The sequence below is a fragment of the Pseudomonas sp. FW215-R2 genome (assembly GCF_058789255.1).
Genome location: NZ_JBYTBO010000007.1, coordinates 1 through 115,343, shown reverse-complemented (window position 1 = coordinate 115,343; position 115,343 = coordinate 1). Strand labels below are relative to the sequence as shown.

Genomic DNA, 115,343 nt, shown 5'->3' with positions numbered 1-115,343 from the left:
GCAGGCGGGAATTCTCGCCGCCGGCCTGCCGCTGGCCTCTGGCATCGCCCAGGGCGCCAGCCCCGCCAGCACCGCGAACGTTGCGCCAGCAGCGCCGGCACAGGACAAGTGGGCGCAATTGCGCACGCTGTTCGAGCAGGACCCGGACTGCCTGCACTTCTCCAACTTCCTGATCACCTCGCACCCCAAACCGGTGCGTGACGCCATCGCCCTGCACCGCGCCGCCCTCGACAAAAATCCAGGGCTGGCGATGGACTGGGACCTGGGCGTGATCGAGCAGCGCGAGGAAGAGGTGCGAGTCTGGGCCGGGCGCTATCTGCAAGTCGACGCCAAACAGATCGCCCTGACCGGCAGCACCACCGAGGGCCTGGCGATGATTTACGGCGGCGCCCATGTGCGTACCGATCAGGAAATCCTCACCACTCAGCACGAACACTACGCCACCCACACCATCCTCGCGCTGCGCACGCAGCGTGAAGGCACCAAGGTGCGCAAGATCCGTCTGTTCAAGGATCCGCACACGGCGACCAAGGCCGAAATCCTCGCGGCCATCGACAGCAACATCCGCCCTGAAACCCGCGTGCTGGGCATGTGCTGGGTGCATTCGGGCAGCGGCGTGAAACTGCCGATCGCCGAAATCGGCGCGTTGGTCGACAAGCACAACAAGGGCCGTTCGGACGACAACCGGATCATTTATCTGGTGGACGGCGTGCACGGTTTCGGCGTCGACGACCTGAGCTTCCCGGCGATGAACTGCGACTTCTTTATCGCCGGCACCCACAAGTGGATGTTCGGCCCGCGCGGTACCGGCATCGTCTGCAGCCGTTTTGATCAGGTCAGGTACGTCACACCGATCATTCCGACCTTCTCCGAAGCCACCGCGTTTTCCACCACCATGACCCCCGGCGGCTACCACGCCTTCGAGCACCGCTGGGCCCTGAACGAAGCGTTCAAGTTGCACCTGCAACTGGGCAAGGCCGAGGTCCAGGCGCGCATTCACGCCTTGAACAGCTACCTGAAAAAACGCCTGCAGGAACACCCGCAGATCGAACTGGTCACGCCGCTGAGCCCCGAACTGTCCGCCGGTTTCACCTTCTTCCGGGTCAAGGGCAAGGACTGCGACAAGATCGCCGCCTACCTGATGCAGAACAAGGTGATCGCCGATGCCGTCGACCGCGACGTCGGCCCGGTCATTCGCAGCGCGCCGGGCCTGTTGAACAACGAACAAGAAATCGACCGTTTCATGACCGTGCTCGTCAGCCAGATCTGAGCACCGCGAACTCCTTTAAACCTGTTATCGAGAGAAATGATGAACAGTGAGCTACGTAGTTTTTCCATCAAGTCGCTCCCCGCGCTGACCCTGGCCGCCCTGCTCGCCAGCCTGTTGCCGGGGCTGGCGCAGGCGGCTGAACCGCTGCAGCCGGGCAAGGTGTTCAAAGACTGCAAGGACTGCCCGGAAATGGTCGTGCTGCCCACCGGCACGTTCACCATGGGCACCCCGGAAGACGAAGTCGGCCGCGAACCGGATGAAGGCCCGATGCACCCGGTGACGTTCGCCAAACCGCTGGCCATCAGCCGCTTCCAGGTCCTTCGGGGCCAGTGGGACGCCTACCTCAAGGACACCGGTTATCAGATGCCCGACGGTGATGATCGTGAGGGCCGCGCGTGCAAGGCCGGGATTCCGGATTATGCGGGCAGCGACCCGCGCAAGCAGTACACCGACAGGCATCCGGCCGTGTGCATGGACTTCGCCGAGGTCAACGCGTATGTGGCGTGGCTCTCGAAAAAGACCGGCAAGCAATACCGTCTGGTCAGTGAGTCTCTGCGCGAATACGCCGCGCGTGCCGGCAGCACCGGACCCTTCCCGTTCCCGTTCGATGAGGGCAAGGAATACAGCATCGCCAAACACGCCAACACCTACGGCGCGGCCGATGGCTACAACTTCACCGCACCGGCCGGCAGCTTTCCGGCCAACGCCTTCGGCGTCTATGACATGCACGGCAACGTCTACGAATGGACGGCCGACTGCTACAACGAAAACTACGTCGGTGCCCCGAGTGACGGCAGCGCGTGGCGGAGCGGCGACTGCACCATCCAGCGCATCCGCGGCAATGACTGGGGCGAAGCGCCGGTGTTCTCGCGTTCCGGCAACCGCAACGCGGTCTACCCCAAAGTGCGGGGCGACTGGCTGGGCTTTCGTGTAGCCCGCGACCTCTGATCCACCCCGGCGTCGGCCATCGGGTCGACGCCCTCCCGGTTTTTCTCGAATCATCGCCCCCAGCGGCCTCCAAAAGCGGAATCCCCCCCATGACCACTAAATCCCGTGGCGCCATCAGCGAAGTTCTCAGTCTGCTCAAGCCCTATTGGCTGGTGGTCATGATCTCGATCATGCTCGGCATGGTCGGCGGCCTCAGCGTCACGGCGTTGCTGGCGACCATCAATGACGCCCTGAACGCCAACGGCAGCCCGTCGCTGGGCGTGCTCGCCAGTTTCGCCGGGCTCTGTGCACTGGCACTGTTGAGCTCGATCCTGTCCGACATCGGCACCAACCATGTCGGCCAGCACATCATTGCCGGACTGCGAAAATCCCTTGGCGAAAAAGTCCTGCTGGCACCGATCGAACAGATCGAACGCTTCCGCAGCCATCGCCTGATCCCGGTGCTGACCCACGACGTCGACACCGTCAGCGACTTCGCGTTTTCCTTCGCGCCGCTGGCCATCGCCTTCACCGTCACCCTCGGTTGCCTGGGTTACCTGGCCTACCTCTCGGTGCCGATGTTCGCGCTGCTGCTGGTGGCGATCATCATCGGCACCGTCGTGCAGTACGTCGCCCGGGCCAAAGGCATCAAGGGTTTCGAAGCCGCCCGTGAAGCCGAAGACGAACTGCAAAAGCACTACAGCGCCATCGCGGCCGGCGCCAAGGAACTGCGCATCCATCGCCCACGTCGCCAGCGCATGTTCAGCCAGCGCATCGAAGGCACCGCCGATTACATCTGCAACACCCACATCCGTTCGATCAACACCTTCGTGGTCGCCAAGACGTTTGGCTCGATGCTGTTCTTCGTCGTAATCGGGCTGGCACTCGCCCTGCAATCCTTTTGGCTCGGCACTGACAAAGCGGTGCTCAGCGGTTTCGTGCTGGTACTGCTGTACATGAAAGGCCCGCTGGAATACCTGGTGACCACCCTGCCGGTGGTCAGTCGCGCCAACATCGCCTTCAAACGCATTGCCGATCTGGCGGAACAGTTTTCCTCCCCGGAACCCCACCTGCTGCTGAGCGACACCGCCAGCGCCAAACCGGTGGTCGAGCATCTGGAACTGCGTGACGTTCACTACGCCTTCGCCGCCGTGGACGACAACAAACCGTTCACCCTCGGCCCGGTCAATCTGTCGATCCGTCAGGGTGAAATCGTGTTCATCGTCGGCGAGAACGGCGGCGGCAAAACCACCCTGATCAAATTGCTGTTGGGGCTGTATGCGCCAAAGGGCGGGGAAATCCTGCTCAACGGTGCGCCTGTGGTGGCCGAGAACCGTGACGATTACCGTCAGTTGTTCACCACGATTTTTGCCGACTACTACCTGTTCGACGAACTGGTGCAAGGCGATCAACAAGTGCCCGAGGACGCCAACCGCTACCTCGAACGCCTGGAGATTTCGCACAAGGTCAGCATTCGCGATGGCGCGTTCAGCACCACCGACCTGTCCACTGGCCAGCGCAAGCGTCTGGCCCTGCTCAACGCGTGGCTGGAGGAACGTCCGGTGCTGGTGTTCGACGAATGGGCAGCGGATCAGGACCCGGTGTTCCGGCGGATTTTCTACACCGAGCTGCTGCCAGAACTCAAATACCTGGGCAAGACCATCATCGTGATCTCCCACGACGACCGTTATTTCGACGTCGCCGACCAACTGGTGCGCATGCAAGGCGGCCAGGTCATCAGCGAAAAAGCCCCGGCAGCCGTCTGCTGAACCGGCCCGCCCCTGTCGAGTGTTAAGAGAAAGCCATGAACGAACTTCTTGATGATGACCTGCTGGCGCTGCTGTTGGCCGATGCTGACGCCGTCGAGCCAGACCCGGTCGCCACCCGCCGCGCGCGCCTCGATCGGGCGCCGCTGTCGTATGCCCAGCAGCGTCTGTGGCTGGTGCAGCAACAGGCACCAGCGAATGCCGCCTACAACTTGCCGCGCGCCTTGCGCCTGGACGGCGACCTCGATCCGCAGGCGCTGGAAACCGCACTCAACGCGGTGATCGATCGCCACGACATCCTGCGCACTGCCTTTCGCGAAATCGACGGCGTGCCGACCCAGGTGGTCGAGCGCCAGATACGCCTGAACCTCAAGCGCCAGGACCTTTCCTCGCTGGATGAGGACACCCGTCGCCTGCACCTGGAGCAACGCCTCCAGACCCAGGCGCTGCAACCGTTCGACCTGAGCCGCGCACCGCTGATCCGCACCACCCTGGTCAAGACCGCCGAGCGTGAACACGTGTTGCTGCTGAACATGCACCACATCGTGTCCGACGCCTGGTCCAACGCGATCCTCATGCAGGATCTGGCGCGCGCCTACGCGCAGGCCAGCGCCGGCCTCAGCCCGGTACTGAGCGAGTTGCCGATCCAGTACAGCGACTACGCGCAGTGGCAACGCAGCGAGTACCTCGACGGCGTGGCCTGCAAGCGCGCCGACCATTACTGGCGCCAGTACCTGGGTCGAGAACTGCCGGTGCTTGAGCTGCCGGTCGATCATGCCCGCGCCGAAGGCCAGCAACACCTGGCCGGGCGTCATTCCCTGAGCCTTGAGCCCACAGCGCTGCAAGCCCTCAACCGTTTCTGCCAGCACGAGGGCCTGACCCCGTTCGTGCTGGCGATGGGCGCGTGGCAACTGCTGCTCGGCCGCTACAGCCAGCAGCGCGAATTCACCGTCGGCGTGCCCAACGCCAGCCGCAACCGCAGTGACAGCCAGGAACTGGTGGGCTTTTTTGTCAGCAGTCAGGTGTACAAGGCGACGCTCGACGGTCAGCAACCAGTGCGGGATTTTCTCCAAGCCTTGCGCGCGCACTCGCTGGCGACGCTGGAACACGCCGATTACCCGCTGGAGTTGCTGTTCGATCAACTGCAACGCGGCAGTGCGACCTCGCTCAATCCGCTGTTCCAGGTGTTGTTCAACTGGCGCACGGGCGGCGGCGAGCCGGCGGCCGTGGAATGGGGCGGGCTGAACCTGCAATTTCTCGATGCCGGCGAAAGCCAGGCCAAGTTCGACCTGTCGCTGGACATCGACTTCAGCCCGCAGAACCTGCAAGCCACGTTCGAATACAGCCGCGACCTCTACACCCCCGCCACCATCGAGCGCTTGGCCCGGCACTGGCAGCAATTGCTGCTGCAACTGATCGCCCGCCCCGATTTGCGCCTGGACGAGTTGCAGTTGCTTGATGCCGAAGAGCATCGGCAGACCCTCGCCGAATGGAACCCGCAGCAGACCCGAATCGCCCCGTCGCTGTGCCTGCACCAGTTGATCGAAGCGCAGGTCGCGCGCAATGGCACCGCCATCGCCCTGACCTTCGGCGAACAACAGGTCAGTTACGCCGAGCTCAACCGCCAGGCCAACCGTCTGGCCCACCGTTTGATCGCCAACGGTGTCGGCCCGGATGTGCTGGTGGGCATCGCCGCCGAGCGCTCGCCGCAGATGCTGATCGGCTTGCTGGCGATTCTCAAGGCCGGCGGCGCCTATGTGCCACTGGACCCGGCCTACCCGGCTGATCGCCTGGCCTACATGATCGAAGACAGCCGCATCGACTGGGTGCTGACCCAGTCCCATCTGCGTGAACAATTGCCATTGCCGGCCCACGTGCGCTGCGTACTGCTCGACGACGCCACGAACCTGAGCGACGCCGCCGAGCACAACCCCGACGTGGCCGTGCAGCCGGACAATCTGGCGTACGTGATCTATACCTCCGGTTCGACCGGCAAACCCAAGGGCGCCCTGCTCGCGCATCACAACGTCGTACGTCTGTTCGAAGCCACCACTGGTTGGTTCGGCTTCGATCAGAACGATGTCTGGAGCCTGTTCCATTCCTATGCCTTCGACTTCTCGGTCTGGGAGATCTTTGGCGCGCTGCTGTACGGCGGTCGCCTGGTAATCGTGCCCCACGCCGTCAGCCGTTCGCCGCAAGACGTCTACACGCTGCTCTGCGAGGAAAAAGTCAGCGTGCTGAACCAGACGCCGTCGGCGTTCAAACAACTGATGAAAGTCGCCTGCGAAGCCGACCAGCCGTTGACCCAGCAGCTGCGCTACGTGATTTTCGGCGGTGAGGCGATCGAGGTGAAAAGCCTGCGCCCCTGGTTCGAACGCTTCGGCGATCAGGCCCCGCAACTGATCAACATGTACGGCATCACCGAAACCACCGTTCACGTCACCTACCGGCCGCTATCGCTGGCCGACCTGAATGCAGAGTCCGCCAGCCCCATCGGCGTGCCGATTGCCGACCTGTCCTGGTACCTGCTGGATGAAGGCCTCAACCCGGTCGCCAAAGGCTGCACCGGCGAGTTGTACATCGGTCGTGCCGGGCTGGCCCGGGGTTACCTGAACCGCACCGACCTGACCGCCACGCGTTTCATCCCCGACCCGTTCGACAGCGTTCCGGGTGGGCGTCTGTACCGTACCGGCGACCTGGCGAAATACTGCAACGACGGCAGCATCGAATACGTCGGACGGATCGACCATCAAGTAAAAATCCGTGGTTTCCGCATCGAACTGGGCGAGATCGAAGCGCGTCTGCTCGATCAGCCGCAGGTGCAGGATTGCGCGGTGCTGACCCACGACGGCCCGAGCGGCCTGCAATTGGTGGCCTACGTCATCGCACCGGATTCGACGGAACTGCGCGACACCCTGATCGCTGCTCTGCGGGCGCAATTGCCCGATTACATGGTGCCTGCGCACCTGTTGTTCCTTGAGCGCTTCCCGTTGAACGCCAACGGCAAACTCGACCGCAAGGCCCTGCCGGAACCGGATGCCAGCCTCTGGCAACGAACCTACGTGGCGCCGGGCAATCCGCTCGAAGAAGCGCTGGCCAGCCTTTGGCAGCAATCGTTGAACATCGAGCGCGTGGGGACGACCGACAACTTTTTCGAGTTGGGCGGCCATTCGATTCTTGCGATCCAGTTGATCGCTCAACTGAAGGCGCAGCTCGACATCGAAGTACGTCTGCAAGAGCTGCTGGCCCACCCGACCATCGCCGAACTGTCCGCTTTCGTCGCCCGCCAGCATTTCGCAACCGCGCAATGCGTGGTCGAACTCAACAACGCACCGGCCGACGCACCGGCACTGTTCTGCCTGCACCCCAGCGGCGGTATCGTGTTCTGCTATCAGCCTCTGGCCAAACGCTTGAACAACCGGGCGAAAGTCTACGGCGTGATGCATCGCGGCTTCTCGCAGCAACACAACGACGCGCAAACCTGGTCGGAGATGATCGCCGACTACAGCCGTGAAATCGTCGACACCCAGCCGCAGGGGCCTTATCACCTGATGGGCTGGTCGCTGGGTGGTCCACTGGCCATGGACGTGGCCGCGACACTGGAGTCTCAGGGTCATGAAGTGGCGTTTCTGGGACTGGTTGACGGTACCGTGCCGGCTTCGGCCTTCCCTGCCGACCTGCCACGCTTCCAGCGAGCGGACGACGAAGCGCTCGGCGTCACCTCGGAAGAAGTGCTCGACGCCGTGCACTACTTCAACCTGCTGTTCCCGACCCTGGCACTGCGCACCACCGCCTACCTGCAAACGTCGCCGCATGGCAGCGTCAAAGACTTCTATGACTGGGCGGCCGGTCAGGTCGAGCCGGGGCAAGGTGACTTGCTGGCCACCGTGCAGAACATCAAGAGTGAAGTCATGAATGCCCAGGCGTTCTCGGTGCATGAGCGTCTGGTGGAAGCCTTCGACGCCTTTACCTTCAAGCCACTGCGGGTCAAACCGAGTTGCTGGTGGGCGGTGCCTGAAAAGACGGCTGAAGAACTGTCCTTCAGCCAGGCGTTGATCCAGCGCTACAGCCTGTCGGGCGAACTGAACTGCTCGCTGCTGTCACCACTGGAACACCGCAGCATGATCTTCCAGGATGAATTGCTCGAACCCCTGATCGATACGTTCCTGAGTAACAGTCGAGTGCGCTGAGCCCTCTGCGCAAGACCCAAAAACCCCGTCAATCCTTGATTGACGGGGTTTTTCTTTGGGCGCTTTTTCAGGCATCCGTCGCTGAAGCCAGGCGCCGTCGATTTCTTCCGGGCAATAAAAAACCCGGCCTGCAATGGCAGACCGGGTTCGGGTATTACCGATGGATCAGAACTGCGGCTTGTACGTCACGCTGAACATCACGTTACGCGGGTCGCCGTAGTAGCTGTTGCTGTTGATCTGGGCGAAGGCCGGAATGATGTAGCGCTTGTCGAACATGTTGTTCAGGTTGACGGCCAGGTTGACCTCGTCGGTAGCCTGGTAGGCAACGCGCGAACCCCAAATGGCAAAGCCTGGCAGATCGAAGCTGCGGTCGAAGCTGACCGTGCTGCTCTGGGCATTCACACCGGCACCGACGCTGACTTTGTGGAAGTCACCCGGCAGGGTGTAGTCGCCCCACAGGCGGAACATGTGCATCGGCGTACCGGTGGCGAAACGCTTGCCCTTGAGGTCGGTGTCTTCGAGGAACTTGGTGGTGTTGTAGGTATAGCCGCTGGAAATCTGCATGCCATCGAACAGTTCGCCGGCGATTTCCGCTTCCAGACCCTGGCTGCGAACCTTGCCCGACGCTGTCGAGCAGTACCAGCCGTTGCAGGCCTCCGGCCCTTCGATGTCGGTGGTCAGGTCAGACACGGCGCGGTTTTTCTGGATGTAGCGGAACAACGCCAGGGACGTGTTGAAGCGGCCATCCATCAGCTCGCCCTTGATACCCAGCTCGTAGTTGGTGCCTTCGATCGGCTTGAGCGCGGTCTTCTCTTTGGTCAGCTGGGTTTGCGGAATGAACACTTCGGCAACGCTGCCGTAGGCCGACCACTGTTCGTTCAGCGCATACACCATGCCGACGTAAGGCGTCACACGGCCGGTGCTCTTGATCGAGTTCTTCTCGCCGCCTTCCTGCAGTTCGCGGGCGAAGTAGTTGTCCTGGTCGAAGGAGAAGTCATACCAGCTGGTACGCGCGCCGAGGATCAGGGTCAGCGGATCGGTCAGGTTGATTCTGTAACTGCCGTAGAGGCCTTTCTGGCGAACATCGTAAGTGCTCACGGCCAGGTTGGCGTTGTCGGCGATCATGTCGAACGACTGCTGCGGACGGTTGTGATCAATGTCGAAAATGTCTACGCCCGGCGTGAACTGGCGAGCGTATTTATCATCGCTGGTGAACTTGGAGTAGTTGGCACCCACGGTCAGACCTTGCTTTAAGCCGAAGCCTTCAAACTGACCGTCGAGGTAGATGTCGAACGCACGGTTCTTGTTGGCGAAGTCAGTCGAGTAATCGGAGAAACGTGGGCCGGTGCTGCCGCCCACCGGAACCACGCCGGCAACGAACTGATAAGTCGCCTCGTTGGACTCGTTCATGGCGATGGCCGAGGCCTTGATTTTCCAGCTGTCGTTGAAGTGGTGTTCAAGGTCGGCGTACACCGCGGTCTGGTCGTTCATCGAACGGTTCCAGGTTGCACCGGTGTAGGTCGAGCGCGGCAGGTTGATGTTGCTCGCGTCGGCGTAGCGCGGCAGGCCCAGCAGGTATGGACGGCCGTGGCTCTTCTTGTTGCTGAAACCGATGCCGAGCACGGTGTCTTCGTCCAGGTCGAAATCCAGGGCGCCGTACACGGTCTGTTCCCAGTTCCAGGCGTAGTCGGTAAACGAGTGGTCTTTTTCATAGTTGACCACTGCACGACCACGGATGGTGCCGGCATCGTTCAGCGGACCACCGACGTCAGCCTGGGAGCCATAACGATCCCAACTACCCGCCTTGGCAGTGAGGGTCACGGTCGGTTCAGCCTGGCCGCGTTTGCGCACCATGTTGATCGCGCCGCCCGGGCTGTTCGCGCCTTGCAGCAGACCGGCCGCGCCACGGATCACTTCCATGCGGTCGTAGATCGCCATGTTTTCGGTGATGTAGCTGCCCAGCGCATACACGTTGCGCGGGATCGGCACGCCGTCGTACTGGATCGCTTCGATGTCGAAACCACGGGAGTAAATGAAGATGCCCGGGCCTGGCGACTTCAGCGCGGTCAGGCCGGTGGTGGCTTCGACGGCCTGGGTCAGGTTGCTGATGTTCTGGTCATCCATGCGCTTGCGGGTCAGGACGCTGACCGACTGCGGGATGTCCTTGAGTTTCTGCTGGCCCTTGCCGATGGTCACGGCACCGGTGGTATAGGAATTGGTGCCTTCGGTGGTGGTGCCCAGCGCGGTGGCGTTGATCGTGGTGGCACCCAGTTCCAGACCTTTGGCGCTGCCACTGCGCACCAGCATCAGGGTGTTGCCTTCCACGGTGAAACGCACATCGGTGCCGCGCAGGAGCTGGCCGATGGCCGACTCCGGGGTCATGTTGCCTTTGACTGCAAAGCTCTTGAGGCCCGCCAGATCATCGGCGCTGTAGATGACCTGCATGTTGCTCTGCTCGCCAAACGCTTGCAGCGCCTGTGGCAGGGACTGTGCCGCGATATTGAAGGCTTTGTCTTCGGCCTGGACCTGAGCACTGAGCGGCAGCAGGCACGCCATGCCCATCCCCGCCAGTACAGAGCGCGAGCGCAACGTTCGGGAAATCACCAGGGCCTTGAACAGGGGTTTCAATTCGTGAATTGCGGACATTGTGCTCTCTATTATTGGTCGAAGTGGAAAAGCCTGCGGGCCGCCGAGCGCCCCTCGAAATGCATACCCGCGCTCCGGGATCGTTCAATCATGTGAATCGATCGACTGGCCCCTCCCCGGGCAGCAGTCGCCCGCGCAGTGGCGCGAGCCGGTCATGGGTTGCGTAAGAAATCCGTTTGTTGCCGCGTGAAAACCTGACTGAAAAGGCCCTTTTTCGAGTCATTTCACGCGCTTACGTTAGTAAGACGGTGCAGACCGAAAAAACCGGAATGCGTTTGTTTATCATTTGTGAAATAAATTAAAAAAAACCGTCGCACTGAGGCGACGGTTTTTCCTGGGCGGACAGTTAAACGTCCTGGGCCACCTTGGCGGCTTGCAACTGCCGGGCCTTTTCGGTCAGCAGGGCTTTTTCCTCGGGGCTCATGGACTCAAGACGCACCCGCGCCTGAGCCAGTTTGTCCAGTTGCCCGGGACTCGCTTCCTGGCCACGCAAGGCTTGCGCAAGCCCGGCCACGGTCGGATGGTCGAAGACCACACCCGGGTGGATTTCGCACTGCAACAGCTTGCGAATACCCGCGACCAGTTTGATCACCAGCAACGAATGACCACCGGCGGCAAAAAAATCGCGTTCGATGCTCAGGCGATCCTGCCCGAGCAACTGCGCCATGCGCCCGGCCAGCAAGGTTTCGAGGGCGTCTCGCGGCGCGACGTAATCGTCGTCGACACCTTGATCGGCCAGTTGCTGCAAGGCCTTGCGGTCGATCTTGCCGTTGGCCAGCCGTGGCAGGCGCTCGATGAAGCGAATCTGCTGCGGCACCATCACCGCCGGCAGTTGCTGCGCCAGTTGCTCAGGCAGGCTGTCCGCCGCCAGCGATTCACGCGCCACGACAAACGCCTGCAAGCCTTGCTCAGGGCTGTCCCCGGCAATCACCACCGCTTCCTGCACGGATGGCAGGCGCAGCAATTGCGCCTCGACTTCCGTCAGCTCGATGCGGAAACCGCGCACCTTGATCTGATGATCGCGCCGTCCGTGCAGGACAATCGCGCCTTCAGGCGAGTAGCGCGCAAGATCGCCGGTGCGATACAGGCGTTCGCCGTCGATGAACGGGTTGTCGATCAACAATCCCGCCTCGGCGTCGACATTGACGTAGCCGTGAAACAGCTGCGCACCGCCGACATACAACTCGCCGACGACACCGACCGGCGCCAATCGCAGCTGCGCGTCGAGCACGTACACCTGATTGTTGTCGAGCACCTGGCTCAGCAGACCGGCGCCCTGCCCCGGCGCAACCTTGTGCACCATCACGCCGACCGTGGTTTCGGTCGGGCCGTAGTGGTTGAACACCTGGCAATCGCCACGCACCTGCACGATGCGCTGGATCAGCGGTGCGGCAATCGCCTCTCCGCCCAGCACCAGAGTTCGCGGCAAACGCGGCGTGTCGCTGTCGAGCAGCGCAGCCAGATGCGACGGGACGATTTTCAGGCAGTCGACGGCATGCTCTTGCAGGTAGCCGGCGAATGCCTGTGCGTCTTGCATCTGTTCATCGCTGGCCACGTGCAGCGCCGCCCCGTTGAACAGCGCGCCGAACAACGTGGTGTTGCCCAGATCCGCCGCCACCGTGGAGGTCAGACCGAAGTGCCGGTGACCGTCCAGCCCCAGTGCCGTGCTGACACTGGCGGTGTAGTTGAGCAGATGACGGTGTTCGATCAACACGCCTTTCGGCATGCCGGTAGAACCCGAAGTGAACAGCACGTAGGCGAGATCGCTGCCCTGGGTTTCATGAGCCGGAGCCGTTGCAGAACCCGCTTCCAGCAATTGATCGATTGAACGCACCGGCAGCACGCTGTCGTGCCATTCAGCGATCTGCGCGGCATCGGTCAACAACAGGCCGGCACGCGCTTGTTCGAGCATCAGTTGCTGACGGGCCAGCGGCCATTGGCGATCCAGCGGCAGATACGCTGCGCCCACTCGCCAGATCGCGAGCATCGCCACCACCAGCGCCGCCGAACGCGGCAAAGCCAGCGCGACGATCGAATCACGGCCCACACCCTCGGCATGCAACCCCGCCGCCAGTCGCTCGACCTGCGCCTGCAACTGCGCGTAATTCAGGCTGCCGGTCTCATCGGTCAGTGCCAGCGCCTCTGGCGTGGACTGCGCCCATTCAGCGATGCGTTGTGGCAGCAAAGAGATGTCAGCCCAGGATCGCGCCGACGGATTGATCGACAGCAAGCGCTGACGCTCGGCCTCGGTCAGCAAGCTGATCGCATTCAACGGCGCGTATGCGTCGGCCACGAGCTGACCCAGCAGCGTGACGTATTGATCCAGCAGCACCTGCATGGACGCCACGCTGTAGCACTGCGCGGCATATTCAAGCGCCACCGCGCTGGCCACGTTTTCCGCGTTCAACTGCACTTGCAGCAGCAACTCGAATACGCCACCACGCCCGGTCTCCACCCGTTGCGCTGTGCAGCGAGTCGCGCCGATCGCCACCGGCTGTGCCTGACGATGCAACGCAAAACCATAGGCCGGGCGCGCAGCCGCAGGTTGCAGTTCAGGGGCCCAGTATTCCTGCCAGAGCCGATGTTCTTCCAGGCGCGCGGCGACTGTCGGCAGCCATTGCGTGAATGACTGTTCGGCATCCACAGGCAGATTCAGCGGCAGGGTTTTCTCGAACACGCCGATTGCGCCAGAGAAATACTCATAGTCTTCACGACCATCGTGGCGCCAACCCATCAGCACTTCATCGCGACCGCTCAAACGCGCCAGCAGCAACCACCAGGCACTTTGCATCAGCACTGCAACCGGTTGTGTAACGGTCTGCGCCAGACGTTCAAGCCCCGCGACCAATGAAGCGTCGAGTGGCTTGCTGAGGCTCGCCGAATCAGCGCCCGACACCGTGGATTCGCGCGCCGCCAGCCAAGGCGTCGACAGGGTCGCATCGACGCCATTGAGTTGTGCCTGCCAATACGCCCGGGCGGTCGCGGCATCCTCATCGAGGATCACTTCGCTGCGCCATTCCAGGTACTGACCGAACTCGCCCGCCTCTTCGTCCTCAGGCCATTCACGCTGTTCATACGCACGCAGCAACTGCTGATAGACCAGCGTCAGTGCATTGTCATCCAGACTGTGACGGGCCGCGCCCAGCAGCAGCGTCCAACGCTGTTCGGGCAGCGCGTACAACACCGCTTGCACACCGGCTGACTCGCCGGGCACAAAGGCGCGCTGCGCCCATTCGGTCAATTGCGCCTGAATCTCCGCTTCGCTGGCCGGTGCGTTTTGCACCGTCAGCGGAAAGCGCTCGGCGACGTCGGTGAACTGGCGCAGACCATGAAAACCCGGGGCCTTGGCCAGCCGGGCCAGCAACATCGGTTGCTGTGCCAGCACCTGGTCGAAGGCCGCTTGCAGGCGCGCCACGTCGAGCTCGCCGGCGATATCGATGCGCAGGAAACGTGCGGCATCGGCCCAGCATGCAGCGCCGGGCAGTTGATCGCAGAGCATCTGTTGCTCGGGGGTCAACGCCTGCCCCACGTCCTGTTGTTCCATCACCACCTCGTTCATGCCTCTGTTCCTTCGGTTGCGCGAACCGGCTCGCCACGGGCGCCTTGCAAGTCGCTGTGGTCGAACATGTCACCCATGGCCACGACAATCTTGCGCGGACCTTCGAACGGATCGCGGGCATGCGCCACCAACATGTTGTCGAGCAGAATGGCGTCGCCCTTCTGCCAGTCGAACCGCACGGCGCACGCTTCGTAGAGCTCGCCGATGCGCTGCATCACTTCGTCTTCGATCGGCGTGCCGTCCCCGTAGTAAACATGGCGCGGCATGCGCTCCAGACCGAACATCGACAACAGGTCTTCACGCACATCCGGCTCCAGCCAGTAGATGTGGTGCAGTTGCACCTGGTTGAAGAACGATTTCGCACCGGTCACCGGGTGGCGAATGATCGCCGGGCCCGGGGTGCGGGTTTGCAGTTCGTCGTTGTCCAGCCAGCGCCATTCGATACCGCCGGCCCGGCAACGGGCCTCGACTTCGGCACGGTCTTCGGTCTTGAAGAAGTGCTGCCACGACACGTCCAGTTTGTCGGTGAAGGTGCGCACATACAGCAGGCCTTTTTCCTCGAACTTGTCGCGCAGATCCGCCGGCAGTTTTTCGTACATCAAGCGGCAATCCACCACCGGCGTCGCGCCGCCAACCGGGGCCGCCACTTCGCAATAGAACATCTGCTTGCGCGGCCAGCGGTCCTGATGGGAGCTCTCGTTGTGGAACAGAATCATTTTGCGTTCCGGGTACGGCGTGGAGCGGTAGGTGTTCTTGCCGCCCTCTTTCTTCGGCAGATCGCCGTACTGGCCGTACAAGCCGGGCTGGATCGCTTCGGCGAAGGCTTCAAAGCCCTGAATGCCGTCGAGCTCAAAACCGCGGAACAGAATACCGGCGTGAGTAGCGAGCTTCGCCTCGATCAGCGGCCGGTTGTTCTTGATCCACTCGATCAGGTCCAGTTGCGGCTCGTTCGGTTCCACCAGCAGCGGGAACGGTTGTGGCGCCGCCATCAACGATTCACGCACCGGCGCCGGGCGTGCCTTGGCCACCGGGGCGGCGCCGCGCTTGAGGAATTTGCCCAGTTTGTCGGCCTTGGGTCCGGGGGCAGACGGCCGGGTGGCCGCTGCTAAATTGTCGACTGGCATGCTGATAGCTCCCAATTGAATGTCCTGATCAGCGACGATCTGTTCCAACAGGGCTATCCAGGCCTTGACCAGGTACTGAATGCGCTCATGTCCGAACAAGCTTGTGGCGAATTGCCAATTACCCAGCAATTGCCCTTCTTCTTCGTCAACGAACAATGCCATGTCGAATTTAGAATGGGTCTCCAGCGACGGCAGCGCTTCGACGTTCAAACCGCCCATGGCCTGGGTGCGGCCCGGCAGGTTGTTCATCACGAACAGCACCTGCACCAGCGGGTTCATGCCCTTGTGACGGGGCACGCCCGACGCATCGACGATCATGTCGAACGGCAGGTCCTGGTGCTCCAGCGCTTGCAGCAGCGTGTCCTGGGTCTGCGTCAGGAAGCCGCTGAACGAGGCCTCACTCGCAAACCGCGAACGCAGCGGCAACACGTTGACGAAGAAGCCGATCAAGCGCTCCAGCTCCGCCCGCTCACGCCCGGCCACGTCGGCACCGACCAACACGTCGGCGCCTTCACTGACCCGGTGCAGCAATACCTGGAACGACGCCAGCAACGTGCTGTACAGCGTGACACCGGCCCGTGAGGCCAGCGCCCGGACGTCGCGACTCAACTGCGCACCGAGGGCAAACTGCACCGCGTCGCCAGCGTAGGACGGCGTCGCACCGCGCGGGTTGTCCAGCGGCAGATTGAGCTGGCCGTTGTAGCCCGCCAGTTGTTCTTTCCAGAACGTCGCCTGCTGCCCGAGCACGCCCTGTTGTTCCAGCGCCTGTTGCCACAGGGCAAAGTCCGAATACTGCACGGCGAGGGCCGGCAAGGCATGCGGTTCGCCGGCGCTGGCGCGGTCGTAGATTTCCACCAGCTCGTTGATCAACACACCCATCGACCAACCATCGGAAATGATGTGGTGCATCGAATACAGCAACACGTGCTCGCCCGGGCTCAGGTGCAGGATGCGTCCGCGCAACAGCGGCGCCTGCTCCATGTCGATCGGCGTGTTGGCGTTGTCGAGGACGGCTTGCGCCACCTGTTCTTCCTGATCGCTGCGCGACAGGCCGGACAGATCGATCAGCGGGAAATCCAGCTCGACCTCATCGACGATCACGGCAATCGGATCGCCTTCGTCGTCCTGCACATAGGCCGTGCGCAACACCTCATGGCGACGCACCACCTCGGCAAAACTCGCCAGCAGGCGCTGCACCGACAAGTCACCGCGCAAACGCAACGCCATCGGCATGCCATAGGCGGACGTGCCACCGGACAATTGCTCGGCGATCCACAAGCGGCGCTGCACCAGCGACAACGGCGCGCTGCGCTTGGCGCCGTGCGCCTTGAGCTCGACCTGACGTGAATCGAACGCCGCCAGCTCGGCCCCGACATTGGCCTGCATGACCGCCGCCAGATCCTTGAGCACCGGCGCACCGAACAGATCGCGCAGGCTCAGCGTCAGACCGGTGACCTTGCGCAACCGCGAGACGGCCTGGGTCGCCAGCAACGAATGACCGCCGGCCTCGAAGAAATGCGCGTTGCGCCCGATCTGCTCGCGCTCCAGCACGTCCTGCCAGACCTGAGCAATCTGTTGCTCCAACTGGCCCTGTGGCGCGACGAAATCTTCGCTCGACACCTGACTGTCCGGCAGTGGCAAGGCCTTGCGATCCAGCTTGCCGCTCGGGCCGATTGGTAATTGCGCCAGCAGCAGGACATGGCTTGGTTGCATGTAGTCCGGCAGGCTGCTTTTCAGCCCGTCGCGCAGTGTTTGAAGCAGCGCTGCATCAGCGTTGCTGGCCAGTGATTCGTCGTGCGGCACGACGTAAGCCACCAGTTGCTGACCACCCGCCCCCGGCTGTGCCAGCACCAGCGCCTGACGCACACCGTCCAGACGCAGCAAGCACGTTTCGATCTCGCCCAGTTCAATGCGGAAACCACGCACCTTGACCTGATGATCGAGACGCCCGACGTATTCGATCAAACCGTCAGCATTGACCCGCGCCAGATCGCCGGTGCGATACAGCCGCCCGCCCACCGTGCTGAACGGGTCAGGCAGGAAGCGATCGGCCGTCAGGTCAGGACGCTGGAAATAACCCCGCGCCAACAGCTCGCCACCGATCAGCAACTCGCCCACCACACCTTGCGGCACCGGCTGCCCGGCGCTGTCGAGGATATGGATCGTGCGCCCCGCCAGACCGTGACCGATCGGCAATGCCGCCGGCAGCGGCTGTCCGCCCTGCACGTAGTCGACGCAGTCGAGCACGGTGCTGGTGACTGTCGCTTCAGTCGGGCCATAGGCGTTGATCAGTTGCACCTGCTCAAGCCCTGCTCGCTGATACGCTGCGATGCCTTGCGGCGGCATGGTTTCACCGCCCACCACCATCTGGCGCAGACGGCCATAGTCGCGCGGGCCGTGGTCGGCGAAGTCCTGCACCACCACGTTCCAGTAGGCCGTGGTCAGGTCGGCGATGCTGATGTCCCGGTCGATAATTTGCTGATACAGGGTTTCGCTGTCCCACACCTCGTTGCCGCGCAACACCACCGCCGCGCCGCAGATCAGCGCCGGGTAGACCTGCTCGACAAAACTGTCGAAGTTGAACGTGGCAAATTGCAGCACCCGATCACTGGCCGACAGGCCTTTGTAGGCCTCGGACACACGGGTGTGCCGGGCCAGCGTCTGGTGGCTGATGCCCACGCCTTTCGGGCGCCCGGTCGAGCCGGACGTGAACATCACGTACGCCAGGCTTTGCCCGTGCACGACGGGTGACGGGTTGCTGTCGAGCAACGGCCATGCATCGCCGTCCACCGTCAGCGTGCGCACACCGGCCACGGCAGGCAGCCGCTGCAGCAGGTGTTGCTGGCTGAGCATCAGGCGCAGGCCGCTGTCTTCGATCATCGCCAGCAGTCGGTCGGCCGGGTAGCCAGGATCCAGCGGCACATAAGCCCCGCCCGCCTTAAGCACGGCCAACAGGCTGATGATCATGTCCATCGAACGATCAACCGCAATCCCCACCAGCACATCGCTGCCGACGTTGTGTTGCAACAAGCCGTGGGCCACGCGGTTGGCGGCCGCATTGAGCTCGGCGTAAGTCAGTTGCCGGTCTTCGAATATCAGGGCATTGGCGTCCGGGGTTTGCGCCACTTGCTGTTCAAACCACTGATGCACGCCATGTTTGCTGGCCGGCGCGTCGATGGCGGGGAGCATCGGCCCGGCCGCCAGTGCCAGTTCGCCGAGGCGGGTCGACGCCGGTGCCTGCACCATCTGCTGCAACAGGTGATCGAGCTGGCTCGCCAGTTGTTCGACCGAACGTCCGTCGAACTGCTCACGGTCGAAACTCAGGTGCAACGACAGCTGGGCGTCGAGGCTGACCGCAAGGGTCAGCGGGTAGTTGGTCTGTTCGTGATTGGCTACTTCGCCAAAGCGCAGATCCTGCGGCGCACCTTGTTGCAGCGCTTCGGACACCGGGTAGTTTTCGAACACCAGAATGTTGTCGAACAGCGCTTCACCGCCCTGCCCGGCCCAGCGCTGAATCTCGAACAGCGGCGTGTGTTCCTGCTCGCGCAGTGCGAGGTTCTGCGCCTGCACCTGTTGCAGCCAGGCACTCAGCGTTTGTTCGGCACGCGGACTGGCGATCACCGGCAAGGTGTTGATGAACAGGCCGATCTGTTGCTCGACGCCGGCCAGTTGCGCCGGACGCCCGGACACGGTCGCACCGAAGCTGACGGTGTCGAGCCCGGTGAAGCGTTGCAACAGCAGCAGCCAGGCACTTTGCACCAGCGTGTTGAGGGTGACTTTGTGGCCACGGGCAAACTCGTTGAGCTGGCGCGTGCGCACCTCGTCCAGCACATGGAAACGCTCGCCATGGCCCTTGACCGGTTGCACTGCGGCAAACGCGCGCGCCAGTCGGGTCGGCTCTTGCAGGTCGGCCAGTTGCGCGTTCCAGAACGCTTCGCTGACGTGCGCGTCCTGTCGCGACAGCCACTGAATGTAATCGCGATAACGACCCGCGCCGCCGGCCGGTGGCTGACCGCTGTAGCGTTGCAGCACTTCACCGAGCAACTGCGAATTGCTCCAGCCATCCATCAGGATGTGATGGCTGGTGTAGATCAGGCGGCAGGCATCGGCAGCGGTACGCACCACCACCAGACGCAACAACGGCGCGGCGCCCAGTTCGAAACCTTGCTGCTGTTCGGCCAGCGCCAGGGCGGCGATGGCTTGCGGCAGGTCCGCGTGGTCACGCCAGTCGAGCACGCTGAACGGCACCGTCAGGTGCTTGTGGATGACTTGCACCGGACGCTGGAATTCACCGTCCCAGACAAAGCTGCTGCGCAGCACATCGTGGGCATCCAGCGCGTCTTGCCACGCCGCACGGAAGCGTTCGATGTCCAGGCCTTGAACGTCGACGCACATCTGATTGATGTAATCGCCGGCCTGTTGCTCGTACAGGGTGTGGAACAACATGCCCTGCTGCATCGGCGACAGTGGATAGATGTCTTCGATCTGTTGCGGTGCCAGTGCCAGCGAATCGAGCTGCACCTGAGTCAGGTGCGCCAGCGGGAAGTCCGACGGCGTCACGCCGTGGCTGTCGGTCTGGCAGCAATGCTCCAGCAACGCCTTCAGTTCCTGCGCATAGGCATCGGCCAGCGCCTGAATGGTCGCGGTGTCGAACATCTGCGAACTGAACGTCCAGCCGACACTCAACTCACCGCCATACACCTGACCGTTGAGCGTCAGCCAGTTACCCAGCGCCGCCAACGGGCTCTGTTCGGCGCCGGCCGGTTCGTTGGCCGGGCTGAACAGCGCGCCACCATCGTCAGCGAAACCGGCATCGAACTGACCCAGGTAGTTGAAGGTAATACGCGGCATCGGCAGCGCTTGCAGGGTCTGACGCGCCGCGTCGTCGCCCAGATAACGCAGCGCACCGAAACCGATGCCTTTGGCCGGAATCGCGCGCAGTTGCTCCTTGACTGCCTTGATCGACCCGGCAAGGTCGGCAGTCGGGGTCAACCGGACCGGGAACAGGCTGGTGAACCAGCCCACGGTGCGGCTCAGATCCAGTTCATCGAACAGGTCTTCACGGCCGTGGCCTTCGAGCTGAATCAGGGTCGAGTCGCTGGCGGTCCAGCGGGAAATGACCCGTGCCAGCGCGGTCAGCAACAGGTCGTTGACCTGCGTGCGATACGCCGCCGGTGCCTGTTGCAGTAGTTGGCGGGTCTGCTCTTTGTCGAGGCGGGTTTCGACGCTCGCGGCGTAGCGGTTTTGCAGCGCGCCATCCGCGTGATCCAGCGGCAGTTCAACCTTCGCGCCTTGCAGCTGCGCCTGCCAGAAACCCAACTCCGTTTGCAGTGCCGGGCTGGCGGCGTAGGTTTGCAGACGTTGCGCCCAGGTTTTCGCAGCGCTGGTCTTGGCCGGCAGTTTGAGTGTCTGACCGGCCTGCAACTGCTGATACGCCTGTTGCAGGTCTTCCAGCAGAATCCGCCACGACACCCCGTCGACCGCCAGGTGATGGATCACCAACAACAAGCGCTGGCTGCCATCGGCGAGGGTCGCCAACAGTGCCCGCAACAACGGGCCGTTTGCCAGGTCGAGGCTGCGTTGTGCCTGTTCGCCCAGTTGTTCCAGCGCGGCATCATCCGCCACCGCGTGTTGCCAGAGCAGCGGTTCGACGCCCGGCGCACGGTGAGTTGCAGACCACTGGCCGTCACGCTGACTGAACGCCAATCGCAAGGCGTCGTGCTGCACCAGCAGCGCCTGCAACGCTTGTTCGACGTGGGCGGCCTCCAGCGTTTCGCGCGGTTTGAGCAACACCGACTGGTTCCAGTGATGCGGCTCGGCCATGGCGCTGTCGAAGAACAATTGCTGGAACGGCAGCAATGGACTGTCGCCCGTCACCGAGCCCTGATCAATGCTCGGACCGGCCACACCGACCTTGGCCACGGCCGCCAGACTCTGCACGTTCTGGTGCAGGAACAGATCCTTGGGACTGAAATGAATCCCGGCCTGACGCGCGCGGCTGACCACCTGAATCGAGATGATCGAATCCCCGCCCAGCTCGAAGAAGTTGTCGTGAATGCCCACCTGCTCCAGGCCCAGCACGTTCTGCCAGATCGCCACCAGCGCTTGCTCGATCTCGCTGGTCGGCGCGCTGTAGGCTTTCTGGCTGACGCTCAGATCGGCCTTCGGCAGGGCTTTGCGCTCGAGTTTGCCGTTGGGGCTGACCGGCATCTTCGCCAGCAACAGCCAGTGTTGAGGGATCATGTATTCCGGCAGGTTCTGGCTCAGGTGTTCCTTGAGACGGCGCTGGAAGGCCTGGCGACGATCATCGTCCGCCTCAAGCAGCGATTCGTCGTTCGGCACCACATAACCCACCAGCAACGAACCGTCCTGGGCGATGACTACGGTCTCGCGTACGTCATCGTGTTCGGCCAGACGCGCTTCGATTTCGCCCAGTTCGATGCGCAGACCACGGATCTTCACCTGATGGTCCATACGCCCGGCGTACTCGATCACACCGTCGGCGCGATAGCGCGCCAGGTCACCGGTGCGGTACAGGCGCTGGCCGTCACCGAACGGACTGGTGACAAAGCGCTCGGCAGTCAGCGACGGACGACGGTGATAACCACGGGCCAGGCCTTCGCCACCCAGGTACAACTCGCCGATCACACCGACCGGCAACGGCGCCAGGCTGTTGTCGAGGATGTAGGTGCTCAGATTCGCGATTGGCTGACCGATCGGCACGCTGTCGCGACCTTCGTCGCGGCACGTCCAGTGGGTGACGTCGATCGCTGCTTCAGTCGGACCGTAGAGGTTGAACAACCCGGCGTTCGGCAACTTGGCGAACACCTGCTGCTGCGCATCGACTTGCAGGGCTTCACCGCTGCACACAATCCGCGTCAGGCTGGTGCATTCGGCCACCGCCGGATCCTGCAGGAACGCCTGCAACATTGATGGCACGAAGTGCAGCGTGGTGATGCGCTGTTCGGTGATCACCTGAATCAGTTGCGCCGGATCACGGTGCGCGCCCGGAGCCGCGACCACCAACGAAGAGCCGGTCATCAACGGCCAGAAGAACTCCCACACCGACACGTCGAAGCTGAACGGAGTCTTTTGCAGCACGCTGTCGTCAGCCGTCAGCTGATAGGCCTGTTGCATCCAGCACAAGCGGTTGACCAGTGCCGAGTGACGATTGCCCGCGCCTTTCGGTTTGCCGGTCGAGCCGGAGGTGTAGATCACGTAAGCGAGGTTTTCCGGATCGATGTTCAGCTCCGGGTTGGCCTCGCTGCGACCTTCCAGCCAGTCACCTTCCTGATCCAGCACCAGACTGCGCAGCCCCGCCGGAACCGGCAGTTGCGCCAGCAGATGGCTTTGGGTCAGCAGCAAGGCAATCCCGCTGTCCTCGAACATGTAGGCCAGACGATCCTGCGGGTACTCTGGGTCCAGCGGCAGATACGCACCGCCCGCCTTGAGAATCGCCAGCAGGCCGACAACCATTTCCAGCGAGCGCTCGACCGAGATCCCGACCAATACTTCCGGGCCAACACCGTTTTCGATCAGCACCGCTGCCAGCTGATTAGCGCGAGCGTTGAGCTGGGCGTAAGTCAGACGTTGTTCACCAAACACCAGCGCCAAGGCGTCCGGGGTGGCGCGCACCTGTTCCTCAATCAGCGAATGCACACTGCGCGACAGTGGGTATTCGGTGGCGGTGGCGTTCCAGCCTTCGACAATCAGTTCGCGCTCTGCGCCGTCGAGCAACACCAGTTCGGCCAGCGGACGCGCCGGGTCGGCCACGACGGCTTTGAGCAGGTTCAGCCAATGCCCGGCGAGGCGCTGGATGCTGCTCGCCTCGAACAGATCGGTGGCGTAAGTAAAGGACGCGTCCAGGCCTTCCGGGCTGTCGCCGGTGTCCAGCGCCAGATCGAACTGCGCGGTCCGGTGTTCCCAGCTCAGGCTTTGCAGGTTCAGCCCCGGCAATTGCGCGACGAGATCGGACTCGGCTTCGGTGCGATGGTTGAACATCGCCTGGAACAACGGGCTGTGGCTCAGATTGCGTTCAGGCTGCAAGGCATCGACCAGTTGCTCGAACGGCAGGTCCTGATGCATTTGCGCGGCAATCGCAGTGTGCTTGACCTGCTGCAACAACCGGGCGAAATCCAGCGCCGGATCGAACTCGGCCCGCAGCACCTGGGTGTTGACGAAGAAGCCGATCAGTCGCTCGATTTCCAGACGATTGCGGTTGGCAATCGGCACCCCGACGCGGATATCCGACTGACCACTGTAGCGGTGCAACAGGGTCTGGAACGAAGCCAGCAGCAACATGAACACGGTCACGCCTTCACGCCGCGCCAGCGCCTTGAGTGCGTCACCCAGCGCCGGTTCGAGGGTCACGTTCAGGCGCGCACCGCGAAAGCTCTGCACGGCGGGACGCGGGTGGTCGGCCGGCATTTCCAGCAGCGGTTGCTCGCTGCCCAGTTGAGTCTTCCAGTACGTCAGTTGGCGTTCGCGCTCGCCGTTGTCCATCCACTCGCGCTGCCACACCGCGTAATCGGCGTACTGCACCGCCAGCGCCGGCAACTCGGCCGCGCGGCCCTGACTGAACGCCGCGTAGCAGGCGATCAGGTCCTCGATCATCACCTGCATCGACCAGCCATCGGAGACGATGTGGTGCAGGGTCAAGACCAGCACATGGTCGGTGTCGCTGATGCGCAGCAAGGTCACCCGCAGCAACTCGCCTGCCAACAGATCGAACGCCTGCTGGGTCTGTTGTTCGACGAAGGTTTTGATCTGCTCTTCCGTGGCGTTGGCCAGCGTCTGCTCGTGCAACGCCACCTGCCCGCTCGGCCGGATCACTTGCTGCACGCGCCCGTCGGTATCGACAAACGCCGTGCGCAGGCTTTCGTGGCGCTGGATCAGCGCCTGGAAGCTTTGCTCCAGTGCCGCACGATCGAGTTCGCCGCGCAGGCGCAGCGCGGTGGGAATGTTGTAGGCGGCGCTTTGCGGGTCCATCTGCCACAGGAACCATTGACGTTCCTGTGCGTAGGACAGCGCCAGCGGTTGCTCGCGGCCGACCTGTGGAATCGGGGTTTGCGTGGTCTGTTGATCGGCATCGAGGACGCGGACAAACGCTTCCAGGCTGCTGTGTTCGAACAGCGTGCGCAGCGGCACCTGAATATCCAGCGTGCGGCGGATGCGCGACACCACCTGGGTCACCAGCAGCGAATGCCCGCCCAGTTCGAAGAAGTTGTCGGTCAGGCCGACGCGCTCAAGCTTGAGCACGTCCTGCCAGATCGCCGCGACGTGTTTTTGCAGTTCGCTCTGCGGCGCGACAAAGGTGTTTTGCAGGGTGCTGGCATCAAACTTCGGCAACGCCTTGCGTTCGAGTTTGCCGTTGGGGCTGACCGGCATTTTCTCCAGCCAGACCCAGTGCTGCGGCACCATGAACTCCGGCAGGCTCTGCCCCAGATGCGCCTTGAGCTCGAGGTTTTTCGCGCTGCGCGTGGCGTCATCCGCATTCAACAGCGCTTCATCGTCGGGCACCACGTAGGCCACCAGCAACGAGCCGTCCTGGGCGATGACCACGGTTTCCCGTACATCATCGTGCTCAGCCAGTCGCGCTTCGATTTCGCCCAGTTCGATACGCAGGCCACGGATCTTCACCTGGTGGTCCATACGCCCGGCGTACTCGATCACGCCGTCGGCGCGATAGCGCGCCAGGTCACCGGTGCGGTACAGACGCTGGCCGTCACCGAACGGACTGGTGACGAAACGCTCAGCGGTCAACGCCGGACGACGATGGTATCCACGGGCCAGGCCTTCACCGCCCAGGTACAGTTCGCCGATCACACCCACCGGCAACGGCGCCAGGCTGTTGTCGAGGATGTAGGTGCTCAGATTCGCAATCGGCTGACCGATCGGCACGCTGTCGCGGCCTTCGTCGCGGCAAGTCCAATGGGTCACGTCGATGGCCGCTTCGGTCGGGCCGTAGAGGTTGAACAGTCCGGCGTTCGGCAACTTGGCGAACACCTGCTGTTGCGCATCGACCTGCAACGCTTCACCGCTGCACACAATTCGGGTCAGGCTGGTGCATTCCGCCACCGCTGGATCCTGCAGGAACGCCTGCAACATCGACGGCACGAAGTGCAGCGTGGTGATGCGTTGCTCGGTGATCACCTGAATCAGTTGCGCCGGATCACGGTGCGCGCCCGGAGCCGCCACCACCAACGAAGAACCGGTCATCAACGGCCAGAAGAACTCCCACACCGAAACGTCGAAACTGAACGGGGTCTTTTGCAGAACGCTGTCTTCAGCCGTCAGCTGATAGGCCTGCTGCATCCAGCACAAGCGGTTGACCAGCGCCGAGTGGCGGTTGCCCGCACCTTTCGGTTTACCGGTCGAGCCCGAGGTGTAGATCACGTAGGCGAGGTTTTCCGGATCGATGTTCAGCTCCGGGTTGGCCTCGCTGCGACCTTCCAGCCAATCACCTTCCTGATCCAGCACCAGACTGCGCAGCCCCGCCGGAACCGGCAGTTGCGCCAGCAAGTGGCTTTGGGTCAGCAACAAGGCAATCCCGCTGTCCTCGAACATGTAGGCCAGACGATCCTGCGGGTACTCCGGATCCAGCGGCAGATACGCACCGCCGGCCTTGAGAATCGCCAGCAGGCCGACGACCATTTCCAGCGAGCGCTCGACCGAGATGCCGACCAATACTTCCGGGCCGACACCGTGTTCGATCAACACCGCTGCCAATTGATTGGCGCGGGCATTGAGCTGGGCGTAAGTCAGACGCTGTTCACCAAACACCAGCGCCAAGGCGTCCGGAGTGGCGCGTACCTGATCTTCGATCAACGAATGCACGCTGCGTGACAGCGGGTATTCCGTGGCAGTGGCGTTCCAGCCTTCGACAATCACGTCGCGTTCTGCGCTATCGAGCAGCACCAGTTCGGCCAGCGAGCAACTCGCGTCGGCCACAACCGCTGCCAGCAGGTTTTGCCAATGCCCGGCCATACGTTCGATGGTGGCGGTGCTGAACAGATCGGTGGCGAAAGTCAGCTGTGCGCCGAGACCTTGCGGGGTCTCGAAGGTGTCCAGGCTCAGGTCGAACTGAGCGGTCTGGCTGGCCATGCTCAGCGGATCGATTTGCAGACCCGGCAGACGCGCGCCTTGCTGCGACTCTCCGGTCGCGAGGTTCTGGTGGTTGAACATCACCTGGAACAGCGGGCTGTGGCTCAGGCTGCGTTCCGGTTGCAGAGCTTCCACCAACTGTTCGAACGGCAGTTCCTGATGCGCCTGGGCACCCATCGCCGATTGCTTGACCTGTTGCAACAGGCTGCGAAAACTCGCCTGCGGGTCAATGCGTGCCTTGAGCACCTGGGTGTTGACGAAGAAGCCGATCAAGCGCTCGGTCTCGACCCGGTTGCGGTTGGCGTTGGGTACGCCGACGCTGATTTCGTTCTGGCCGCTGTAGCGGTGCAACAAGGCCTGGAACGAGGCCAGCAAGACCATGAACACGGTCATGCCTTCGCGCTGGGCGAGAGTTTTCAGACCGGCAGCCAATTGATTGTCGAGGGTTACGTCGAGCCGCTGGCCACGGAAGCTCTGCACCGACGGCCGAGGAAAATCGGTCGGCAGTTGCAGCACCGAATGGTCGGTGCCCAGTTGTTCCTGCCAGTAAGCCAATTGCCGCGCGCGCTCGCCCGCCTCCATCCAGTGCCGCTGCCAGATGGCGTAGTCGGCGTACTGGATTGGCAATTCGGCGAGGCTGACGTCGCGCCCCTGTGCATAACCGGAATACAACTGCACCAGCTCTTCGACCATGACCCGCATCGACCAGCCATCGGCCGCAATGTGGTGCACGGTGACGGCCAGCACATGCTCGTCATCCGCCAGACGCAGCAGGCTGGCGCGCATCAGCGGGCCGGTCTGCAGATCGAACGGAAGGTGCAACTGTTCGTTGATGTAAGCCTGAATCTGCTGCTCGCGTTGCGCCGGATCCGCCGCACTTTCCAGCGCATCCACCGCGATGGTCAGCGGCAGCTGCGCGTGAATCACCTGCACAGCGCCTTCGTCGTCCTGACCGAAGGTCGTGCGCAGGCTGTCGTGACGGGCGATCACGGCGTTGAACGCACACTCCAGCGCCGGCACGTCGAGGACGCCGCGCAACTGCAGCGCCGTCGGGATGTTGTAGGCCGCACTGTGCGGGTCCATCTGCCAGACAAACCATTGCCGGTCCTGAGCGAACGACAACGGGATCGCGGTGAACTCCTCGCGGGTCTGCGGAATCGGCAGGTTCGCGGGAGAAACCCCTTCCTGGAGCATCTTTTCAAGATAGAGCGTGCGCTTTTCCAGGGGCAGACAAATAAACCGCCTGGCAATCTTCAGTGCGACATTCCTATCCATCAAGCCTCCTCCATTTCATCAAGCAGGGATTCCAGCTTGCTCAGTTTCAACATATCGACTTGCTCATCGGCGGCGTCCAGCTGGCTGACGAAATCGCCAAGCGCGGGGTGCTGGAAAATCAATTGCGGTGTCAGCTTCAGGCCCAGTTCCAGTTGCAGGCGCGAAACCACGGTGACGGCCAGCAAGGAGTGGCCGCCCAGTTCGAAGAAGTTGTCGTTGAGGCCGATGCGCTCCAGTTGCAGCACGTCCTGCCAGATGGCCGCCACTTGTTGTTGCAGTTCAGTGGACGGCGCGACAAAGGCCTGCTGCGCCTGGCTGGCATCGAACTTGGGCAGTGCCTTGCGTTCGAGTTTGCCGTTCGGGCTGACCGGCATTTTCGCCAGCAGCACCCAGTGCAGCGGAACCATATAGTCAGGAACGTTCCGGGCGAGGTGTTCTTTAAGGCGCTGGAACAGTTCGCTGCGGCTGGCCTCGTCGGCCTCCACCAGACGGGCGTCGTTTGGCACCACGTAACCCACCAGCAACGAGCCGTCCTGAGCGATGACCACGGTCTCGCGCACGTCATCGTGTTCGGCCAGACGCGCTTCGATTTCACCCAGTTCGATACGCAGACCGCGGATCTTCACCTGATGGTCCATACGCCCGGCGTACTCGATCACGCCGTCGGCGCGATAGCGCGCCAGGTCACCGGTGCGGTACAGGCGCTGGCCGTCACCGAACGGACTGGTGACGAAACGCTCAGCGGTCAACGCCGGACGACGATGGTATCCACGGGCCAGGCCTTCACCGCCCAGGTACAGTTCGCCGATCACGCCGGCCGGCAGCGGAGCCAGGCTGTTGTCGAGGATGTAAGTGCTGAGGTTGGCGATGGGCTGACCGATCGGCACACTGTCGCGACCTTCGTCGCGGCAGGTCCAGTGAGTGACGTCGATGGCCGCTTCGGTCGGGCCGTAGAGGTTGAACAACCCGGCGTTCGGCAACTTGGCGAACACCTGCTGCTGCGCATCGACTTGCAAGGCTTCACCGCTGCACACGATCCGCGTCAGGCTGGTGCATTCGGCCACCGCCGGGTCTTGCAGGAACGCCTGCAACATTGATGGCACGAAGTGCAACGTGGTGATGCGCTGTTCGGTGATGACCTGAATCAACTGCGCCGGATCACGGTGTGCGCCCGGAGCCGCGACCACCAACGACGAACCGGTCATCAACGGCCAGAAGAACTCCCACACCGACACGTCGAAGCTGAACGGAGTCTTTTGCAGCACGCTGTCGTCAGCGGTCAGCTGATAGGCCTGTTGCATCCAGCACAAGCGGTTGACCAGCGCCGAATGACGGTTGCCCGCGCCTTTCGGTTTGCCGGTCGAGCCGGAGGTGTAGATCACGTAGGCGAGGTTTTCCGGATCGATGTTCAGCTCCGGGTTGGCCTCGCTGCGACCTTCCAGCCAATCACCTTCCTGATCCAGCACCAGACTGCGCAGCCCCGCCGGAACCGGCAGTTGCGCCAGCAGATGGCTTTGCGTCAGCAGCAAGGCAATGCCGCTGTCCTCGAACATGTAGGCCAGACGATCCTGCGGGTACTCTGGGTCCAGCGGCAGATACGCACCGCCCGCCTTGAGAATCGCCAGCAGGCCGACAACCATTTCCAGCGAGCGCTCGACCGAGATCCCGACCAGCACTTCCGGGCCGACACCGTGTTCGATCAATACCGCAGCCAACTGGTTGGCGCGGGCGTTGAGTTGGGCATAGCTCAGGCGTTGCTCGCCGAACACCAGCGCCAAAGCGTCTGGCGTGGCGCGCACCTGATCCTCGATCAGCGAATGCACGCTGCGCGACAGCGGGTATTCCGTGGCCGTCGCGTTCCATTGTTCGACCTGCTGCTGTTGCTCCTCGCAGGAGAGCAATTCCAGTTGGCCCAACGCCAAAGCGCCGCCCTGCATCATCTGCGTCAGCAGGTTGTGCAAGTGTTCGCCCAGTCGCGCAATGTCGACTTCGGCAAAATGCGCACGGCCGTAGCTGAAGTGCAGCGACAGCGTGTCGCCCATGCTCACGGCAAGGGTCAACGGGTAGTTGGTCTGCTCGTGGTTGGTGACGTCGGTGAAGCGCAATCCGGCCGGCGCACCCTGTTGCATGGCCTCCGATACCGGGTAGTTCTCGAACACCAGAATGCTGTCGAACAGGGCATCGCCGCCCTTGCCGGCCCAGCGCTGGATCTCGAACAGCGGCGTGTGTTCGTGCTCGCGCAGGCTCAGGTTTTGCGTCTGCACGGTGTGCAGCCACTGGCCGACACTCTGCTCGGCACGCGGGGTGCCGATCACCGGCAGGGTGTTGATGAACAGCCCGATCTGCTGCTCGATGCCTTTGAGATCCGCCGGACGCCCGGCCACCGTCGCGCCGAACGCGACCGTGTCCTGACCGCTGTAGCGTTGCAGCAACAGCAGCCACGCCGCTTGCACCAGGGTGTTGAGGGTGACTTTCTGTTCGCGGGCGAACTCGGCCAGTTGCCGGGTGGCAGCGGCATTCATGACGCGCTGATGATCGGCATACCCTGCGACGTCCATCAGGTCATCACGACGGGCGATGGCTTGGGTCAGGCGGGTCGGCTCTTGCAGGTCGGCCAACTGGGTTTTCCAGAACGACTCGCTGACGCTGCCGTCCTGACGTTGCAGCCAGGCGATGTAGTCGCGATAACGCCCCACCGATTGCGCCAGCGGCTGACCGCTGTAGCGGTGCAGCACTTCGCCCATCAACTGCGAGTTGCCCCAGCCATCCATCAGGATGTGATGGTTGGTGTAGATCAGGTGGTAGGTGTCATCGTCGATGCGCACCAGACACAGGCGCAGCAACGGCGCGGCGGTCAGCTCGAAGCCCTGTTTGCGCTCCTGCGCAGCCAGTGCGTCGAGGTCAGCCTGATAGTCACGGCGACCACGCCAGTCCTGCACGCTGAACGGCAGTTCGACCTGCTTGTGCACCACTTGCACCGGGCGCTCGCCCTGCCACAGGAAACCGCTGCGAAGCACGTCATGCGCCTGCAACGCTGCCTGCCAGGCAGCACGGAAGCGCTCGACATCCAGGCCCTGCACATCGGCGCGGGTCTGGTTGATGTAGTCGCCCGCCTCTTCCTCGTACAGCGTGTGGAACAGCATGCCTTGCTGCATCGGCGACAGCGGGTAGATGTCTTCGATCAACGACGCCGGCAGCGGCAACCCATCGAGTTGTGTCTGGCTCAGCGGTGCCAGCGGGAAGTCCGACGGTGTCACACCGTGCACGCCGTCGCGGCAGCAATGTTCGATCAGTGCCGCCAGTTCCTGCGCGTAATCGTCGGCCAGGGCTTGAACGGTGCCGCGCTCGAACATGCGCTCACTGAAGGTCCAGCCGAGGCTGAATTCGCCGCCGTAAATGCCGCCGTTGAGGGTCAACGGACTGCTGAGCAAGGCGTCCAGGCTCTGCTCCACACCGCGTGCTTCACTGGACGGCGTAAACAGGGCTGCCTGCCCAGCATCGAAGCTGCTGTCGAACTGCCCCAGGTAGTTGAAGGTGATCACCGGTTGCGGCAAGGCACGCAGGGTTTCACGGACCGCGTCGCTGCCCAGATAACGCAACACACCGAAGCCGATGCCTTTGTTCGGGATGGCGCGCAGTTGTTCCTTGACCGCTTTGAGCGAAGCGCCGAGTTCTGCGCTGGCAGTCAGCTTGACCGGGAACAGGCTGGTGAACCAGCCCACACTGCGGCTCAGGTCGATGTCGGCGAACAGGTCTTCGCGGCCATGGCCTTCGAGCTGAATCAGCGTCGAATCCTCACCGGTCCAACGGCTGATCACCCGTGCCAGTGCGGTCAGCAACAGGTCGTTGACCTGGGTGCGATAGGCCGCTGGCGCGTCTTGCAGCAGTTTCCGGGTCAGGTCCGCACCGAGTCGGGTCTGCACCGTGTGTTCATGACGGCTCTGCAAGCTGCCGTCGGCGTGATCCACCGGCAACTGGCTGGATACATTTTGCAGCTGTTCGAGCCAGTAAGGTTGCTCGGCCAGCAGCGTTTCGCTGCTCGCATAAGCGTGCAGGCGCTCGGCCCAGGTTTTGAACGCGCTGGTCCGGGCCGGCAGTTTCATCGGCTGGGTGCTGCTGATTTGCTGGTAAAGCCCTTGCAGGTCTTCCAGCAGAACACGCCACGAAACGCCGTCGACCACCAGGTGATGGATCACCAGCAACAGCCGCTGACTGCCGTCCGCCAGGGTCGCCAGTACGGCGCGCAACAACGGCCCGCCGAGGGCGAGGCTGCGTTGCGCTTCAAGGCCCAGTGCTTCGAGTTCTGCGGCGTCTGCGACCTGGGCTTGCCACAGCAGATCCTCCGGCTGCTCGCCGACCGCCCGGTGTTGCGCGGTCCATTGGCCATCGACAGACGCAAACGACAAGCGCAGTGCATCGTGGTGTTCGATCAACGCGTCGAGGGCGGCCTTCAGATGCCCGGCGTCCAGGGTCTGCGAGGTGTTGAGCAGCACCGACTGGTTCCAGTGATGCGGCTCGGCCACGCCTTCTTCGAAGAACTGCAACTGCGCCGGCAGCAACAGCGACGCACCGGTGACCGGCGACTGGTCGATGACAAAACCGCCCTCGCCGACCCGCGCGACACTGGCCAGACCTTGAATGGTCTGGTGCTGGAACAGGTCTTTCGGACTGAAATGAATACCCGCCTGACGGGCGCGGCTGACCACTTGAATCGAGACGATCGAATCACCGCCCAGTTCGAAGAAGTTGTCGGTCACACCGATTTGCGCCAAGCCCAGCACCGCTTGCCAGATGTCCACCAGCGTTTGCTCGGCGGCATTGGTAGCGGCCAGGTAATCCTGCTGCGCCTGCGCCGCATCGGGTTTCGGCAACGCATGACGATCGAGTTTGCCGTTGGGCGACAGCGGCATTTTCGCCAGGAACAACAGGTGCGTCGGCACCATGTAGTCCGGCAAGGTTTGCTGAAGCTGCTCGTGCAATGCACGGCGCAGTTCGCTTTGCAGATCGCTGTCGGCCATGACCGGCTCGGCGTCGGTCGGCACCACGTAGGCCACCAGTTGCTGACCACTTGGCCCGGCCACCGCCATCACCAGCGTTTCGCGGACGGTCTGGGCATCCAGCAGGCGCGCTTCGATTTCACCGAGTTCGATACGGAAACCACGAATCTTCACCTGATGGTCGACACGCCCGATGTACTCGATCACCCCGTCGGCACGGAACCGCGCCAGGTCACCGGTGCGATACAGACGTGCGCCCGGCTGCACCGAGAACGGATCCGGCATGAAGCGCTCGGCACTCAGGTCCGGACGGTTGAAGTAACCGCGAGCGAGCAATTCGCCGCCGATCATCAGCTCACCCACCGCGCCCACCGGCACCGGTTGCCCGGCGATGTCCAGCAGGTAGATGGAACGGCCCGGCAACGCCGAACCGATCGGCAAGGTCGATGGCGTCGGCTCGGCACCGGTCACGTAGTCGCCGCAATCCAGCGACGTGGCGGTCACGGTGGCTTCGGTCGGGCCGTAGGTGTTGAGCAAACGAACGTGGGCCAGACCGGCCTTGTTCCAGGCCGCCATGCCTTCGGGCGGCATCGCTTCACCGCCGGCATGCACCTGACGCAACACGCCGTAGTCACGCGGGCCGACTTCGGCGAAGTCCTTGGCCAGCATGCCCCAGTAGGCGGTGGTCAGATCGATCACGCTGATGCGCTTGTCGAGCATCTCGGTGTACAGGGTTTCGCTGTCCCAGATCTCGGTGCCGCGCAGCACGACCGAAGCACCGGTGATCAGCGCCGGGTACAGCTGCTCGACAAAACCGTCGAAGTTGAACGTCGAGAATTGCAGCACGCAGTCCTGCGCGGTCAACGCCATCAGGTCCACGGTCACGTAGGCGTGCTTGGTCAGCGACGCCTGATTGATCCCCACGCCTTTCGGACGTCCGGTGGAGCCCGATGTGAACATCACGTACGCGAGGTTATCGGCCAGGGTCAGGTTCGACAGATCAGCGCTTTCGAGCTGCTCTGGTTGACGATCAACACACAGCACCTCGACGCCTGCGACCTGCGGCAGACGCTCCAGCAAATGGCTCTGGCTCAGCAACAGCAGCAGGCCGCTGTCTTCGATCATGCAGGTCAGGCGATCACTCGGGTATTGCGGGTCCAGCGGCACGTACGCGCCGCCGGCCTTGAGCACCGCCAACAGGCTGATGATCATCTCCAGCGAACGCTCGACGGCGATCCCCACCAGCACGTCAGGACCGACGCCGCGCTGACGCAAGGTGTGCGCCAGACGGTTGGCCTGCTGATTGAGTTCGGCGTACGTCAGACGCTGATCGGCAAAGTACAGCGCGACCTGATCCGGCGCGCGTTGCACCTGCTGTTCGAACAATTGATGCACGTGCAGCGCAGTTGGGTAGTGCCCTGCGCAATAGCCCCAATCATTGAGCGCCAGCTCCCGTGCAGCCGCGTCGAGCAGTTGCAGGTCGCCCAGGCAACGTTGATCGGAACCGGCGGCCATCTGCATCAGCACGTGATTCAACTGAGCGCCCAGTTGCTCGACGGTGGCGTCGGCAAAGTGTTCGCGGTCAAAGCTGTAATGCACTTCCAGCGTGCCTTCCAGGCTCACGCCCAGGGTCAGCGGGTAGTTGGTCTGTTCGTGGTTGGCCACCGGGCCGAAGCGCAGACCTTGCGGTGCGCCCTGCTCCAGCGCCTGGGCAATCGGGTAGTTTTCGAACACCAGAATGTTGTCGAACAGCGCTTCGCCGCCCTGCCCGGCCCAGCGCTGGATATCGAACAGCGCGGTGTGTTCGAACTCGCGCAGCGCGAGGTTTTGCGCCTGCACCGCTTGCAGCCAGCTGCCGAGCGATTGCTCGGGCCGTGGGCTGGCGATCACCGGCAAGGTGTTGATGAACAGACCGATCTGTTGCTCGATTCCCGGCAAGTCCGCCGGACGCCCCGCCACGGTGGCGCCGAACGCGACGCTGGCCTTGCCGGTGTAGCGTTGCAGCACCAGCAGCCATGCGGCCTGAACGAGGGTGTTGACGGTGACTTTGGAAGCGCGGGCGAAGTCGCCCAAGCGAGCGGTCTGCTCGCTGTCCAGCACGCGATAATGGTCGCCGTAGCCTTGCACCGCCGGTGCATCTTTCGGCCGGGCGATGGCGTGAGCCAGGCGCGTCGGTTCGTCCAGCGTGCGCAACGCCGGCAGCCAGAACGCTTCACTTGCCGCCGCGTCCTGACGCTGCAGCCAACCGATGTAATCGCCGTAGTGGCCCGCGTGTGCCGCGCTGAACTTGCCGCTGTAGCGTTGCAGCACTTCGCCGAGCAACTGCGAGTTGCTCCAGCCATCCATCAGGATGTGGTGGTTGGTGTAGATCAAGTGATGACGCTGGTCATCGATACGCACGATCACCAAACGCAGCAGGGTCGATGCATTCAGGTCCAGGCTCTGACGCTCGGCGTCGGCCAGGGTCTGCAACGCGTCTTCCCGCTGCGGCTGCGCACGCCAGTCGTGCAGGCTGTAAGGCATTTGCGCGTGCTTGCTGACCACTTGCACCGGCGCATCCAGCTGGCCCTGCCAGACGAACCGCGTACGCAGAATGTCGTGCGCATCGACGGCGGCCTGCCAGGCCTGATGGAAACGCTCGGGGTCGAGGCCTTCGACGTCCAGGCGCATCTGGTTGATGTAGTTGCCGGTGGACTCTTCATACACCGCGTGGAACAGCATGCCCTGCTGCATCGGCGACAGCGGATAAACGTCTTCGATCAACTGCGGCGCCAGCGGCAAGCCGTCCAGTTGAGCCTGGCTCAAACGTGCCAGCGGGAAGTCCGACGGCGTGACACCGTGATGATCGGCCTGGCAGCAATGCGCGATCAGCGCTTGCAGCTCCTGGGCGTAATCATCGGCCAGACGCTGAATCGTTGCCTCATCGAACATCTCATGGCTGAACGTCCAGCCCAGGTTCAGTTCGCCGCCATACACCTGGCCGTTGAGCGCCAACTGGTTGGCCAGCGGCGCATTGGCATTCAGTTCATCGCCCGCCGCTTCGCTGGACGGCACGAACAGCGCGCCATCGGCGGCGTCGAAGCTGCCGTCGAACTGACCCAGGTAGTTGAAGGTCAGGCGCGGAACCGGCAGTTGCGCGAGGGAGGCGCGATCAGCGTCCTCGCCCAGATACGCCAGCGCTCCAAAACCGATGCCCTTGTTGGGGATCGCGCGCAGTTGTTCCTTGATCTGTTTCAGCGACGCGCCCAGTTCTGCAACCGGCGTCAGTTTGGCCGGGTACACGGTGGTGAACCAGCCCACGGTGCGGGTCAGGTCGATGCTGTCGAACAGCTCTTCACGGCCATGGCCTTCGAGTTGAATCAATGCACTGTCGGCGCCGGTCCAGCGCACCATCACGCGGGCCAGTGCGGTCAGCAGCAAGTCATTGACATGGGTGCGATAGGCCGCCGGAGCGTCCTGCAGCAACTGACGGGTCAGGGCCTTGTCCAGACGGGTACGCACGGTCAACGCATGACGGTTTTGCAGACCACCGTCGGCGTTGTCCAGCGGCAGCGCGACATCGGCGCCTTGAAGCTGGCCCTGCCAGTACGCCAGCTCGGAACGCAGATCGCTGCTGCGGGCGTAGGTTTGCAGGTGTTCGGCCCAAGCCTTGGCGGCGCTGGTTTTCGCCGGCAATTGCAGGGGTTCGCCCGCTGCGATCTGCCGGTAAGCGCTTTGCAGATCATCGAACAGAATCCGCCACGACACGCCGTCCACCACCAGGTGATGGATCGCCAGCAACAACCGCTGGCTGCCATCGTCGAGGTTTGCCAGCACCGCACGCAGCAGCGGCCCGGCTTGCAGATCGAGGCTGCGTTGCGCCTCGTTGGCCACCGCTTCCAGCGCGGCGACATCGGCCACATCGACCGTCCACAGAAGAGCATCGTTGCGGCTGTCGACGCCACGGTACTCGGCGTGCCAGCCATCGGCCTGCTCGACGAAACTCAGGCGCAAACCATCGTGATGCGCGACCAGCGATTCCAGCGCCTGCTCCAGTGCAGCTGCTTGCAACGGCTGAGTCGGCTTGAGCATCACCGCCTGGTTCCAGTGCTGACGCTCAGGGATGTCCTGTTCGAAGAAGGCCTGTTGCACCGCCAGCAACGGCAGCGCACCGGTCACCGGACCCTGATCGATGGCTTGCGCCTGCTCGCCCACCTTGGCCACCGCCGCCAGTGCGGCGATGGTCTGGTGCTGGAACAAGTCTTTCGGCGTGAAGCGGATCCCGGCCTGCCGCGCACGGCTGACCACCTGGATCGAGATGATCGAATCGCCACCCAGTTCGAAGAAGTTGTCGCTGACACCCACCTGCTGAAGTTTCAGCACGTCCTGCCAGATCGTCGCCAGTTGCTGCTCCAGCACGGTTTGCGGCGCGACGTAGGCTTGTTGCAGTTGGCTGACATCCGGTTTCGGCAGGTTCTTGCGGTCGAGTTTGCCGTTCGGTGTCAGCGGCATGCGTTCCAGACGCAGCACGTAGGCCGGCACCATGTGCGCCGGCAGTGTGGCTTTGAGCTGCTCGCGCAGGTCTTCGGCGAAATCCTCGCGGGCCGAATCACCGACCACGTAGGCCACCAGACGCTTGCCGCTGCCGGCGCTGCCTTCCTGCGCCACGACTACCGCTTCCCGCACGCCGTCGAGGGCTTGCAGGCAGGCTTCGATTTCCCCCAGTTCGATCCGGAAACCACGAATTTTCACCTGATTGTCGATGCGATCCAGGTAGTCGAAGGTGCCGTCGGCACGCTGGCGCACCAGGTCGCCGGTGCGGTACAGCAAGCCACCGGTGTGGCTGAACGGATCCGCGACAAAACGCTCGGCTGTCAGCCCCGGACGGTTGAGGTAACCACGCGCCAGGCCCGTGCCGCCGAGGTACAACTCGCCAGCCATGCCTTGCGGCAACAGGTTCAGATCGGCGTCGAGCACATAGGCGCTGCGGTCACCGATACGGCTGCCGATCGGCGCGTAGGCCGCACCGCACGGCACTTCGCGACCGGCCTTCCAGATCAGCGGCGTGACTACGGTTTCGGTCGGTCCGTAGCCGTTGATGATGTAGTCCGGATCGAGGGCGCGTTTGACCCGTTCGAAACTGGCGCTCGGCACCGCGTCACCGCCGAAGCAGTAGATACGCACCTTGGGTGGATTGCCCTCGCGCTCGGCGTGTTCGGCCAGTTGTTGCAAGTACACCGGCGGGAACGCAACCACGGTCACACCGTGTTCGCGCATCGCGTTGTACGTCTGTTCCGGGGTCCACAGCGTGTCGTCGCGGATCAGCAGCGAGGCACCGTGGGTCAGGCTGGTCAGCCAGCGCTCGTGGGCACCGTCGAAGGCGAACGACATGAAGTGGAATTCGCAGTCGCTGTCACGCATTTCATAACGCTGACCGATGGCCTGGCAGTGCATCGCCAACGGGCCGTGGGCAACGCTGACGCCCTTCGGATTACCGGTGGAACCGGAGGTGTAGATCACGTAGGCGAGGTTGTCCGGATCGAGCTGCACCTGCGGTGCCTTGATCGGCCACTCGCGCAAGTCGAGGCGATCCAGTTCCAGCACCGGCACCGATTCGGCGACCGGCAATTGCGCCGACACCGACGAATCGCTGATCAGCAACGCCAGCCCCGAATCCTCGATCAGGTACGCCAGACGCTCGCGCGGATAACTGGTGTCCAGCGGCACATAGGCACCGCCCGCCTTGAGTACGGCCAGCAAGGCGACGATCACCGCTTCGCTGCGCGGCAAGGCCACGCCGACCCGGGTTTCGGCACCGACACCGCGGGCAATCAGCGCGTGGGCCAGTTGATTGGCGCGCTGATCGATCTCGCCATAGCTGAAGTGCTGACCATTGAAAATCACTGCGGTGCGCTGCGGACGCTCGGCGGCCAAGGTGCTGATCCGCTGATGTACAGCGACGTCCACCGGGTACGGCTGCGGGTGGTTATCGGCTTGTTGGCGGGCGTGTTCGCCGGCGTCGGCCAAGGCGATTTCACCGAGGCTGCGCTCGGCCGACACGGCAAACTGCTCAAGCAATTGCAGCAGGTGTGCGCTGATGCCTTCGATGGCAGCGCTGGCGAAATGGCCACGGTCGAAGCTGTAGTGCAGCGCCAGTTGCTCACCGAGGGTGACGGCGACGCTCAACGCATAGTGGGTCTGTTCCAGGTTGGCGACTTCGCCGAACACCACGCCCTGATCGGCGCCTTGCTTCAGGGCCTGGGCAATCGGGTAGTTTTCGAACACCAGAATGTTGTCGAACAGCGCTTCACCGCCCTGCCCGGCCCAACGCTGAAGGTCCGCCAGCGGCGTGTGCTCGAAATCGCGCAGGCTGAGGTTCTGCCCCTGCACGGCTTGCAGCCAGTGGCCCACGCTTTGATCGGGACGCGGCGCACCGATCACCGGCAAGGTATTGATGAACAGTCCGACCTGCTGCTCGATGCCCGGCAGGTCCGCCGGACGCCCGGCAACCGTGGCTCCGAACGCCACGGCTTCGTGACCGGTGTAGCGTTGCAGCAACAGCAGCCACGCGGCCTGGATCAAGGTGTTGACGGTGACTTTCTGCTGGCGGGCGAAGGTTTCCAGCACACGGGTTTGCGCCACGTCGAGGGTCTGGAAGTGATCGCCGTGACCGCTCTGGCTGTCGCTGGTCGAGGCCACGCGGGCCAGACGGGTCGGCTCTTGCAGGGCGGCCAGTTGCTCGCCCCAGAAGTTTTCGCTGAGTCGAGCGTCCTGACGTTGCAGCCAGGCGATGTAGTCGCGATAGCGTCCGCCGGCATTCGCCGGAATCTGCCCGCTGTAGCGCTGCAACACTTCGCCGAGCAACTGCGAGTTGCTCCAGCCATCCATCAGGATGTGGTGATGGGTGTAGATCAGGTGCCACTGCTCGGCGCCGGTCTGCACCAGCACCAGACGCAGCAGCGGCGCGCAGGTCAGGTCGAAGCCTTGTTGGCGCTCGGCATCGGCCAGCGCCGCGAGGGCTTGTGGCTGATCGTCACGGGAGCGCCAGTCCAGCGCGGTGAACGGCAATTGCACCTGCTTGTGGACGATTTGCACCGGCTCGGCCAGCTCGCCCTGCCAGACAAACCCGCTGCGCAGGATGTCCTGGGCATCGACGGTGGCCTGCCACGCATCGCGGAAACGCTGTGGATCGATGCCTTGAACGTCGACGCGCATCTGGTTGATGTATTCGCCCGCTGCTTGCTCGTACAGGGTATGGAACAGCAGCCCCTGCTGCATCGGCGACAGCGGATAGAGATCGTCCAGCTCACCGGCCGGCACCGGCAGCGCATCGAGTTGCGCCTGCGTCACGCGCGCCAGCGGGAAGTCCGACGGTGTCGCTTGCGGCGCTTCGAGCGCACAGCAATGGTCGATCAAAGCGTTGAGTTCAAGGGCGTATTGATCCGCCAGTTGCTGCACGGTCGCCGCGTCGAACATCTCACGGCTGAAGCCCCAGTTCAGCGCCAGCTCGCCGCCGTACACCTGGCCTTCGACCGTCAGCCAGTTGGCCAGCGGCGCCGACGGATCCTGCGCTTCACCGCCACCTTCACCGGACGGCACAAACAGTGCCGCCTCATCGAACTGACGGTCGAACTGACCGAGGTAGTTGAAGGTGATGCGCGGTTTGACGTCGCTGTTCAGCGACGCTGCCGTTTGCGCGTCCGCCAGATAACGCAGTGCGCCGTAGCTCAGGCCTTTGTCCGGCACGGCACGCAGTTGTTCCTTGATGGCTTTGATCGAAGCGCCCAGGTTGTCCGCCGGGCGCAGATTGACCGGGAACAGGCTGGTGAACCAGCCAAGGGTGCGGGTCAGGTCGACGTCATCGAACAGGTCTTCACGACCGTGACCTTCCAGTTGAATCAGGGTGCTGGCCTGGCCGCTCCAGCGGCAGACCACGCGGGCCAGCGCAGTCAGCAGCAGGTCGTTGACCTGGGTGCGATAGGCCGCCGGGGCCTGTTGCAGCAACTTGCGGGTCTGTTCAGCGCTGAGCTTGAGTTCGACCTTGTCTTCGAAACGGTTTTCCAGTGCGCCGTCAGGACGCTCGCAAGGCAGTTCGGCATGCGGTGCGTCACGCAGTTGCGCCTGCCAGTAATCGAGGCTTTCGGCGAAAGTCGGCAGGTGCCCTTGCAGGCGTGCGACCCACTGCTGATACGAACTGGTCTTGCCTGGCAAGGCGCTCGCCGCGCCGCTTAGGGACTGGGTGTAAGCGGCTTGCAAGTCTTCCAGCAAAACGCGCCACGACACGCCGTCGATCACCAGGTGATGCGCGACCAGCAGCAAACGCTGGCTGCCATCGGCCAGATTTACCAGCATTGCGCGCAGCAAAGGGCCGTTGCTCAGGTCCAGGCTGCGCTGGGCTTCGTCGCACAAGGCCTTGAGGTCTTCCAGCGATTGCGCGTTGCGCTGCCACAACACCGACTCGCCGGTTGGCGCGGCATACGCCTGCTGCCAACCCTCGGCAGTCGATTCGTAGCGCAGGCGCAGCGCGTCGTGATGGTTGAGCAACTGGCTCAGCGCGCGATCCAGCGCGCCAGCGTCCACAGGCTGTTGCGCCGTCAGCAACAGCGACTGGTTCCAGTGCTGACGTTGAGGAATGTCCTGTTCGAAGAACCACTGCTGCACCGGCGCCAGCGCCACGGCGCCCACGGCCGGGCCTTGGTCGATCAGCGTCTGTTGGCCCTGACGGGCGACTTGCGCGAGGCTGCGGATAGTCTGGTGCTGGAACAGCTCTTTGGGGCTCAGCACGATCCCGGCCTGACGGGCGCGGCTGACCACTTGCATCGATACGATGGAGTCGCCGCCCAGTTCGAAGAAGTTGTCTTCGAGGCCGACGTTTTCAATCGACAACACGTCCTGCCAGATCGCCGCCAGGGCTTTTTCCAGGGCGCTGCGTGGCGCCACGTGTTCGCGTTGTTGCTGGCTGCCATCGACGGCCGGCAGCGCCTTGCGGTCGAGTTTGCCGTTGGGCGTCAGCGGCAATTGCTCGAGGAACAGCAGGTACGCCGGCACCATGTAGTCCGGCAAATGTTGGCGCAGCGCCGCTTTCAGGGTTTCGCGCAGGCTCGCCTGGGCATCGGCATCCGCCGCCAGCACGGTCGCGTCGGTCGGCACGATGTAGGCCACCAATTGTTGGCCGCTGGCGCCTTCCTGAGCCAGCACCGCCAGCTCGCGCACCGCGTCCTGTTGCAACAGCCGCGCTTCGATTTCGCCGAGCTCGATGCGGAAACCGCGCACCTTCACCTGGTGGTCGATCCGGCCGACGTATTGCAACGCGCCATCGGCCTGATAACGGGTCAGGTCACCAGTGCGGTACAGCCGCTCGCCGTTGTTGGCGAATGGATTGGGCACGTACTTCTCGGCGGTCATCGCTGCGCGGCCCAGATAGCCACGGGTAATACCGGCACCCGCCAGATACAGTTCGGCCGCTGCGCCTTGCGGCACCGGTTGCAAATCAGCGTCCAGCAGATAGCTGGCGGTGCCGGTCAGTGGTCGACCGATGCTCGGCGTACCGCCCACCGCACGACGGGTCCAGGTGGAATACGTGGTGTCTTCCGACGGGCCGTACAGGTCGTAGACATGTTCGACGCTGGCCTGTTGATACAGCGCCTCGACCAGGCTTTGCTTCAGCGGTTCACCCGCGAGGTTGATGATGCGCACGCTCGACGGGATCGCACCGTCGCGCTGCAAGGCATTGATCGCCGAAGGCACGGTGTTGATCAACCGCACCTGATCGCGTGCCGGCAGTTGCGGCAGCTCTAGGGCATTGCGCGCGATGATCACCGAACCGCCGTTGGCGAGGGTGACAAACAGCTCCCACACCGACAGGTCGAAGCACACCGACGTCGACGCCAGCACACCTTGAATGTCATCGCGGCTGTAGACCGTGTGCGACCAGTCGATCAAGGCCTGCACGTTGCGGTGCGCGATGGCCACGCCTTTTGGTTTGCCGGTGGAACCGGAGGTGTAGATCACGTAAGCGAGGTTGTCCGGCGTCACCGCCGTGACTGGCGTACTGGACGGATACGCCGCCAGTTCGGCGGCGATCCGGTCCAGCAACAGGACTTGGGTTTCGGCGTTGACGGAAAGCGTCTCGGCCACGGCCTGCTCGGTCAGCAGCACCAGCGCGCGGCTGTCTTCAAGCATGTAGGCGACGCGATCCGCCGGGTAATCCGGGTCCAGCGGCACGTAGGCGCCACCGGCCTTGAGCACCGCCAGCAACGCCACCAGCAAACTGTCGGAACGCTGCATGGCAACGCCGACCCGGACTTCCGGGCCAACGCCGCATTCGATCAGTTTGTGCGCCAGCGCATTGGCCCGCGCATCGACCTCGGCGTAGGTGAAGGTTTGCTCGCCAAAGGTCACGGCCAGCGCGTCCGGCTGGGCGGCAACTTGTTGCTCGATCAAGCGATGGATGCTCGACGCCTGGGTAGTGCCGGCCTGCGCGCTGTTCCAGTCGAACACCATGCGTTGGTATTCGGCCGCTTCCAGCAACGGCAGATCGCTGATGCGCTGATTGCTGTTCTGCACCATGCCACGCAGCAGGTTCAGCCAGTGCTGCGCCATGCGCGTGATGGTCTGTGGGTCGAACAGATCGTTGGCGTAGGTCAGCGCGGCGTGCAGCCGGCCGCCCTTCTCGTAAGTGTCCAGGGTCAGATCGAATTGCGTGGTGCGCCCCTGCCATTCGATGACGCCCAGTTCCAGCCCGGACGCGGTGCTCACCGTGCTGATGTCGGCGACTTGCGGCTGATGGTTGTACATCACCTGAAACAGCGGCGTGTGGCTGAGGCTGCGTTCCAGTTTCAGCGCTTCGACCAGCCGCTCGAACGGCAAGTCCTGATGAGCCTGGGCGCCGAGCGCGGTCTCTTTGACGACGCGCAACAGATCGCCGACGCGCGTCTGCCCGTCCAGTTCGGTCCGCAGGACCTGGGTGTTGACGAAGAAGCCGATCAGGCCTTCGATTTCACCTCGGTTGCGGTTGGCGATCGGCACGCCGACGCGAATGTCCGACTGCCCGGTGTAGCGATGCAGCAGCACGTTGAAAGCGCCGAGCAGCAACATGAACAAGGTGATGTTGTGCTGTTGGGCGCTGCTGCGCAGTTGTTCCGCCAGCGCGCCGTCGATGGCGAATTCGTAACGCGTACCGCGATAGCTCGGCATCGCCGGGCGCGGGTGATCGGTTGGCAGTTCCAGCACCGGGTGCTCATCGCCCAGTTGCGCCTGCCAGTATTCCAGTTGCCGCGCCTGTTCGCCCGCTTCCAGCCAGCGGCGCTGCCACAGTGCGTAGTCGCTGTACTGGATCGGCAACGGCGCCAGTTGCGGCGACTGCCCGGCTTCATGGGCGTCATAGCAACGGATGAATTCGTCGATCAGCACGTTCATCGACCAGCCATCGGAAACGATGTGGTGCAAGGTCAGCAGCAGCACGTGCTCCTGTTCGTCGAGCTTGAGCAACTTGACCCGCAGCAGCGGGCCGACGGCCAGATCGAATGGCTGCAAGGATTGTTGCTGAGCGGCGTCGGCTACCGCGGCTTCGCGCTCGGGCGCGGCGAGACCGCTGAAATCTACGTGCTCGATCACCAGCGGCGCTTCGGCCGGCACTTGCAGCAGACTGTCGTCGGCCTGTCGCTGGAACACCGTGCGCAGGGTTTCGTGACGCGCCACCAGGCTGGCAAACGCCGCCTCGAGCGCAGTCAGGCTCAAGCGCCCCGTCAGGCGCACCGCGCCCGGCAAGTTGTAGGCGCCGCTGTGCGGGTCCAGTTGCCAGAGAAACCACATGCGCTGCTGCGCGTAGGACAGCGCCTGCCGATCATCGGCCTCGACCCCTTGGGGAATCGGAAAACGGGCGAAATCCACGCCCTCCTTGTGCAGGGCCGCGAGGAACATCTGGCGCTTTTCCAGGGGCAACCCGATAAACCGGCGAGCAAGTTTCAAGGAGTCTTCAGCATTCATTTCTTGGTATCCGAATCAGTAGGCTGGCAGCACAAAGGCACGTCGTCCCTATAAAACGAATGCAAAGCGGAAAAATTAGCGATTGAGAAGAACTATCAGAAGGGAAGTGAAGCGGGGATTTGCGGGCGATAAAAAACCCTGCGGGAGCAAGCCTGCTCGCTCCTCACAGGGTTCCGGACAGCAATGAATTCGGGTTAAACGGCAGCCATCAAGCCGTGCCGACGATGATGCACATCGAGTTGATCCTTGATCACCCGCAGCACCTTGGCTTCGTGTTCATGAATGAAGAAGTGCCCGCCGGCCAGCATGTCCACCGAGAAGCTGCCACGGGTTTCCTTGCTCCAGCCGATCAACTGCTCCGTAGTCGCCTTGTCGGCCTTGCCGCCGAGTACATGCACCGGGCAGTTGAGCAGCGGCCGCTGCAACGGCTGGAATTTGCCGCAGAGCAGGAAATCGGCGCGCAGGATTGGCAGCGTCAGGCTCATCAGCTCCTGATTGGCCAGCACTTCCTCGCTGGTGCCGTTGAGCGTGCGCAGTTGATCGATCAGCTCCGCATCCGTCTTCGGCTCGGCAAAGCCGCGGTCGTAGTCGGCGCGCAACGTCGGCGCCGCAGTGCCCGAGGCGAACAGCGCCACCGGCTCCGGGCAGCCCAACGCGCGCAAGGCGTGAGCGATTTCGCAGGCCAGCAAGGCGCCCAGACTATGGCCGAACAGTGCGTAAGGGGCCTTGAGTGTCGGGCGCAGTTCCCTGGCCAGTTGCATGGCCAACGCACGCATGTCGGTGTGCAGCGGTTCGCCGAACCGGGAGCCGCGCCCCGGCAATTCCACCGGTTGCAATTGCAGCCACTGCGGCAGCTTCGGCCGCCAGCGGCTGTAGACCATGGCACTGGCGCCGGAATACGGCAGGCACAGCAGGGTCAACTTGGTCACCACGCATCCCTCGGAAAAATGTCTCTTCAAAGGGTACGGATTGATGCCCGGGCAAATTAGTCGGCAGTTTGTAAATTACCGTTACAAATGCTCGTTAACCGTTCAGACCAAAACAACAAAGAGGATTCACCGTGGACCTGCAGACCATCCTGGGCAAGCTGTTCGCCAATGCCGGCGCGGTCGGTATCGAAGGCGTTTTCCAATTCGTGCTGGGGTCACAGGCGTTCTGGTCCGAGGTCAGCGCGAGCAGCCGCACCGAGGCCGGTCGCCATGCCAGCCCCGACGTAACCATCGAAGTCGCTGAGCAGGATTTTCTCGGGATCATGGCCGGCATCGCCAACGTCGAGGAACTGTTCGCCAGCGGCCGACTGAAGATCAGCGGCAACATGGGCCTGGCGACGATGCTGCCGCAGATCATCGACCACGCTCGCCGGGGTGCGGCGCCGGTGGAAAAGGTCGACATGAACAAGCGGTACCCGACGCCGCCGCGCTTCAGCGAAAAACTCACCGCCAGCCTGCCAGCGCAAACCGTCGTCGAACGGCGACCGCGCAGCGAGTTGTCGCCGATCGAATTCGAGAGCCGTTACCTGCCCAACGGCGTTCCGCTAGTGATCAGCAATGCCCTGCAGGACTGGCCGCTGTTCAAGCTCAGCCGCGAAGAATCACTGGTGCATTTCGCCGAACTGCAAGGCATCACCCGCCACGGCGATTACGTGAAAAAGACGTTCTCGACCGAACGGGATTTCCGCTCCACGTCGATGGCCGACTTCATCGCCTCGCTGGACAGCCCGGCGGTCAAAGGTGCGGACGGAGAACCACCGGCCTACATGGGCAACAACATCCTGCCGGCGGCGTTGATGCAACAGATTCAATATCCGCCCTACTTCGACGCTTCGTTGTTCATCCCACCGCGCATCTGGATCGGCCCCAAAGGCACGTTGACCCCGTTGCACCGCGACGACACCGACAACCTGTTCGCCCAGGTCTGGGGCCAGAAAAAGTTCACCCTCGCCGCGCCGCATCATCGTGAAGCGTTGGGTACTTGGTCCACCGCACCCGAGGGCGGTCTGGACGGCTGCGACTTCAACCCGGATGAGCCGGACTATGAGCGCTTCCCCAAGGCCCGCGACGTGACCTTCCTGCGGGTGACGCTGGAGGCCGGCGACCTGTTGTTTCTGCCGGAAGGCTGGTTCCATCAGGTGGAATCGGTGTCGACTTCGTTATCAGTGAATTTCTGGGTGAATTCGGGCCGGGGCTGGTAACCCCGATCACTTGAGGTGGCGGAAGCTCTGCACCGCCGAACACAGCACCACCGCACCCGCAGCAATCGCCAGCCAGAAGCCGCTGCGAGCACCGAATGCATCCACCAATGCACCGGAACCGGCGGCACCGATGGCCACGCCAATGCTCAGACCGGTCACCAACCAGGTCAAGCCTTCGGTGAGTTTGGCCGGCGGCACGATGCGTTCGATCAACGCCATCGCCACGATCAGGGTTGGCGAGAAGAACAGCCCGGCGATGAACACCGCCACGGACAACCCGAAAATATTGGTCGCCAGCAACAGCGGCAGCGTGGTCACCGCCGTCGCCAGGCCGCCATACAGAAACAGGCGCGGCAACGGCAGTTTCGAGCGCATCGCACCAAACGCGATGCCCGCCAGACAGGAACCAATGGCGTACACCGACAACACGATGCTCGCCGCTGCCGGTTGCCCTTGTTGCTGAGCGAACGCAACGCTGACCACATCGACCACGCCGACGATCATGCCCATGGCGACCATCAACAGCAGCAGCCATTGCACGTCGGTCGAACGAATGATCGAACCTTGATGCTCTGATTCGTGGGGATGCACCGGCGGCTCGGTGCTGCGCTGGGCGACAAACGCCGTCACGCCGATCGCCAGCATCAACAGCGCCGCCAGCGGCCCGGCCTCGGGAAACACGCCGACGCACAGCCCCACCGACAGCGGCGGCCCGACGATAAAGCAGACTTCGTCGAGCACCGATTCCAGCGCATACGCCGTCTGCAATTGCGGCTGGCCGCGATAGATTTCCGTCCAGCGCGCCCGCACCATCGCCGACATGCTCGGCATGCAACCGGCCAGTGCAGCGCAGATGAACAGCGTCCAGGTCGGCGCCTGCAAACGGGTGCACAGCAGCAACATCAGCAACGCCCCGCCACCGATCAGCGCCGACACCGGCAGAATCCGCCCTTGACCGTAACGGTCCACCAGCCGCGACACCTGCGGTGCGCAGAACGCCGTGGCCAAGGCAAACGTCGCCGCCACCCCGCCTGCCAGCGCATAGCCGCCGGTCAATTGCGAGAGCATGGTGATCACGCCGATGCCGGTCATGGAAATTGGCATGCGCGCGATCATCCCGGCCATCACAAAGGCCCGGGCGCCGGGGGCGTTGAACAGTTCGCGGTAAGGGTTTGCCATCGGATACAGCCTCATCAGGGGCGGCCAACTTGCCACAAAGCCTGACGGACGGGAAAGCGCGCAATTGTTGGTGGAATGTGAAGTCCCTGTGGCGTGCAAGGCCAATCGCTGCCGCGCAAAGCTGTCGATCATTTCATGTACGCGGATGAACTCTCGTCGCCGGCCATCAGTCAGCTAGGTAAGCCTTCGCCTCGGAGCCAGACGACCATGGCCGAGCATCACCCTGAACGACAAAGCCCCATCGACGCCCACGGCATCATTGGCGATATGCGCAGCGCGGCGCTGGTTAACGACAAAGGCAGCGTGGATTTCTTCTGCTGGCCGGAGTTCGACAGCCCGTCGATCTTCTGCTCGCTGCTGGACACGCCCGACGCGGGGATTTTCCAGTTGGCCCCGGACCTGCCCGATGCCCGGCGCGAGCAGATTTACCTGCCGGACACCAACGTCCTGCAAACCCGCTGGCTCAGCGATCATGCCGTGGTGGAAATCACCGATCTGCTGCCGATTGGCGACAACGACGATGCCTTGCCGCTGTTGATCCGCCGGGTTCGGGTGGTCAGCGGGCAGGCGACATTTTACCTGCGTTGTGCCGTCCGGCATGACTACGCCCGCGCTGAAACCCGCGCGGTCGTCGATAAAAAGGATGTGCTGTTCAGCGCCACCGGGCAGCCGACACTGCGGCTGGCCTCGGATCAAACCTTGAGCGTCGATCAGGAAGCAGCAGTCGGGCAATTCACCCTCAAACAAGATCAGACCGCCGCGTTCATGCTCGGCGCCAGCGACGATCCGCGCTTCGCCGAAGGGGCCGCCAAGCTGTGCATCGAACGCACGCTGAAGTTCTGGCGCGACTGGATCGGCCAGTCCAACTATCGCGGTCGCTGGCGGGAAATGGTCAACCGCTCTGCCCTCGCCCTCAAGCTACTCACCTCGCGCCAGCACGGCGCAATCCTCGCCGCCGCCACGTTCGGCCTGCCGGAAACCCCCGGCGGCGAACGCAACTGGGACTATCGCTACACCTGGATCCGCGACGCCTCCTTCACCGTTTACGCCTTCATGCGCCTGGGCTTTGTCGACGAAGCCAACGGCTACATGCGCTGGCTGCGCGGGCGGGTCAGCGATTGCAGCGGCCAGCCGATGAAACTCAACATCCTCTACGCCATCGACGGCCGCCAGGAACTGCCGGAAACCGAACTCACGCATTTGTCCGGGCATGGCGGCGCAAAACCGGTGCGCATCGGCAATGGCGCGTACGACCAGATTCAACTGGATATCTTCGGCGAACTGATGGACGCCGTTTATCTGGTCAACAAGTACGGCGACGCGATTTCCCACGAAGGCTGGAAACATGTGATGGAAGTGGTCGATCAGGTCTGTGAGACCTGGCAGACCAAGGACGTAGGCATCTGGGAAATGCGCGGTGAGCAACATCACTTTCTGCACTCGCGACTGATGTGCTGGGTGGCGCTGGACCGGGCGATCCGCCTGGCCTCGAAACGCTCGCTGCCGGCGCCTTTCGCCCGCTGGGACCAGACCCGCCAGGCGATTCATGCCGACATCTGGGACAACTTCTGGAATGAAGAACACGGGCATTTCGTGCAGTACCAGGGCGGCACCGCGCTGGACGGCTCGATGTTGCTGATGCCGCTGGTGCGCTTCGTCAGCGCAAAGGATCCGCGCTGGCTCGCGACGCTTGAAGCCATCGAAAAACACTTGGTGCGCGACGGCATGGTTTACCGCTATCGCAATGACGACACCGGCATCGACGGATTGTCCGGCACCGAGGGCGCTTTCGCCGCCTGCTCGTTCTGGTACGTCGAATGCCTGGCCCGCGCTGGACAACTGGAGAAGGCCCATCTGGAATTTGAACAACTGTTGCGTTACGCCAACCCACTGGGGTTGTACGCGGAGGAATTCGACAACCGTGGCCGGCATCTGGGCAACACGCCTCAGGCATTGACCCATCTGGCACTGATCAGTGCGGCGAGTTTTCTTGATCGCAAGTTGAGTGGGGAGAAGAATTACTGGCAGCCGTAGTCATCATTTTTCGCCACATGCTGTAGGAAAGATCTCCACTTCAACCGCCGTTTGTAGGATGACCTCCTACGAACGGTAAACAACCTCGAGCCTTGTGGTTGAAGGGCCGGCCTGCACAATCGATTACTTTCGATACAACTTGTTGATGGCACGGCCTACAAAGACCTGCCAGAACCCGTGTAACGCTTGGCTCACAACTCGCACTTACACCCCGAAATACCTTGTTGCCAGCTGTTACATCCCCCCCTACCATCCACCGCAACGGGCACAGCGGAGCTGTCCAATAAAAACCCGATTCAAGGAACCAGAATGAGCCAACGCATCCACCGCCAGATCGACGCCCCTCTGCGCACGGGCCTGACCCGCGACGAACTGTGGGAAGCCGCCGACAAGGGCCTGATCAAATGCTGGGAAATCGGCCGCCAGCGCGCCGCCCGCTTCCCCGACCTCGCCCAACGTTGCACTGCCGATGAACTTCCGGTGCTGGGCTGGAAAGGTGGCGTCAGCCGTAGCCTGAAGAAGAATGAAAAGTACGGTTCGCTGAAATACCTTGCGCAGTGGCAGGGGTTGCGTGGCGAAGATCTGGACATTGATCTGGGTTCCGAGCGAGTCATGACCTGCTCGCGGACGAAAATGGTGGTGACGTTTACGCCGGATCGCAGCAAGTATTTCAATCAGGTGGCGGAAGCCGAGGCTTAAGGAGAAGCGTAATGGTCGATCTGCATCAGGAGTTTCAGAACAGCAGTTTCTTTCATCAGGCCCGAATCGACCGTCGCTCCGTCGACGCGCTGGCTGGAATCGCCGCCGGGCTTGCAGCAGACGGCAAGATCAATCAGCAGGAAGCCGAATTTCTCAAGAACTGGATCGAATCGCACTTGATCCATCTGAATGATCCGGTCGTCAACATCCTTTATAAGCGTCTCGCCGACATGCTGAGTGACGGCGTTCTTGATGCAGAGGAGTCGGTCGAACTGCTGGAAATGCTTCACCAGTTCGCAGGTCTTCCAGTCGGCCCACAGCAACCCTTCGTTGCCTCAACCTCTCTTCCACTCGACAACCCTGCTCCGGCATTGAGCTGTGCTGATCGTGTCTTTCTGTTCACTGGCGTTATGGCCTACGGCCCCCGCAAGGACTGTGAGGCGCTGATTGTCGAGCGAGGTGGACTGATCGGGGGCTCTGTCAGCAAAAAGATTCATTATCTGGTGGTGGGCAGCATCGGTAATGATCAATGGCTTCACAGCAGCTACGGCACCAAGATCAAGAAAGCCGTTGAGCTTCGCGACAGCGGCGTGCCGATAGCCATCATCAGCGAAGACCATTGGCAGAAGGTGTTATTCGGATAACGGGAGAGTGAGATGACCCAAGCCGTGATGCAGTTTTGCAAGACTGAAAGTCTGACCATCGCCTATGAGCATCACGGCCCGGAAAACGGTACGCCGGTCATTCTCCTCCACGGCTTCCCCTACTCCCCCCGCGCCTACGACGAAATCGCCCCGCCCCTCGCCGCCCAGGGTTATCGGGTGATCGTGCCGTACCTGCGCGGCTACGGCCCGACCCGTTTCAACAGCCCGGACACGCTGCGCTCCGGCCAGCAAGCGGCGCTGGCGCAGGATCTGCTGGACCTGATGGATGCGCTGGGGATCGAGCAAGCGACGTTGTGCGGTTACGACTGGGGCGGTCGGGCGGCGTGCATCGTTGCGGCGCTGTTTCCCGAACGCGTGCGTGGGTTGGTGACGGGCGATGGCTACAACCTGCAAGACATACCGAACTCGGTCCAGCCGCTGGATCCGCAGAGCGAGCATCGCTACTGGTATCAGTATTACTTCCACACGCCCCGTGGCGTTGAAGGGCTGACGCAGAACCGTCGGGCGCTGTGCGAGTTGCTGTGGCAGTTGTGGTCGCCGACCTGGGCGCGGAACGCCGAGCGTTATCCGCTGAGCGCACCGGCGTTCGACAACCCGGATTTCGTCGAGGTGGTGATTCATTCTTATCGCCATCGGTTCATGTATGCACCGGGCGATCCGGCGTTGGAATGGATGGAGCAGGCGCTGGAGAAACAACCGGCGATCGGCGTTCCGACGATCTCGCTGTGCGGTGCCGATGATGGCGTTGGCCCTGCGCCGGCGGAGGATGAAGATGCCCATCACTTCACCGGGCCTTATGAGCGGCGAGTTCTGGCGGGCGTCGGGCACAACCTTCCCGAGGAAGCGCCGGGTGAAACGCTCAAGGCATTACTGGATCTGCTCCAGCGCTGACCGAAAACCGCTCCCGATACGCCTGCGGCGTCACACCCATGGCCCGCAGGAAACTGCGTCGTAACGTCTCTTCACTGCCAAATCCACAATTGGCCGCGACCCGTTTGATCGGCAAACCGGTATCGCTCAACAACCGGCGGGCAGTTTCAACGCGGATCAGTTCGATGGCGCGGGCCGGGGTCTGGCCGGTGTCGGCGCGATAGTGGCGCACGAAGCTGCGTTCGCTCATGCCGGCCTGTTCGGCGAGGGTCGGGATGCCCAGATCGCAAGTCAGGTGTTCGGCAATCCACGCGTGTAAATCATCGAAGCGGTTGCCCTGTTTTTGCAGTGACAGCGTCACGCTGAACTGCGACTGCCCGCCCGGTCGCTTGAGGAACACCACCAGTTGCCGGGCGACGTCCAGGGCCATGTCGCGACCGAGGTCGTCTTCGACCATGGCCAGCGCCAGGTCGATGCCGGCGGTGACACCCGCCGAGGTCCAGACCGGGCCGTCGTTGATGAAGATCGGATTGGGCTCGACCTGCAAGAGCGGGTGTTGCTGCGCCAGTTGTTCGCAACGGGTCCAGTGGGTGACGACCCGGCGACCGTCGAGCCAGCCGCTGGCGGCCAGCAGAAATGCGCCGGTGCAGACCGACGCCACGCGCCGACATCCGTTGGCGTGTTCACGTACCCAACTCACCAATTCGGCGTCTTCCGCAGCGGCGTAAACGCCCCAGCCGCCGGCGATGATCAGCGTATCGCTGGGCTGCTCCGGCAGCGATTCGGCCAGCATCGCCAACCCGGCAGAAGAGTTCACCGCCCCGCCGCCGCTGGCGATGACCGTTGGCGCGTACGGCGCAGGCAGACCCTGCTGGCGGGCAATGTCGTTGGCCGAGGCGAAGACCTGCAACGGCCCGGTGACATCGAGCAGTTGCACATTGGCGAACGCGAGGACGTGGATGGTTTTCGACATTTGGCGTAATTCGTGGGCTGATTGGCGTATGCGCCAAAACCTACGCGCCTACAGTGAAGCCGTCCACCCCTTTTCACGGAGATGAATCATGGCGTTGCAGATCGGCTTTCTGTTGTTTCCCCAGGTGCAGCAACTCGACCTGACCGGCCCGTATGACGTGCTGGCCTCGTTGCCGGACGTGCAGGTGCATCTAGTCTGGAAGGATCTGGTGCCGGTCACCGCCAGCACCGGGCTGGTGCTGAAACCGACCACCACCTTCGAGGACTGCCCGGATCTGGATGTGATCTGCGTGCCTGGCGGTGCGGGCGTCGGGCCGTTGATGGAAGATGAGCAGACGCTGTCGTTCATCAAGACACAAGCTGCGCAGGCGCGGTACGTGACATCGGTGTGTACGGGTTCGCTGGTGCTTGGGGCGGCGGGTCTGTTGCAGGGCAAACGGGCGACCACGCACTGGGCTTATCACGATCTGTTGCCGACACTGGGCGCAATTGCGGTGAAGGATCGGGTGGTGCGTGACGGCAATCTGTTTACCGGGGGTGGTATCACGGCCGGGATCGATTTTGCGTTGACGCTGGCGCAAGAACTGGTCGGCGTCGACACGGCGCAACTGGTGCAGTTGCAGCTGGAATATGCACCGGCGCCGCCGTTTGATTCGGGCAGCCCGGAGACGGCGCCGAGTGCTGTTGTCGATGAGGCGCGCAAACGTGCGGCGCCTTCGCTGAAACTGCGCACTGAAATCACTGAGCGCGCGGCGGCGAAGCTCAATCTGCGCTGATTCGTGCGCAGCACAGGCCCTGTGAGGACCAACCCACAGGGCCTGCGTCCCGGTTTTCCGCTACACCTTCACTTGTCCCCTCGCCCCCACCCGTGTAGAAAGCCTGTCCACAAATCGTGCACAAGGACTTTCCATGACAGCTCTGCCATGGCTCTATCTCGGGCTTCTCAGCCTTGGTTACGGATTGGCGCTGAGCTTTGGCCAGCTCGGCTGGCTGGCGCTGATCTCCATTGCACTGCTGGTTTTCGCCGGTTACGCCGTGCGCCAGCAAACCGTGCCGGTCGGGCGTTTTCTCGGTCATGGCCTGTTTATCGTGCTGGCCGTGGCGCTGGCCATGCACTGGCTGCCGGGCTTCTATAACGGCCGGGCCATTCCGGCGCAGCGCTTCACTGACAACGCCGTGCCGTTCTCGATGTTCGTGAATCTCGACAAACCGCTGATTGGTTTCTGGTTGCTGCTGGCCTGCCCGTGGATTGTCGCGCGGCGGTCGTTGCGCCTGACCGTTTACGCCACCGCACTGGCACTGACGTTGAGCGTGATCCTGGCGCTGGGCGGCGCCGTGTTGCTGGGCATGATCACCTGGGCGCCGAAATGGCCGGATCAGGCGTGGCTGTGGGTGCTGAACAACCTGCTGCTGGTGACACTGGTCGAAGAAGCGCTGTTTCGCGGCTATATACAGGGCGGCCTCAGCCGGCATTTCAAACACTTGCCCTACGGCGAAAACCTCGCGCTGCTGCTGGCGTCCCTGCTGTTCGGCCTGGTGCATGTGGGCGCCGGCTGGCAATGGGTGTTGCTGGCGGGCCTGGCGGGTGTCGGCTATGGTCTGGCCTACCGTTTTGGCGGGCTCGGCGCGGCGATCATGACGCACTTTGGTCTGAACCTGCTGCATTTCGGCCTGTTCACCTATCCGATGCTCGCGGGTTGAAGCAAGCCCCGTTTTGCGACGCCGTACTTATAAATGAAAAAAAACTTCAACAAATCGCCGACCCCGCCGACAACCTTTCAAAGCCTTGCGGATTGAAAAACCATGCGTAATAACCAGCCCATTACACAACGCGAACGGACTTTCCCGGCTCAGCAACGGTTGATTTCCACAACCGACGCCAAAGGCGTGATCACCTACTGCAACGACGCTTTCGTCGAAATCAGCGGGTTTTCGCGTGAGGAGCTGATCCGTGCGCCGCACAACCTGGTTCGTCACCCCGACGTCCCGGCTGCGGTGTTTTCGCACATGTGGGGCACACTGAAACAAGGCTTGCCATGGATGGGCATTGTCAAGAATCGCTGCAAGACCGGTGATCATTACTGGGTGAACGCCTACGTAACGCCGGTGTTCGATGGCAGTCAGGTGGTCGGTTACGAGTCGGTGCGGGTCAAGCCGTCCGCCGAACAGATCCGCCGTGCCGAAGCGCTCTACCAACGCATCAACCAGGGCAAGTCGGCGATTCCTTCGAGCGACAAATGGCTGCCGATTGTGCAGGACTGGCTGCCGTTCATTCTGGTCAGCCAGTTGAGCTTCATGATCGGCGCCACCCTGAACTCGCAGTGGGGCTTCGCCCTCGCCGCCGGTCTGTCGGTGCCGCTGGGTCTGTTGGGCCTGCAATGGCAACAACGCGGGCTCAAGCGCCTGCTGCGTCTGGCCGAGCAGACCACCTCCGACCCGTTGATCGCGCAGATGTACACCGACAGCCGTGGCGCCCAGGCGCGTCTGGAAATGTCGATCCTCAGCCAGGAAGCCCGCCTGAAAACCTGCCTGACCCGTCTGCAGGACACCGCCGAACACCTGACCGATCAGGCCAAGCAGTCCGACAGTCTGGCGCACAACAGCTCCATCGGCCTGGAACGCCAACGCGTGGAAACCGAACAGGTCGCCACCGCCGTCAACCAGATGGCCGCCACCACGCAAGAAGTGGCGAGCCACGTACAACGCACCGCCGACGCCACCCAGGAAGCCAATCGCCTGACCGGCCGCGGCCGCGACATCGCCGGTGAAACCCGCGAAGCCATCCAGCGCCTGTCCGTAGTCGTGGGTGAAACCGGCCTGACCGTCACCCAACTGGCCAAGGACAGCGACGAAATCGGCGGCGTGGTCGACGTGATCAAAGGCATCGCCGACCAGACCAACCTGCTCGCGCTCAACGCCGCCATCGAAGCCGCCCGTGCCGGCGAAATGGGCCGTGGTTTTGCGGTAGTTGCCGACGAAGTTCGCCAACTGGCGCAACGCACCAGCGAATCCACCGGTCAGATCCACGCCCTGATCGCCAAGCTGCAACAGACTGCATCCAGCGCCGTACAAACCATGGAAGCCGGGCATCGCCAAGCGGAAGAAGGCGTGGCGCGGGTACTGGAAGCGGATCAGGCATTGGTCGGGATCAGCGAAGCGGTGGCCAACATCACCGACATGACCACCCAGATCGCCGCCGCGACCGAAGAGCAAAGTGCCGTGGCTGAAGAAATCAGCCGCAACATCAGCAACATCTCGGAACTGGCGGACCAGACCTCGGAACAGGCGCATAACTCGGCGTTGCTGAGTGAAGAGCTGACGAAGACGGCTAATACGCAATATTCGTTGGTGGAGCGGTTTAACCGCTGATTGGATTGGTAATAAAGAAACCCCGGACAGCGAAAGCTTCCGGGGTTTTTATTGCCTGTTTGAAATGGACGTAGCCAGCACCGCCCTCTTCGTGGGCAAGCCCACTCCCACAAGGATGGTGGTGTTGCGAGATTTTGTGGCCAATGCGAAACCCTGTGGGAGTGGGCTTGCCCGCGAAGAGGCCCTAGCGGCTGGCGAAAATCTCATTCGAAAAGCGCGGACAGTACCTACAACTGAATCAGACCCAACTGACTGGCACGCGATGAAGCCCGGCTCTACTTTGTCGTCCGAACCTATTCACACGGGCTAGCCAGAATGAATACATCACCTAAGCAGAATCCGATGCTGACGACCGACAAACCTGTGAGAAAGGAAGTCCGGGGTGAACTGACACTCCTTGATGTGCGGCGAGCGGCACGTGATGGACAGAAAGCGTTCGATAAATTCGTGATCACTGGCGGGCTGTGACCTTTTGATATCCACGAAAAAACCGGAAGCCAAACGCTTCCGGTTTTTTGTGCCGCTTACTCCTTCGGCACGAGGTTATCCAACGCCTGATTCACCGCCAGCTCGCCCAACATCACGACTTGCGCAATACCCAACAGGGTCTTGCGGTTCGGCCCTTCCAGCAGGCCGGCAAAGTCACCGAGCATGACCGTGGCTGACGCGAGGGATTCGCAGGCGTTGGCCAGCAAGGACTCCGTGTCGGTTTGCGGGTTGACCATGAATATGTCGTTTGGTGTGTAGGGCGTGGCCATGATCTGGGCTGCGGGGGTCAGGTAATAGTCGAGCGCGCGTTCGGCGGCGTCGTGGAGTTTTCTTGAATCGGGAAATTCGTACGGGGACACCGGATCTTCTAACGGTGGAATGACGGTCTTGGACATCAGCTGGAACTCCGGAAAGAGTCGCTTGAGGATTTTTATAGACGGCTGCCAGGCAGTGAGGGGACAAGCCCCTCACCGAGGCGGCAATTACCGCGCGACGTGATGGTTATCCAGCACTCGATTGACCAGCAGCTCACTCAGCATGATGACCTGCTGCAGAATCTGCATCGCCTTGCGCTGCGACGGATCGACGGTGTTGCCGAGATCCCGGGCCATGTCACTGGCCGACGACAGCGTTTCGCACGCTTCGACCAGCAGCGTTTCGTCATCCATTGTTGGATTGACCAGATAGATCTTGCCCGGCTTGCGTGATGGCTTGGACGTCTTCTGTGCGCCAGGATCGAGGTAATGATTGATCGCCCGCTCGGTGGCCGTTTTTATGTTTTCGGCTTCGAGTGCGGCGTCGTAGGGGATTGAATCGGTTTCTGGCGGGTTTGGCGTAATTTTGAACATACGGACTCTCTATCTTGAAAGAATTGAAGAGCCGTCACTTTCGCTACCAAACGAAGGGTGGCGGCCACACGTGGGTTGGTAGACCGGTCAAGACAGAGAAACCCCCGGCGCCCCCGAAGGAGCCCCACGCATGGCCACCATATAAAACGCAGCCAAAAAAATGAGACTGCATAAGGTGACGCCACACAGCTGTCAAGAAAACGGGCTACCAAACCCGATCACTGTTTTTCAGTGACAGGGAAACGATATAGCCCTCTCCAAGCCGCGTAAGCCGGCGGATTCTGGCGTACGTGTAGGCAACGACGCAAGGTGTTGTAGCCCTTATGGCGTAACGGTTCGTGTACTTTAAACGTGGTTACGCGATCGTGTTTATTCTCTGGAAATGCCGGGCTGGGGGGGAGCTTTCACTTTTTGAAACGTGTCTGTAGTGGTCAACAATTCCCGGACACAGAATTGAGTTTTTCTTCAGCAACCGCCGGCGGCACGAAACCGTTGACTGATGTGGCCGTATCCAGTTGTACCGCTGCATGAGTATGGACTTATGTACTGCTCCGCCAGCGCCGTCGTCATATAGTCCACCGTCGGCACCCATTCGGTTTTCAGGCTACAAAACAGCCGTTCCATCGGTGAGTTGTCGTAGCAGGTTCCCGTCTGCTCATGGTTTGAGTCATCCGCAGTCGCTGCCGAAAGCTGCGGCTGTCGTATTGGCTTCCCTGATCGCTGTGAAACAGGATGCCTCTTGGACTGCCACGGATTTCGAGGCGGGGCAAGCCAAAGTGGCCCGGCGATTTTTTGGAGACAAGGTCGAAGAGGAGGCAACTGCTGGGATGCTCATTCCACCCTCGCCGGGGTCTTTAAATTCGCGGCTGTTGGGAGAACCAATTGCCCTAGTGGGCCAACGAGGTCACAACTTCAATCAGCCGAACCCAGTCGAAGTGTCCAAATTGCGGAAAGCTGCACAGCCACAGCGGTCTCAGTTGAGGGCTTCAAACAACGCGCCGCTTCACATCCGTCCATCGAATGCCCTCAAAGCTATGGCCAAATGACATCTTCGCCGGTACATTCCTTTACCCGTTGCGCCATGGAAAGAGGAATGGAGGGGCTCGGCCCCGCCGTTACAAGGGTATGGACTGAGAGATAGTAGGATGAAAGATCCAGATGCTAGCCCCAGCGCAGCGGGCTATGGTTACCAGTACGAACGCGCGCTGTACCGCATCTTCACCGCACCCAACGCGCAGACCAGATTTGGCATTGAAACTGCTGATGATGTTGAAGAGATCAGCCAGACAGCGACAGGTTCTCGGCGTGTGTCAGAACAAGCGAAGCTTTCTGTCCAGCCTCGCAAAAACCCACTGCAAGACAGCAGTAAAAACCTGTGGAAGACGCTCCGCATCTGGTTGAACGGGTTAGCGGCTGCTAGGAAGGAACACGAGGAGTTGCAGTTTCTCCTCGTCACGAACCGCGTGCTTAAGAAAGGCACGCTGGCCATGCGGCTTTCTGATGCTCTTTCAAGGCAAGATGTGGCAGACGCAGTGGTTGCGCTTCGAACACATGCCGGCGGCATGACAGGTAAGCCTGGCGAGATCGCTCGGGATGTCATCGCCTACTCGGACGCCGACTTGGCATTTCTGATCGAGCACATGTCCATTGAGGACGGCCAGCTCAATGCCCAGATGAAGCAGCGCGTGATCGCAACCCTTCACCTCCCCGAGGATGCAGTGGCGAATGCTGAGGACATCTACCATGGTCTGGTCGGTTTCTTGTTCGACCGTTGCCAAGAGACCTGGGTCGCCCAAAAGCCTTTCTGGACGACTGCTCAACCATACTACAACAAGCGTCAAACGCTCGTTGAAGCGTTCATGAATGGCCCTTGGGAACCTCTACCCTTCGAGAAAACCGAGTTCGCACACTGGGCCGAGAAGATCGACCCCGCGGACATGCTGTTCGTGGAGCAGCTCAATAAAATCAACATGCCGAAAAGTCTGCTGATGAAGCAATTCGGCTTCTACTGTGCCGCCTACTCTGAGCGCATCCGCCTTCTGGAATCAGGTGGAGTTCTGGCCAAGGACTTTGATTTGGCTGAGCGTGTGCTCAGTGACCGCTGGGAGGCGATCAACGACCGCCACCAGTTGGACAACATGACGTCGTTGGATGACTACGGCACTGCTGATTACAGAGCTGTGATGACCAGAACCTTGTTTCCAGAAACCTTTCCGATGAAGGTGGGACGGATAAACTCCACGGCTCAGTACCTGTTCAGCGGCACCTATCACCGGATGGCCAACGCCGATGAAACACATTCGCCCATCCATTGGCACCGTGACGCTCCGGGCTCGGAGGATGAGTCATGAGTGAGGCGTATCTGGATCATCAATTGATCCACAACTCGTCATTGGCCTGCTTTCTCCTGACGCACTTCATAGGCGAATACCAAGAGGCAGGGCTTGGGCAAACCCCGGATCTACCGAAACTGATGCTGGTGCTGCCGCTGGTGTGGAATCAGCGCTCACGCGATGCGTTGAGCAAGCGCACCAGCCGCTCCACGCTGGGTGCAGTGCTCAGGGAGACCCCGCTGTTGAAAATTGATCTGCAGCAAAGGGTGTCCGCCCATGCGGCTACCACCCTACAAGGGCTCAATCTCGCCATCTCTTCGCGTCTGGTTGGAAAGATCGGCTCCAAGGGAAGTGAGACCAGCTTCCAAGTTCTGGTCGATCGTTGGCCACGAGGCATCAAGAACACCATGCCCGCGGCCATGCTGCAGACCACTGAGAAACTGGCGAAGTGGTTTGCCACCGACACGACAGAAAACCTGTACAAAGCCTTATTTGGGATTCCCAATGAAATTCACGATTGACGCAGTCATCCTTTGGCCTCGCTGCCCTGGCTTGGAGCCACGAGTCATTCCCTTTCAAGACGGGAAGATCAACATCATTTACGGGCTGAGCGGCACCGGCAAGTCATCAATTGTTCACATCATTGACTATGTGCTGGGCGCGACCAAATGCCAGATCCCAATCGGCATCATCCGCGACACGGTCGAGTGGTTCGGGATGAAAATCAGTCTACTCAACACAACCTACATCGTAGCGCGACGCACTCCAGGAAACTCCCAAGGCTCCAACGAGCTTTGCATGCTGGAAGCCGACGATGAACAGATCCCAGACTCCGTTTACCGTACACACTCCTTAGTGCAGTACAAAGCCGCCTTTGATGGCATGGTTCGGGTCAGTGATCTTCCCCACTCCGATGAGGAGGAGCCGTCCAGCTTCGATCGCCGCAGCTCCTATCGCGACATGGCGGCGTTCAACTTCCTGCCTCAGCACATCGTCGCAAACCCAAACACCCTGTTCTTCAAAACGGACTCATTTGCTCACAAGGAGCGCCTGACGCGGGCTATGCCCTACGCGCTCGGCATGGTGGATGCAAACTACATCATGAATGAGCGGCGTCGCGATGAAGCGCAGCGCGAGCAGGATCGGTTACGTAAACAGCTAGCAGTCCACGATGCGGCCAAGGCGAGCCATTACGCTGACGTCGACCAACTGTTTGATCGTTGCATTCAGCTGGGCTTGCTTGAGCGCACAAGCACCCAAGGTGCTCAGAAAGTAGAACGGCTCAAGAAGGTAGTCATCGCTACCCATGAAGGGCGGCTTGAGCAGACACTGCTGGAGCCTCAACGACTGCATATCTCAGAAAAGCTGAAGGTGGCCATCGAGGAAGTCGGGAAACAACAACGTATCGTTGACGAATTTGATGCCCAGATCGATGGCTTCGACCACCTGGCGCGTAACAGCAAGCGGTTCGTCGCGGCGATTGATACTGAGAAGTCCCATGTCATTGGGCTCGACTGGCTCAAGCAGAGCGTCTCTGATGGTGGGCACTGCGTGGCCTGCGGCTCGTTCACCAACGCCTTGCCTATGGTGATCGAGAACCTGGAAGAGAAGATCAACAAGGTTACCCGGATTTCGGACGCGCTCAAGGACAACCCCGTCGTCGACAAGCAACTGGCAACGCTGAAACGGCAGCGTGCCAAGGAGGAACGTGAGCTGTCTCGTTTGATGCGAGAGCAGGCTCGCTTGATCCAAGAGGATGAGCGCACACGTAATGTCATTGGCCAGATCTACTACGTGGCGGGCGAGATCAGCCGGCTGATCAAACAACTGGATGGCTCAGAAGCTGACGAAGGTCTGACCAAGCGCATGACCGAGCTGGAAGGCCTGATTCGGCATTACAACTTCCAGATGTCCTTGACCGACATGGCTGAGCAAGAGCGGAAGGTGGATGCCCAGCTGGCCCCGATGTTCGAGGACTATGCGGATCAGTTCGGCCTGAACGGAACGCCTGGCGCTGAGATTTATCTGGACAGGAAAGAGCTCACGCTTCGCTTCGATTCTCACGGCCAGCGAGATTACCTCTGGGAAATCGGCAGTGGTGCGAACTGGATGGGGTATCACATCGCGACATTCCTCGGCATTCATGAATATCTGTCGAAGGAAGAGAATCGCAAGCTCCCACCTTTCAGCTTCATCGTGATAGACCAGCCGAGCCAGGTCTATTTCCCAAGCAATACCGGTGGCATCAACGCATTGGATGCGGGTTTCGAAGCCGTGAATCAAACCCGGCCAGCGGATGTCGTTGCCACGCGCCGAATCTTCGAAGTATTGGCGGAAGGCCTCAAGCGTGCAGGTCATTTCATCCAGATCATTGTCCTTGAACATGCGGGCCCGGACATCTGGGGACAGGTGGCTGACACCGTGCCCGTAGCGGCGTGGCAGAGTAAGGACGACGGGCTCATCCCTGCCCACTGGATCCACCGTCACAATGACTTAGTGTAAGTACACATGGCCAGTTGTACTGCTCGGGCACAACTGGCTTAGGTGTTGATCAAATCAGTAGCCTTTAGAGTAAAATAAAGAACATCTTGGCAAAGGAACCCATATGTCACTAATGCGCATAAATCATGTGAGAAACGAACTAAAAAGATTGAGCGACGTGATAGCTTCACTAATAAAAAACCATAAAAGAGACCTCACTGAGTACAACACTCAGGCTAGCGAGAGCGAAAGAAAATTAACTGAAAGAGAAAGCATGGCGCAAAGCCAGCAAGACTGGGATGCTCTGCATGAAATAAATCTAGAAAAATTTAACAATACTCAGCCCCTAAGAATCATTGAGTCGCTTGCAAAGCTTCAGAATGAGCTGATTCTAGTCAAACATGTGGCGTTAATTGAGAGCATGATAGTCACAACATTTTGGTGTCTAACTCATTTGCTTTCGCATCAAGAATATCGAGAAAAATATTTCTCAGACCAAATAAATTTTTCAGATGGCTTTGAAGCAGCCAGCAAAATTCAAGAGCTCACAAATGGTGAGATCAAACTAAAATCCTTGAAATTTTGGGACATCTTCGAAACACTGAAGCCGATAAGAAACACAATCGCACATGGAGACCCTCTTTTCGTAATGAGCTACAGAAGGGCGATTAAATTTAACAAACAAATAGATCTTATACATCTAGACTCAGAAAAGAATGAGTGCATTCACACCAAGGGTCTTTATCCGATCCACATCCACCCTTCTTATGAACCAAACTCCAAATGGTTCTGCAACTTAAAAAGCGACTTAGAGGCAATTGACCAACTCAACAAAAAATGCAGCGACTTCGTTGAGGAGTTTCGAAACCTGTACCTGAAATTTGGAGCGTGCAAAGGAATATCCAACAACATGCTTTATGCATGCCGATTTTAATTCGCCACCCTCCCTAAGCCGTCATAAGAGCACCAGTCGCGCTTTGTATTGAAAATGCCAACTGATCACCGTGCAAAATCCGGCGAGCTCTGAAGTTGTTGCGAAAGCACTGGTAGCCTAGATTCGTAAAGAAGTCAGGCGCGACAGAGCACCAATGCCTCCCAGATTGCGGTCGCGCAAAGCGCGTTGCTTTCATGACAGGCTTTGTGTACCCCTCCCCTAGTCCCACATTGGCATAGGTCAAGCGCTACAGAGCTGCTCGTGTAGCATTGGATGGCATATCCGAAAATCGAAATTCTAAGAGGCTAATGTGAAAACCTAAACTGCTAGGACGCTCGTAGACTTCGTAGGCATCATTGATAACTTGAAACCTGAAGAACCCAATTCACTGTGGTTCCACGGCCAATCGAGCGTTAGTCACAGGCTCGTACCGGGTCCGGATATGCCCCTCCCAAAAAAAGCCTCACCGAAGAAACCCGGCAACCCTCTCCGCCGCCGAAGCCAAATGCTGCTCATGCGTAAACCCGGAAACCTTGAGCGGCTTCAAATCATGATCCCCAGAGGCCAACCAAAACACCTCAATACTCGGCGATAGATCGTAAGCCTCGACAGCGTCCCGATTCCCCAACGCATCCCGCTCGCCTTGCACAATCAGCGTCCGAGTCTTCAACCCAGCCAAATGCTCAACCCGTGGTTTCTCCGGTTTCCCAACCGCATAAAACGGATAACCCAGGCAAACCAAAGCATCAGCGCCAAGCTCATCGGCAAGAAGACTGGCCATCCGCCCCCCCATCGACTTCCCGCCAACCGCCAAAACCCCAGCGACATGAAGTCGCACCAAGCCATAAACCTCACGCCAACATTCCAACAACTTCGGCGCCGGATTCGGCGGGCGTTTACTGCCATCAACCCGCCGCTGCGCCATATAAGGAAACTCAAACCGCAACACGTTGATACCAAGCCCGGCAAGGCGCCCAGCCATATCCGTCATCCACTCGCTATCCATCGGCGCCCCGGCACCATGGGCAAGAATGAGCGTCGCCGAAGCCTCGCCAACAGCGGCATCCCAAAGCCACCCGTGATCCCGCAGGCACTGCGCCCATTGATCCCCGTCAATACTGGCCTTGTGCTGTTTGTCCATGCTTGCCTCGCTTTTAGTCTGCCTATAACTCCAGGCGAAGGATTCGCGGCGTTTTCTGCGCGCGCTCACTTCGGCTGAACCGTGGATGGGGAACCATGAACACTTCTATCAGTACCGCCTACAACTACAAGGTGGTCCGCCAATTCGCCATTATGACGGTGGTGTGGGGCATCGTCGGCATGGGGCTCGGGGTTTTTCTCGCGGCTCAATTGGTCTGGCCCGAACTCAACTTCAACCTGCCGTGGACCAGCTTCGGACGCCTGCGCCCGCTGCACACCAACGCGGTGATCTTCGCGTTCGGCGGCTGTGCCTTGTTCGCCAGTTCGTTCTACTCGGTGCAGCGCACCTGCCAGACGCAATTGTTTGCGCCGAAAATCGCCGCGTTCTGCTTCTGGGGCTGGCAACTGGTGATCCTGCTGGCGGCCATCAGCCTGCCGCTGGGCTACACCAGCTCCAAGGAATACGCCGAGCTGGAATGGCCGATCGACATCCTGATCACCATCGTCTGGGTCGCCTACGCCATCGTGTTCTTCGGCACGATCATGCAGCGCAAGACCAAGCACATTTATGTGGGCAACTGGTTCTTCGGCGCGTTCATCATCACCGTGGCGATCCTGCACATCGTCAACAACCTTGAGTTGCCGGTGAGTTTCACCAAGTCCTACTCGGTGTACGCCGGCGCGACCGACGCGATGGTGCAATGGTGGTACGGCCACAACGCCGTAGGCTTTTTCCTCACCGCCGGTTTCCTCGGGATGATGTACTACTTCGTGCCGAAACAGGCCGAACGTCCGGTGTATTCGTATCGTCTGTCGATCGTGCACTTCTGGGCGCTGATCACCCTGTACATCTGGGCCGGCCCGCACCACTTGCACTACACCGCGCTGCCGGACTGGGCGCAGTCGCTGGGCATGGTGATGTCGCTGGTACTGCTGGCACCGAGCTGGGGCGGCATGATCAACGGCATGATGACCCTCTCGGGCGCCTGGCATAAGTTGCGCAGCGACCCGATCCTGCGCTTCCTCGTGGTGTCGCTGGCGTTCTACGGCATGTCGACCTTTGAAGGTCCGATGATGGCGATCAAGACGGTGAACGCCCTCTCCCACTACACCGACTGGACCATCGGCCACGTTCACGCCGGCGCGCTCGGCTGGGTGGCGATGATTTCCATCGGCGCGCTGTACCACATGATCCCGAAAATCTTCGGCAAAGAGCAGATGCACAGCATCGGCCTGATCAACGCGCACTTCTGGCTCGCGACCATCGGCACCGTGCTCTATATCGCCTCGATGTGGGTCAACGGCATTGCACAAGGCCTGATGTGGCGTGCGGTGAACGAGGACGGCACGCTGACCTACTCCTTCGTCGAAACCCTGGTGGCCAGCCACCCAGGCTTCGTCGTGCGGCTGATTGGCGGGGCGATCTTCCTCAGCGGCATGTTCCTGATGGCTTACAACACCTGGCGCACCGTGCGGGCCTCGCAGCCTGCTGACGTCGTTGCTGCCGCGCAGATGGCCTGAGGAGTCCGCCATGAAACACGAAACGATTGAAAAGAACGTCGGCCTGCTGATGCTGCTGATGGTGTTCGCCGTGAGCATCGGCGGCCTGACCCAGATCGTCCCGCTGTTCTTCCAGGACGTGACCAACAAACCGGTGGAAGGCATGAAGCCCTATACCGCGCTGCAACTGGAAGGCCGCGACATCTACATCCGCGAAGGCTGCGTCGGTTGCCACTCGCAGATGATCCGTCCGTTCCGCGCCGAAACCGAACGCTACGGCCACTACTCGGTGGCCGGTGAAAGCGTGTGGGATCACCCGTTCCTGTGGGGCTCCAAGCGTACCGGTCCGGACCTGGCCCGGGTTGGCGCGCGTTACTCGGATGACTGGCACCGTGCGCACTTGTACAACCCGCGCAACGTCGTACCGGAATCGAAAATGCCGGCCTACCCATGGCTGGTCACCCAACCGGTCGACAGCAGCCACACCGAAACCAAGCTCAAGGTCATGCGCACCCTCGGCGTGCCGTACACCGACGACGACATCAGCGGCGCGGTGGCCAGCCTCAAGGGCAAGACCGAAATGGACGCCCTCGTCTCCTACCTGCAGGTGCTTGGCACTGCGATCAAGAGCAAGAGGTGAGCCATGGTCTTTGAAATGAGCGCGGGGCTGATACGCGGCCTCGGCACGGTCGTGGTGTTCGTGGCCTTCGTCGGCCTGACCCTCTGGGTGTTCAACCGCAAGCGCACGCCGGAATTCGCCGAAGCGCGCCTGCTGCCGTTTGCCGACGAGCCGCAACCCGACACTACCCAAGCTAATGAAACAAGGAGTACCCGGCCATGACCACCTTCTGGAGTACGTGGATCTGCGTACTGACCATCGGCAGCCTGATCGGCCTGACCTGGCTGCTGGTCGGCACCCGTCGGGGCGAGACCAAGGGCAGCGTCGACCAGACCATGGGCCACAGCTTCGACGGCATCGAGGAGTACGACAACCCGCTGCCGCAGTGGTGGTTCATGCTGTTCGCCGGCACGCTGGTGTTTTCCGTGGGCTATCTGATCCTTTACCCGGGCCTCGGTAACTGGAAAGGCATCCTGCCCGGCTACGAGGACGGCTGGACCGGCGTCCACGAGTGGGAAAAGGAAATGAGCAAGGCTGACGCCAAGTTCGGGCCGATCTTCGCCAAATTCGCCGCGATGCCGGTGGAAGAAGTGGCGAAGGATCCGCAGGCGCTGAAAATGGGCGGCCGTCTGTTCGCGTCGAACTGCTCGGTGTGCCACGGTTCGGATGCCAAGGGCGCGTTCGGCTTCCCTAACCTGGCCGACCAAGACTGGCGTTGGGGCGGCAGTGCCGAGACGATCAAGACCACCATCATGGGTGGCCGGATCGCGGCGATGCCGGCCTGGGGCGAGTCGCTCGGTGAGGCCGGGGTGAAGAACGTCGCGGCGTACGTGCGTCACGAACTGGCCGGGCTGCCACTGCCGGCGGACAACAAGGCCGACCTGCAAGCGGGACAGCAAACGTTCAGCACCATGTGCGTAGCCTGTCATGGGGCAACCGGCCAGGGCACTGAAGCCATGGGTGCGCCGAATCTGACGCACCCGGCCGGATTCATCTATGGCACCAGCCTGACCCAACTTGAACAGACCATTCGCCATGGTCGTCAGGGCCACATGCCAGCTCAGAACGAGCTGCTGGGTAACGATAAAGTGCAATTGCTGGCGGCTTATGTGTACAGCTTGAGCCATGGATTGAATACAGAAAAACTGATTACTGAGGACAATAAAAAGTAATCATTGCGTACAACACTGCCGCACGTTTCCAGTGCGGCAGTTTCCAGTCCCTTTGCGACGCATTGTCGCACCCCTTCACCCCCTCTCCTTTCGGTTACCCGGATTCGGGTCTACGCTTGCTCGATGCGGACTGGCCCGTGCCGGTTCCAGGTCGACCCTGAGCGAGGCGTTGAACGAATCGGCTGACTGACATGGCCGCAAAGGCCGGTAGATACCGGCTGTCGTGCCGATTACCGTCCGTCACCCGAACCGAGCGTTCGAACACACCCCGTTACATCCGACCTGGACCCCTCACTTTTTTTGTTCGCTGCGACATTTTGCCCGAGGGCAATTTTGTCCTTACGCGGCGCATGGAAAGGCCGCAGAATCAGCGTTGGAAAGCATTGACCCAGGTCATGGCGCGTTGCATTGACCCCCTGCTTTCTACATACTTGCGGCCGATTTTAATCCTAATAAAACACCCAAACCGTGGAACCTTAGAATGAGCACAGCAATCAGTCCGACTGCTTATAACTATAAGGTAGTCCGCCAGTTCGCCATCATGACGGTGGTCTGGGGGATCCTTGGCATGGGGCTCGGTGTCTTCATCGCCTCGCAACTGGTCTGGCCGGAGTTGAACTTCGGCCTGCCGTGGACGAGCTTTGGACGCCTGCGCCCGTTGCACACAAACCTGGTGATTTTCGCCTTCGGTGGTTGTGCACTGTTTGCCACTTCCTACTATGTCGTGCAGCGAACCTGCCAGACGCGACTGATTTCCGACAGCCTCGCAGCCTTCACCTTCTGGGGATGGCAAGCGGTCATCGTCGGCGCAATCATTACCTTGCCGCTGGGTTACACCACCACCAAGGAATACGCGGAACTGGAATGGCCCCTCGCCATTTTGCTGGCCATTGTCTGGGTCACCTACGGTCTGGTGTTCTTCGGCACCATCACCAAGCGCAAGACCAAGCACATCTACGTGGGTAACTGGTTCTACGGCGCGTTCATCGTCGTGACCGCGATGCTGCACATCGTCAACCACGCCTCGCTGCCGGTCAGCTTCTTCAAGTCCTACTCGGCCTACGCCGGTGCGACCGACGCGATGATCCAGTGGTGGTACGGCCACAACGCCGTGGGCTTCTTCCTGACCACCGGCTTCCTGGGGATGATGTACTACTTCGTGCCGAAACAGGCCGAACGTCCGATCTACTCCTATCGCCTGTCGATCGTGCACTTCTGGGCGCTGATCACCCTGTACATCTGGGCCGGCCCGCACCACCTGCACTACACCGCGCTGCCGGACTGGGCGCAATCGCTGGGCATGGCGATGTCGATCATCCTGCTGGCACCAAGCTGGGGCGGCATGATCAACGGCATGATGACCCTGTCGGGCGCCTGGCATAAGCTGCGCACCGACCCGATCCTGCGTTTCCTCGTGGTATCGCTGGCGTTCTACGGCATGTCGACCTTCGAAGGTCCGATGATGGCGATCAAGACCGTCAACTCGCTCTCGCACTACACCGACTGGACCATCGGCCACGTACACGCTGGCGCACTCGGCTGGGTGGCAATGATCTCGATCGGCGCGATCTACCACATGATCCCGAAACTGTTCGGCCGCGCGCAGATGCACAGCGTCGGTCTGATCAACGCGCACTTCTGGCTCGCGACCATCGGTACCGTGCTGTACATCGCTTCGATGTGGGTCAACGGCATCACTCAAGGCCTGATGTGGCGTGCAATCAACGACGACGGCACCCTCACCTACTCGTTCGTTGAAGCGCTGCAGGCCAGCCACCCTGGCTACATCGTTCGTGCCCTGGGCGGTGCGTTCTTCGCCAGCGGCATGTTCCTGATGGCCTACAACGTGTGGCGCACCGTTCGCGCCTCGGACCCGGCTGAAGCTGAAGCCGCCGCCAAGATCGCCGTAGTTGGAGCTCACTGATGAAGCATGAAGCTGTCGAGAAGAATATTGGCCTGCTGGCCTTCTTCATGGTCATCGCCGTCAGCGTCGGTGGCCTGACCCAAATCGTTCCGCTGTTTTTCCAGGACGTCACCAACAAGCCGGTCGAAGGCATGAAGCCGCGCACCGCCCTTGAACTGGAAGGCCGCGACGTTTACATCGCCAACGGCTGTGTCGGCTGCCACTCGCAGATGATCCGTCCGTTCCGTGCCGAAACCGAACGCTACGGCCACTACTCGGTCGCCGGTGAAAGCGTCTGGGATCACCCGTTCCTGTGGGGTTCCAAACGTACCGGCCCGGACCTGGCCCGTGTCGGCGGTCGTTACTCCGATGACTGGCAGCGTGCGCACTTGTACAACCCGCGCAACGTAGTGCCTGAGTCGAAAATGCCGGCTTACCCGTTCCTCGTGGAAAACAAGCTCGACGGCAAAGACACGGCCAAGAAAATGGAAGTGTTGCGCACGCTCGGCGTCCCTTACACCGACGAAGACATTGCCGGTGCAAAAGACGCTGTGAAGGGTAAAACCGAAATGGACGCGCTGGTGGCCTATCTGCAAGGCCTGGGCACCATCATCAAAAGCAAACGGTGATCTGGATGGATATCGGGATGATTCGAGGCCTGGGCACCGTTGTCGTGATGGTTGCCTTCATCGGTCTGGCGTTGTGGGTGTTCAGCCCCAAGCGCAAGTCGGAGTTTGAAGACGCGACCTTGCTGCCCTTCGCGGATGATCCCGAAGCCATCAAGCACGTCGAGCAAGCTTCTAGGAGTAACAAAGAATGACTACATTCTGGAGTCTGTACGTCACAGTCCTCAGTCTCGGTACGATCTTTTCCCTGACCTGGCTGTTGCTGTCGACCCGCAAGGGTCAGCGCGCCGAGCAGACCGACGAGACGGTCGGCCACTCCTTCGACGGGATCGAGGAGTACGACAACCCGCTGCCGAAATGGTGGTTCATGCTGTTCGTGGGCACCATCGTGTTCGCTCTGGGTTATCTGGTGCTGTACCCGGGCCTGGGCAACTGGAAAGGTCTGCTGCCGGGCTACAACTACCTCGATAACGACAAGCAGACCGCGTTCGCCAACGGCCAGACCGGCTGGACCGGCGTTCACGAGTGGGAAAAGGAAATGGCTCGCTCGGACGCCAAGTTCGGTCCGATCTTCGCCAAGTTCGCGGCCATGCCGATTGAAGAAGTGGCCAAGGATCCGCAAGCCCTGAAGATGGGCGGCCGTCTGTTCGCCTCCAACTGCTCGGTCTGCCACGGTTCCGACGCCAAGGGCGCTTATGGTTTCCCTAACCTGACCGACGCCGATTGGCGCTGGGGCGGCGAGCCGGAAACCATCAAGACCACCATCATGGGCGGTCGTCACGCCGTGATGCCAGCCTGGGCTGAAGTCATTGGTGAGCAAGGCGTAGCCGATGTGGCAGCATTCGTGCTGACCAACCTCGATGGCCGCAAGCTGCCGGAAGGCACCAAGGCTGACCCGGTTGCCGGCCAGAAACTGTTCGCGACCAACTGCGTGGCCTGCCACGGTCCGGAAGGTAAAGGCACCCCGGCGATGGGCGCACCCAACCTGACCCACCCGGCCGCGTTCATCTACGGTTCGAGCTTCGCGCAACTGCAGCAGACCATCCGTTACGGCCGTCAGGGCCAGATGCCTGCCCAGGAACAACTGCAAGGCAACGACAAGGTTCACCTGCTGGCGGCGTATGTTTACAGCCTGTCCCATGGTGAAAAACCAGCGGAAGCCGAGGCGCAGTAAGGCCAACGCTTGAAGCAAAAAAAGGCCCCGCCAATGAGAATTGGCGGGGCCTTTTTGTTTCTGGCCTTTGATGGGCCGACCAGTGGTTGCGCTCGACAGGCTTTCCAGGTTGTGGGGGATCGCACGCGGTAGTAACGTTGCTACAAATCTTCTTCAGGAGAGGTCGCAATGATGGCCATCACCACCATTTCCAGCCGCGAATTCAATCAGGACACAAGCAGTGCCAAAAAAGCCACACGCAACGGGCCGGTAATCATCACTGATCGTGGCAAGCCCGCCCACGTACTGCTAAGCATTGAGGAGTACGAAAAACTCACCGGCCTCAACGCGAGCATCGTCGATCTGCTGGTCATGCCTGAAGCGGCAGACATCGAGTTCGAAACCGAGCGTTCCGTGATCACTCACCGCCCCGTGGATCTGTCCTGAATGTATTTGCTCGACACCAATGTGATTTCTGAACTGCGCAAACCCCAGGCCGACAAGAACGTTGTCGCCTGGGCCAGATCTGTCATTGCCCCTCGTATGTTTATTTCGGCCATTACCTTGAAGGAACTGGAGACCGGGGTGCTCCGCATGGAGCGTCGCGATCCGGCTCAGGGAAAGGTTTTGCGCACCTGGCTCAAGCGTCATGTGATGCCGGCCTTCGATGCGCGAATCCTGCCAGTCGATGCCGCCGTCGCCCTGCGCTGCGCCCGCCTTCATGTGCCGGATCAGGCCAATGAAAGCGATGCCTTGATCGCCGCGACGGCATTGGTACATGGGCTGACGGTGGTCACCCGCAATGTCGCCGATTTTGAATCCAGTGGCGTTGCGCTCATCAATCCGTGGGACTGAAAGGCCCGTACCTCAGCAGGAAGCATCGCAGCTTCACATCTCGCAATTGAAATTCGATGGGCACATTTGCTGGCAAGCGATAACGTCCCCCTGCAGCCGTTGTGCTGTACATGAAGACTTCACGACTCATCTGGCAAGGAAGCTATGCAATGACAGAACAACATCAGAATCTGGAAACTGATCAGACGATCCAGGCTGGCGAACAAACGTCACAAAATGATGCGAACGACAGCGCCAACCTGAGACGACAAGCGCGATCCGTCGTGAGCGAAGCCGGCGCCGACAGAAAACGCAGCACCGGCGGGATCGACAGCCTTGGCGGCGGCCGCTTGCCGTGACCGACTGATAAAAGCGACGGCAATGCCTGCGCTTCTACAGAAAGCCGTCGCGATCTCAGCAGCAGCCATCGTCTATAGTCAATTGATCTGCATCATGCTTTGTTACATTCGCTACACCATTCATGATTTTCCCCCAACGCGACCAAAGGTCGCACCCGTTCGTCGGCGTGACAGGCGTATCATTGCGCCACCGCAACACCCCTTTTTGACCCCGGCCGGCACGTATCGACCGAGGCATTTTTCCACTGCCGTGGGATGCAATGATGAGTAATCAGATTCCGGTACACGACGTCACGCCCCCCAACAAGAACGCGAACAACAGCGTCGACCTTTACGCCTCTCGAGAAAAAATCTACACCCGTGCTTTCACCGGCCTGTTCCGCAATCTGCGGATGATGGGCGGCGCGGCGCTGTTCCTGCTGTATTTCGGTACGGTGTGGCTGAACTGGGGCGGCCATCAGGCCGTGTGGTGGAACCTGCCGGAACGCAAGTTCTTCATTTTCGGCGCCACGTTCTGGCCGCAGGATTTCATTCTGCTTTCCGGGCTGTTGATCATTGCGGCGTTCGGCCTGTTCTTCATCACCGTGTATGCCGGCAGGGTCTGGTGTGGTTACACCTGCCCGCAAAGCGTGTGGACGTGGATTTTCATGTGGTGCGAGAAGGTCACCGAAGGCGACCGCAACCAGCGCATCAAGCTCGACAAGGCGCCGATGAGCGCCAACAAGTTCCTGCGTAAATTCGCCAAGCACGCACTGTGGCTGCTGATCGGTTTCGTCACCGGCATGACCTTCGTCGGCTACTTCTCGCCGATCCGCGAACTGGTGTTCGAGTTCTTCACCGGCCAGGCCGATGGCTGGTCGTATTTCTGGGTCGGTTTCTTCACCCTCGCCACGTACGGCAACGCCGGTTGGCTGCGTGAGCAGGTGTGCATCTACATGTGTCCGTATGCGCGCTTCCAGAGCGTGATGTTCGACAAGGACACCCTGATCGTCTCCTACGACCCGCGTCGCGGCGAAAGCCGTGGCCCGCGCAAGAAAGGTGTCGACTACAAGGCCCAGGGCCTGGGCGACTGCATCGACTGCACCATGTGCGTCCAGGTCTGCCCGACCGGCATCGACATCCGCGACGGCCTGCAGATCGAGTGCATCGGCTGCGCCGCGTGCATCGACGCCTGCGACAGCATCATGGACAAGATGGATTACCCGCGCGGGCTGATCAGCTACACCACCGAACACAACCTGTCCGGCCAGAAGACCCATAAACTGCGTCCACGCCTGATCGGCTATGCCGTGGTGCTGCTGGCGATGATCAGTCTCTTGGTGACGGCATTCTTCATGCGTTCGCTGGTGGGTTTCGACGTCAGCAAGGACCGCGTGCTTTATCGCGAAAACGCCGAAGGCCGGATCGAAAACGTCTACAGCCTGAAGATCATGAACAAGGATCAGCGCGACCACACCTACCTGCTGGAAGCCGCTGGCTTGCCGGATCTGCGCCTGCAAGGCAAGCGCGAGATCAAGGTGCCGGCCGGGGAAATCTTCAGCATGCCGGTCGAGCTGTCGAGCGCGCCCGAACAACTGCCGTCGAGCACCAACGAGGTGAAATTCATCCTCAAGGATGCCGATGACGACAGCGTCCACGTAGAAGCCAAGAGCCGGTTCATCGGCCCACAAAATCGTTGAGAGAACTGAACATGCCCGCAGCAAACGCCGCAAGTCCTTGGTACAAGCACCTTTGGCCATGGATCATCATCGGGATTCTGGCCTGTTCAGTGACCCTGACGCTGTCCATGGTGACCATCGCGGTGAACAACCCGGACAACCTGGTCAACGACAACTACTACGAGGCCGGCAAAGGCATCAACCGTTCGCTGGATCGTGAGCTGCTGGCGCAGAACCTGAAGATGCGCGCTGCCGTGCATCTGGATGACGTCACCGGTGAAGTCGATCTGCGGTTGAGCGGCAACAGCCAGCCGAAGACCCTTGAGCTGAACCTGATCTCGCCGACCCAGCCGGACAAGGATCGCAAGATTGTCCTGACCCGCAGTGAAACCGAAACCGGCCGCTACATTGGCCAGTTGAGCGACAAGATCGAAGGCCGGCGCTTTGTGGAACTGCTGGGTTCGCAGGACGATCACGTGTGGCGGATGTTCGAAGAAGAAGTGGTCAGCCATGACAAGGATTTGTTGCTGGGTGATGAACCGCTGCAGGGTGCTGAGGATTTGAAGAAGTAAACAGCCTGCAAGTGCCCCCTCACCCTAGCCCTCTCCCCCAGGAGAGGGAACTGATCTCGGGTGTTTATAAATTCGATGTACACCAGTGCCGATAGCGCTGACTGAACACATTTTTCCGGCCTATACCGATCGGCTCCCTCTCCCTGGAGAGGGCACTGATCTCGGGTGTTTGCATAATCGATGTATGCCAGTGACGATAACGCTGACTGAACCCATTAATCCGGCCTCCACCGATCGGCTCCCTCTCCCTCCGGGAGAGGGCTGGGGTGAGGGCAAGCGGACAACCCGAAAAAAAGGGCTCACCCCTTCGACAATGCCATGACCACCCCCATCACCTGCTACCACTGCGCCCTGCCCGTCCCTTCGGGCAGTCGCTTCACCGCCATCGTGCTCGGGAAGTCCCGCGAGTTCTGCTGCCCCGGCTGTCAGGCCGTGGCCGAAGCCATCGTCGCTGGCGGGCTGGAAAGTTATTACCAGCACCGCAGCGAAGCCTCGGCCAACCCCGAAGCGCTGCCGGTGCAACTGGTCGATGAGCTTGAGCTGTACGACCGCGCCGACGTGCAGCAACCTTTCGTGCGCCACGAAGGTGAACTGGCCGAGACCACGCTGTTGATGGAAGGCATCAGTTGCGCCGCCTGCGGCTGGCTGATCGAGAAACACCTGCGCACCCTGCCCGCCGTGGCCGAGGCGCGGCTGAATCTGTCCAACCATCGCCTTCATGTGCGCTGGGCTGACGCCCAATTGCCGCTGAGCCAGATCCTCGGCGAACTGCGTCACATCGGCTACGCCGCGCACCCGTATCAGGCCGACCGCGCCAGCGAACAACTGGCCAGCGAAAACCGCCTCGCGCTGCGCCAACTCGGGGTCGCCGGGCTGCTGTGGTTTCAGGCGATGATGGCGACCATGGCGACATGGCCGGAATTCAACATCGACCTCAGCCCGGAATTGCACACCATCCTGCGCTGGGTCGCGCTGTTCCTCACCACGCCGATTGTGTTCTACAGCTGCGCGCCGTTTTTCAAAGGTGCCATGCGCGACTTGCGCACTCGCCACCTGACCATGGACGTCTCGGTATCGCTGGCGATCGGTGCGGCTTATGTCGCCGGGATCTGGACCTCGATCACCGGGGTCGGCGAGCTTTATTTCGATGCGGTGGGCATGTTCGCCCTGTTCCTGTTGGCCGGGCGCTATCTGGAACGCCGCGCCCGGGAACGCACCGCCGCTGCCACCGCGCAACTGGTCAATCTATTGCCGGCTTCGTGCCTGCGCCTCGACGCCGCCGGCCAGAGCGAGCGGATCCTGCTCAGCGAACTGCGCCTCGGTGACCGGGTGCTGGTTCAACCGGGTTCTGTGCTGCCGGCGGACGGCAAGATCCTCGACGGCCAGTCGAGTATTGATGAGTCGCTGCTGACCGGCGAATACCTGCCACAGCCGCGCACATTGGGCGATGCAGTCACCGCCGGCACGCTGAATGTGGAAGGTGCGCTGACCGTCGAAGTGCAGGCGTTGGGTCAGGACACGCGGCTGTCGGCCATCGTCCGCCTGCTGGATCGCGCCCAGGCGGAAAAACCTCGGCTGGCGGAAATCGCCGACCGTGCCGCGCAGTGGTTCCTGTTGCTGTCGCTGATCGCGGCGGCCGCCATCGGTCTGCTGTGGTGGGAACTGGATTCGTCGCGGGCGTTCTGGATCGTCCTCGCCATGCTGGTGGCGACCTGCCCGTGCGCGCTGTCTCTGGCGACGCCGACCGCCCTCACCGCCGCCACCGGCACCCTGCACAAACTCGGCCTGCTGCTGACCCGCGGTCATGTGCTGGAAGGTCTGAACCAGATCGACACGGTGATCTTCGACAAGACCGGCACCCTCACCGAAGGCCGACTGGTGCTGCGCTCGATCCGCCCGCTTGGCGCCCTCGACAGCGATCAATGCCTGAGCCTGGCCGCCGCGCTGGAAAACCGCTCGGAACACCCGATTGCCCGGGCTTTTGGCCGGGCGCCGCTGGCCGCCGAAGAAGTTCACAGCACGCCGGGGCTGGGGCTTGAAGGATTGGTCGGAACACAGCGCTTGCGTATCGGTCAGGCCGATTTTGTCTGCGATCTGAGCGGCGCGCCTGTGCCGTCGATGCCCGATGAACCGGGCCAATGGTTGTTGCTCGGTGACGATCAGGGGCCGCTGGCCTGGTTCGTCCTTGATGATCGCCTGCGCGCCGACGCCCCGGCCCTGCTCGCTGCGTGCAAGGCGCGCGGCTGGCACACGCTGCTGTTGTCGGGCGACAGTTCGCCGATGGTCGCCAGTGTCGCAGCCGAACTGGGCATCGACGAGGCCCGGGGCGGTTTGCGCCCGGACGACAAGCTGCAAGTGCTGCAACAACTGCACAAGGCCGGTCGCAAGGTGTTGATGCTCGGTGACGGGGTCAACGACGTGCCGGTATTGGCGGCCGCGGACATCAGCGTGGCCATGGGCTCGGCCACTGATCTTGCGAAAACCAGTGCCGACGCGGTGCTGCTGTCCAACCGCCTCGACGCCTTGGTGCAAGCCTTCTCGCTCGCCCGCCGCACACGGCGGGTGATCATCGAGAACCTGTTGTGGGCCGCGCTGTACAATGGCCTCATGTTGCCGTTCGCCGCCCTCGGCTGGATCACTCCGGTGTGGGCCGCCGTCGGCATGTCGATCAGTTCGCTGACCGTGGTGCTCAACGCCCTGCGCCTGACTCGCCTGCCGAGTGCGCCGGCCGTCAGCGCCTCGTCAGAAACCCGCCCGCTGCCGGCCTGAGCCGCGCGGGCATGGAGTACAGATGCCAGCTCTCTACGTGATGATCCCGGCCGCGCTGCTGATCGTGGCCATCGCCGTCTACATCTTCTTCTGGGCGGTGGACAGCGGCCAGTACGACGACCTCGACGGCCCCGCCCACAGCATCCTGTTCGACGACCAGGACCCGAACCACACCGCTGCGGTGGACGAAGCCAACCCGGCCAAACCGGACGACAAGGCGCCGCCCCATGCTTGAACTGGCGCCGCTGTTGGTGTCTGCGTTGATTCTCGGCCTGCTCGGCGGCGGACATTGCCTGGGCATGTGTGGCGGCTTGATGGGCGCGCTGACCTTGGCGATTCCCAAGGAACAACGCAGCCGACGCTTTCGATTGCTGCTGGCCTACAATCTCGGACGAATCCTCAGCTATGCCACTGCGGGACTGCTGATCGGGCTGGCCGGCTGGGCCGTCGCCAACAGTCCTGCGGCGTTGTTCATGCGCGTGCTCGCCGGGTTGCTGCTGATCGCCATGGGCTTGTACCTGGCGGGCTGGTGGAGCGGCCTGACCCGCATCGAAAGCCTGGGTCGCGGACTGTGGCGTTACATTCAACCTGTCGCCAATCGTCTGCTGCCGGTGTCGAGTCTGCCCCGGGCGCTGCTGCTCGGCGCGCTGTGGGGCTGGCTGCCGTGCGGGCTGGTTTACAGCACGTTGCTGTGGTCGGCCAGCCAGGGCAATGCACTGGACAGTGCCTTGCTAATGCTCGCCTTCGGGCTCGGCACCTGGCCGGTATTGCTGGCGACCGGCCTCGCGGCCGAGCGGGTCACAGCGCTGTTGCGCAAACGCAGCGTGCGCATGGCTGGTGGATTGCTGGTGATCCTGTTCGGCATCTGGACCCTGCCGGGGCCGCACCAGCACTGGCTGATGGGCCACTGATCCAGGCTTGATGCAAATCAAGATGCCCCGCCGCGCCCTCCCCTAGACTCGCTCACACTGCCAGCCTATCCGGGGGAATGCCCGCATGCTCGACGCCATTCGTTGGGACACCGATTTGATCCGCCGCTACGACCTGGCGGGGCCGCGCTACACCTCGTATCCGACGGCCGTGCAATTCAACAGTCAGGTCGGCACCTTCGACCTGTTCCATGCCCTGCGCGATAGCCGCAAGGCCCTGCGCCCATTGTCGCTGTACGTGCACGTGCCGTTCTGCGCGAACATCTGCTACTACTGCGCCTGCAACAAGGTCATCACCAAGGATCGCGGCCGCGCCCTGCCGTACCTGCAACGGCTCGAACAGGAAATCCAGCTGATCGCCTGCCACCTCGACCCGGCGCAGAAAGTCGAACAACTGCACTTCGGCGGCGGCACCCCGACCTTTCTCAGCCACGACGAATTGCGGCAGTTGATGGCGCACCTGCGCAAACATTTCAATCTGCTGGATGACGATTCTGGCGATTACGGCATTGAGATCGACCCGCGCGAAGCCGACTGGTCGACCATGGGCCTGCTGCGTGAGCTGGGCTTCAACCGGGTCAGCATCGGTCTGCAGGATCTCGACCCGGCGGTGCAACGCGCAGTCAATCGCCTGCAAAGTCTGGAAGAAACCCGCGCGGTGATCGACGCGGCGCGCACCCTGCAATTTCGCTCGATCAACATCGACCTGATCTACGGTTTGCCCAAGCAGACCCCGGACAACTTCGCCCGCACCGTCGAGGAAGTCATCAGCCTGCAACCGGACCGGCTGTCGGTGTTCAACTACGCGCACCTGCCGGAACGCTTCATGCCGCAGCGGCGGATCAACGGCAACGAACTGCCGAGCCCGACGCAGAAACTGGAAATGCTGCAACGCACCATCGAACAACTGACCGCCGCCGGCTATCGCTACATCGGCATGGACCACTTCGCCCTGCCCGACGATGAACTGGCGATTGCCCAGGAAGAATCGACCCTGCAACGCAACTTCCAGGGCTACACCACCCACGGTCATTGCGACCTGATCGGTCTGGGCGTGTCGGCCATCAGCCAGATCGGCGATCTGTACTGCCAGAACAGCAGCGACCTCAATCAATACCAGAACACCCTGGCTGGCGCGCAACTGGCCACCAGCCGTGGCCTGGTGTGCAACGCCGACGATCGCCTGCGTCGCGCGGTGATTCAGCAACTGATCTGCAATTTCAGCCTGGATTTCGCCGAGATCGAGCGCAGCTTCAACATCGATTTTCAGGGTTACTTCGGCGCGCTCTGGCCACAGTTGCAGGGCATGGCAAAGGATGGGCTGATCGAACTGGATCGCGAACGGATCAATGTGCTGCCGGCCGGGCGCCTGCTGGTGCGGTCAGTGTGCATGGTGTTCGATGCGTATCTGGAACAGCAGAATCGCCAGCGGTTTTCGCGGGTGATCTAGCTTTTCATCAGCAAGGTATTGGTTTTCAGGTTCTGGTCCGCGGTCAGGCCCGATTGATCGATGACCTTGGCCAGGGACAGATTGGCGGTAATGAGACCGTTGTTGAGGGCAGAAATGGCGCCTTTGAGGGCAGCGATCTTGGCGAATCGCTCTTCGTTGGAGAGGGTCTTGTTGGCCATCAGCGCGTTGATCTGGGCGTTCTTTTCGGCGATCTGCTGGCGCAACTTGCGAATCATCTTCAGCAATTGCTGGACGTTTTCCGGCAAGCCGCTTTCATCGATATCGCTGTTTTTCCCGCCGACACCGGCGGATTTTGCAATGGCGGCACCGGACAGCGACACTTTGACGCCCTCGACCAAGGTCGGGGTTCCCAACAATGCCGCGTCTGTGCCGGACTCATCGTCAACGGAGGTTTCAGCACTTTCCAGCAACGACGCAACGCCACTGTTACCGGGGGTCAGCGTACCAATAGCAGTCATCGAAGCGGTTCCTTGCATGCCGTCAGATACCTGTTTATCGGCCGTCATCCCTGCGGCTTTATGCCGTGGGAGCAATCTCGCCACAGGCTGGCCTGAATGTCCTCCCCTGGGTTACCCTTACGCCTTATGTGTGTTTTCCCACAAGGATTTAAGAAATGTCCGAGCCAGTTAAACTGCGCGCTCACAACCAGGCTAATTGCAAGGATTGCAGCCTGGCCCCTCTCTGCCTGCCACTTTCGCTGAATCTGGAAGACATGGATGCGCTGGACGAAATCGTTAAACGTGGCCGCCCGCTGAAAAAGGGTGAGTTCCTGTTCCGCCAGGGCGACACCTTCGATTCCGTTTATGCAGTACGCTCCGGCGCCCTGAAGACCTTCAGCCTGAGCGATACCGGCGAAGAACAACTCACGGGTTTCCACCTGCCGAGCGAACTGGTGGGCCTGTCCGGCATGGACACCGAGAAACACCCGGTCTCTGCCCAGGCTCTGGAAACCACCTCGGTCTGCGAGATTCCGTTCGAACGCCTCGACGAACTGGCCCTGCAACTGCCGCAGCTGCGCCGTCAGTTGATGCGCGTGATGAGCCGCGAAATCCGCGACGACCAGCAAATGATGCTGTTGCTGTCGAAGAAAACCGCCGACGAGCGCATCGCCACGTTCCTGGTCAACCTGTCGGCCCGCTTCCGCGCTCGCGGGTTCTCGGCCAACCAGTTCCGTTTGAGCATGTCGCGCAATGAAATCGGCAACTACCTGGGGCTGGCGGTGGAAACCGTGTCCCGGGTCTTCACCCGCTTCCAGCAAAACGAACTGATCGCCGCCGAGGGCAAGGAAATCCATATCCTCGACCCGATCCAGCTCTGCGCCCTGGCCGGCGGCTCGCTCGAAGTCTGATCTCGACCCGCGGCCGAGCGTATCGTTTCAGCCGCGGGTATACTGCGCCGTTTGCAGCCCTGCCAGGACACCTCGACGATGGTCTTCGACTCCTTCGACATCAAATCCCTGATCCGCCCTGTGATCGATTTCCCGAAACCGGGCGTGATCTTTCGCGACATCACCCCGCTGTTCCAGTCGCCCAAGGCCCTGCGCCTGGTGATGGACAGCTTCGCCCACCGTTATGTGGAAGCCGACTTCACCCACATCGGCGCGATGGATGCGCGGGGCTTTCTGATCGGTTCGGTGCTGGCGTATCAGTTGAACAAGCCGCTGGTGCTGTTTCGCAAGCAAGGCAAACTGCCGGCGGACGTGCTGGCTGAAGGCTACGCGACCGAATACGGCGAAGCGTTCCTCGAAGTGCACGCCGACAGCCTGTGTGAAGGCGATTCGGTGGTGATGTTCGATGACCTGATCGCCACCGGTGGCACGCTGATCGCAGCGGCCAACCTGATCCGGCGCATGGGCGCCCGCGTTCACGAAGCAGCGGCGATCATCGACCTGCCGGAACTGGGTGGTTCGCAGCGTCTTGAGGACATGGGCATTCCTACGTTCTGCCTGACGCAGTTTGCGCTGACCGACAAGTAAGCAACCCCGCTCCGCGACTCCCGATCGTTCCCACGCTCCGCGTGGGAATGCCTCAACGGACGCTCCGCGTTCGGCTTTGGAAGGGACGCGGAGCGTCCCGGGCTGCATTCCCACGCAGAGCGTGGGAACGATCAGTCACAAAATCTAAAGCCCCATCTGTTTGCTGATGATCTCGTTCATCACTTCCCGCGTCCCGCCGCCAATCGACAAGATGCGGTTATCCCGATACAGCCGCTCCACCAGGCTTTCGCGCATATAACCCAGCCCGCCAAGAATCTGCACCGCTTCCGTGGTGATCCGGTCCGAGGTGTCCGTGGCGAAATTCTTGGCCATGGAGATTTCCTTGATCACGCTCTGCCCGGCCGCCATTTTCGCCGCCTGCCGGTAGGTGAACTCCCGCGAGACTTCCAGCGCCGTGGCCATTTCGGCGAGGCGATGCTTGATCACCTGGAACTTGCCGATGGGCTTACCGAACGCCTGCCGCTCCCGTGCCCACTTCAGGCTCTCTTCCAGCGCCAGTTGCGCGGTCATGTTGGCCATCAACGCCAGGGCCAGCCGCTCGCTCTGGAAGTTGCCCATGATGCAGGCGAACCCCATGTTCTCCGCGCCGATCAGGTTTCCCACAGGCACCCGGCAATCATCGAAGAACAACTCAGCCGTGTCCGACGCCCACCAACCCATTTTCTTCAGCTGCCGACCGACGGTAAAACCGGGCGTGCCCTTCTCGATCAACAGCAGGCTGATGCCGCCAAACCCGGGCGCACCGGTACGCACCGCGACGGTGTAGTAATCCGCGCGTACGCCACTGGTGATAAAGGTTTTGCTGCCGCTGACCCGGTAATGATCGCCGTCGCGGATGGCGCGGGTCTGCAGGTTGGCGACGTCGGAACCGCCACCCGGTTCGGTGACAGCCAATGCGCTGATTTTCTCGCCACTGAGCACTTGAGGCACGACGCGATCACGGACTTCTGGCCGGGCCCATTTGACGACTGGCGGTAGACCGATATCGAGTGAACCGAGCCCGGCCACCAACCCGCCGGAGCCACAGCGCATCAGTTCTTCACTGGCGGCAATCTTGGCGAACAGATCACCTTCGTGACTGCCACCCAGCGCTTCGGGATAACCGATGCCGAGGATGCCGGCCGCACCGGCCTTGAGGTACAGCTCACGGGGGAAGTTTTCGGCTTCTTCCCACGCATCGATGTCCGGCAGGATCTCGCGTTCGACGAAACGTCTGACGCTGTCGCGGACCATTTGGTGGCTGGGGTCAAAGTATTCCTGGAAGGCAGGCATCGGCGAACTCCATGGAAGGGTTCGCCGAACTTAACCGAGCGCTTGCTTGGTTTTCAACAGGATTGTGTGGTTCAGAGGGAAATCGGCTTGCGCCCGGCAAACGAGTGAGCCAGCGTGCCGCCGTCCACCAGTTCCAGCTCGCCACCCAACGGCACGCCGTGAGCGATGCGCGAGGCGATCAGGCCTTTGTTGTTGAGCAATTGCGCGATGTAGTGCGCCGTCGCTTCACCTTCCACAGTCGGGTTGGTGGCGAGGATGACTTCGGTGAAGGTGCCCGCCTCTTCGATCCGCGTCATCAACTGCGGAATGCCGATGGCCTCCGGGCCGAGCCCGTCCAGCGGCGACAGATGCCCCTTGAGCACGAAATAGCGCCCACGGAACCCGGTCTGCTCGACCGCGTAGACGTCCATCGGACCTTCCACCACGCACAGCAGCGTGTCGTCACGGCGTGTGTCGGCGCATTGCGGGCACAGATCGTCTTCGGTCAGCGTGCGGCACTGGCGGCAGTGTCCGACCCCTTCCATGGCCTGGCTCAAGGCCTGGGCCAGGCGCGTGCCGCCGCTGCGGTCACGTTCGAGCAACTGCAACGCCATACGCTGGGCAGTTTTCTGACCCACGCCCGGCAGAATTCGCAGGGCGTCGATCAGTTGGCGAATCAAAGGGCTGAAGCTCATGGGGAAAAAGTCCGACAAAACAACGAGACGCGGTTTATACCCGCGCCTCCGGCCAGCGTCAAATCCTCAGTCCTGGGCGACCCGCACCACCAGTTTGCCGAAGTTGCGCCCCTCCAGCAGCCCGATAAACGCTTGCGGCGCTTGCTCCAGGCCATCGACCACGTCTTCGCGGAATTTCACCTTGCCCTCGCGCACCCACGGCACCATGGCGCTGATGAATTCCGGCTGACGGTCGCCATAGTCGTCGAACACGATGAAGCCCTGAATGCGTACTCGCTTGGTCAGCAAGGTGCGTTGCAGTGCGGGCAGACGATCCGGACCTTTCGGTACTTCAGTGGCGTTGTAGCCGGCAATCAGGCCGCACAGCGGGATCCGCGCCTTGGGATTGAGCAGCGGGACGACCGCTTCGAAGACATGGCCGCCGACGTTTTCGTAATAGACGTCGATGCCTTTCGGGCAGGCCTTGGCCAATTGCTCGGCGAAGTCAGACGCCTTGTGATCGATACAGGCGTCGAAACCCAGCTCCTCGACCACGTATTTGCACTTCTCTGCACCGCCGGCCACGCCGACGGCGCGCAGGCCTTTGATCTTCGCCACCTGCCCGACCACCGAACCTACTGCGCCAGAAGCAGCGGCGACCACCAGGGTCTCCCCTGCCTTCGGCTGGCCGATGTCCATCAGCCCCATGTAAGCGGTCATGCCCGGCATGCCCAGCACGCCGAGGGCCATCGACGGGCTCGGCAGCCCCGACGGGATCGGAATGATGTTGCGCCCGTCGCTGAGGCTGTGGCTTTGCCAACCCGTGGCGCCGACCACCAGATCGCCGACCTGGAATTTTGGATGACGCGACTGCTCGACCCGGCTGACAGCCCCACCGGTCATCACCTCGCCGATTTGTACCGGCGCCGCGTAGGACGGTGCGTCACTCATGCGCCCGCGCATGTAGGGATCGAGTGACAGGTAAAGGGTCTTGAGCAGCAACTGGCCGTCTTCAAGCGCCGGCAGCGCTTCGCGCTCCAGACGGAAATTCTCGGGTGTTGGCGCGCCCACCGGACGCGAGGCCAGCACGATGCGTTGATTGAGGGTCAGGGGGTCGGACATGTCAGCGTCTCCTTTGAATAATGAATTCGGGGTATAGGGAGCAGACCTTGGTGGCTTTTGCGCGTTCGATGCTTCTTCAGCCAGAAACAAAAATGCCAGGCGCGATGCCTGGCATTTTTTGTAGCTCATCCAATCCGCAAAGGCGAATCAGAACGGCAGTTTCATACCGGCCGGCAGGTTCATGCCAGCGGTCATGCTGCCCATCTTGGCCTGGCTGTTGGCTTCGATCTGACGCACGGCAGCGTTGACGGCAGCGGCCACCAGATCTTCGACCACTTCACGGTCGTCTTCGTCCAGGCCCGGCAGAACGCTTGGGTCGATGCTGACTTTTTTCACGTCGTGACGACCGGTCATCACCACGGTGACCAGATCGCCGCCGGCCTTACCGGTGACTTCTGCGTTGGCCAGCTCTTCCTGCATCTTGGCCATTTTTTCCTGCATCTGCTGCGCCTGCTTCATCAGGCCGGCCATGCCACCTTTCATCATGGTAATCACCTCAAAAGTACTTGGATCAATACAGCGTCCGGCGATTTGCGCCGAACGCCTTCAGTTATTAGCCCTGACTGACCAGGGCGTCGACAGGTTCAATAGTATCGTGTCGCACGACCGCACCGAACTGCTGCACCATCTGCTGGATGAACGGATCGCCATGGATCGACTCCTCCGCCTCGCGCTGACGGTTGGCACGGCGCCGGGAGGCGGCCTGGGCCGGGGTTTCCTGCTCGGGCTTGATCAGCTCCATGCTCAGGTTCAGCGTGCGGCCGTGGTACTGGTTCAACGCATCGTTCAGCCGACGCTGCTGGGTGGCGTTGAACAAGGCGCTATGAGCCGGGTCCAGGTGCATCAGCCAGTTGTCGCCGTCGACCGCGATCAGCGTGCAGTTGGCGGCGATGCTACCGGTCATGCCGGAAATCGGCAGTTTCGGGAACAGCTCCAGCCATTGCAGGGCCAGACCGGTGGCCGGCGCAGCGGCGGGTTCCGGCTCGGGCTCCGGGACCGGATCGGCCGCGTGTTCGCTGGCCAGATCGTCGAGGTAACTGTAGGCCGAATCCATGTCCGGCTCGATGTAGTCTTCGTCGAGCGGCGGCTCGTCGTCCATGTCCATGCCCGGCGTGGCGGCATCGACCTCGGCCACCGACGGCTCGGGGATCGGCGCGGCGGCCCACTCCGGCGCATCCGGCACGACGCTGTCCGGGGTCGGCAGCGGCATCGGCGGCAGGTCAGGCTGCTCGGCGGTGGTTTCCAGCACCGGCTCGACCGCTGGCTGTTGCACAGGAGCCGGTTCTACCGGGTCATTCCACGGCAGATCGACGACTTCCTCGACGGCGACCGGCTCTGGTTCCGGCTCAGGCAGGGGTTCAGGCGCAATCACCGGGGCAACCGGGGCGGGCTCGGGAGCAGGCGCTGGCGCAGGTGCAACCACCGGAGCCGGCGCAACAGCCGCAGCAACTACCGGCGCAGGTTTCGGCGCGGCAGCCACTGAGTTTGCGGAATCAACTGTGGCCTGGCTGATCCCCACTGGCTTTAGCGGTTGCCTCGGGGCGTCCGCCGTATCCGCCGGCCGGAAGGCCAGCATCCGCAGCAGGACCATTTCGAATCCGCCACGCGGGTCTGGCGCCAGCGGCAAGTCGCGGCGGCCGATCAGGCCCATCTGGTAATAGAACTGCACGTCTTCGGCCGGCAAGGCCTGGGCCAGTGCCAGCACCCGGTCACGGTCGCCGTGGCCGTTGTCGACGCCTTCCGGCAAGGCCTGGGCGATCGCGACGCGGTGCAGCACGTTGAGAATTTCCGAGAGCACGCCGTTCCAGTCCGGCCCTTGTTCGGCCAGGTGACGCACGGCTTCGAGCAACGCCTTGGCGTCACCTTCGATCAGCGCGTGCAGCACGTCGTAGACCTGACCGTGATCCAGCGTACCGAGCATTGCCCGCACATCGGCGGCCAACACCTTGCCTTCACCGAAGGCGATGGCCTGATCGGTCAGGCTCATGGCGTCGCGCATCGAACCGTCGGCCGCGCGGCCGAGCAGCCACAGGGCGTCGTCTTCGAACGGCACGTTTTCCGCGCCGAGAACATGGGTCAAATGCTCGACCACCCGCTCGGGGGTCATGTTCTTCAGCGAGAATTGCAGGCATCGCGACAAAATCGTTGCCGGAAGTTTCTGCGGGTCGGTGGTCGCCAGGATGAACTTGACGTAGGGCGGCGGCTCTTCGAGGGTTTTCAGCAGCGCATTGAAGGAATGGCTGGAGAGCATGTGCACTTCGTCGATCAGGTAGACCTTGAAGCGCCCGCGGCTCGGGGCGTACTGCACGTTGTCGAGCAGCTCGCGGGTGTCCTCGACCTTGGTCCGGCTCGCGGCGTCGATCTCGATCAGGTCGACGAAGCGCCCTTCATCGATCTCCCGGCACACCGAACACTCGCCGCACGGGCTTGAAGTGATACCTGTTTCACAGTTCAGACATTTGGCGATGATCCGCGCAATCGTCGTCTTGCCGACGCCCCGCGTCCCGGTGAACAGGTAGGCGTGGTGCAGGCGCTGGCTGTCCAAGGCATTGATCAGAGCCTTGAGCACATGGGTCTGGCCGACCATTTCGCGGAACGAGCGCGGACGCCATTTACGTGCAAGAACCTGATAACTCATCGAAAACCGTCGCGGCAAAGGAAGCAGAAGCGGCTAATGCTAGCGGAGCAAGGGCAAAATTGCATCCGGTGCGCTCTTCTATTCTGGCTAAGCTGCATGGGCGGAGGCTTTTGTCGGCACGGGAACGGGAATTACCGGAGCATTTATGCGGTGGGCCGTGGGGGCAATACTGGGAATCAGCCTGAACGCGATGGCCGCGCAGCCGCCGCTGCGCTTCGCCATGGCCGACAGCTGGGCGATGCCGCTGGCGCAATACGAACGCGGCCGCCCGACCCAGGGCATCCTTTACGACATGATGCTCAGCCTGGCGACCCAGGTCGGCGTGCCGGCGGAGTTTCACGTCCTGCCCCGCACCCGCGTGCAAAACGCCATGGAACACGGCGAAGTCGACGTGCGCTGTTATGCCTCGCAATCGTGGCTGCCGAACCTGTCCGGGAATTACATCTGGAGCATCCCGCTGCTCTTCCAGCGCGACCTGCTGATCGGCCGCCAGGATCAACCCTCCAGCGTCGATCCGGCCCACCTGCCCCGCCAATCGATCGGCACCGTGCTCGGCTACAGCTACCCCACGCTGCAGCCGCTGTTCGACGCCGACCGGTTATGGCGCGAAGACGCACGCAACCAGGAACAGGTGCTGGACAAACTGCTGGCCGGCCGTTATCGCTATGCCGTAAGCAATCAATGGACGCTGGACTGGTTCAACCAGCGCCTGCTGCCGGGGCAGCAACTGCAAGGGCTGGCGGTATTGCAGGAGCAGCAGGTCGGCTGCTACGTCCGCAACGATCCGAAAGTGCCGGTGCAGCGGATATTGAGGACGTTGCTGCAGATGAAAATGTCGGGGGAGATTGATGACATTATCCGGTTGTATACCGGTGGTTCGGGTAGTGAACCGTGAGCCGTCTGACGAAAACAAAAAAAGGGACTTATAAAACAAGTCCCTTCTTCGCACCCACTGAACCAATCAAAGCAGAGCGCAAGAACCTGACATCGGGATCTTGGCTACGTCACCCTTTCCGACACACAGCAAAGTGACCTTCGTACCCTTTTTGAGCGAAGCAAGTGCATTGGCATCACTCTTTTCGAAGGAAAACTGAGGCTCCATGAACTGGTTCACACCGCCACGCAATGTGAGATACGGATTGCCCATGAAGTCAGTATTGATGTCCGTGACCGTCCCCGAGACCTTGAATTTTTTGCCTTTGAACTTCTGATCAGCAGCAACGGTGTTCTCGTTGTAGGCAACAGCAATGTCACCAGCCGTCACAGTCGGCGTAGCTGCCAGTTCCTGCTTTGCCTTTTCCAGCTCTACTTGAGCACGGGCCTTTTTCGCCTCGGCAAGCGCCACCGCCTCCGCTTGTTTCTGCTCTGGAGATTTCATCGCGTTACTGATGAAACCGATGACGAACAGAACACCGATGATGATGCCGACCCACTTGAACAGTTTTTCACGCCTGTCTTCCTCTGATAGTCGAGTTTTCCATTACTGCATTGCAAACGTTCGCCGATGTTGTCCGACGATTTGGAGCGAGATGATTCTCTAGAACTGGCCGTACCGACGCAAGGCCAGTTGCCATCATCGAAACGATATTAGGAGCACTGCCCGTTCAGGGCTTGGCCAAATCCCACTGACACTCTTTCAAACGATCTGCGTCAGTACCACTTTCTTTCCGCATATCAATGTTGCCATCTGCGTCGAGATAGATGTCCGTGTTTGGCCATTTGGGTGTGATGCTGATGCAATGATTACGACCACCCTTGTTGCTCCACCACGAAAACTCCATGAAGAATTCGTCGTCAGGAAAAAGGACGCCATTGTCCATCGCCCCTCCACCTGGGAGCATCCCGCCTTTGTAGATACGATCCTGCACGTTCCAGATATACCGAAACTCGTCCCGACCTGCTTTAGAGTAGTGAACATTCACCGTCGGCAAAGCTATGTCCCAGTGAGTGATCACTAAATACACGACTGGTATGCAGAGTATCCGCATCAACCATGTGCGACTCTTACTGACATTTGTGAGCACGAACTCCATCTCCCCAGTTCTCTGGTGGTATTGCTACAACTTCATCCATGATCATCTTCGCGGTCACTCCACCTGCAGGATGCTGCTTGGCGAGCCTCATCCCGATTTGAATTGATACTCTATCGGCAACATCATCCCAGGATCGCGGTTCATACCACGGGCTCGCCGTCGTATGCGGACCGGGATGGACTCTCTCCTCCTCAGGCCTGCTCAACTCGCCAGCCTTGGTGGCGGCATCTGACAAAAACTGCGCAGCCCCGGCGCCATCCAGTAGTTCGCTCTCTGACATGCCCGCTACGACTCCGACATACCCATAATGGATGTTCGACCAGATGTCGTAGAAGTAATCGTAGCCTCCCTGTTTGTGATAAACGCCAACAAAGAGTTTGCGCAACTTCGGCTTATGGTCCCAGTCCATTCTCGGGCCTACTTTACCTGCCCAGATTGTCCACGCTGCGGCTATATCCATGTAACTGCCGAGGAGACGGGAAGTTGGACCGCCCGCCCCCTTGAATAGCGGAGGCTTCCTGTCCGGTGAAGCCGGATCATAGCTATAGAGCTTTTGCATCGCTGAAACCTCAGGGCTCAGGATGTTTCGGTTCATCTCACCAGCGATATAGTTAGCCAGCGGTTCCATCTGGTCAGGATGGTCGCATACAGGAGACTGCAGGCTCTCTGCCTGCTGTTCCGGGGGTGGAGTGCCAGTATCTACAAGTGCGTTGGCCGCTACAGCCTTCTCTTTCAACCGCGGATCGGCGAGTAGCGTGGCCATTTTTTCCTCGTCTACCGTGCCGTTTGGACGAATCGCTCCCAGCGCCATGAAGTTGATGATTGTTGCCCCTCCTGCGTCCCCCATGACGAAGCCACCACCGACATCACCTGATCCTGTGATGATCGTTCCGCCGTGACTGGTAGGGCTTCCTAAATGAGCCATAGGACGGCCATTTACCAGAATCGATGGAAATCCCGTGGTGATGACAGCGCCGCACCCACAGGAATCGCCCACACGAGCGGACCCCATGAAATTGATATTTGTATCAGCAGATGCAGACGCGATTGGGGTTGTACCGTGTCCCGGTAATGGGCAGACATGCTTGTCTCCCAATCGAGCAGAAGAAATCATTCGTCGTCCTTGTGTCGAACAGAAAACCTCCGTCATTGGAGGTGAAAGAGCTTTGCAGGCACCGCGAGAGTACCGTACGTATCGGCGGATGGTCTTTAGGAAAAATCCGATCTTGAAGCAAGAATTGCCTGAGGACACAGTTTCAGTTTCTGTTGATGCCGGCCCGCCTGCAAAAGGCTTCAAGCTCAGGGACTGCCTCCCGTATCCCTGCTGTTGGCATTGGCCACTATGTCCGTAAGAAGGCCATCAAAGGCACGTACAAACCAATCAAAGGCGCTCTTGTGGCTCTCCCATTCGGCGTTTGATACCTGCAAGTCCTCCACTGATTTAGGATGTAGCAATCGGTTCCTGACCGAATTACTCGGTTTTACATGGCGCCAGTCAGCTCCACCTCCAAGATTTCGCTCGGGAACGCTGAAGGCCTTAGCGGCGAGCTTCATTGTCGCCTTTACATTCTCGACCGCCTCAAATCGCTGACTATTCAGAAACTCCTTATCCTTCGGATCCATCTCGCACGCGCCCTCATCCACCAATAGTGTTGCCATGTTTTTGAAGGCGAACGTAATAGCCTCAACATAAGCCCACGACGCACGGACAAAACTTCGTCTAAGCACCTGACCGCTCTGATCGGGAAAAGCGGCGAGTAGAACCTCCAAGTCCTCTCGCAGAACAGCATTCATGTCCAGCAAACTGGACAGCGCTTTGTCGAATCGTTCGCAAGCAGATTGCAAATCGGCGGACATACGACCCCTTTTCCATTGCTGCTCATCCGCAAAAGTAGCGGCAATCAGCAGCCGGCCAACTCACGGAATTTCGGTTTTCGAGATTCGTGGTAATCGACCCACTCGACCACATCGATAGGAACGTAAAGCTTAACTTTTGCGCGGGAAATCGCGATGTATACGGCGCAGATTCGCTGATCAAACTCATAGGCATGTTTGAACATCTCGGTAGTGAGCAACTCAGGAGTCAGTAGAACTTTATCGAACTCCATCCCCCCTGCGCTCTCAGCCAGCATCAGCACGCAGCGCTTGCCAGCATTGCCAATCATCCGATTCATCCGCGTCAGATCCGCAATCTTGAAGCCTTTTTCCAGCTTGGTTTTAACCCAATGAAAAGCCCCATCGTATTGATTGGCGCTACAGACAGATTGCCAATCGGGCATATCAATGAAGTCCGGAGGTACATCGCTTTCGCCAAGCTCAACACTGTAAAAGTCCGGATTAAATAATTTGATAGCAGTGTTCATGAAAAGGATTTGCTTTTTCCGCTCTTCCATATCCGCAAAGTCAAATGCGCAGTTGGCATCATGCAGTTCGATAACCCACTTCATCATGTCCCAGCGGGAGGCAGTAAAAATAACGCAACCCTCGGGCGGCACGAAGCCGATCGGATAATGCTCAATACCGACATCAGCGTCACGTGCGCCTTCAAACGGTATCTTGCTCTTCTGCGAATGACGGAATATCAGCGGGTTGACCAGACGCTCGACATCACGGCCGGAGCGTACGGAAAAGCTAATGTCGCTTTGCCGCACTTCACGCTTCCTTTTAACCTCCACACCGCTAGCCTGTTGGTACTCATCTCCAAGGGTAATTAACACTTGACGGCCACGCTCGATGATTTGCAGCAGCGAAGCCGGAATATCCTGGCTCTCATCAATCAGCACATGCGTATAACGCGCCGGTACCATGCAATCGGCCAAGCTCGCACGCTTAACCATCAATAACGCATCGAACCCTGTCAGGCTGTCCCACGCTGGATTCAAATCAAGGTAGCCCCATAGCCGACTTGAATATTCGAGCAGAACTGTGGCATCCGTCCGTGACAATGGCTGATTGAAATGCGGCAGGTGGTTAATCGAAAAGCTATGTTCTCGGGAGCGGCAATAGCGCTCGATCACTTGCAAGCAGACATCCAGCGTCGCCTGCCCGTCGTGATGACGGAAGCCAAAAATATTCAGTTCATGCGCCACGGTTTGCTTGCTCACAACCCGCGTCGGGGTATTGGTGAACGGTGGCCGGCGGCCGAGCAACAGGGACTGGGCAAATTGCTGAAAGGTCCTTCCGGCCTTCTTTTCGATGAATCCTTTCATGCGTTTGCGCAGGATTTCCAGTTTTGCATCGGTTTGCGCCAGTAACAACGTCCGATCGGGTCGCAAGTGCTCGAGCAGCGCGACCAGCAGGTGACTTTTGCCTATCCCCGCATAACCCTGGACGTGCAAATCCTCATCAAGGTTGGCGCGAAAGGTTCTGAGCAATTTGTCCTGCGCAGAGCTCAACCAGCGCTCCCGATGTTTGGGTGTAACCATCTGATGGCTGAATGGATTATGGGTCTTATGATGGCGGATTTTGTACCCGACATCCCATTTGCCATCCGGCAACAGGTATTCTCGCGCCGACACTTCATCTGCCAATAAGAAACGCAAGTTCGCACGCTTGATGGCATTCAGTCCGAAGTAGAACTTGCCAGGGTGGAATAACCGCTGTGCTTCGGATAGTAAGCCTGCCCCCCCCGAACGGCGAGAATCTACAGCCCACCCAATGAGTTTGACCAGAATCGTCTCCGCTGCGACGGCGTTCAGGTCTTTTTCAGCCATTTGTGCCAAATTTTGAATGACCAGCACCGCTGCCAGTTCCGGATCGGTCAGGGCATCGAGATTTTTTGTGCCACCTGCAAGAAGTAAGCTCGCGCATACAGCTTCTGTAACGGGCAGGAACGCAGGACTGGATAAATCAAAATGTTCCGGGTGCATAAGTCCTCTTAGCTAAGGCAGGGCACATCACAAGTTCAATCCCGGCCAAAGTCTTCATTCATTTCGGGGTCATTCTCCTCAGGATCATCCGCTGACCAGAGATCACGCTCTTCAAACACCCGCACCACTTCATTTATCATCGGCGTGACATGGCGAACATCATTGAGCCAACCCAATTCGACCAATCTGGATCGTACCTCTCCAATCGGCACCCCCAGAGTGGTGCTCAAGCGGTAAAGGATCCTTTCGGCGATCTGGATATTGCCATCCTGATGGTCGACATAGATAACCCCATGCCCGCGCCACTTCACCTCAAAATGGTCAAGGAGTGGCGCCAAGTGTTCTGCCAAGTTTTCCTTTGCCATCCATTTCGAATCACTCATGGCTGACCTCGTCATTGATTCGAAGCTCAAAGCGATAGCCCCCGAAAGTGCCCGACATCTCTCCGGGATATCTGCCACTCCCCTTCCCTACGCTGGCTCCCTCGGCACCGATTTTCCCCTTCAACTCACAAGCCGCCATTTCGAGCAGCCTGAGCAAATTTTCGGGATTCTCGGCAGTCACGCGCAACTGCAGATCACATTTCTCCGCAACCATGTGAATTGAAGGCCCGGAATTCAGTATCAGATCGAGAGACATGTCTTGCTGAGGTTCATCCACGCGTTTGCTAGCGGTTGCACCACTTAGAATCGCAGCATGCTCTTCGTCCATGAGATCGAGCACCCTCGAAAGCTCAAGGGTCTTTTCGGGATGCAATTGCATCTGCTCCTTGATCTCTAGGCGGCGTAGCTGCCAGTCCCGAATTTTTGCTTGGGTCGAGTTATCCATTTCACCCACTTAGACTAGTTTTCAATGCTGGGTAACGGAGTATGACAGCCTTCATCTGCGATGGTTAAAAGCACGTGCAGGACAGGAAGGACATCTCATTAAATATGGCGGCATTGCGAGACGGGACTTTCCCACAGGAAGAATTTGCGTGCTTCGCCAAATCGCAGGCATAAAAAAACCGCAGTGGGCGAAACCCATGCAGTTCGGTGTTGACTCGTTCGTTGTTCGTTAAGGTGGTAACCCTACCAGCCACACCCCGGCACACAATGTTCCCGCTGTGGCTGCTGCCTTCCGGCTCTGACCAGGTTCACGGGTAATCGTTGCGGGGGGACCGATAGGGTCACCATAACGACGCTCACCTGTCGGCGAGCCGCGCCATTGTACCTATCTGAGACGAAGTTACAACCGCTGGTTGTAGATAAAAAATATGAAGGGCTTCAAGCACTTGCTATTGCGCCTGAAGCACCTCGTCGGCCCGGCCGCCCTCTTGCTGGATCACCAGATGAATGAAGTGCAGCTTGGCGATCGCCGCAGGCGGCAGCACAAAGGGATAGAAATCCGGCTGGCCCATGCTGCGCGACAGTTCGTTGAGCATGCCGGCCAGTTCGATCCACGCGTTGACGAACGACAGGAACGCCGCGCCGCCGGGATGCTCAGGGTCGTACAGCGTGCTCGATGGAAACGGCTGATAATCGAGGTCCATCTCCCGGGCGCTCATGCCGAAACCCAGCGCCGTGTCCACCGCGTCCATCATGTGCAGGTAATGCGCCCACGTTTCCGCCCAGTCTTCCCACGGGTGCATGGTGGCGTAGGCACTGACGTAATGCTGCGACCAGTCCGCCGGTGCGCCCTGTTGATAATGTCGCTCCAGCGCCTCGGCATAACTGGCGCGCTCGTCGCCGAACAGGTTGCGGAACGAACCCAGCCAAGGGCCGTTGTCGATCAGCCGATCCCAGTAGTAATGCCCGACCTCATGGCGAAAATGCCCGAGCAATGTGCGATAGGGTTCGTGCATCTGCGCCCGAACCTGCTCGCGGTGGGCGTCGTCGGCCTCTGCGATATAGAGGGTGATCAGGCCGTTGGCGTGGCCGGTCATCGGCGCGTTGCCTTCCAGATCGACACCGATGAAATCGAACGCCAGGCCGGTGTCTTCGTCGACGGTTTTCGGGATGACCGGCAGGCCGAGGCTGATCAGTTGTGCGACCAGTCGGCGCTTGGCGATTTCCACCTTGCGCCAGCGTTCGGGGTTTTCCGGGACGGACAGATCGGGGATGGTGCGATTCAGATCGCAAGCCGCGCACAGGGTGTCGTGATCGCTGGCGGGCAGCAGCCAGTTACAGGCCGCCGGGGTATCGAGGTTGGCGCAGCGCCGGAACAGGCCGGCTTCGGGATCGGCATCCAGCGTCCAGATGCCTTCAAACGGCCCCGGTTGCAGCGACGTCAGCCGACTGTGTTCCGGTTGATAACCCAGCGCCGCGTTGCAAGCCAGGCACTGACTGTTGCGAAAGAACAACGACTGGCCGCAACGGCACGGCCAGACTTTGCTGTTGCGTGAAGATTCGCCCATGAACGGCGCGACGATGCGGGAACTGAGCTGCTCGAAAAAGCGGTACATGGCGATCTCTCCCTTGGGCTTGCCAAGACTAGATCATTCCCGCGAACAGATCGTTCCCACGCTCCGCGTGGTAACGCATACCGTGACGCTCTGCGTCACAGCGGACGCGGAGCGTCCGGGGCGGCATTCCCACGCGGAGCGTGGGAACGATCATCTGTCGATCAGTTAGGCGCTGATACCGTGTCCTTTCAGGAACGCGATAAACGCCTCTTCATCCATCACCTTCACACCCAGTTCGTTGGCCTTGGTCAGTTTCGACCCGGCGCCCGGCCCGGCAACCACACAATGGGTCTTGGCCGACACCGAACCGGCGACCTTGGCACCGAGGCTTTCCAGGTGTTCCTTGGCGACGTCGCGGCTCATCAGCTCGACCTTGCCGGTCAGCACCCAGGTCTCCCCGGCCAGCGGCAGGCCTTCGACGACTTTCTTCTCGCTCTGCCAGTGCATGCCGAAATCGCGCAGTTGCTTCTCGGCGCTTTCAGCCAGTTGCCGATGTTCAGGCGATTCAAAAAACTCACGCACCGAATTGGCCTGTTTCTCCGGCAATGCCTGGCGCATGTCCAGCCAGTCAGCGTTCATCACCCCTTCCAGCGATTCGAACTTGTCCGCCAGCTTCTGCGCCCCGCCCGGCCCGACCGAAGGAATGTGCAACTTGTCGAGGAAACCGCCCAGCGTTGTACTCGCGGCAAACTCGGCGCCCAGCTCACCCTGATCCTGAATCTGCAAACCGTGACCCAGCAGCTCGGTGATCACCTGCTGGTTGTGCGCATCTTCAAAGAAGCTGTGGATCTCGTGCGCCACTTCCAGGCCGATGTCCGGCAAGTACGTCAGCACTTGCGGCAAGGCTTGCTGGACGCGCTCCAGCGACCCCAGCGAGCGCGCCAGCACCTTGGCCGTCTCCTCGCCGACATCCGGGATACCCAGCGCATAAATGAACCGCGCCAGACCCGGCCTCTTGCTGTCTTCGATGGCGGCCAGCAACTTGTTGCTCGACACCTCGGCAAAGCCTTCCAGATCGACGATGTCATCGAACTTCAGCGCGTAGAGATCGGCCGGCGAACTGACCAGACCTTCGTCCACCAACTGCTCGACGCTCTTGTCGCCGAGGCCTTCGATATCCATGGCGCGTCGCGAAACGAAGTGAATGATCGCCTGCTTCAGTTGCGCACCGCAGGCCAGTCGGCCGACGCAGCGATACACCGCACCTTCGCTGATGGTTTCCTTGCCTTTGCTGCGTTTGACCAGTTGCGTGCGCTCGACGTGGGAGCCGCAGACCGGGCAGCTCTCAGGGATTTGCACGGGGCGCGCATCTTCCGGGCGGCGCTCGATGACCACTTGCACCACTTGCGGAATCACATCACCGGCGCGGCGAATGATCACCGTATCGCCGATCATCAGGCCCAGCCGGGCGACTTCGTCCATGTTGTGCAACGTGGCATTGGCCACGGTGACGCCGGCAACCTTGACCGGTTTCAACCGCGCCACAGGCGTGACCGCACCAGTGCGACCGACCTGGAATTCCACATCGAGCAGCTCGGTGAGTTCTTCCATCGCCGGGAATTTGTGGGCGATGGCCCAGCGCGGCTCACGGGCGCGGAAGCCCAGCTCGCGCTGGTCGGCAATGCTGTTGACCTTGAACACCACGCCGTCGATTTCATAGGCCAGCGAGTTACGGCGCTCACCGATATCGCGGTAGTAATCCAGGCACTCGCCAATGCCTTTGGCCAGTTTCAATTCGTGGCTGATCGGCATGCCCCAGGCTTGCAGTTGCTTGAGGTTGCCGATGTGGGTGTCGGCGATGTCGTTGGACACCTGACCGATGCCATAGCAGCAGAATTCCAGCGGACGGTTGGCGGTGATCTTTGAATCCAGCTGACGCAGGCTACCGGCGGCGGCGTTGCGCGGGTTGGCGAAGGTCTTGCCGCCGACTTCCAGTTGCGAGGCGTTCAGGCGTTCGAAACCGGCCTTGGACATGAACACTTCACCGCGCACTTCCAACGTCGCCGGCCAGCCTTCGCCGTGAAGCTTCAGCGGGATGTTGCGCACGGTGCGCACGTTGACGCTGATGTCTTCGCCGGTGGTGCCGTCGCCGCGCGTGGCGCCGCGTACCAGCACGCCGTCCTGATACAGCAGGCTGACTGCCAGGCCATCGAGTTTCGGCTCGCAGCTGTATTCCACCGCTGCACCACCGCCGAACAGATCGCCGGCCGGCAGGTCCAGACCTTCGGTCACCCGACGGTCAAACTCGCGCATGTCGGTTTCTTCGAAGGCGTTGCCGAGGCTGAGCATCGGCACTTCGTGACGCACCTGGGTGAACGCGGTCAGCGCCACGCTGCCGACGCGCTGGGTCGGCGAGTCGCTGGTGATCAGTTCCGGGTTGGCCGCTTCCAGCGCCTTGAGCTCGTGGAACAACCGGTCGTACTCGGCATCCGGAATACTCGGCTCATCGAGGACGTGGTAACGGTAGTTGTGCTGATCGAGTTCAGCACGCAGCTCTAGAATGCGGGTTTCGGCGGCAGTCATGGGTGTTCTCTCATAAAGCAAAAGAGCAGCCGAGGCTGCTCAATCTATTTGCCGATTGCCTCTTTATCGCGAGGCAACCTTTTCAATCAACGCTTCTGGGTCAGGGCGCGACGTTCGAATTCGACGATGCGCTGACGGTAGTGCTCGATGGTTTGCGCGGTCAGGACGCTGCGCTGGTCATCTTTCAATTCGCCGTTCAGTTCCTGGGACAGCTTGCGTGCTGCCGCGACCATCACGTCGAAGGCCTGCTTCGGATGACGCGGGCCTGGCAGGCCGAGGAAGAAGCTCACCGCCGGGGTGCTGAAATGGTCGATGTCGTCCAGATCGAAGATGCCCGGCTTGACCGCGTTGGCCATGGAGAACAGCACTTCGCCGTTACCGGCCATGCTTTCGTGACGGTGGAAGATATCCATCTCGCCGAAACGCAGACCGCTTTCCAGAATGTTCTGCAACAGTGCCGGGCCTTTGAAGCCGGCCGGGTCGCGGCAGATCACGCTGATGACCAATACTTCTTCGGCTTGCGGCTGATCTTTATCGGCAACTGCCGGCGACGCCTTGGCGACCGGCTCGATGAAATCATCGTCACGGCTGCTGAAGCTCGGGCCGCCGTCCAGGTCCAGATCGAGGTTCAGGTCGCCCTGGGCCGGACCGTTGCTGCCGCGCTTGCCGCGCTTGGAACCGGATTCGCGAGGCTCGCGTGCTTCGCGGGCCGGCATGCTCACCGATGGCAGGTCGTGTTCGTCCAGTTGCGGCTCTTTATGGTTGTCCAGTACGCGGGCCGGGCCCAACAGCTCAGCGCTGGTGTCCTCGTCCGGCAGGTTGGACAGACTTCGGTCAAGACGGAATTTCAGTTTTCCCTTGCCGCCGCGCATACGGCGCCAGCCATCGAAAAGAATACCGGCTATCACAATGATGCCGATGACGATCAGCCACTCGCGCAGACCGATTTCCATGTAATCCCGTGCCTCTATAAAAAATGCTGAAAAATAAGGGGTTTACACTGTGCAAACCGCTTTAAAACGTGGCGCCAACTCTATGTTCTGACAGGCGTTTTGCCCACGTATACGAAAAATTGACATTAAACTAGCACGACCAAAGACAACTTTACACCGTCTGTCTCATTGGCTTGCGCGAATATGTCGATTGGCCAGCAAGTCGGAGCTGGTAAAAAAGTCCTACAACCTTCAAATACCTTTCCGACACTGCGCCGGCTCAGGCATCCACCATCGCCATCGCCTCCTCGACATCCACGGCTACCAGTCGCGAACAACCCGGCTCGTGCATCGTTACACCCATCAACTGCTCGGCCATTTCCATGGCGATCTTGTTGTGGGTGATATAGATGAACTGCACGGTCTGCGACATCTCTTTGACCAATCGTGCGTAGCGTCCAACGTTAGCGTCATCCAGTGGCGCGTCAACCTCATCGAGCATGCAGAACGGCGCCGGGTTCAACTTGAAGATCGCAAAAACCAGTGCCAGTGCGGTCAGGGCTTTTTCGCCGCCGGACAGCAAATGGATGGTGCTGTTCTTCTTCCCGGGCGGCTGCGCCATGATCGTCACCCCTGTATCGAGTAGATCTTCGCCCGTCAGTTCCAAATACGCGCGCCCGCCACCGAAAACTTTCGGGAAAAGCGCCTGTAAACCGCCATTGATCTGATCAAAGGTATCTTTGAAACGGTTACGGGTTTCCTTGTCGATCTTGCGGATGACGTTTTCCAGGGTCTCCAGGGCTTCGACCAGATCGGCGTCCTGTGCATCCAGATAACGTTTACGCTCGGATTGTTGCGTGTATTCGTCGATCGCCGCGAGGTTGATCGCACCCAGACGCTGAATGCGCGCGGCGATGCGTTCAAGTTCCTCTTCGGCCTCTTTCTCGCTGGCCTCGGCGGTCAGGGTATTGAGCACGCCGTGCAGATCGTAGCCGTCTTCCAGCAGTTGATCCTGCAGGGCCTTGCGGCGCACGGTCAGGGCTTGCCATTCCATGCGTTGCTGTTCGAGCTGGCCACGGATCAATTGCGATTGCTGCTCGGCCTGGGTCCGGCGTTTTTCCGCGTCACGCAGTTCGCGGTCGGCGTCTTCCAGGGCGATCTGCGCGGTCTTGAGTTCATCGTCGACGCTCATGCGCTTGTCGAGCAATTCTTCAAGCTTGAGGCGCAGCTCTTCCAGCGGCGCCTCGCCCTCCTCCAGATTCAGACTGAGCTGTTCACGTTTTTCGGTGAGGCGCTCGGCCTGCATTTCCAGACGCTCGAGGGCCTGGCGGGTCGAATCGTGTTGTGCGCGCAGCGAGCCGAGGCGCACGGCCAATTGATGGGCGTGATCCTTGTGCTGACGCGCTTCCTGACGCACCCGGTCGAGACGCTCGCGCAGGCTGTCGCGCTGGGCCAGCAGCAGTTCGCGCTGCTCGGTGTCGAGGGCCATGGCGTCGAGGGCGTCCTGCAACTGGATCCGCGCTTCGCCGATGTTTTCGTGTTCCAGCTCGCGCTGCTCGGCGAGCTCGACCAACTCATCATCAAGACGGGTGCGGCGCAGGGTCAACTGCTCGGCCTTGGCTTTGCCGGCGGACAGTTGAGCTTTCAATTCACCTTGCTGACGGGCTTCGTCTTGCAGCAAACGACGCAAATGTTCGCGGCCGTTTTCCTGCTGACGCTGTTGTGCCCGCAGGGTCTGCAAACGGGTTTCCATGGCCTCGACCGTGGCTTCGCGCTCTTCGCGTTCCGCATGCAACGATTCGATTTCCTGCCCGCGTGCGAGCATGCCGCTTTCGGCTTCGCTGGCGCGGCGTACTCGCAGGAAATGCCGGCCGACCCAATAACCGTCGCGACTGATCAGGCTCTGCCCGGCAGCCAGCTGGCCGCGCAGGGCCAGCGCCTGTTCAAGGCTGTCGACTGGTTTGACTTGAGCGAGCCATGGCGACAAATCAACCTGCGCCTCGACCTTGTCCAGCAGGCTGCCGGCCACGCGCACGCCGTCGTTGCCGGGGCTAAGCAAACGCAGATCGCCCTGAGCGAAACCGGACAGATCGAAACCGTCGAAATCATCCACCAGCACCGCTTGCAGGTCGGCGCCGAGCACGGTTTCCACCGCCAGTTCCCAACCGGCCTCGACCTTCAGGCCTTCGGCCAGACGCGGACGTTCGGCGAGGTTGTGTTCTTTCAGCCATTCGGCGGTGCCGGTGCCCGGATCGAGCGCGGCCTGCTGCAAGGCTTCGAGGGAGGCGAGGCGACCGTTGAGGCGCTGCAAATCGCCCTGCGCCTGTTGTTGCGCCGTCAGCGCCTGCTGCAATTCCTGGCGCAGTTGCTCAAGTTTTTCGACCTGGGCTTCTTCGCTGGTCTGCAAATCTTCAAGGGTGGCTTCGGACTCGGCGAGCTGCTCGCTGAGCTCCATGATCGCCGCGTCCTCAGGGTCTGCCGAGAGCAACGCCCGCTCTTCGCCCAGACGCTTTTGCCGATCGGCCAGGCGCTCCATGCTGGTTTCCAGCTGCTGGATCCGCGACTGCTGCACTTCGGCCTGACGGCGCGGTTCGGCGGCGGTCAGGTTGAAGGTGTCCCACTGCTCCTGCCAGCCGTGCATCACGGTTTCGGAATCTTCCAGCGCAGCGGCGGCTTCGTCAGCAGCGGCGTTGGTGATTTCCTGCTCAGGGGTCAGTTGATCGAGCTCTTCGCCGAGGGTCAGCAGCAAGGTACGGTCGTGGCCCAGGTGCGATTCGGTTTCGAGGCGCGCGCGCTCGGCTTCTTTCAGGTCGTCCTGCAATTGGCGCAAGCGCTGTTGGCCGTGCTGGATGCTCTGTTCGACCCGGGCGATGTCGCCGCCAACCGAATAGAAGCGCCCCTGCACCAGATTGAAGCGCTCGGACAAATCATGGTGACCGTCGCGCAGGCGTTCAATGGCGGCGTCGGCGTTGCGTTGCTCGGCGACCAGCGCTTCAAAGCTGATTTCCTGGTTGCCGATGATCGACTCGCGCTGGCCGACCTGATCGTTCAGATCCTGCCAGCGCAGGGCCGACAGTTGCGCCTTGAGCTGGCGCTCTTCAGCCTTGAATTCCTGATACTTCTTGGCGGCCTCGGCCTGGCGGTGCAAGCGTTCGAGTTGGCGCTCGAGCTCTTCGCGCAGGTCGGTCAGACGGGCAAGGTTTTCGTGGGTGCGGCGGATGCGGTTTTCGGTCTCGCGCCGGCGCTCCTTGTACTTGGAGATGCCGGCGGCTTCTTCGATGAAGTTACGCAGGTCTTCAGGCTTGGACTCGATCAGCTTGGAGATCATCCCCTGCTCGATGATCGAGTAGCTGCGCGGGCCGAGGCCGGTGCCGAGGAAGATGTCGGTGATGTCGCGACGACGGCATTTGGCGCCGTTGAGGTAATAAGTCGTCTGGCTGTCGCGGGTCACTTTGCGGCGGATCGAAATTTCCGCATAAGCAGCCCACTCGCCCAGCAGGGTGCCGTCGGAGTTGTCGAACACCAGCTCGATGCTCGCCTGGCTCACCGGTTTGCGGCTGGTCGAGCCGTTGAAGATGACGTCGGTCATCGACTCGCCACGCAGGTTTTTCGCCGAGCTTTCGCCCATCACCCAGCGCACGGCGTCGATGATGTTCGACTTGCCGCAACCGTTCGGCCCGACGACCGCCGCCATATTGCTGGGGAAGTTCACCGTGGTCGGGTCGACGAAGGATTTGAACCCCGCCAGTTTGATGCACTTGAGCCGCAAGGTCAGGCAACCGTCAGGGCGGACACCACCAGATCGCAGCTGCGCTGGGCGTAAGCCGTCAGCACGATGCGGATCTGCGGCAGGTCACGGGCGAGGACGGCGGCCAGCAAGCGTTCGAACAGTTCGAGGAACTCGCTCATCTCGGCCTTGCGCTGTTCCAGCGCGAGGAAGTACGCACGGCTCATGGCCGGCTGCAGGTTCTCGACGGTTTCCTGCAGGTACGGGTTGTTGGCAAACGGATACGCGGCACGCATCACGTTGAAGCTGTCGTCGACGAAGGTACGGATGTCCTGACGCTCGTAGCTGGCGCTCAGGCGCTGCTGGATCTGCACGAACGGCGCCATGTCGGCCTGGACTTGCCAGCCGTTGGCCACTGCGTTGCCGAGCAGGATGTACAGCTCGCTCATCAACGTGCACAGGCTCTGCACCTTGTGCGCCGTAAGCTCGGTGACGTGGGCGCCGCGACGCGGCAGGATCGCGATCAGGTGACGGCGCTCGAGGATCAGCAAGGCTTCGCGGACCGAGCCGCGGCTGACGTTCAGCGCCAACGTGACCTTCTGTTCCTGGATACGCTCTCCCGGCTTCATTTCGCCGCGAATGATCCGTTCGGCGAGGTGGTGAGCGATTTGCTCGGCGAGGCTGTCCGGCGCCTTGAACGTCATGGTTGTCCTTCAAACTCTTCGATCTGCACAAGCGGCGCAGTGTAGCGCAATGCGCGTTCATGGCGGAGTGCCCGCACAGCGGTTTTTGGCACGAATCCCGCAAAAAAGCGCTTGATCCAATGAGGGTCAATACTGAATAGACACGTTGTCGAGCGACAAAATGGTTTTTCCTGACCTTTAAGTCAGAAAACCATTGACCGAAAAGTCAGACCTGCTAAATTCGGCTCAAGTCGCTTAACAACAATAATGAGTCTGCGAGGCCTTCCGTGATCCAGTTTTTACTCAACCAGGAACTCCGTAGCGAGCACGCCCTGGACCCGAACCTGACTGTGCTCAACTACCTGCGTGAACACGTGGGCAAATCCGGCACCAAAGAAGGCTGCGCCAGCGGTGACTGCGGCGCCTGTACGGTGGTGGTCGGCGAGTTGCAGACGGATGACGATGGCCGCGAACACATTCGCTATCGCAGCCTCAACTCGTGCCTGACATTCGTTTCGTCGCTGCACGGCAAACAATTGATCAGCGTCGAAGACCTCAAGCACAAGGGCGAACTGCACAGCGTGCAGAAAGCCATGGTCGAGTGCCACGGTTCGCAGTGCGGTTTCTGCACCCCCGGCTTCGTGATGTCGCTGTTCGCCCTGCAAAAGAACAGCGATGCACCGGACCATGCCAAGGCCCACGAAGCGCTGGCCGGCAACCTTTGCCGCTGCACCGGTTACCGCCCGATCCTGGCTGCCGCCGAGCAATCCTGCTGCGGCAAGCAACCGGACCAGTTCGACGCCCGGGAAGCGGAAACCATCACTCGCCTCAAAGCCATTGCCCCGACATCGATCGGCGAACTCAACAGCGGCGACAAACGCTGCCTGGTGCCGCTGACCGTGGCCGATCTGGCCGATCTCTACGACGCGTATCCACAAGCCCGGCTGCTGGCCGGCGGCACCGATCTGGCGCTGGAAGTCACGCAGTTCCATCGCACCCTGCCGGTGATGATCTACGTCGGCAACGTCGCTGAAATGAAGCGCATCGAAACCTTCGAAGACCGCATCGAAATCGGCGCCGCCACTGCCCTCTCCGATTGCTACGAAGCGTTGAACGCCGAGTACCCGGACTTCGGCGAACTGCTGCACCGTTTCGCCTCTTTGCAGATCCGCAACCAGGGCACCCTCGGCGGCAACATCGGCAACGCCTCGCCGATTGGTGACTCGCCACCGCTGCTGATCGCCCTCGGCGCGCAGATCGTGCTGTGCAAGGGCGAGACTCGGCGCACGCTGAACCTGGAAGATTACTTCATCGATTACCGGGTCACCGCGCGTCAGGAAAGCGAGTTCATCGAAAAAATCATCGTCCCTCGCGCCACGGCCGAGCAGCGTTTCCGCGCCTACAAAGTCTCCAAGCGTCTGGACGATGACATTTCTGCCGTCTGCGCCGCCTTCAACCTGCGTGTCGAAAACGGTGTGATCACCGACGCCCGCGTCGCCTTCGGCGGTATGGCCGCCATCCCGAAACGCGCCGCACATTGCGAAGCCGTGCTGCTCGGTCAGCCGTTCAACAACGCTGTGGTCGAGCGTGCCTGCACCGCGCTGGGCGAGGATTTCACCCCGCTCTCGGACTTCCGCGCCAGCAAGGAATACCGCCTGCTCAGCGCGCAGAACCTGCTGCGCAAATACTTCATCGAACTGCAAACACCGCACATCGAGACTCGGGTGACCGCTTATGTCTAACCATCACGGCGTAGAGAAAACGCAAGCTGAACTGGCTGAACTGTTCGCCAAAGACCTGACTACCGGTGTTGGCCGCAGCGTCAAGCACGACAGCGCCGCCAAGCATGTGTCCGGTGAAGCGCAGTACATCGATGACCGGCTCGAGTTCCCGAACCAGTTGCACGTTTACGCGCGGTTGTCGGATCGCGCCCACGCGAAAATCATCAGCATCGACACCAAACCCTGCTACGCCTTCGAAGGCGTGCGCATCGCCATCACCCACGAAGACGTACCGGGCCTGAAAGACATCGGCCCGCTGCTGCCGGGCGATCCGCTGCTGGCCATCGATGACGTGCAGTTCGTCGGTCAACCGGTGCTGGCCGTGGCCGCCAAGGATCTGGAAACCGCACGCAAGGCCGCGATGGCCGCGATCATCGAATACGAAGATCTGGAGCCGGTGCTGGACGTGGTCGAAGCCCTGCGCAAACGCCACTTCGTGCTCGACAGCCACACCCATCAACGTGGCGATTCGGCCAGCGCTTTGGCTACCGCTGAACATCGCATCCAAGGCACGCTGCACATTGGTGGCCAGGAACACTTCTATCTGGAGACCCAGATCTCCTCGGTAATGCCGACCGAAGACGGCGGCATGATCGTCTACTGCTCGACGCAGAACCCCACCGAAGTGCAGAAACTGGTGGCCGAAGTCCTCGACGTCTCCATGAACAAAATCGTCGTCGACATGCGCCGCATGGGCGGTGGTTTCGGCGGTAAGGAAACCCAGGCCGCGAGTCCGGCCTGCCTGTGTGCGGTGATCGCTCACCTCACCGGCCAGCCGACCAAGATGCGCCTGCCGCGCGTCGAAGACATGCTGATGACCGGCAAGCGCCACCCGTTCTACGTCGAGTACGACGTCGGCTTCGACAGCACCGGACGCCTGCACGGGATTGCGATGGATCTGGCCGGCAACTGCGGCTGCTCGCCTGACTTGTCGGCCTCGATCGTTGACCGTGCAATGTTCCACTCGGACAACTCGTACTACCTCGGTGATGCGACCATCAACGGTCACCGCTGCAAGACCAACACCGCGTCGAACACCGCGTACCGTGGTTTCGGCGGCCCGCAAGGGATGGTCGCGATCGAAGAAGTGATGGACGCCATCGCCCGTCACCTGAACCTCGATCCGCTGGCCGTGCGCAAGGCCAACTACTACGGCAAGACCGAACGCAACGTCACCCATTACTACCAGACCGTCGAGCACAACATGCTCGAGGAAATGACCGCCGAGCTGGAAGAAAGCAGCCAGTACGCCGAGCGCCGCGAAGCGATCCGTCGCTACAACGCCAACAGCCCGATCCTGAAGAAAGGCCTGGCGCTGACCCCGGTGAAATTCGGCATTTCCTTCACCGCCAGTTTCCTCAACCAGGCAGGTGCCCTGGTGCACGTCTACACCGACGGCAGCATCCACCTGAACCACGGCGGCACGGAAATGGGCCAGGGTCTGAACACCAAAGTCGCGCAGGTCGTGGCCGAAGTGTTCCAGGTGGAAATGGACCGCGTGCAGATCACCGCGACCAACACCGACAAGGTGCCGAACACCTCGCCGACGGCGGCGTCCAGCGGCGCCGACCTCAATGGTAAAGCCGCACAGAATGCGGCAGAAATCATCAAGCAGCGCCTGGTCGAATTCGCCGCGCGGCACTACAAAGTCAGCGAAGAAGACGTGGAATTCCACAACGGCCACGTGCGCGTTCGTGACCACATCCTGACCTTCGAAGCGCTGATCCAGCTGGCGTATTTCAATCAGGTGTCGCTGTCGAGCACCGGGTTCTACAAGACCCCGAAAATCTACTACGACCGCAGCCAGGCCCGTGGCCGGCCGTTCTACTACTTCGCCTTCGGCGCGGCGTGCTGCGAAGTGATCGTCGACACCCTGACCGGCGAGTACAAGATGCTGCGTACCGACATCCTCCACGACGTCGGCGCCTCGCTGAACCCGGCCATCGACATCGGTCAGGTCGAGGGCGGTTTCGTCCAGGGCATGGGCTGGCTGACCATGGAAGAGCTGGTGTGGAACAACAAAGGCAAGCTGATGACCAACGGCCCGGCCAGCTACAAGATCCCGGCCGTGGCGGACATGCCGCTGGACCTGCGGGTGAAGCTGGTGGAAAACCGCAAGAACCCGGAAGACACGGTGTTCCATTCCAAGGCTGTGGGTGAGCCGCCGTTCATGCTCGGCATCGCCGCGTGGTGTGCGATCAAGGATGCGGTGGCCAGCCTCGGCGACTACAAGCATCAGCCGAAGATCGACGCGCCGGCGACACCGGAGCGGGTGTTGTGGGGCTGCGAGCAGATGCGTCAGCTCAAAGCGGTGAAAGCCGTCGAGACTGAAACCGAGTTGGCTCCACTGTAAGGACCGAGGCGCGGCCATCGCTGGCTTGCCAGCGATGAGGCCCGAACAGACAACGACAAATGTCGAGGTGAACATGTACAACTGGATCGACGCCCTCGCCGACCTGCAGAACCAGGGCGAACCCTGCGTTCTGGTGACGATCATCGAAGAGCTCGGCTCGACGCCGCGCAATGCCGGCTCGAAGATGGTCGTCAGCGCCCGCCAGACGTTCGACACCATCGGTGGCGGGCACTTGGAATACAAAGCCATGCAGATCGCCCGCGAGATGCTCGCCAGCGGCAAGCAGGACACCCATCTGGAGCGCTTCAGCCTCGGCGCCAGCCTTGGCCAGTGCTGCGGCGGCGCCACGGTGCTGTTGTTCGAACCGATGGGCCAGGTGCAGGCGCAGATTGCCGTGTTCGGCGCCGGTCATGTGGGCCGCGCACTGGTACCCTTGCTCGCCAGCCTGCCCTGCCGGGTGCGCTGGATCGATTCCCGGGAAGAAGAATTTCCCGAGCAGATTCCTCACGGCGTGCGCAAAATCGTCGCCGAGGAGCCTGTGGATGAAATCGACGACCTGCCCGCCGGCAGCTATTGCATCGTCATGACCCACAATCATCAGCTGGACCTGGAACTCACTGCCGCGATCCTCAAGCGCAACGACTTCACCTGGTTCGGCCTGATCGGCTCGAAGACCAAACGCGCCAAGTTCGAACACCGCTTGCGTGACCGTGGTTTCGACGCCAGTGTCGTGCAACGCATGCGCTGCCCGATGGGCATCGGCGAAGTCAAAGGCAAGTTGCCTGTGGAAATCGCCATCTCCATCGCCGGCGAAATCATCGCCACCTATAACGCCAATTTCGGCCAGCACACCGCCAGCGCCGAACCGATTGCCAAACTGCTGCCGGTTTCCCGCCGCAGTCAGGCCGCCACACTCAAAGCCTCAAACTGATTAGAGAACCCTCATGCCTCTGACTCGCAAAGCCTACCGCGCCGCCATCCTGCACAGCATCGCCGACCCTGCCGAGGTCGGCATCGAAGCCTCCTACGAGTATTTCGAGGACGGCCTGCTGGTGGTCGATGACGGCAAGATCAGCGCCCTCGGCCACGCCAGCGAACTGCTGCCGACCCTGCCGGCGGACATCGAGATCACGCATCACAAGGATGCGCTGATCACCCCGGGCTTCATCGACACCCACATCCACCTGCCGCAGACCGGCATGGTCGGCGCCTACGGCGAGCAACTGCTGGACTGGCTGAACACCTACACCTTCCCGTGCGAAAGCCAGTTCGCCGACAAGGCCCACGCCGATGAAGTAGCGGACATCTTCATCAAGGAACTGCTGCGCAATGGCACCACCACCGCGCTGGTGTTCGGCAGCGTGCACCCACAATCGGTGAACTCGTTCTTCGAAGCCGCCGAGAAGCTGGACCTGCGGATGATCGCCGGTAAGGTGATGATGGACCGCAACGCGCCGGACTACCTGACCGACACCCCGGAATCGAGCTACGTCGACAGCAAGGCGCTGATCGAGCGCTGGCACGGCAAGGGTCGTCTGCACTACGCCGTGACCCCGCGCTTCGCCCCGACCAGCACCCCGGAACAGCTGACCCTTGCCGGCCAGTTGCTCGGTGAATACCCGGATCTGTACATGCAGACCCACATCAGCGAAAACCTCAAGGAAATCGAGTGGGTCAAGGCGCTGTTCCCGGAGCGCAAGGGCTATCTGGACGTTTACGACCACTATCAATTGCTCGGCGAGCGCTCGGTGTTTGCCCACGGCGTTCACCTGTGCGACGACGAATGCGCGCGCCTGGCAGAAACCGGTTCGGCGGTCGCGTTCTGCCCGACGTCGAACTTCTTCCTCGGCAGCGGCCTGTTCAACCTGCCGATGGCCGAGAAGCACAAATTGAATGTCGGCCTCGGCACTGACGTCGGCGGCGGCACCAGTTTCTCGCTGCTGCAAACCCTGAACGAAGCCTACAAAGTGATGCAGCTGCAAGGTGCGCGCCTGAGCCCGTTCAAGTCGCTGTACCTCGCCACCCTCGGCGGTGCGCGGGCGCTGCGTCTGGAAGACAAGATCGGCAACCTGCAACCGGGCTCCGACGCCGACTTCCTGGTACTGGACTACAACGCCACGCCGCTGCTGAGCTACCGCCTGAAGCAGGCCAACAACATTGCCGAGACGTTGTTTGTACTGATGACGCTGGGCGATGACCGTACCGTGGCCCAGACCTATGCGGCGGGTGCGCTGGTGCACCAACGCTAACTGATCGCTTGATCGTTCCCACGCTCTGCGTGGGAACGATCGGGAAGGCAAAAAAAATCCCCCGGTACTTTGCAGTCCGGGGGATTTTTATTGCCTGTCGATTCGCTTTAGAGCTTGGCCGCCGGACGCCCCGGCTTCTTGGTCTGCAACAGGTGCGAGAACACCGCATGCAGATCGTCCGAAGCGCTTTCCTCGTCGAGGTTGAGCTTGCTGTCGATGTGATCCATGTGATGCATCATCAGGTCCACCGCCAGCTCGCCGTTACGCGCTTCGATGGCGTCGATCAACTGTGTGTGCTCGTCGTAGGAACAGTGCGAACGGTTGCCGCTTTCATATTGGGCAATGATCAGCGACGTCTGCGAAACCAGACTGCGCTGGAAGCTGATCAGCGGAGCGTTCTTCGCCGCTTCGGCCAGTTTCAGGTGGAATTCGCCCGAGAGACGGATGCCGGCGCCGCGATCGCCACGGGAGAAGCTGTCACGTTCGTCGTTGACCATCTGACGCAATTCGGCGATCTGCTCGGCGGTTGCGTGCTGCACCGCCAGTTCGGTGATCGCGCGCTCCACCAGACGGCGAGCGAGGAACACCTGACGCGCCTCTTCAACGCTCGGGCTCGCCACCACCGCGCCACGGTTCGGCCGCAACAGCACCACGCCTTCATGGGCCAGACGCGAAAGTGCGCGGCGAATGATGGTGCGGCTGACCCCGAAAATTTCCCCCAGCGCTTCTTCGCTCAACTTTGTACCGGGCGCCAGGCGCTGTTCGAGGATGGCCTCGAAGATATGCGCATAGACAATATCGTCCTGGGTTCCGCTGCGGCCGGCTTTGCCTGCTCGCGGTTGTTTCTTGAGGGGTTGCAACTGTTCGTTCATGGGCACTCGAGTCGGGAAGAACTGCGGCGAATTGACCGTGACTGTAATACGGCACAGTGGGTCGCTGGCAAGTATCGCGTAAAAAACAGCGCGATTGTACACAATGGAAGGTGGCAACACGACTGTACGGCTGTTTGTGACTTCCGCTGTATAGCAACGCATCGTTACGTTTGAGTTTAGGCTTAAACCCGAAATCCGTGGCTTGAACAAGGAACGCCGCTGTCATGAACGAAATCACCCACACCCGACTGCGCCCCTTTGCGGACACATCGCCCTCCGCCATCGTCGCCGGATTCATCGCGATGATGACTGGCTACACCAGTTCGCTGGTGCTGATGTTCCAGGCCGGGCAGGCGGCGGGCCTGAGCAGCGGGCAGATTTCCTCGTGGATCTGGGCGATCTCCATCGGCATGGCGGTGTGTTCGATCGGCCTTTCGCTGCGTTACCGCACGCCGATCACCATTGCCTGGTCGACGCCCGGCGCAGCCCTGTTGATCACCAGCCTCGGCGGCGTCACCTACGGAGAAGCCATCGGCGCCTACATTACCTGCGCGTTGCTGGTGACGATCTGCGGCCTGACCGGCAGCTTCGAACGGCTGGTGAAAAAGATCCCGGCCTCCCTCGCCGCCGCGTTGCTGGCGGGGATCCTGTTCAAGATCGGCAGCGAAATCTTCGTCGCCGCGCAGCACCGCACCGGGCTGGTACTGGGGATGTTCTTCACTTATCTGCTGGTCAAACGCCTGACGCCGCGTTATGCGGTGCTTGCCGCGTTGCTGATCGGCACCGCGCTGTCGGGCTTCATGGGGCTGCTGGACTTCAGCGGCTTTCATCTGGAAGTGGCGACGCCGGTCTGGACTTCGCCGCACTTTTCCCTCGCCGCGACCATCAGCATCGGCATTCCGCTGTTCGTGGTGGCGATGACCTCGCAGAACATGCCCGGCGTCGCTGTCCTTCGGGCCGACGGCTACAACGTACCGGCCTCGCCGTTGATCACCACCACCGGCATCGCGTCGTTGCTGCTGGCGCCGTTCGGTTCCCACGGCATCAACCTGGCAGCGATCAGCGCGGCGATCTGCACCGGGCCCCATGCCCACGAAGATCGCAACAAACGCTACACCGCAGCGGTGTGGTGCGGGATTTTCTACGGGATTGCCGGGGTGTTCGGCGCCACGCTGGCGGCGCTTTTTGCCGCGCTGCCCAAGGAACTGGTGCTGTCGATTGCCGCGCTGGCGCTGTTCGGTTCGATCATCAATGGCTTGAGCATCGCCATGACCGAGGTGAAGGAACGGGAAGCGGCGCTGATCACCTTCATGGTCACGGCGTCGGGGCTGACGCTGTTTTCCATCGGTTCGGCCTTCTGGGGGATTGTCGCGGGGGTATTGACCTTGCTGATCCTCAACTGGCGCAAGGCATGATTCGTTAAAAAGCAGGCATAAAAAAACGGCGACCCTCGGGTCGCCGTTTTTTTCAGTATCACTTGGCCGCGTTGATCGGCTTCTCCGGATACCAAACGTCCAGCAGCGGGCTGATTTCAGTGGTGGTCAGCTCGGAGCGGGTTTTCAGCCAGGCTTCGACAGCAGCGCGCTGCTCTTCGGAGACCGAGCCACGCTTCTGCAGGCAAACCAGACCGAAGTCGTCGCCGCCGACATAGCCCAGACCGTTGGCTTCCATGGCTTCTTTGATGAATGCTTCGAGGAAAGCGTCAATGGCTTCTTCGGACAGGTCTTCTTTGAAGCCCAGGTTCAGTTCGAAACCCAGCTCTTGAAATTCATCGACGCACAGTTTTTTGCGCAGACGCTGGGAACGGTTAGTCGCCATTGGAACAATCCTCTTAAGTAATAACGGCCGGCACTTTACCAGTTTAAGGCGGCGATTGCCCGCCTATCCGGGACGAGCGTGCGACCGCCCGTAAAAAAATAACGAATTGGCACCCTTGCGAAAGGCACAAGCTGTTACACCTTGGGGCATAATGCCGACACTTTCATGACCACTGAGGACCTTTTCATCCATGTCCTCGTCTTTTTCCCCTCGGCTGTAGGGTTTTATTTCATATGATCAAATCGTTGCGTCCTCTGCTCCTGGCCGGCCTTCTTCTGCCCCTGGCCTTACCTGTTTCCGCTGCCACCATCAACACCGCCCTGACACCCAACGTCGAAAAAGCCCTCAAGGCCAGCAAGCTGCAACCCAGCGCCCTGTCGCTGGTGATGGTGCCGCTGGATGGCCCGGGCACGCCGACCGTGTACAACGCCGACGTGTCGGTCAACCCGGCCTCGACCATGAAACTGGTCACCACCTACGCGGCGCTGGAAATGCTCGGCCCCAACCATCAGTGGAAAACCGAGTTCTACACCGACGGCGACCTGAACAGCGGCATTCTCAACGGCAACCTCTACCTCAAGGGTGGCGGCGATCCGAAGCTGAACATGGAAAAACTCTGGCTGCTGATGCGCGACCTGCGCGCCAACGGCGTGACCCAGATCACCGGCGACCTGGTATTGGACCGCAGCTTCTTCGTGCAGCCGCAACTGCCGGAATTCAACGATGACGGCAACGATGAGAACAAGCCGTTCCTGGTCAAGCCGGACTCGCTGCTGGTCAACCTCAAGGCCCTGCGTTTCGTGGCCCGCAATGACAATGGCCGGGTATTGATTTCGGTCGAACCGCCGATTGCCAGCATCAACATCGAAAACACCGTCAAAGCGCTCAACTCCAAACAGTGCACCGGCGGCGTGCGCTACAACCCGGTGCCGCAGGCCGATGGCAGCGTCACCGTGACCGTTGCCGGCCAGTTGGGCGAAGGCTGCAGCTCGCAGACGTATCTGTCGCTGCTCGACCACGCGACCTACACCGCCGGCGCCGTGCGGGCGATCTGGAAGGAACTGGGCGGCAGCATCCAGGGCAAGGATCGTCTGGCCCCGACCCCGAGCAACGCCAAAGTGCTGGCCCGTGCGTTCTCGCCGGACCTGGCGGAAATCATCCGCGACATCAACAAATACAGTAACAACACCATGGCTCAGCAGCTGTTCCTGAGCCTGGGCCAGAAATTCCGCAACGACGCCGACGGCGATGACGCCAAGGCGGCGCAGCGCGTGGTACGTCAGTGGCTGGCGAAGAAAGGCATCACCGCGCCGCACCTGGTGATGGAGAACGGCTCCGGCCTGTCACGAGCCGAGCGCGTCAGCGCCCGGGAAATGGCCGCCATGCTGCAAGCCGCGTGGCATAGCCCGTACGCCGCCGAGTACATCAGCTCGCTGCCGATTGCAGGCACCGACGGCACCATGCGCAAACGCCTGAAGACCACCGCGATGCGCGGTGAAGCCCACGTCAAGACCGGCACCCTGAACACCGTGCGCGCCATCGCCGGTTTCAGCCGCGACGTCAACGGCAACACCTGGGCGGTGGTGGCGATCCTCAACGACAAGGCACCGTTCGGTGCATCGTCGGTGCTGGATCAGGTGCTGCTGGATCTCTACAAACAGCCGCGAGCGCCGCAGACGGCTTCCGTTCTGTAAGCCGCCCTGGCAAGATCGTTCCCACGCAGTGCGTGGGAACGATCACATGGCAAACAGGATCAGTTCATCTGCCGCTCGACCCGATCCCGCCC

Annotated in this window: 72 protein-coding genes, 1 other RNA gene and 1 pseudogene (1 of these 74 running past the window's edge); 42 read left to right on the top strand and 32 right to left on the bottom strand. The window is 61.1% G+C overall.

What is annotated here, in order from left to right; genetic code table 11:
* The 4 genes from pvdN to AC3WRD_RS12025 all read left to right on the top strand — a co-directional run.
* Nucleotides 1-1,270: the 3' portion of a pyoverdine-tailoring periplasmic protein PvdN gene (gene pvdN, locus AC3WRD_RS12040; protein ID WP_102621957.1), read on the top strand. The gene continues 26 nt to the left of window position 1, outside the view; 1,270 of the gene's 1,296 nt are visible here — the last part of the coding sequence; its start codon lies beyond the left edge, outside the window; the stop codon is at nucleotides 1,268-1,270.
* 39 nt (nucleotides 1,271-1,309) lie between these two features.
* Nucleotides 1,310-2,218 (top strand): dihydropyoverdine dehydrogenase, encoded by a 909-nt coding sequence (pvdO, locus tag AC3WRD_RS12035; protein WP_096821156.1) that lies wholly within the window; start codon nucleotides 1,310-1,312, stop codon nucleotides 2,216-2,218.
* 89 nt (nucleotides 2,219-2,307) lie between these two features.
* Nucleotides 2,308-3,966 (top strand): cyclic peptide export ABC transporter, encoded by a 1,659-nt coding sequence (locus AC3WRD_RS12030; protein ID WP_102621956.1) that lies wholly within the window; start codon nucleotides 2,308-2,310, stop codon nucleotides 3,964-3,966.
* Nucleotides 3,967-4,001: 35 nt separating this feature from the next.
* Nucleotides 4,002-8,153, top strand: a complete 4,152-nt coding sequence (locus tag AC3WRD_RS12025) for a non-ribosomal peptide synthetase (protein WP_102621955.1) — start codon at nucleotides 4,002-4,004, stop codon at nucleotides 8,151-8,153.
* Nucleotides 8,154-8,318: 165 nt separating this feature from the next.
* Here the strand turns inward: AC3WRD_RS12025 and AC3WRD_RS12020 are convergent, their stop codons facing one another.
* From AC3WRD_RS12020 to AC3WRD_RS12000, 5 genes are all read right to left on the bottom strand, one after another.
* The gene (locus tag AC3WRD_RS12020) at nucleotides 8,319-10,799 is read right to left on the bottom strand and encodes a TonB-dependent siderophore receptor (protein WP_102621954.1); all 2,481 of its coding nucleotides are present in this window, start codon (nucleotides 10,797-10,799) and stop codon (nucleotides 8,319-8,321) included.
* 346 nt (nucleotides 10,800-11,145) lie between these two features.
* Nucleotides 11,146-14,358: a non-ribosomal peptide synthetase gene (locus tag AC3WRD_RS12015; RefSeq protein WP_102621953.1), complete on the bottom strand. Its 3,213-nt coding sequence runs from the start codon at nucleotides 14,356-14,358 to the stop codon at nucleotides 11,146-11,148.
* Nucleotides 14,355-27,860, bottom strand: coding sequence for a non-ribosomal peptide synthetase (locus AC3WRD_RS12010; RefSeq protein WP_102621952.1), 13,506 nt, complete (start codon nucleotides 27,858-27,860; stop codon nucleotides 14,355-14,357). The genes AC3WRD_RS12015 and AC3WRD_RS12010 overlap by 4 nt, the downstream gene beginning before the upstream one ends.
* Nucleotides 27,860-44,824 carry a non-ribosomal peptide synthase/polyketide synthase gene (locus AC3WRD_RS12005; protein WP_102621951.1) on the bottom strand — a complete coding sequence of 5,655 codons (16,965 nt, stop codon included), beginning with the start codon at nucleotides 44,822-44,824 and terminating at the stop codon, nucleotides 27,860-27,862. The genes AC3WRD_RS12010 and AC3WRD_RS12005 overlap by 1 nt, the downstream gene beginning before the upstream one ends.
* A gap of 194 nt (nucleotides 44,825-45,018) precedes the next feature.
* Nucleotides 45,019-45,756: a thioesterase II family protein gene (locus AC3WRD_RS12000; RefSeq protein ID WP_102621950.1), complete on the bottom strand. Its 738-nt coding sequence runs from the start codon at nucleotides 45,754-45,756 to the stop codon at nucleotides 45,019-45,021.
* Between the two features lie 128 nt (nucleotides 45,757-45,884).
* On the opposite strand from AC3WRD_RS12000, the gene AC3WRD_RS11995 reads away from it, so the two are divergent.
* On the top strand, nucleotides 45,885-47,015 hold the full coding sequence (locus AC3WRD_RS11995; protein WP_102621949.1) for a cupin-like domain-containing protein: 1,131 nt from the start codon (nucleotides 45,885-45,887) through the stop codon (nucleotides 47,013-47,015).
* A 6-nt stretch (nucleotides 47,016-47,021) separates the two neighbouring features.
* Here AC3WRD_RS11995 and AC3WRD_RS11990 read toward each other — a convergent pair whose 3' ends face one another.
* A complete protein-coding gene (locus AC3WRD_RS11990) occupies nucleotides 47,022-48,194 on the bottom strand; it encodes an MFS transporter (protein ID WP_102621948.1) in 1,173 nt (390 codons plus the stop codon).
* A 207-nt stretch (nucleotides 48,195-48,401) separates the two neighbouring features.
* Here AC3WRD_RS11990 and AC3WRD_RS11985 point away from each other — a divergent pair, with 207 nt between their 5' ends.
* The 4 genes from AC3WRD_RS11985 (at nucleotide 48,402) to AC3WRD_RS11970 (ending at nucleotide 52,483) form a co-directional block, all read left to right on the top strand.
* Entirely contained in the window at nucleotides 48,402-50,228 is a 1,827-nt protein-coding gene (locus AC3WRD_RS11985) for a glycoside hydrolase family 15 protein (RefSeq protein WP_102621978.1), read from the top strand.
* Between the two features lie 309 nt (nucleotides 50,229-50,537).
* Nucleotides 50,538-50,927 carry a hypothetical protein gene (locus tag AC3WRD_RS11980; RefSeq protein ID WP_102621947.1) on the top strand — a complete coding sequence of 130 codons (390 nt, stop codon included), beginning with the start codon at nucleotides 50,538-50,540 and terminating at the stop codon, nucleotides 50,925-50,927.
* A gap of 11 nt (nucleotides 50,928-50,938) precedes the next feature.
* A complete protein-coding gene (locus AC3WRD_RS11975) occupies nucleotides 50,939-51,571 on the top strand; it encodes a BRCT domain-containing protein (protein WP_102621946.1) in 633 nt (210 codons plus the stop codon).
* A gap of 12 nt (nucleotides 51,572-51,583) precedes the next feature.
* The gene (locus tag AC3WRD_RS11970) at nucleotides 51,584-52,483 is read left to right on the top strand and encodes an alpha/beta fold hydrolase (RefSeq protein ID WP_102621945.1); all 900 of its coding nucleotides are present in this window, start codon (nucleotides 51,584-51,586) and stop codon (nucleotides 52,481-52,483) included.
* Here the strand turns inward: AC3WRD_RS11970 and AC3WRD_RS11965 are convergent.
* Nucleotides 52,452-53,435, bottom strand: coding sequence for a GlxA family transcriptional regulator (locus AC3WRD_RS11965; RefSeq protein ID WP_102621944.1), 984 nt, complete (start codon nucleotides 53,433-53,435; stop codon nucleotides 52,452-52,454). The two genes, AC3WRD_RS11970 and AC3WRD_RS11965, sit on opposite strands and share 32 nt — an antisense overlap.
* An 88-nt stretch (nucleotides 53,436-53,523) precedes the next feature.
* Here AC3WRD_RS11965 and inhA point away from each other — a divergent pair, with 88 nt between their 5' ends.
* The 3 genes from inhA to AC3WRD_RS11950 all read left to right on the top strand — a co-directional run bounded on the left by inhA (nucleotide 53,524) and on the right by AC3WRD_RS11950 (nucleotide 56,803).
* Nucleotides 53,524-54,210, top strand: coding sequence for an isonitrile hydratase (inhA, locus tag AC3WRD_RS11960; RefSeq protein ID WP_102621943.1), 687 nt, complete (start codon nucleotides 53,524-53,526; stop codon nucleotides 54,208-54,210).
* A 133-nt stretch (nucleotides 54,211-54,343) separates the two neighbouring features.
* Nucleotides 54,344-55,135, top strand: coding sequence for a CPBP family intramembrane glutamic endopeptidase (locus tag AC3WRD_RS11955; RefSeq protein WP_102621942.1), 792 nt, complete (start codon nucleotides 54,344-54,346; stop codon nucleotides 55,133-55,135).
* A 102-nt stretch (nucleotides 55,136-55,237) separates the two neighbouring features.
* Nucleotides 55,238-56,803: a methyl-accepting chemotaxis protein gene (locus AC3WRD_RS11950; protein ID WP_096822476.1), complete on the top strand. Its 1,566-nt coding sequence runs from the start codon at nucleotides 55,238-55,240 to the stop codon at nucleotides 56,801-56,803.
* 524 nt (nucleotides 56,804-57,327) lie between these two features.
* Here AC3WRD_RS11950 and AC3WRD_RS11945 read toward each other — a convergent pair.
* The 3 genes and pseudogenes from AC3WRD_RS11945 to AC3WRD_RS11935 form a co-directional block, all read right to left on the bottom strand.
* Complete coding sequence (locus AC3WRD_RS11945) at nucleotides 57,328-57,687, bottom strand: DUF6124 family protein (RefSeq protein WP_102621941.1); 360 nt, start codon at nucleotides 57,685-57,687, stop codon at nucleotides 57,328-57,330.
* A gap of 87 nt (nucleotides 57,688-57,774) precedes the next feature.
* A complete protein-coding gene (locus AC3WRD_RS11940) occupies nucleotides 57,775-58,140 on the bottom strand; it encodes a DUF6124 family protein (protein WP_102668465.1) in 366 nt (121 codons plus the stop codon).
* Nucleotides 58,141-58,571: 431 nt separating this feature from the next.
* Nucleotides 58,572-58,898, bottom strand: a pseudogene (locus AC3WRD_RS11935) (integrase core domain-containing protein); the annotation flags it as partial.
* Between the two features lie 387 nt (nucleotides 58,899-59,285).
* Here AC3WRD_RS11935 and AC3WRD_RS11930 point away from each other — a divergent pair.
* The 4 genes from AC3WRD_RS11930 (at nucleotide 59,286) to AC3WRD_RS11915 (ending at nucleotide 63,888) form a co-directional block, all read left to right on the top strand.
* Nucleotides 59,286-60,491: an ABC-three component system protein gene (locus AC3WRD_RS11930; protein WP_102622802.1), complete on the top strand. Its 1,206-nt coding sequence runs from the start codon at nucleotides 59,286-59,288 to the stop codon at nucleotides 60,489-60,491.
* Nucleotides 60,488-60,994 (top strand): three component ABC system middle component, encoded by a 507-nt coding sequence (locus AC3WRD_RS11925; protein WP_102622803.1) that lies wholly within the window; start codon nucleotides 60,488-60,490, stop codon nucleotides 60,992-60,994. Before AC3WRD_RS11930 ends, AC3WRD_RS11925 begins: the two co-directional genes overlap by 4 nt.
* Nucleotides 60,978-62,975 carry a DUF3732 domain-containing protein gene (locus tag AC3WRD_RS11920; RefSeq protein WP_102622804.1) on the top strand — a complete coding sequence of 666 codons (1,998 nt, stop codon included), beginning with the start codon at nucleotides 60,978-60,980 and terminating at the stop codon, nucleotides 62,973-62,975. Before AC3WRD_RS11925 ends, AC3WRD_RS11920 begins: the two co-directional genes overlap by 17 nt.
* Nucleotides 62,976-63,078: 103 nt before the next feature.
* Nucleotides 63,079-63,888, top strand: coding sequence for a hypothetical protein (locus AC3WRD_RS11915; RefSeq protein WP_102650875.1), 810 nt, complete (start codon nucleotides 63,079-63,081; stop codon nucleotides 63,886-63,888).
* Between the two features lie 463 nt (nucleotides 63,889-64,351).
* Here the strand turns inward: AC3WRD_RS11915 and AC3WRD_RS11910 are convergent, their stop codons facing one another.
* Nucleotides 64,352-65,029, bottom strand: a complete 678-nt coding sequence (locus AC3WRD_RS11910) for an alpha/beta family hydrolase (protein ID WP_102622550.1) — start codon at nucleotides 65,027-65,029, stop codon at nucleotides 64,352-64,354.
* Between the two features lie 95 nt (nucleotides 65,030-65,124).
* On the opposite strand from AC3WRD_RS11910, the gene ccoN (AC3WRD_RS11905) reads away from it, so the two are divergent.
* From ccoN (AC3WRD_RS11905) to hemN, 17 genes are all read left to right on the top strand, one after another.
* The gene (gene ccoN / locus AC3WRD_RS11905; protein WP_007960356.1) at nucleotides 65,125-66,549 is read left to right on the top strand and encodes a cytochrome-c oxidase, cbb3-type subunit I; all 1,425 of its coding nucleotides are present in this window, start codon (nucleotides 65,125-65,127) and stop codon (nucleotides 66,547-66,549) included.
* 10 nt (nucleotides 66,550-66,559) lie between these two features.
* Nucleotides 66,560-67,168 carry a cytochrome-c oxidase, cbb3-type subunit II gene (gene ccoO, locus AC3WRD_RS11900; protein WP_007960355.1) on the top strand — a complete coding sequence of 203 codons (609 nt, stop codon included), beginning with the start codon at nucleotides 66,560-66,562 and terminating at the stop codon, nucleotides 67,166-67,168.
* A gap of 3 nt (nucleotides 67,169-67,171) precedes the next feature.
* Nucleotides 67,172-67,369: a cbb3-type cytochrome oxidase subunit 3 gene (locus AC3WRD_RS11895; RefSeq protein WP_007960354.1), complete on the top strand. Its 198-nt coding sequence runs from the start codon at nucleotides 67,172-67,174 to the stop codon at nucleotides 67,367-67,369.
* Nucleotides 67,366-68,319 (top strand): cytochrome-c oxidase, cbb3-type subunit III, encoded by a 954-nt coding sequence (ccoP, locus tag AC3WRD_RS11890; RefSeq protein ID WP_102622551.1) that lies wholly within the window; start codon nucleotides 67,366-67,368, stop codon nucleotides 68,317-68,319. The genes AC3WRD_RS11895 and ccoP (AC3WRD_RS11890) overlap by 4 nt, the downstream gene beginning before the upstream one ends.
* Before the next feature lie 481 nt (nucleotides 68,320-68,800).
* Nucleotides 68,801-70,243, top strand: coding sequence for a cytochrome-c oxidase, cbb3-type subunit I (ccoN, locus tag AC3WRD_RS11885; protein ID WP_085711942.1), 1,443 nt, complete (start codon nucleotides 68,801-68,803; stop codon nucleotides 70,241-70,243).
* The gene (ccoO, locus tag AC3WRD_RS11880; RefSeq protein ID WP_007905434.1) at nucleotides 70,243-70,851 is read left to right on the top strand and encodes a cytochrome-c oxidase, cbb3-type subunit II; all 609 of its coding nucleotides are present in this window, start codon (nucleotides 70,243-70,245) and stop codon (nucleotides 70,849-70,851) included. The genes ccoN (AC3WRD_RS11885) and ccoO (AC3WRD_RS11880) overlap by 1 nt, the downstream gene beginning before the upstream one ends.
* A gap of 5 nt (nucleotides 70,852-70,856) precedes the next feature.
* Nucleotides 70,857-71,042 carry a CcoQ/FixQ family Cbb3-type cytochrome c oxidase assembly chaperone gene (locus AC3WRD_RS11875; RefSeq protein WP_003175465.1) on the top strand — a complete coding sequence of 62 codons (186 nt, stop codon included), beginning with the start codon at nucleotides 70,857-70,859 and terminating at the stop codon, nucleotides 71,040-71,042.
* Entirely contained in the window at nucleotides 71,039-72,022 is a 984-nt protein-coding gene (ccoP, locus tag AC3WRD_RS11870; protein WP_096822486.1) for a cytochrome-c oxidase, cbb3-type subunit III, read from the top strand. Before AC3WRD_RS11875 ends, ccoP (AC3WRD_RS11870) begins: the two co-directional genes overlap by 4 nt.
* 171 nt (nucleotides 72,023-72,193) lie before the next feature.
* Complete coding sequence (locus AC3WRD_RS11865; RefSeq protein WP_173861403.1) at nucleotides 72,194-72,448, top strand: type II toxin-antitoxin system Phd/YefM family antitoxin; 255 nt, start codon at nucleotides 72,194-72,196, stop codon at nucleotides 72,446-72,448.
* Nucleotides 72,449-72,856 carry a type II toxin-antitoxin system VapC family toxin gene (locus tag AC3WRD_RS11860; protein WP_102622553.1) on the top strand — a complete coding sequence of 136 codons (408 nt, stop codon included), beginning with the start codon at nucleotides 72,449-72,451 and terminating at the stop codon, nucleotides 72,854-72,856.
* 149 nt (nucleotides 72,857-73,005) lie between these two features.
* Complete coding sequence (locus AC3WRD_RS11855) at nucleotides 73,006-73,194, top strand: hypothetical protein (RefSeq protein ID WP_102622554.1); 189 nt, start codon at nucleotides 73,006-73,008, stop codon at nucleotides 73,192-73,194.
* 263 nt (nucleotides 73,195-73,457) lie between these two features.
* On the top strand, nucleotides 73,458-74,873 hold the full coding sequence (ccoG, locus tag AC3WRD_RS11850) for a cytochrome c oxidase accessory protein CcoG (RefSeq protein WP_102622555.1): 1,416 nt from the start codon (nucleotides 73,458-73,460) through the stop codon (nucleotides 74,871-74,873).
* 11 nt (nucleotides 74,874-74,884) lie between these two features.
* Nucleotides 74,885-75,424 carry a FixH family protein gene (locus tag AC3WRD_RS11845; RefSeq protein ID WP_102622556.1) on the top strand — a complete coding sequence of 180 codons (540 nt, stop codon included), beginning with the start codon at nucleotides 74,885-74,887 and terminating at the stop codon, nucleotides 75,422-75,424.
* 318 nt (nucleotides 75,425-75,742) lie between these two features.
* Entirely contained in the window at nucleotides 75,743-78,193 is a 2,451-nt protein-coding gene (locus AC3WRD_RS11840) for a heavy metal translocating P-type ATPase (protein ID WP_102622557.1), read from the top strand.
* Between the two features lie 22 nt (nucleotides 78,194-78,215).
* The gene (gene ccoS, locus AC3WRD_RS11835; protein ID WP_007951659.1) at nucleotides 78,216-78,428 is read left to right on the top strand and encodes a cbb3-type cytochrome oxidase assembly protein CcoS; all 213 of its coding nucleotides are present in this window, start codon (nucleotides 78,216-78,218) and stop codon (nucleotides 78,426-78,428) included.
* The gene (locus AC3WRD_RS11830; RefSeq protein ID WP_039770036.1) at nucleotides 78,421-79,104 is read left to right on the top strand and encodes a sulfite exporter TauE/SafE family protein; all 684 of its coding nucleotides are present in this window, start codon (nucleotides 78,421-78,423) and stop codon (nucleotides 79,102-79,104) included. The genes ccoS and AC3WRD_RS11830 overlap by 8 nt, the downstream gene beginning before the upstream one ends.
* A gap of 85 nt (nucleotides 79,105-79,189) precedes the next feature.
* Nucleotides 79,190-80,572, top strand: coding sequence for an oxygen-independent coproporphyrinogen III oxidase (gene hemN, locus AC3WRD_RS11825; protein ID WP_102622558.1), 1,383 nt, complete (start codon nucleotides 79,190-79,192; stop codon nucleotides 80,570-80,572).
* On the opposite strand, the gene AC3WRD_RS11820 is transcribed toward hemN, so the two are convergent.
* Entirely contained in the window at nucleotides 80,569-81,051 is a 483-nt protein-coding gene (locus AC3WRD_RS11820; protein WP_096822491.1) for a hypothetical protein, read from the bottom strand. The genes hemN and AC3WRD_RS11820 overlap by 4 nt on opposite strands.
* Before the next feature lie 155 nt (nucleotides 81,052-81,206).
* On the opposite strand from AC3WRD_RS11820, the gene fnr reads away from it, so the two are divergent.
* Nucleotides 81,207-81,941: a fumarate/nitrate reduction transcriptional regulator Fnr gene (gene fnr, locus AC3WRD_RS11815; RefSeq protein ID WP_007951654.1), complete on the top strand. Its 735-nt coding sequence runs from the start codon at nucleotides 81,207-81,209 to the stop codon at nucleotides 81,939-81,941.
* Between the two features lie 78 nt (nucleotides 81,942-82,019).
* A complete protein-coding gene (locus AC3WRD_RS11810) occupies nucleotides 82,020-82,568 on the top strand; it encodes an adenine phosphoribosyltransferase (RefSeq protein WP_003223345.1) in 549 nt (182 codons plus the stop codon).
* Nucleotides 82,569-82,712: 144 nt separating this feature from the next.
* Here AC3WRD_RS11810 and AC3WRD_RS11805 read toward each other — a convergent pair whose 3' ends face one another.
* From AC3WRD_RS11805 to dnaX, 5 genes are all read right to left on the bottom strand, one after another.
* Complete coding sequence (locus AC3WRD_RS11805) at nucleotides 82,713-83,861, bottom strand: acyl-CoA dehydrogenase family protein (protein WP_102622559.1); 1,149 nt, start codon at nucleotides 83,859-83,861, stop codon at nucleotides 82,713-82,715.
* Between the two features lie 71 nt (nucleotides 83,862-83,932).
* On the bottom strand, nucleotides 83,933-84,535 hold the full coding sequence (recR, locus tag AC3WRD_RS11800; RefSeq protein ID WP_096822493.1) for a recombination mediator RecR: 603 nt from the start codon (nucleotides 84,533-84,535) through the stop codon (nucleotides 83,933-83,935).
* 66 nt (nucleotides 84,536-84,601) lie between these two features.
* Nucleotides 84,602-85,636 carry an NADPH-dependent curcumin/dihydrocurcumin reductase gene (gene curA / locus AC3WRD_RS11795; protein ID WP_102622560.1) on the bottom strand — a complete coding sequence of 345 codons (1,035 nt, stop codon included), beginning with the start codon at nucleotides 85,634-85,636 and terminating at the stop codon, nucleotides 84,602-84,604.
* A gap of 147 nt (nucleotides 85,637-85,783) precedes the next feature.
* Nucleotides 85,784-86,122: a YbaB/EbfC family nucleoid-associated protein gene (locus AC3WRD_RS11790; protein WP_007951650.1), complete on the bottom strand. Its 339-nt coding sequence runs from the start codon at nucleotides 86,120-86,122 to the stop codon at nucleotides 85,784-85,786.
* A gap of 67 nt (nucleotides 86,123-86,189) precedes the next feature.
* Nucleotides 86,190-88,274, bottom strand: coding sequence for a DNA polymerase III subunit gamma/tau (gene dnaX, locus AC3WRD_RS11785; protein WP_102622561.1), 2,085 nt, complete (start codon nucleotides 88,272-88,274; stop codon nucleotides 86,190-86,192).
* A gap of 145 nt (nucleotides 88,275-88,419) precedes the next feature.
* Here dnaX and AC3WRD_RS11780 point away from each other — a divergent pair, with 145 nt between their 5' ends.
* Nucleotides 88,420-89,169 (top strand): substrate-binding periplasmic protein, encoded by a 750-nt coding sequence (locus AC3WRD_RS11780; RefSeq protein WP_102622562.1) that lies wholly within the window; start codon nucleotides 88,420-88,422, stop codon nucleotides 89,167-89,169.
* Nucleotides 89,170-89,235: 66 nt separating this feature from the next.
* Here AC3WRD_RS11780 and AC3WRD_RS11775 read toward each other — a convergent pair whose 3' ends face one another.
* The 13 genes from AC3WRD_RS11775 to AC3WRD_RS11715 all read right to left on the bottom strand — a co-directional run bounded on the left by AC3WRD_RS11775 (nucleotide 89,236) and on the right by AC3WRD_RS11715 (nucleotide 104,505).
* Nucleotides 89,236-89,694, bottom strand: a complete 459-nt coding sequence (locus AC3WRD_RS11775; protein ID WP_371858599.1) for an OB-fold protein — start codon at nucleotides 89,692-89,694, stop codon at nucleotides 89,236-89,238.
* Between the two features lie 184 nt (nucleotides 89,695-89,878).
* Nucleotides 89,879-90,229, bottom strand: coding sequence for a hypothetical protein (locus AC3WRD_RS11770; protein ID WP_256580666.1), 351 nt, complete (start codon nucleotides 90,227-90,229; stop codon nucleotides 89,879-89,881).
* A 49-nt stretch (nucleotides 90,230-90,278) separates the two neighbouring features.
* Entirely contained in the window at nucleotides 90,279-91,421 is a 1,143-nt protein-coding gene (locus AC3WRD_RS11765) for a polymorphic toxin type 44 domain-containing protein (RefSeq protein WP_102622564.1), read from the bottom strand.
* A 185-nt stretch (nucleotides 91,422-91,606) separates the two neighbouring features.
* Complete coding sequence (locus tag AC3WRD_RS11760) at nucleotides 91,607-92,164, bottom strand: hypothetical protein (RefSeq protein ID WP_102622565.1); 558 nt, start codon at nucleotides 92,162-92,164, stop codon at nucleotides 91,607-91,609.
* A 44-nt stretch (nucleotides 92,165-92,208) separates the two neighbouring features.
* Nucleotides 92,209-94,176: a P-loop NTPase family protein gene (locus tag AC3WRD_RS11755; protein WP_102622566.1), complete on the bottom strand. Its 1,968-nt coding sequence runs from the start codon at nucleotides 94,174-94,176 to the stop codon at nucleotides 92,209-92,211.
* Between the two features lie 35 nt (nucleotides 94,177-94,211).
* Entirely contained in the window at nucleotides 94,212-94,559 is a 348-nt protein-coding gene (locus tag AC3WRD_RS11750; RefSeq protein ID WP_102622567.1) for a hypothetical protein, read from the bottom strand.
* Nucleotides 94,552-95,004 (bottom strand): hypothetical protein, encoded by a 453-nt coding sequence (locus AC3WRD_RS11745; protein ID WP_102622568.1) that lies wholly within the window; start codon nucleotides 95,002-95,004, stop codon nucleotides 94,552-94,554. The genes AC3WRD_RS11750 and AC3WRD_RS11745 overlap by 8 nt, the downstream gene beginning before the upstream one ends.
* 240 nt (nucleotides 95,005-95,244) lie before the next feature.
* An RNA gene (gene ffs / locus AC3WRD_RS11740) (signal recognition particle sRNA small type) lies at nucleotides 95,245-95,341 on the bottom strand.
* Between the two features lie 111 nt (nucleotides 95,342-95,452).
* Nucleotides 95,453-96,619 carry a zinc-binding metallopeptidase family protein gene (locus tag AC3WRD_RS11735; protein ID WP_102622569.1) on the bottom strand — a complete coding sequence of 389 codons (1,167 nt, stop codon included), beginning with the start codon at nucleotides 96,617-96,619 and terminating at the stop codon, nucleotides 95,453-95,455.
* 165 nt (nucleotides 96,620-96,784) lie between these two features.
* Nucleotides 96,785-99,142 (bottom strand): NAD-dependent DNA ligase LigA, encoded by a 2,358-nt coding sequence (gene ligA, locus AC3WRD_RS11730; protein WP_102622570.1) that lies wholly within the window; start codon nucleotides 99,140-99,142, stop codon nucleotides 96,785-96,787.
* An 86-nt stretch (nucleotides 99,143-99,228) separates the two neighbouring features.
* Nucleotides 99,229-100,095 (bottom strand): cell division protein ZipA, encoded by an 867-nt coding sequence (gene zipA, locus AC3WRD_RS11725; RefSeq protein WP_102622571.1) that lies wholly within the window; start codon nucleotides 100,093-100,095, stop codon nucleotides 99,229-99,231.
* A 259-nt stretch (nucleotides 100,096-100,354) separates the two neighbouring features.
* The gene (gene smc / locus AC3WRD_RS11720) at nucleotides 100,355-103,843 is read right to left on the bottom strand and encodes a chromosome segregation protein SMC (protein ID WP_102622572.1); all 3,489 of its coding nucleotides are present in this window, start codon (nucleotides 103,841-103,843) and stop codon (nucleotides 100,355-100,357) included.
* A gap of 2 nt (nucleotides 103,844-103,845) precedes the next feature.
* The gene (locus AC3WRD_RS11715; RefSeq protein WP_096822502.1) at nucleotides 103,846-104,505 is read right to left on the bottom strand and encodes a GntR family transcriptional regulator; all 660 of its coding nucleotides are present in this window, start codon (nucleotides 104,503-104,505) and stop codon (nucleotides 103,846-103,848) included.
* 266 nt (nucleotides 104,506-104,771) lie between these two features.
* Here AC3WRD_RS11715 and xdhA point away from each other — a divergent pair, with 266 nt between their 5' ends.
* The 4 genes from xdhA to guaD all read left to right on the top strand — a co-directional run bounded on the left by xdhA (nucleotide 104,772) and on the right by guaD (nucleotide 110,867).
* On the top strand, nucleotides 104,772-106,226 hold the full coding sequence (gene xdhA, locus AC3WRD_RS11710; protein ID WP_096822503.1) for a xanthine dehydrogenase small subunit: 1,455 nt from the start codon (nucleotides 104,772-104,774) through the stop codon (nucleotides 106,224-106,226).
* Nucleotides 106,219-108,618, top strand: a complete 2,400-nt coding sequence (gene xdhB, locus AC3WRD_RS11705) for a xanthine dehydrogenase molybdopterin binding subunit (RefSeq protein ID WP_102622573.1) — start codon at nucleotides 106,219-106,221, stop codon at nucleotides 108,616-108,618. Before xdhA ends, xdhB begins: the two co-directional genes overlap by 8 nt.
* 73 nt (nucleotides 108,619-108,691) lie before the next feature.
* Complete coding sequence (gene xdhC / locus AC3WRD_RS11700; RefSeq protein WP_007952025.1) at nucleotides 108,692-109,549, top strand: xanthine dehydrogenase accessory protein XdhC; 858 nt, start codon at nucleotides 108,692-108,694, stop codon at nucleotides 109,547-109,549.
* A gap of 13 nt (nucleotides 109,550-109,562) precedes the next feature.
* Nucleotides 109,563-110,867: a guanine deaminase gene (gene guaD / locus AC3WRD_RS11695; RefSeq protein ID WP_096822506.1), complete on the top strand. Its 1,305-nt coding sequence runs from the start codon at nucleotides 109,563-109,565 to the stop codon at nucleotides 110,865-110,867.
* Between the two features lie 107 nt (nucleotides 110,868-110,974).
* On the opposite strand, the gene AC3WRD_RS11690 is transcribed toward guaD, so the two are convergent.
* Nucleotides 110,975-111,739, bottom strand: coding sequence for a GntR family transcriptional regulator (locus tag AC3WRD_RS11690; protein ID WP_064378756.1), 765 nt, complete (start codon nucleotides 111,737-111,739; stop codon nucleotides 110,975-110,977).
* A 224-nt stretch (nucleotides 111,740-111,963) separates the two neighbouring features.
* Here AC3WRD_RS11690 and AC3WRD_RS11685 point away from each other — a divergent pair, with 224 nt between their 5' ends.
* Entirely contained in the window at nucleotides 111,964-113,154 is a 1,191-nt protein-coding gene (locus AC3WRD_RS11685) for a benzoate/H(+) symporter BenE family transporter (RefSeq protein WP_102622574.1), read from the top strand.
* 58 nt (nucleotides 113,155-113,212) lie between these two features.
* Here the strand turns inward: AC3WRD_RS11685 and AC3WRD_RS11680 are convergent, their stop codons facing one another.
* Nucleotides 113,213-113,557: a YggL family protein gene (locus AC3WRD_RS11680; protein WP_011333263.1), complete on the bottom strand. Its 345-nt coding sequence runs from the start codon at nucleotides 113,555-113,557 to the stop codon at nucleotides 113,213-113,215.
* 233 nt (nucleotides 113,558-113,790) lie between these two features.
* On the opposite strand from AC3WRD_RS11680, the gene dacB reads away from it, so the two are divergent.
* A complete protein-coding gene (gene dacB / locus AC3WRD_RS11675; protein WP_102622575.1) occupies nucleotides 113,791-115,251 on the top strand; it encodes a D-alanyl-D-alanine carboxypeptidase/D-alanyl-D-alanine endopeptidase in 1,461 nt (486 codons plus the stop codon).
* Nucleotides 115,252-115,343: the final 92 nt, after the last annotated feature.

What these genes read in the sequence shown, in the direction of transcription:
- AC3WRD_RS11985 (WP_102621978.1), top strand. Translation starts at nt 48,402, where the DNA reads ATGGCCGAGCATCACCCTGAACGACAAAGCCCCATCGACGCCCACGGC.
- ccoP (WP_102622551.1), top strand. Translation starts at nt 67,366, where the DNA reads ATGACCACCTTCTGGAGTACGTGGATCTGCGTACTGACCATCGGCAGC.
- AC3WRD_RS11685 (WP_102622574.1), top strand. Translation starts at nt 111,964, where the DNA reads ATGAACGAAATCACCCACACCCGACTGCGCCCCTTTGCGGACACATCG.
- AC3WRD_RS11690 (WP_064378756.1), bottom strand. Translation starts at nt 111,739, where the DNA reads ATGAACGAACAGTTGCAACCCCTCAAGAAACAACCGCGAGCAGGCAAA.
- ligA (WP_102622570.1), bottom strand. Translation starts at nt 99,142, where the DNA reads ATGACTGCCGCCGAAACCCGCATTCTAGAGCTGCGTGCTGAACTCGAT.
- ccoO (WP_007905434.1), top strand. Translation starts at nt 70,243, where the DNA reads ATGAAGCATGAAGCTGTCGAGAAGAATATTGGCCTGCTGGCCTTCTTC.
- xdhC (WP_007952025.1), top strand. Translation starts at nt 108,692, where the DNA reads ATGTACAACTGGATCGACGCCCTCGCCGACCTGCAGAACCAGGGCGAA.
- AC3WRD_RS12020 (WP_102621954.1), bottom strand. Translation starts at nt 10,799, where the DNA reads ATGTCCGCAATTCACGAATTGAAACCCCTGTTCAAGGCCCTGGTGATT.
- dnaX (WP_102622561.1), bottom strand. Translation starts at nt 88,274, where the DNA reads ATGAGTTATCAGGTTCTTGCACGTAAATGGCGTCCGCGCTCGTTCCGC.
- AC3WRD_RS11845 (WP_102622556.1), top strand. Translation starts at nt 74,885, where the DNA reads ATGCCCGCAGCAAACGCCGCAAGTCCTTGGTACAAGCACCTTTGGCCA.
- ccoN (WP_085711942.1), top strand. Translation starts at nt 68,801, where the DNA reads ATGAGCACAGCAATCAGTCCGACTGCTTATAACTATAAGGTAGTCCGC.
- AC3WRD_RS11680 (WP_011333263.1), bottom strand. Translation starts at nt 113,557, where the DNA reads ATGGCGACTAACCGTTCCCAGCGTCTGCGCAAAAAACTGTGCGTCGAT.
- AC3WRD_RS11745 (WP_102622568.1), bottom strand. Translation starts at nt 95,004, where the DNA reads ATGGATAACTCGACCCAAGCAAAAATTCGGGACTGGCAGCTACGCCGC.
- AC3WRD_RS11950 (WP_096822476.1), top strand. Translation starts at nt 55,238, where the DNA reads ATGCGTAATAACCAGCCCATTACACAACGCGAACGGACTTTCCCGGCT.
- recR (WP_096822493.1), bottom strand. Translation starts at nt 84,535, where the DNA reads ATGAGCTTCAGCCCTTTGATTCGCCAACTGATCGACGCCCTGCGAATT.
- xdhB (WP_102622573.1), top strand. Translation starts at nt 106,219, where the DNA reads ATGTCTAACCATCACGGCGTAGAGAAAACGCAAGCTGAACTGGCTGAA.
- ccoG (WP_102622555.1), top strand. Translation starts at nt 73,458, where the DNA reads ATGAGTAATCAGATTCCGGTACACGACGTCACGCCCCCCAACAAGAAC.
- AC3WRD_RS12010 (WP_102621952.1), bottom strand. Translation starts at nt 27,860, where the DNA reads ATGGATAGGAATGTCGCACTGAAGATTGCCAGGCGGTTTATTTGTCTG.
- AC3WRD_RS11865 (WP_173861403.1), top strand. Translation starts at nt 72,194, where the DNA reads ATGGCCATCACCACCATTTCCAGCCGCGAATTCAATCAGGACACAAGC.
- AC3WRD_RS11970 (WP_102621945.1), top strand. Translation starts at nt 51,584, where the DNA reads ATGACCCAAGCCGTGATGCAGTTTTGCAAGACTGAAAGTCTGACCATC.
- AC3WRD_RS11875 (WP_003175465.1), top strand. Translation starts at nt 70,857, where the DNA reads ATGGATATCGGGATGATTCGAGGCCTGGGCACCGTTGTCGTGATGGTT.
- AC3WRD_RS11750 (WP_102622567.1), bottom strand. Translation starts at nt 94,559, where the DNA reads ATGAGTGATTCGAAATGGATGGCAAAGGAAAACTTGGCAGAACACTTG.
- AC3WRD_RS11820 (WP_096822491.1), bottom strand. Translation starts at nt 81,051, where the DNA reads ATGACTGCTATTGGTACGCTGACCCCCGGTAACAGTGGCGTTGCGTCG.
- fnr (WP_007951654.1), top strand. Translation starts at nt 81,207, where the DNA reads ATGTCCGAGCCAGTTAAACTGCGCGCTCACAACCAGGCTAATTGCAAG.
- ccoO (WP_007960355.1), top strand. Translation starts at nt 66,560, where the DNA reads ATGAAACACGAAACGATTGAAAAGAACGTCGGCCTGCTGATGCTGCTG.
- AC3WRD_RS11860 (WP_102622553.1), top strand. Translation starts at nt 72,449, where the DNA reads ATGTATTTGCTCGACACCAATGTGATTTCTGAACTGCGCAAACCCCAG.
- AC3WRD_RS11940 (WP_102668465.1), bottom strand. Translation starts at nt 58,140, where the DNA reads ATGTTCAAAATTACGCCAAACCCGCCAGAAACCGATTCAATCCCCTAC.
- AC3WRD_RS11965 (WP_102621944.1), bottom strand. Translation starts at nt 53,435, where the DNA reads ATGTCGAAAACCATCCACGTCCTCGCGTTCGCCAATGTGCAACTGCTC.
- guaD (WP_096822506.1), top strand. Translation starts at nt 109,563, where the DNA reads ATGCCTCTGACTCGCAAAGCCTACCGCGCCGCCATCCTGCACAGCATC.
- AC3WRD_RS11760 (WP_102622565.1), bottom strand. Translation starts at nt 92,164, where the DNA reads ATGTCCGCCGATTTGCAATCTGCTTGCGAACGATTCGACAAAGCGCTG.
- AC3WRD_RS11955 (WP_102621942.1), top strand. Translation starts at nt 54,344, where the DNA reads ATGACAGCTCTGCCATGGCTCTATCTCGGGCTTCTCAGCCTTGGTTAC.
- inhA (WP_102621943.1), top strand. Translation starts at nt 53,524, where the DNA reads ATGGCGTTGCAGATCGGCTTTCTGTTGTTTCCCCAGGTGCAGCAACTC.
- pvdO (WP_096821156.1), top strand. Translation starts at nt 1,310, where the DNA reads ATGAACAGTGAGCTACGTAGTTTTTCCATCAAGTCGCTCCCCGCGCTG.
- AC3WRD_RS11855 (WP_102622554.1), top strand. Translation starts at nt 73,006, where the DNA reads ATGACAGAACAACATCAGAATCTGGAAACTGATCAGACGATCCAGGCT.
- AC3WRD_RS12005 (WP_102621951.1), bottom strand. Translation starts at nt 44,824, where the DNA reads ATGAATGCTGAAGACTCCTTGAAACTTGCTCGCCGGTTTATCGGGTTG.
- AC3WRD_RS11840 (WP_102622557.1), top strand. Translation starts at nt 75,743, where the DNA reads ATGACCACCCCCATCACCTGCTACCACTGCGCCCTGCCCGTCCCTTCG.
- dacB (WP_102622575.1), top strand. Translation starts at nt 113,791, where the DNA reads ATGATCAAATCGTTGCGTCCTCTGCTCCTGGCCGGCCTTCTTCTGCCC.
- ccoN (WP_007960356.1), top strand. Translation starts at nt 65,125, where the DNA reads ATGAACACTTCTATCAGTACCGCCTACAACTACAAGGTGGTCCGCCAA.
- AC3WRD_RS11990 (WP_102621948.1), bottom strand. Translation starts at nt 48,194, where the DNA reads ATGGCAAACCCTTACCGCGAACTGTTCAACGCCCCCGGCGCCCGGGCC.
- ccoS (WP_007951659.1), top strand. Translation starts at nt 78,216, where the DNA reads ATGCCAGCTCTCTACGTGATGATCCCGGCCGCGCTGCTGATCGTGGCC.
- AC3WRD_RS11920 (WP_102622804.1), top strand. Translation starts at nt 60,978, where the DNA reads ATGAAATTCACGATTGACGCAGTCATCCTTTGGCCTCGCTGCCCTGGC.
- AC3WRD_RS11830 (WP_039770036.1), top strand. Translation starts at nt 78,421, where the DNA reads ATGCTTGAACTGGCGCCGCTGTTGGTGTCTGCGTTGATTCTCGGCCTG.
- AC3WRD_RS11930 (WP_102622802.1), top strand. Translation starts at nt 59,286, where the DNA reads ATGAAAGATCCAGATGCTAGCCCCAGCGCAGCGGGCTATGGTTACCAG.
- hemN (WP_102622558.1), top strand. Translation starts at nt 79,190, where the DNA reads ATGCTCGACGCCATTCGTTGGGACACCGATTTGATCCGCCGCTACGAC.
- AC3WRD_RS11805 (WP_102622559.1), bottom strand. Translation starts at nt 83,861, where the DNA reads ATGCCTGCCTTCCAGGAATACTTTGACCCCAGCCACCAAATGGTCCGC.
- AC3WRD_RS11780 (WP_102622562.1), top strand. Translation starts at nt 88,420, where the DNA reads ATGCGGTGGGCCGTGGGGGCAATACTGGGAATCAGCCTGAACGCGATG.
- AC3WRD_RS12030 (WP_102621956.1), top strand. Translation starts at nt 2,308, where the DNA reads ATGACCACTAAATCCCGTGGCGCCATCAGCGAAGTTCTCAGTCTGCTC.
- AC3WRD_RS11790 (WP_007951650.1), bottom strand. Translation starts at nt 86,122, where the DNA reads ATGATGAAAGGTGGCATGGCCGGCCTGATGAAGCAGGCGCAGCAGATG.
- zipA (WP_102622571.1), bottom strand. Translation starts at nt 100,095, where the DNA reads ATGGAAATCGGTCTGCGCGAGTGGCTGATCGTCATCGGCATCATTGTG.
- AC3WRD_RS11765 (WP_102622564.1), bottom strand. Translation starts at nt 91,421, where the DNA reads ATGATTTCTTCTGCTCGATTGGGAGACAAGCATGTCTGCCCATTACCG.
- curA (WP_102622560.1), bottom strand. Translation starts at nt 85,636, where the DNA reads ATGTCCGACCCCCTGACCCTCAATCAACGCATCGTGCTGGCCTCGCGT.
- AC3WRD_RS11715 (WP_096822502.1), bottom strand. Translation starts at nt 104,505, where the DNA reads ATGACGTTCAAGGCGCCGGACAGCCTCGCCGAGCAAATCGCTCACCAC.
- AC3WRD_RS11735 (WP_102622569.1), bottom strand. Translation starts at nt 96,619, where the DNA reads ATGTACCGCTTTTTCGAGCAGCTCAGTTCCCGCATCGTCGCGCCGTTC.
- AC3WRD_RS11980 (WP_102621947.1), top strand. Translation starts at nt 50,538, where the DNA reads ATGAGCCAACGCATCCACCGCCAGATCGACGCCCCTCTGCGCACGGGC.
- AC3WRD_RS12025 (WP_102621955.1), top strand. Translation starts at nt 4,002, where the DNA reads ATGAACGAACTTCTTGATGATGACCTGCTGGCGCTGCTGTTGGCCGAT.
- AC3WRD_RS11810 (WP_003223345.1), top strand. Translation starts at nt 82,020, where the DNA reads ATGGTCTTCGACTCCTTCGACATCAAATCCCTGATCCGCCCTGTGATC.
- AC3WRD_RS11975 (WP_102621946.1), top strand. Translation starts at nt 50,939, where the DNA reads ATGGTCGATCTGCATCAGGAGTTTCAGAACAGCAGTTTCTTTCATCAG.
- ccoP (WP_096822486.1), top strand. Translation starts at nt 71,039, where the DNA reads ATGACTACATTCTGGAGTCTGTACGTCACAGTCCTCAGTCTCGGTACG.
- AC3WRD_RS12015 (WP_102621953.1), bottom strand. Translation starts at nt 14,358, where the DNA reads ATGAACGAGGTGGTGATGGAACAACAGGACGTGGGGCAGGCGTTGACC.
- AC3WRD_RS11895 (WP_007960354.1), top strand. Translation starts at nt 67,172, where the DNA reads ATGGTCTTTGAAATGAGCGCGGGGCTGATACGCGGCCTCGGCACGGTC.
- AC3WRD_RS11910 (WP_102622550.1), bottom strand. Translation starts at nt 65,029, where the DNA reads ATGGACAAACAGCACAAGGCCAGTATTGACGGGGATCAATGGGCGCAG.
- AC3WRD_RS11755 (WP_102622566.1), bottom strand. Translation starts at nt 94,176, where the DNA reads ATGCACCCGGAACATTTTGATTTATCCAGTCCTGCGTTCCTGCCCGTT.
- AC3WRD_RS11915 (WP_102650875.1), top strand. Translation starts at nt 63,079, where the DNA reads ATGTCACTAATGCGCATAAATCATGTGAGAAACGAACTAAAAAGATTG.
- AC3WRD_RS11945 (WP_102621941.1), bottom strand. Translation starts at nt 57,687, where the DNA reads ATGTCCAAGACCGTCATTCCACCGTTAGAAGATCCGGTGTCCCCGTAC.
- AC3WRD_RS11925 (WP_102622803.1), top strand. Translation starts at nt 60,488, where the DNA reads ATGAGTGAGGCGTATCTGGATCATCAATTGATCCACAACTCGTCATTG.